This is a genomic window from Streptomyces amritsarensis, assembly GCF_001953875.1.
Taxonomy (GTDB): domain Bacteria; phylum Actinomycetota; class Actinomycetes; order Streptomycetales; family Streptomycetaceae; genus Streptomyces; species Streptomyces amritsarensis.
Map to the genome: position 1 here is coordinate 1 of NZ_MQUR01000008.1, position 115343 is coordinate 115343.

Genomic DNA, 115343 nt, shown 5'->3' on the forward strand with positions numbered 1-115343 from the left:
GAACCGGCACCAGCCGGTTCCGCGCCCCTTTTTGACCGCGTCAGGAGGCTGCCGGCGGCGTCGGCCCGCCGGGGGCGTCCTTGGCGTCCTTGTGCGCGATCTTCCCGAGGGCGTCCTTCGCCTTGCCCGTCCCGCTCGTGATCTGGCCGCTGTACTTGCCCTTGGTCTTGGAGTCCACGGCCTTCGCGACCTTGTCCAGACCCTCGCTGATCCTGCCCTCGTGCTGGTGCGCGAGATCGCCGACCTTGTCCTTCGCGGGAGCGAGCTTGGCCTTCAGATTGTCCAGCAGGCCCATGGGTCACCTTCCGTTGGCGTTCGCTATGTACGGGCGCCCTCGCCGGCCTCGCTGTCCGCGGCCACCTCCGCCGACTGCTGCTTCGGAATCTCCACGGCTTCCACCGGCTCGCTCTCCGCTACAGCAGGCTCGGCCTCCTCGGCCGCGCCGGACTCCGCCGCAGGAGCCGCGGCCGCGACCTCCTCGGTCACGGCCTCGTCCTTACGACGAAAAAACCGATCAAAAACGCCCATGTCTACTCCCGTAACGTTACTCGTGTGAGTGAAGTTCCGCGGTGACCGAACCGGTCTGCGCCGGGCGGGCGCACGGCGCACGCACGGCCGGAACCTCGCCAGGGCAACGACCCCGCCCCCACCCCGTCACGTAGCTCGATCGGGTACATGCCCGGGCGTTTGCGAGACTGGGGCAGTGAGGAAAGCAGCCCCCGCCCCGCGGGTCATCGCCGTCGTCGGTCCCACCGCGGCAGGAAAGTCCGATCTGGGCGTAGCCCTGGCCCGCCGGTTCGACGGCGAAGTCGTCAACGCCGACTCCATGCAGCTGTACCGGGGGATGGACATCGGCACCGCCAAGCTGACGGCCGAGGAGCGCGGCGGCGTCCCGCACCACCTCCTCGACATCTGGGACGTCACCGACACGGCCAACGTCGCCGAGTACCAGCGGTTGGCCCGCCTGGAGATCGACCGACTGCTCGCCGAGGGCCGCACCCCCGTGCTCGTCGGCGGATCCGGCCTCTACGTCCGGGGCGCCCTGGACGTCATGGAGTTCCCCGGCACCGACCCCGAGGTCCGCGCCCGGCTGGAGGAGGAGGTCGCGTTGCGCGGCCCCGGCGCTCTGCACGCCCGCCTCGCCGCCGCCGACCCGGAGGCCGCCCGGGCCATCCTGCCCAGCAACGGCCGGCGCATCGTCCGGGCGCTGGAGGTCATCGAGATCACCGGCAAGCCGTTCACCGCGAACCTGCCCGGCCACGAGTCCGTCTACGACACCGTCCAGATCGGCGTCGACGTGGCCCGGCCCGAGCTCGACGAGCGGATCGCCCTGCGCGTCGACCGGATGTGGGAGGACGGGCTGGTGGACGAGGTCCGCGCGCTGGAGGCCCGCGGGCTGCGCGACGGCATCACCGCCTCCCGGGCGCTGGGCTACCAGCAGGTGCTGGCCGCGCTGGCCGGCGAGTGCACCGAGGACGAGGCCCGGGCCGAGACCGTCCGGGCGACCAAGCGGTTCGCCCGCCGCCAGGACTCCTGGTTCCGCCGGGATCCGCGCGTCCACTGGCTCAGCGGGGCCGCCGCCGACCGGGCGGAACTCCCCGGACTTGCCGAGTCGTTGGTCGAACGAGCGGTTACAGCCTGATCACGTGATGGCATCGGGACGCCCCGGGCGCCTGTAGCGGGGCTGAGGGCGTGCCATCATCAAACTCCAGCAGGTGCGATCACCTGCGATGCATGGCGGCGTACTGAGTCCGAGTGGGGAGGGCGCGTGGCGATGGAGGCCGGCCCTCGAGACACCGGGCGGGACGACACCCGGCGGGAAGCGGACCCGATGCTTCTCGGCGGAGCGGACGGGACCGCGGGCCTCGGGCTGCCCGCCGACCCCGCGCGGCTGACCCCCGACGGCCCGGACGCCCCGGACACCGCCGAGGCCGAGGCGGCCGCCGGACCCGCGTTCGAGGTCGAACTGCGACCGCAGCGGCGCCTGCGCGTCTGGCAGATCGCCCCCATCGTGATGCTCGCCGCCGCCGGCTCGCTGATGTTCGCCTTCCCGCTCGCCTTCGAGTTCGGCGACGGCGGAGCCGTGGTCGCCATGCTCGGCTTCCTCATCAGCTGCTGCGCCGGAGGCTGGGGGATGATGGCCGCCCGACGGGTCGGCTACACGTGGCCCGGCCTCCCGGCCAGGGGGAGCGGCCGCCGCCCGGACTGGCGCATGGCCGCGCTGTACGCCGTGGTCGCACTGGTCGTCGTAGGTCTCGCCGTCTACCGGGTCGCCCGGCTCCGCTGACGGCCCCCGGTGCCCGTGACGGCCTCCGGCTCCGCCGACTGCCCCCGGTGCCTGTGACGGCGCCCGGAAAACGTGAGACCCCCGGAACCCGCCACGCTCCTGACGCCCGGGTGACCGACCCGGGCGGCCGGTGATCGCCGCAGGGCCGCCCGGCGCCTCTGAGCTGGGCCTCGGTACCATGGGCGGGTGACGCAGACCACTCTCCCCTTCCTCAAGGGCCACGGCACCGAGAACGACTTCGTGATCGTCCCGGACCCGGACAACGCAGTCGAGCTGCCCGCGTCCGCCGTCGCGAAGCTCTGCGACCGGCGCGCCGGCATCGGCGGCGACGGGGTCCTCCACGTCGTCCGGTCCGCCGCGCACCCCGAGGCGGCGCACCTGGCCGACGAGGCGGAGTGGTTCATGGACTACCGCAACAGCGACGGCTCCGTCGCCGAGATGTGCGGCAACGGCGTGCGCGTCTTCGCCCGCTACCTCCAGTACGCCGGCCACGTCGAGCCCGGGGACCTCGCCGTCGCCACGCGCGGCGGCGTCAAGCGCGTGCACCTCGACAAGGGGGGCGACGTCACCGTCTCCATGGGCCGTGCCGCGCTCCCCGAGGGCGAGGTCACCGTCAGCGTCGGACCGCGCAGCTGGCCCGCCCGCAACGTGAACATGGGGAACCCGCACGCGGTCGCGTTCGTCGAAAGCCTCGACGACGCCGGGAACCTCCTCACCGCCCCGCTGTCCAGCCCGGCGTCCGCCTACCCGACGGGTGTCAACGTCGAGTTCGTCGTCGACCGCGGCCCCCGGCACGTCGCCATGCGCGTCCACGAGCGCGGCTCCGGCGAGACCCGCTCCTGCGGCACCGGCGCCTGCGCCGTCGCCGTGGCCGCCATCCGCCGCGACGGCGCCGACCCCGCCGCCACCGGCGAACCGGCCACGTACACCGTCGACCTGCCCGGCGGAACGCTCGTCATCACCGAACACCCCGACGGGCAGATCGACATGACCGGACCGGCCGTCATCGTCGCCGCCGGTGAGTTCGACGCGGCCTGGCTCACCGAAACGGCCTTCTGCTGAAGCTTCCCTCTAATGGGTGATCCGTTTCACGCTGTGCGAGAGGTGGACTGCGCCACGTGGTGGGGTCGGTAACATCAGGCACCGGCCCTGAGGGCTCACCCCATGCCCGCCACCGCCGGTCGAAGCCGCCGGAGGTGCCCATGAGTGCAGAGGCCACGAACCCCGAAGCACACCCCGAAGCGCGCTCTGAGCTCCGCAGACGGGGCCGGAGCAGGCTCGATCTGCGCCGGCTCGGGCGCGCTGCGCTGCTCGGGCCGACGTCCCGGGACCGGCTCCCGGACGCGATCGGCCACGTCGCAGAGGCCCACCGCGCCCACCATCCCGACGCCGATATGTCCATTCTGCGGCGCGCGTATCTCCTCGCGGAGAGCTCCCACCGCGGCCAGATGCGAAAAAGTGGTGAGCCGTACATCACACATCCGCTCGCCGTTACGCTGATCCTGGCCGAACTGGGCGCCGAAACCACCACCTTGACGGCCTCTCTGCTCCACGACACCGTCGAGGACACCGACGTGACCCTCGATCAGGTCCGCGCCGAGTTCGGCGACGAGGTCTGCTTCATCGTCGACGGCGTCACGAAGGTCGAGAAGATCGACTACGGTGCCGCCGCCGAGCCGGAGACCTTCCGCAAGATGCTCGTCGCCACCGGCAACGACGTCCGCGTCATGTCGATCAAACTCGCCGACCGGCTGCACAACATGCGCACCCTGGGCGTGATGCGCCCCGAGAAACAGGCCCGCATCGCCAAGGTCACGCGCGACGTCCTGATCCCCCTGGCCGAACGGCTCGGCGTACAGGCCCTCAAGACCGAACTGGAAGACCTCGTCTTCGCGATCCTGCACCCCGAGGAGTACGAGAGCACCCGCGCCCTCATCGCCGCCCACGCGGGCGAACGCGACCCGCTGCCCGGCATCGCCGACTCCGTACGGACCGTCCTGCGCGAGGCCGGCATCGCCGCCGAAGTGCAGGTCCGGCCGCGGCACTTCGTCTCCGTCCACCGGATCTCCCGCACGCGCGGCGAACTACGCGGCTCCGACTTCGGCCGCATCCTCATCCTCGTCGGCGAGAACGCCGACTGCTACGCCGTCCTGGGCGAGCTGCACACCTGCTTCACCCCGGTCGTCTCGGAGTTCAAGGACTTCGTCGCCACCCCGAAGTTCAACCTCTACCAGTCCCTCCACACCGCCGTGGCCACGCCCGAGGGGTACGTGGCCGAGGTCATCGTGCGCACCCGGCAGATGCACCGCGTCGCCGAGGCCGGCGTGGTCGCGCTCGGCAACCCGTACGCCACCGCGACACCGGACGCCGCCGCCGACCCGGACGAGGAGCGGGTGGACCCCACCCGCCCGGGTTGGCTGTCCAGGCTGCTCGATTGGCAGCAGTCGGCTCCCGACCCCGACACCTTCTGGACCGTGCTGCGCGCCGAGCTGGCGCAGGACCGGGAGATCACCGTGTTCCGGGCCGACGGCGGCACCCTGGGCCTCCCGGCCGGGGCCAGTTGCATCGACGCCGCCTACGCGCAGCACGGCGAGGCGGCCCACGGCTGTATCGGCGCCCGCGTGAACGGGCGCCTCGCCTCCCTGTCCTCGCCGCTGTCCGACGGGGACACCGTCCAGCTCCTGCTCGCGCAGGACGCCTCCTCCGGACCCTCCGCCGAGTGGCTGGACCACGCCCGGACACCCGCCGCCCGCATCGCCATCAGCAGCTGGCTCGAATCCCATCCCGACCGCGCCATGGCCCCCACGACGGCCGCGCGGGCTCCGCTGTCGGTCGTCGGAGCCCGGGGCGGCGGGGCCAACGCCGTGGCCGACCTGCCCGACGCCACCGTCCGGCTGGCCGGCTGCTGCACCCCGGTCCCGCCGGACGCCGTCGCCGGCTTCCTGGTCCGCGGCGGTGCCGTCACCGTGCACCGCGTCCAGTGCGCGGCCGTGGCGCAGATGCGCGCCGTGGGCCGCACCTCCGTCGCAGTGCACTGGCGGGCCACGGCGGACTGCCGGGTCACCCTGCTCGCTGAATCGTTCGGCCGCCCGCATCTGCTGGCCGACCTGACCGAGGCCATCGCCCGCGAGGGCGTCGAGGTGGTCTCCGCGACCGTCGAACCCCCGGTCGAGGGGCGGGTCCGGCACACCTACACCCTCCAGCTGCCCGACGCGGCCGGGCTGCCCGCGCTGATGCGCGCCATGCGGGACGTGCCGGGCGTCTACGACGTCAGCCGGGCGTAGCGGCGGCGTCCCGCCGACCCCGCCGGTCGCCGACCATGCCTGTTCCGCCGACCCCGCCGACCCCGCCGAGCAAGTCTGTCCCACCGGCCCCGCCGGCCACGCGGGTGGCGCCGACCATGCAGGACCCGCGGTGGCGCCGGGCTCGCGGGCCGCGCGGGGGCCGCTCGTCCGCCGCACGGACACCAGGCCGCCTGGTCCGGAGCGGCGCCGGATGGTCCCGTTCGGGTGGATCCGTCGCGCGCCGTGCGCGGCCTGGCGGCGCGCGCTGGTAAGCGGTGGTGGATGCAGCTTTCCTCCCCCCGCCTGCGCGCCGCCCTGCTCGCCGCGGCCTCCCTCACCCTCGTCGCCGCGGTCCTGCCCCCGCCGAAGCCCCTGGGCATCGGCGACCGGCTCTTCCCCGAGCTCGGCAACCCCGGCTACGACGTGCTCGCGTACGACCTGTCCTTCACGTACAAGGACAACCTGACCCCGCTCGACGCCGTCACCGTCATCGACGCCCGGGCGCTGGAGCCGCTGGAGCGCGTCAACCTGGACTTCACCCACGGAAAGGTGGCGTCCGCCGAGGTCAACGGGGAGCCCGCGCGGTTCGAGAGCGTGGGGGAGGACCTCGTACTGACCCCGCCGCGCGCGGTGGCGGAAGGGGGCGCGCTGCGCATCACGATCCGGCACACCAGCGACCCCCGCGGCCGCGGGGACGGCGGCTGGGTGCCCACCGAGGACGGGCTGGCCATGGCCAACCAGGCGGACGCCGCCCACCGCGTGTTCCCCTGCAACGACCACCCCGCCGACAAGGCCCTCTTCACCTTCCGGATCACCGCCCCCGCCGCCCTCACCGCCGTCGCCAACGGCCTCCAGGCGGCACCTGCCCGGCGCTCGGGGCCCTCCACGACATGGACGTACCGGACCCGGCACCCGATGGCCACCGAGCTGGCCCAGGTATCCGTGGGCCGCTCCGCCGTCGTGCACGGGACCGGACCGCACGGGCTGCCGCTGCGCGACGTGGTGCCCGCCGAGGACCGGCAGCGGCTCGACCCCTGGCTGAAGAAGACCGCCGGCCACATCGCGTGGATGGAGGAGCGCGTCGGCCGCTACCCCTTCGAGAACTACGGAGTGCTGATCGCGCGGGCGACGACCGGCTTCGAGCTGGAGACGCAGACCCTCTCGCTCTTCGAGAGCAGCCTGTTCTCCAGCGAGGGCTACCCCGAGTGGTACGTCGAGGCGGTGATGGTCCACGAGCTCGCCCACCAGTGGTTCGGCGACAGCGTCAGCCCGCGCACCTGGTCCGACCTGTGGCTCAACGAGGGACACGCCACCTGGTACGAGGCCCTGTACGCCGACGGGCTCGGCAAGTACTCCCTGGAGCGGCGCATGCGCGAGGCGTACCAGCGCTCCGACCAGTGGCGGGCGGCGGGCGGTCCGCCGGCCGCCCCGAAGGCGGCCGCGCCGGGCGAGAAGATCGGGCTGTTCCGGCCGGTGGTCTACGACGGCGCCGCGCTGATCCTGTACGCGCTGCGGCAGGAGATCGGCGCCCAGGCCTTCGAGCGGATCGAACGGCGCTGGGTCACGCAGTACCGGGACGGCATCGCGGGCACGGCCGACTTCGTCCGCCTGGCCTCGCAGGAAGCGGGCCGCGACCTGGGACCCTTCCTGGAGCCGTGGCTGTACGGGGCGAAGACCCCGCCGATGCCGGGGCACCCGGAGTGGAGCGCCCCGGCGGCCGACCGGACCGCGCCGGGCAAGGCGGCACCCGGCAAGGCGGCCCCCGGCAAGGCGGCCCCGGGCGGGACGGCGGCGCCGGGCAGCGCCGGGCCCGGCGGGAAAAGCGTGTGACCGCCGAGGAACGGGCATGTCACCATCGACGGGTCCGTTCGGGGAATCCCCGGGCGGTGTGACACGTTGGACGTGACAGCTACCGTGTCCCCGCCAGGCGTGACACTGCTATTCGAATCGACGTAAGGATCCAATGACCTCCTCTTCTTCCCCTTCCCAGGACGCGCGGGACGCATCTGACGTGCGTGACTCGCAGAGCTTCACCGAGAGCCTTCGGGCCGATGCCCTGATGGAAGAGGACGTCGCCTGGAGCCACGAGATCGACGGAGACCGGGACGGCGACCAGTTCGACCGCTCCGAGCGCGCGGCCCTGCGCCGCGTGGCCGGCCTCTCCACCGAGCTCGAAGACGTCACCGAGGTCGAGTACCGACAGCTCCGCCTGGAGCGCGTCGTACTCGTCGGTGTCTGGACCTCCGGCACGGTGCAGGACGCGGAGAACTCCCTCGCGGAGCTCGCCGCCCTCGCCGAGACGGCGGGTGCTCTCGTACTGGACGGCGTGATCCAGCGCCGCGACAAGCCCGACCCGGCCACCTTCATCGGTTCCGGCAAGGCCCGCGAGCTGCGTGACATCGTCATGGAGAGCGGCGCCGACACCGTCGTCTGCGACGGTGAGCTCAGCCCCGGCCAGCTCATCGCCCTCGAAGACGTCGTCAAGGTCAAGGTGGTCGACCGGACCGCCCTGATCCTCGACATCTTCGCCCAGCACGCCAAGTCCCGAGAGGGCAAGGCGCAGGTCGCGCTCGCGCAGATGCAGTACATGCTGCCGCGACTGCGCGGCTGGGGTCAGTCGCTGTCCCGGCAGATGGGCGGCGGCGGCGGTGGCGGCATGGCCACCCGAGGCCCCGGTGAGACCAAGATCGAGACCGACCGGCGACGGATCCGCGAGAAGATGGCGAAGATGCGCCGGGAGATCGCGGAGATGAAGACCGGCCGCGACATCAAGCGGCAGGAACGGCGCCGCAACAAGGTGCCCTCGGTCGCCATCGCCGGCTACACCAACGCAGGCAAGTCCTCGCTGCTCAACCGCCTCACGGGCGCGGGCGTGCTGGTGGAGAACGCACTGTTCGCCACCCTCGACCCGACCGTGCGCCGGGCCGAGACGCCGAGCGGCCGGGTCTACACCCTGGCCGACACCGTCGGATTCGTCCGGCACCTGCCCCACCACCTCGTCGAGGCGTTCCGCTCCACGATGGAGGAGGTCGGCGACTCCGACCTGATCCTGCACATCGTCGACGGTTCGCACCCGGCACCGGAGGAGCAGCTGGCGGCGGTGCGCGAGGTGATCCGCGAGGTCGGCGCGGTGAACGTGCCCGAGGTCGTCGTGATCAACAAGGCCGACGCCGCGGACCCGCTCGTCCTGCAGCGGCTGCTGCGGATCGAGCGGCACTCCATCGCCGTCTCGGCGCGGACCGGCATGGGTATCGAGGAACTCCTCGCGCTCATCGACGCCGAACTGCCGCGGCCCGAGGTCGAGGTGGAGGCCCTGGTGCCGTACACCCGCGGCTCGCTGGTCGCCAAGGCACACGCCGAGGGTGAGGTGATCTCCGAGGAGCACACCCCGGAGGGCACCCTGCTCAAGGCGCGCGTCCACCAGGAACTGGCGGCGGACCTGGCACCGTACGCGCTGGCGAAGCAGTAGTCGGGCCGGTGTCGGCCGACCGCCGGTGACGGCACGGCGGCCCCCGCGGCCACGGCGGCCATGGCCGCCGTGACGGTTTGACGGGTGAGGGCCCCCTGCGGTGTGCAGGGGGCCCTCGGTCGTTCGCTCCCGCTTCAGGGCCGGGGCCCCGGAGCGCGGGCTACTTGAACTTGGCGCTGACCGCGTCGAAGATGCCCTTCGCCTCCGGTCCCAGCCGCGGTCCGGCGAGCCAGCCGGCCTTGGCCGGGCCGATCGAGGTGTTCGACACCAGCGCGGGCTTGCCGTTGGAGCCCAGCGCGACCCAGCCGCCGCCGGAGGCGCCCCCGGTCATGGTGCAGCCGATGCGGTACATCACCGGCTCGTTCGCCTTCAGGGTCAGCCGTCCCGGCCGGTCCGTGCACTGGAAGGCCTTCTGGCCGTCGAACGGGGCCGCCGCCGGGTAACCCGTCGCCGTGAGGCTCGCGACCTTCGGCACGGCGGGCGCGGCGAACTCCACCGGAAGCGCCGAGCCGACCGTCTCCTCCAGGGACTTGCCGCTGCCCTTCTCCGGCGTCACGTGCAGCACCGCGAAGTCGTACGGGGCACCCGCGCCGCCGGTGGGACCGCCGGTCGCGATCCACTGGTCGGAGGTCTGGGCCCAGTCGCTCCACCACACGCCGTACGGAGCCACCTGCTCGCGCGGCGCGCCCTTGAGCTGCGCCGACGGCTTGCCCGCGTTGTTGTAGGAGGGGACGAAGGCGATGTTGCGGTACCAGCCGCCCGCCTTGCCCGCGTGCACGCAGTGACCCGCGGTCCAGACCAGGTTCGACTTGCCGGGGTGCGCGGGGTCCTTGACCACGGTGGCCGAGCAGACCATCGAACCCTCGGGGCCGTCGAAGAAGACCTTGCCCGACTCCGGAATGCTCCCGTGGTAGGGCGCGTTGGCCGGCTTCGCCGCCACCGGCGCCGGGGTCGGGTCGGTGACGCCCTGGTCCTTGCCCGCGTCCGGGTCGACCGCCGGGCGCTGCGGCTGCTCGGCGTCGCGCATGCGGTCCGGGTCCCACAGGTCCTCGATGATCGGGTTGATGTAGTCGCCCGCCTCGCGGAGCCAGTCCTCCTGCTTCCAGTTCTTCCACTCACCCCCCTTCCACTTCTCCACGTCGATGCCGCGTTCCTTGAGCTTCTCCTTGAGCTGGTCCGGGATCTTGATCCCGTCCGTGTTCGGCAGGCTCGCCGCCACGGTCGGCTTGGCGTCGCCGCCGGCCTCCCCGTCGCCGGGGCCGCAGGCGGCGGCGGTCAGCACGAGGGCGGCCGCGCACAGCGTCGCGGTGACCGGTCGGTTCGGTCGCATGTCGTTCGTCCCCCTGGAGGTTCGAGGCGTGGAGTGGAGCCCCCCACTATGCCGCTGCCGCCTTGGACGACGCAGCCCGGGTCAGCGGTTCCTTTTGCTCACTTCTTGACAAGGATCATGGGCCCACCCGTGATCCGCCGCCGTCACCGTCGTTGGTACGTACGGGGGATGGGGGGAGCGTTGGTGTTCGAAGGGCAATCCGTCAGTGCAGTCAGTGCGGGAGGAGCGACGTTCGTGGGTTTCACGGAGCCGGCCGGGGCGCCGGCCGCGACGCAGCCCCCACCGCAGGCGAAGCCCCAAGTACCGCCGCAGGGCAGCCGCACAGCAGGCCATGACGGCATCCTGCGCAGGCAGGCGCAGCGGGAGTCCGCCGCCCGGACCTACGCCCGCTCCCTGCCCATCGTCCCGGTGCGGGCCCGCGGGCTGACCATCGAGGGCGCCGACGGCCGCCGTTACCTCGACTGCCTCTCCGGTGCCGGCACCCTCGCGCTCGGACACAACCACCCGGTGGTGCTGGAAGCCGTCCGCGGCGTCCTGGACTCGGGTGCCCCGCTCCACGTGCTGGACCTCGCGACACCGGTCAAGGACGCCTTCACCACGGAGCTGTTCGCCAACCTGCCACCGGCGCTGGCCGCCGACGCGCGGATCCAGTTCTGCGGGCCCGCCGGCACGGACGCCGTGGAAGCCGCCCTCAAACTGGTCCGCACCGCGACGGGTCGCTCCGGCCTGCTCGCCTTCACCGGGGCCTACCACGGCATGACCGCCGGCGCCCTGGACGCCTCGGGGGGTGCTTCCGAGGTCCGGGTGACCCGGCTTCCCTACCCCCAGGACTTCCGCTGCCCGTTCGGCGTCGGGGGCGCCGAGGGTGCCGAACTCGCCGCCCGCTGGACGGAGAACCTCCTCGACGACCCCAAGGGCGGAGTCCCCCTGCCCGCAGGCCTGATCGTCGAACCGGTCCAGGGCGAGGGCGGGGTCAACCCCGCCCCGGACGGCTGGCTGCGGCGCATGCGCGAGATCACCGCGTCCAGAGGGATCCCCCTCATCGCCGACGAGGTCCAGACGGGAGTCGGCCGGACCGGAGCCTTCTGGGGCGTCGACCACGCCGGGGTGGTCCCCGACGTGATGGTCCTGTCCAAGGCGATCGGCGGCAGCCTGCCCCTCGCCGTGATCGTGTACCGGTCCGGCCTGGACGTGTGGACGCCCGGAGCCCACGCCGGCACCTTCCGAGGCAACCAGCTCGCCATGGCCGCCGGTACCGCCACGCTCGCCTTCGTCCGCGAGAACCGGCTCGCGGAACGCGCCGCCGTCCTCGGCGATCGGATGCTGGCCGCCCTGCGCGGCCTGGCCTCCGGCCACCCCTGCATCGGGGACGTGCGGGGCCGCGGCCTCATGATCGGCCTCGAACTCGTCGACCCCGACACCGGGGCCGCCGCGTCGGCCCTCGCCGCGGCCGTCCGCCAAGGGTGCCTGGAACGCGGTCTCATCGTCGAACTCGGCGGCCGCCACGGCGCCGTGGTCCGCCTGCTCCCACCGCTGACCCTGACCGACGAGCAGGCCTCGGCAGTCCTCGACCGCCTGGCCGACGCCATCGCGGCCGCCGCCCGCCGGACCCGCTGACCCGCACCCCGAGGACACGCGATGCCAGACCCGCACCAGTCCACCCCGACGACCCCCGTCACCCCGACCGCACCCCTGCGACCCACCTCCCTTCCGGACACGCCTGCTTCCGCCACATCCCTGCCCGCAACCGCCGATGAAGGGGCGGCCCACCCGCAGCCACTGCCCGACCCGGCCCGCACGGCGCCGCCGCGCCCAGAGCCCGAACCGGCCGCCCCGCTACGGCCGTCGCCGGTGCCGGAGCCCGCACCCCCGACGGCCGTCGGCCCCGCACCGGAACCTGCCCCGTCACAGCGGCCCCCCACGCCCGCACCCGCCACCGGCGCGCCGGCCCCGAGCGCGCCGACCTCGCCTGCCGGCTCCACCCCCCGCAGCGCGGAGCAACCGCAGGCCGCCGACCCGGCGCCGGGCGAGGCCGATCGGCAAGCCTCCCCGGCCGATTCGCAGCACTGCCCCCCGACCGAACCACAGGCCTTCCCGACCGAACCTGCCCCCGGGCGCCACTTCGCCGCCGGCGCCCACCCCGACGGGAGCACCGCCGGGCACCCGCTGCCCCCGCAGGCCACCTCAGGCGGCACGTCCCCGCAGCCCGCCGCAGCCGCCATCGGGGCGACCGCCACCGTGCCCCGACAGAAAGACGGCACGCCCGGAGCCCGCACCGGCCTGCCTGGCTTCATCCGACCGCAGCCGACCGCCGGACCCGACCCGCTGGACCACCCCGACCCGGCCGTCGCCGCCGAGGCCGCGGCGGTCGAGAACCTGCTCCGATGCTGGGTCCGTGAAACCGGACTCCACCGCCCCGACGGCCCCACCGGCAGCCCCCTGCGCATCCCCCTTCCCGCATCCGGCACCGCCGTGCTGGTCGCTGTCCGCCACTGGTCCCACGCCGGCTGGCACCGCTTCGGCCCGGCCCGCCTCGAAGGCACCCCCGCCACCGCGCCGTGCCTGGACGCCGTCACCCTCGCCGCGCTCATCGCCCGCGAGGGCGCGAGCGACGGCCGCGGCAGCGCCGACCTCGTCGGCCGGGTCGCCGACTCGGTACGCCGTACCACCGAGTTCATCGCCGACCGGCGTGAGCGCCCCACCGCCCCGGCCCCCGCCTGCGCGGACCGCTTCCTCACCGCCGAACAGTCACTCCTCCTCGGCCACCCCCTCCAGCCCGACCCGAAGAGCCGCGAAGGACTCTCAGAGACCGAGGCCCGCCGCTACTCACCCGAACTCCACGGCTCCTTCCCCCTGCACTGGTTCGCGGTCGCCCCCTCCGTGCTCGCCACCGAATCAGCCTGGACCGAGCGCGGCCGCCCCGTCTCCGCCCACCAACTCCTCGGCCGGCTCGCCCCCCGACTTCCCCTGCCCAACGGCACCACCCCCCTTCCCCTGCACCCCTGGCAGGCCCGCGACCTCCTCCAGCGGCCCTCCGTCACAGCCCTGCGCGAGGCGGGACTCCTGCACGACCTGGGCCCACACGGCGAGGCCTGGTACCCGACCTCCTCCGTCCGCACCGTCCACCGGCCAGACGCCCCCGCGATGCTCAAGCTCTCCCTGGGCCTGCGCATCACCAACTCCCGCCGTGAGAACCTCCGCAAGGAACTCCACCGAGGCGTCGAGGTCCACCGACTGCTCCGCACCGGCCTCACCGAGGAGTGGCAGGCGGCCCACCCCGGCTTCGACATCGTCCGCGACCCTGCCTGGGTGGCCGTGGACGCCCCGGACGGCACCCCCGTCCCCGGCCTCGACGCCCTGCTCCGTCACAACCCCTTCCGCTCGGGCGACGACGCCGTCTGCATCGCCGCGCTCACCTCTCCCCGCCCGTGGCCCGGCCGGACCACCATGAGCTCCCGCCTCGCCGAGATCGTCTCCGGCATCGCCTCCGCCACCGGCCACACCACCTCGGCCGTCGCCACCGAGTGGTTCCTGCGCTACCTCGACCACGTCGTCCTGCCGGTCCTCGCCTTCGACGCCCTCGCGGGCATCGCCCTCGAAGCGCACCAGCAGAACACCCTGGTCCTCCTCGACCCGGTCGGGTGGCCGACAGGCGGCCGATACCGCGACAACCAGGGCTACTACTTCCGCGAATCCCGCCGCGCCGAACTGGAGCGACGGCTCCCCGGAATCGGCGGCCGCAGCGACACCTTCGTCTCCGACGCCGTCACCGACGAACGCTTCGCCTACTACCTCGGCATCAACAACGTGTTCGGCCTGATCGGCGCCTTCGGGTCGCAACGCCTCGCCGACGAACGCGTCCTCCTCGCTGCCTTCCGCCGCTTCCTGGCCAAGGCCGCGGGCCTCGGCCCGCTCCCCACCCGGCTGCTCGACTCGCCCACCCTGCGCTGCAAGGCGAACCTGCTCACCCGCCTGGGCGGCCTCGACGAGCTCGTCGGCCCCGTCGACACCCAGTCCGTCTACGTCACCATCACCAACCCCCTTCACGATTGACGCGTCGGCGCCCGACGCGGAGGAGAGCCCCCGATGCGCCTCACGGACACCGCCGCCGATTACGCCGGAAGCGGTCTGGACGCCCCTGACGCCGTATACGCCCTCGGCGCCGTCCGGCACACCGCCACACCCCGCCTCAACGCCGACGTGCTGCCCCTGCTCGCCGAGGCCGACCTGCTGGATTCACCGGCCACCTGGGGCAGCGCGACCACCCGGGCCGGAGCCTTCCGCCTCGAACCCGTACGGCCGGGCCGAGACCTGGAACTCCTCACCGGCTGGATGAACGACCCCGAGGTGGCCGCCTACTGGGAGCTCGCCGGCCCCGCCGCCGTCACCGCGGCCCACCTGCGGTCCCAGCTCGACGGCGACGGCCGCAGCATCCCCTGCCTCGGCCTCCTCGACGGCACACCGATGAGCTACTGGGAGATCTACCGGGCCGACCTCGACCCGCTCTCCCGCCACTATCCGGCGCGCCCCCACGACACGGGTATCCACCTGCTCATCGGAGACGGCACGAACCGCGGCCGCGGGCTGGGCACGGCCCTGCTCCGCGCCGTCGCCGACCTCGTCCTCGGCAACCGCCCCCGCTGCACACGCGTCATCGCGGAACCGGACATCCGCAACACCCCCTCCGTATCGGCCTTCCTCAACTCAGGCTTCCGCTGCCAGGCGGAAATCGACCTCCCCGAGAAGCGCGCCGCCCTGATGGTCCGGGAGCGGGCGCTGCGCAATCTCCTGTGATCGCCGCCCCGCACGTCCCGACCGCCGTCGTCGCTCGCACCTCTCCCTTCGAAAACTCTGCGTCGCGCAGCAAAGTTCCCGATCTTCGAGGAGTATCGTGCCGAACTTCCCAGCAGCCCCCGACCCGGCGGAGCCGGTCCTGCCGCCGTCGCCCCAGCACCCCTGCACGCCGCCCGAACTCACGCTCCCGACCTGGGATACCGCCGCGCGCCGGCTCCTCGCCAAGATGCTCGCCGAATTCGCCTACGAGGAGATCATCCGCCCCGTCCCCGCCCCGGCCGCCGCCGGCGACGCCTGGACCCTGACCCTCGACGACGGCAGCAGCCTCGGCTTCCGGGCCCGCCGCCGCTCGTACGGCAGCTGGCATGTCACACCGGACACCATCACCCTCACACCGCCCGCTCCCGCACCGCCCGCCCCGGCCTCCTTCGGGGACCCGTACGCCTTCCTCGTCCGCGCCCGCAGCCTCCTCGGGCTCGACGGAGCCACCCTCGGGCACCTCGTCCGCGAGCTCAGCGCCACCCTCGCCGCCGACGCGCGGATCGACCACACCGCCCTCACCGCGGACGTCCTCGCCGATCTCGACTACGCGGCCCTCGAAGGCCACCAGACCGGCCACCCCTGGCTCGTCCTCAACAAGGGCCGCATCGGACTGTCCTCCTCCGACACGGCAGCCTGGGCCCCCGAGGCCCGCAACCGCCAGCGCCTGCCCTGGCTCGCCGCCCACACCTCGCTCGCCGTATACCGCGGCACCGCCGGCCTGGAGGACCCCGCCCGCCTCTACTCCGCCGAGCTCGACCCCGTCACCCGAGCGGCCTTCGACCAGACCCTCCGCGACCGCGGCCTCGACCCGCTGCGCTACCTCTACTTCCCCGTGCACCCCTGGCAGTGGGACGAGGTCGTCGTCCCCCTCTTCGCCCCGGCACTCGCCTCCGGCGACCTCGTCCCCCTCCCCGCCGACCCGGACGTCCGCCTGCCCCAGCAGTCGATCCGCACCTTCCTCAACCTCAGCCGTCCCGACCGCCACAGCGTCAAGCTCCCGCTCTCCGTCTTCAACACCATGGTCTGGCGCGGACTGCCCTCCGACCTCGCCCTCGCGGCCCCCGCCGTCACCGCCTGGATCCACTCCCTCCGCGACGCGGACCCCTTCCTGCGGGACGAATGCCAGGTGATCCTGCTCGGCGAGGTCGCCTCCGTCACCGTGCGCCACCCCGTGTACGACCGGCTCCCCGAGGTCCCGTACCAGTACAAGGAGCTCCTCGGCGCGATCTGGCGTGAGCCCCTCACCGGCCTCCTCGCGGCGGGGGAGCGCGCCCGTACGCTCGCCGCGCTGCTCCACACAGACCCCCGCGGCCGGTCCTTCACCGCCGAGCTCGTCGCCCGCTCCGGCCTGACCCCCACCGCCTGGCTGACGCGGCTCTTCGCCGCGGTCCTGCCCCCGCTGCTCCACTTCCTCTACCGCTATGGCACCGTCTTCTCCCCGCACGGCGAGAACGCCGTCGTGATCTTCGACGAACACGACGTCCCGGTCCGGCTGGCGATCAAGGACTTCGTCGACGACGTCAACATCAGCGACGAGCCGCTGCCCGAGCTGGCCTGCGTACCCGACGAGGTCCGGGCCGTCCTGCTCACCGAGCCCGCTGACTTCCTGCCGCAGTTCATCCATTCAGGCCTGTTCATCGGAGTCTTCCGCTACCTGGCGGCCCTGTGCGAGGACCGCCTCGGCGTCCCCGAGGGCGATTTCTGGTCGCTCGCACGGGCCGAGATCTTGCGGCACCAGGCCCGCTTCCCCGAGCTCAAGGACCGTTACGAGCTCTTCGACCTGCTCGGCGAACGCATCGCGAGGCTGTGTCTGAACAGGAACCGGTTGTACGAGGACGGCTACCGCGACCGCCCCGACCGCCCGCACGCCGTGCAGTACGGCACCGTGCCCAACCCCCTCCACCGGCCATGAATCCCCGTCGGTGTGCACCCCCTGTCAGCGAGGCCCCGTAGGGTTGGCAGTGCTATGACGAAGCCCTCCCTCCCCGACCTGCTGCACGCCGCCGTCTCCGCCGTCGGCGGCACGGAGCGCCCCGGCCAGGTGGCCATGGCCGAAGCCGTCGCCGAAGCGATCGACGACAACTCCCACCGGCTCATCCAGGCGGGTACCGGCACCGGAAAGTCCCTCGGCTACCTGGTGCCGGCCCTCGCCCACGGCGAGCGCGTGGTCGTGGCCACCGCAACCCTCGCCCTCCAGCGGCAGCTCGTCGAGCGTGACCTGCCCCGGACGGTGGACGCACTGCATCCGCAGCTGCGCCGCCGCCCGCAGTTCGCCATGCTCAAGGGCCGGTCCAACTACCTGTGCCTGCACCGCCTGCACGAGGGTGCTCCGCAGGACGAGGAGGACGGCCTCTTCGACCAGTTCGAGGCGGCCGCACCCACCAGCAAGCTCGGCCAGGACCTGCTGCGCCTGCGCGACTGGGCCGACGAGACGGAGACCGGCGACCGCGACGACCTGACCCCGGGCGTGTCGGACAAGGCCTGGTCGCAGATCTCGGTCTCCTCCCGCGAGTGCCTGGGCGCGACGAAATGCGCGTACGGAGCCGAGTGCTTCGCCGAGGCCGCCCGCGAGCGGGCCAAGCTCGCGGACGTGGTCGTCACCAACCACGCGCTCCTCGCCATCGATGCCATCGAGGGCGCGCCGGTGCTGCCGCAGCACGAGGTGCTGATCGTGGACGAGGCTCACGAGCTGGTCTCCAGGGTGACCGGGGTCGCCACCGGCGAACTTACTCCGGGCCAGGTCAACCGGGCCGTGAAGCGCTCCGCCAAACTGGTCGACGAGAAGATCGCGGACGCCCTGCAGACCGCCTCCGAGTCCTTCGAACGCGTCATGGAGCTGGCGCTCCCGGGCCGCCTGGAGCAGACTCCCGAGGACCTCGGCTACGCCCTGATGTCCCTGCGGGACGCCGCGCGCAATGTGATCTCGGCGATCGGTGCCACCCGCGACAAGTCCGTCCACGACGAGGACGCGGTCCGCAAGCAGGCTCTGGCGGCGGTGGAGAGCATCCACGCGGTGGCGGAGCGGATCACGAACGGCTCCGAGTACGACGTCGTCTGGTACGAGCGCCACGACCGTTTCGGTGCGACCCTCCGCGTCGCCCCGCTGTCGGTGTCCGGTCTGCTGCGCGAGAAGCTCTTCGAGGACCGTTCGGTCGTCCTGACCTCCGCCACCTTGAAGATCGGCGGGGACTTCAACGGCGTCGCCGCGTCCCTGGGCCTCTCCCCGGAAGGCGTCGAGGGCGACGACGTGCCGCTGTGGAAGGGCCTGGACGTCGGCTCGCCCTTCGACTACCCGAAGCAGGGCATCCTCTACGTCGCCAAGCACCTGGCCACGCCCGGCCGTGAAGGCACCCGCGGCGACATGATGGACGAGCTCGCCGAGCTGATCGAGGCGGCGGGCGGTCGCACCCTCGGGCTGTTCTCCTCCATGCGCGGCGCCAAGGCGGCCGCCGAGGAGCTGCGCGGCCGGCTCGACAACCCGATCCTGCTCCAGGGCGAGGAGACGCTCGGCGAGCTGATCAAGAACTTCGCGGCCGATCCGAAGACCTGCCTGTTCGGGACACTGTCGCTGTGGCAGGGCGTGGACGTGCCCGGCCCCAGCTGCCAGCTGGTGGTCATGGACCGGATCCCCTTCCCACGCCCCGACGACCCGCTGATGAGCGCCCGCCAGAAGTCGGTCGAGGAACACGGCGGCAACGGCTTCATGGCCGTCGCCGCCACGCACGCCGCCCTGCTGATGGCCCAGGGCGCGGGCCGGCTCGTCCGGGCCTCGGGTGACCGTGGTGTCGTCGCCGTTCTGGACCCCCGCCTGGCCACGGCCCGGTACGGGAGCTTCCTGCGGGCCACGCTGCCGGACTTCTGGTACACGACGGACCGCAACCAGGTCCGCCGCTCGCTCGCCGCGATCGACGCGACGGCCCGAGCCGACGGCAGATAAGCAACAGAGAAGACACAACAACCCCCGGGACCGGCGCAGTGGGTCCCGGGGGCTGGCTAGGGAGCGGCGGGGTCAGACCCGGCGCAGGACCGCGACGACCTTGCCGAGGATGGTCGCCTCGTCGCCGGGGATCGGCTGGTAGGCGGCGTTGTGCGGGAGGAGCCAGACGTGGCCGTCCTCGCGCTTGAAGCGCTTGACGGTGGCCTCGCCGTCCAGCATCGCGGCGACGATGTCGCCGTTCTCCGCGACGGGCTGACGGCGGACCGTGACCCAGTCGCCGTCGCAAATGGCGGCCTCGATCATCGAGTCGCCGACGACCTTGAGGACGAAGAGCTCACCGTCGCCGACGAGCTGGCGGGGCAGCGGGAACACGTCCTCGACCGACTCCTCGGCGAGGATCGGGCCGCCGGCCGCGATCCGGCCGACGAGGGGAACGTAGGAGGCGGCGGGCTTGCCGGTGGTGTCCGTGGGCTGCGAGCTGGGCTGGTCCGAGCCGCGCACCTCGTAGGCCCGGGGCCGGTGCGGGTCGCGACGCAGGAAGCCCTTGCGCTCCAGCGCCATCAGCTGGTGTGCCACCGACGACGTGCTGGACAGGCCGACCGCCTGGCCGATCTCCCGCATCGACGGCGGGTAACCCCTGCGCTGCACGGAGTCGCGAATGACCTCGATGACCCTCCGCTGCCGGTCCGTGAGCCCGGAGCTGTCCGCGCGGATGCCTGGAGGTCGACCTGGCAGCGAGCGTGCGGGGCGCACTGCGGCGTCCGCGTCCGGGTTCAGGTTTGCGTCGTTCATGGCATGCACCGGCTCGAGTCGGTTCTGGGAGCGGTTCTGGGCAGTGATGGCGGCACTGTCTGCGGTGGTGGTCACGTCGGCCCCTCTCGAAATGTTCTCCCTAGCTGGACAACGGTAGTTGCTTTCGAAAGGTTGCGCCAAACACACGTTCGAGTGAAAAATCGCAGATCGCCCTGCCTGGGTAGAACGCGGGGTGTATAGGCGATCGGATGGGCGAACGCGGGTTCGGCTCGGCCTCCGCTGCTTACGGTACCCTTCCCGGTCGGGTAGCCGCCGTTCGGCCCTGCGCCCAGTCTGGCACCGGCAGCCCTCGTATCCGGCTATCGGACGCCGCGACACGCAGAGGTATCCAAATCCACCGCAACCCAAGATCTAGTGGTTGGATGAGCGCGGCCTCCCAGAAGTTGTGGTCCATGGGTCCTCTGTGGCTCCCGGGATCGCATATGCTGGTGGCTGCTCCGCGAGCCCCCGACAGAGTCCGTCTCCGTCGTCGAGGGCCTCCGTGGGGTGATTCAGTCGTGCCGAGAAGGAGGGTGAGGGAACCATGCACTGCCCCTTCTGCAGGCACCCCGACAGCCGCGTCGTCGACAGCCGCACCACGGACGACGGCACGTCGATCCGCCGGCGCCGTCAGTGCCCCGACTGCTCCCGTCGCTTCACGACGGTGGAGACGGCCTCGCTGATGGTGATCAAGCGCAGCGGGGTGACCGAACCCTTCAGTCGTACCAAGGTCATCTCGGGCGTGCGCAAGGCGTGCCAGGGGCGGCCGGTCACCGAGGACGCCCTCGCCAAGCTCGGCCAGCGGGTCGAGGAGGCGGTGCGCGCCACCGGGAGCGCCGAGCTGACCACCCACGACGTGGGTCTGGCCATACTCGGCCCGTTGCAGGAGCTCGACCTGGTCGCGTACCTGCGGTTCGCGTCCGTCTACAAAGCGTTCGACACCCTCGAAGACTTCGAGACCGCCATCGCGGAACTGCGCGAGCCGCGGCCTCACCCCGAAGAGTGCGAGCACGGCGGGACCGCCCCGGTCCCCGTGCCCGCCTCCGCCGCCGACTGACCGGGCTGCCCGCGATCCGGTGCTCGCGCACCGGATCGCGGCCGGTCGGCCGTGCGAAGAGACGTAGATACACAGACACAGCACTGTGCCGCGGAATATCGCTGGCACTTTAGGGCGTTTTTGCCCGCATATGGGAGGCAGCGGCATGACAGAGACGGCGAGCAGCTCGGCACGTGGTTCCCGCGCCAAGGGGACCAAGGCTGCCAAGGGCGGCCTGCGTATCGAGCGCATCCACACCACCCCCGGCGTGCACCCTTACGACGAGGTGAACTGGGAGCGCCGTGACGTCGTCATGACCAACTGGCGCGACGGCTCGGTCAACTTCGAGCAGCGCGGAGTCGAGTTCCCCGACTTCTGGTCGGTGAACGCGGTCAACATCGTCACCAGCAAGTACTTCCGCGGCGCGGTCGGTACCCCGCAGCGCGAGACCGGTCTGAAGCAGCTGATCGACCGGATCGTGAAGACGTACACGAAGGCCGGCGAGGACCACGACTACTTCTCGTCGCCGGCCGACGTGGAGATCTTCGAGCACGAGCTGACCTACGCCCTCCTGCACCAGATCTTCAGCTTCAACTCCCCGGTGTGGTTCAACGTCGGCACGCCCCAGCCGCAGCAGGTCTCCGCCTGCTTCATCCTGTCCGTCGACGACTCCATGGAGTCGATCCTCGACTGGTACAAGGAAGAGGGCATGATCTTCAAGGGCGGCTCCGGCGCCGGCCTGAACCTCTCCCGCATCCGCTCCTCCAAGGAACTCCTCTCCTCCGGCGGCAACGCCTCCGGCCCGGTCTCCTTCATGCGCGGCGCTGACGCGTCCGCCGGAACGATCAAGTCGGGCGGTGCCACCCGCCGTGCGGCCAAGATGGTCGTCCTGGACGTGGACCACCCCGACGTCGAGGCCTTCATCGAGACCAAGGTGAAGGAGGAGGAGAAGATCCGCGCCCTGCGCGACGCGGGCTTCGACATGGACCTGGGCGGCGACGACATCACGTCCGTCCAGTACCAGAATGCCAACAACTCCGTCCGCGTGAACGACGAGTTCATGACGGCCGTCGAGAACGGCACCGAGTTCGGCCTGCGGGCCCGTATGACCGGCGAGGTCATCGAGAAGGTCGACGCCAAGGCGCTCTTCCGCAAGCTCGCCGAGGCCGCATGGGCCTGCGCCGACCCGGGCATCCAGTACGACGGCGTGATCAACAACTGGCACACCTGCCCCGAGTCCGGCCGCATCACCGCGTCCAACCCCTGCAGCGAGTACATGCACCTGGACAACACGTCCTGCAACCTCGCCTCGCTCAACCTGATGAAGTTCCTCAACGACGACGGCAAGGGCAACCAGTCCTTCGACGCCGAGCGCTTCGCCAAGGTCGTCGAGCTCGTCATCACCGCCATGGACATCTCCATCTGCTTCGCGGACTTCCCGACGCAGAAGATCGGCGAGAACACCCGCGCCTTCCGCCAGCTGGGCATCGGCTACGCCAACCTCGGCGCCCTGCTGATGGCCACCGGCCACGCCTACGACTCGGACGGCGGCCGCACCCTCGCCGCCTCCATCACCTCGCTGATGACCGGTACCGCGTACCGGCGCTCCGCCGAGCTGGCCGCCATCGTCGGCCCGTACGACGGCTACGCCCGCAACGCCGAGGCGCACAAGCGCGTCATGAAGCAGCACGCCGACGCCAACGCCGTCGCGCCGCGCACCGAGGACCTGGACAACTCGATCTGGGCCGCGGCCACCGAGGCCTGGCAGGACGTCCTGCGCCTCGGCGAGAAGAACGGCTTCCGCAACTCCCAGGCCTCCGTCCTCGCGCCGACCGGCACCATCGGTCTCGCGATGTCCTGCGACACCACCGGTGTCGAGCCGGACCTGGCCCTGGTCAAGTTCAAGAAGCTCGTCGGCGGCGGCTCGATGCAGATCGTCAACGGCACCGTCCCGCAGGCCCTGCGCCGCATGGGCTACCAGGAGGAGCAGATCGAGGCGATCGTCGCCCACATCGCCGAGCAGGGCAATGTCGTCGACGCCCCGGGCCTGAAGACCGAGCACTACGAGGTCTTCGACTGCGCGATGGGCGAGCGCTCCATCTCCCCGATGGGCCACGTCCGCATGATGGCCGCGATCCAGCCCTGGATCTCCGGCGCGATCTCGAAGACGGTCAACATGCCGGAGTCGGCGACCGTCGAGGAGATCGAGGAGATCTACTTCGAGGCGTGGAAGCTCGGCGTCAAGGCGCTCGCGATCTACCGCGACAACTGCAAGGTCGGCCAGCCCCTCTCCGCCAAGAAGAAGGAAGAGGAGAAGGAGGAGGTCACCGCCAAGACGGAGGAGACCATCCGCGCCGCCGTCGAGAAGGTCATCGAGTACCGCCCCGTCCGCAAGCGCCTCCCGAAGGGCCGCCCGGGCATCACCACCTCCTTCACGGTGGGCGGCGCCGAGGGCTACATGACCGCGAACTCCTACCCGGACGACGGTCTGGGCGAGGTCTTCCTGAAGATGTCCAAGCAGGGCTCGACCCTCGCGGGCATGATGGACGCCTTCTCGATCGCCGTCTCGGTCGGCCTCCAGTACGGCGTGCCGCTGGAGACCTACGTCTCGAAGTTCACGAACATGCGCTTCGAGCCGGCCGGTATGACGGACGACCCGGACGTGCGGATGGCGCAGTCGATCGTCGACTACATCTTCCGCCGCCTGGCGCTGGACTTCCTGCCCTTCGAGACCCGCTCGGCCCTCGGCATCCACACCGCCGAGGAGCGTCAGCGCCACCTGGAGACCGGCTCCTACGAGCCGCTCGAGGAGGAGCTCGACACCGAGTCCCTCGCCCAGTCGGCCCCGCTCGCCGCGGTGTCGGCGGCCCCGAAGCCGGCCCCGGTCGCCGTCCCGGCCCCGGAGCGCAAGGCTGCCCACAGCAGCGCCGAACTGGTCGAGATGCAGCTCGGTGTCTCCGCGGACGCCCCGCTCTGCTTCTCCTGCGGTACGAAGATGCAGCGCGCCGGATCCTGCTACATCTGCGAGGGCTGCGGCTCCACCAGCGGCTGCAGCTGACCGTGAGCCCTCAGCGGGCGTGAACGAGCTGTTCGGACGGGGTGTCGGCGTTACGCCGACACCCCGTCGTGCGTGGCCGAACGGACCCGGTTCTCAGCCGCGCCACCGTGGAACGCGTCCGTCAGGCGCGATCCGGGTGTGGACCTGGCGCATCAGGTGGGTGTCCGCCCCGTGCTCGACCGGGAGTTCGGTCTTCGGCCGCCTGATCGGGATGCGGAGGAACTGGTGGGGATGTACCTCACCGAGGACTGACCGGGGCCGCGCCTGGCCCGTACGATGGCGCAGTGCTGGTCAAGTGGATTCGCTGCACGGTGACGGACCGACGCGGGTTCGAGCGGGGGCAGCGAAAATGGGCGGGGCTGCCGGGCGAGCCGGGATTCCGGGGGCAGGGCGGCGGCTGGAGCAGAGGCCGGCAGGGGGTGGCGCATGTCTTCGCGTTCTGGGAGAGCCGGTCCTTCTACGACTCCTTCATGGCGCGTTCGCACGACAGACTGGCGGCCGCTCAGCACGGCACCTACACCGATCTGCGGGTCACCCTCTTCGACCACCGCTTCGACGTGAAGACCGGCTTCGAGCCGCGCTTCACCGACGCCGACGTCGTCCGGGTGGCGCACACCCGTGTCAGGGAGGGCCGGGTCGACCACTTCGCCCTCATGCAGGAGAAGGTGTGGAATCCGGCCATGGCGGGCTCGCCCGGGATGATCAGGGGCCTCTTCGGCGAGGCTCCCGGCCGGGAGTTCCTGGTGCTCTCCATGTGGCACGCCGCCGCCGAGCACGGCAAGTACCGGCAGGAGCGGGTCGAGCGGCTGTCCCTGCGCGCCCAGATCCAGGCGGACGTCGAGGCCCTCACCGGTGACGTCGTCGACCTCGAACCCTCCTGGACGGTGTGACCGTATGACAAGCGTGCGGCCGACCGGCGTGCCCGGTCGGCCGGGCAGGCCATGGCCGAATAGGGTCATGGGATGGTTCGACCACGGCGCATCGTCCTTGTCCGACACGGGGAATCGGAGGGGAACGCCGACGACACGGTGTACGAGAGGGAACCCGACCACGCCCTGCGGCTGACCCCGTACGGCCGCGAGCAGGCCGCGGCGTCCGGCGTGCGGCTCCGGGAGATCTTCGGCAACGAGACCATCAGCGCGTATGTCTCCCCCTACCGGCGGACCCTCCAGACCTTCCGGGAGCTCAGGCTCGACCCCACGCGGGTCCGGATGCGCGAGGAGCCGCGGCTGCGCGAGCAGGACTGGGGCAACTGGCAGGACCGGGAGGACGTGAAGCTCCAGAAGGCGTACCGGGACGCGTACGGGCACTTCTTCTACCGCTTCGCGCAAGGGGAATCGGGGGCCGACGTCTACGACCGGGTCGGATCCTTCCTGGAAAGCCTCTACCGCAGCTTCGAAGCCCCCGACCACCCCCAGAACGTGCTGCTGGTGACGCACGGGCTGACCATGCGGCTGTTCTGCATGCGCTGGTTCCACTGGTCGGTGGCCGAATTCGAGTCCCTGTCCAATCCGGGGAACGGCGATTTCCGGATGCTCCTGCTGGGCCCCGACGGCCGGTACCGGTTGGACCGCCCGTTTGAGCGGTGGACCACACCGGAGCCTTACGACCTGGACGGCTAGAGTGGCCCGCGATGACGCCTGACTCCACTCCCGAACGGCGCTACGCACGCGCCATGGCCAGCCTCCGCGGGCTGGCGCTGGGTGACGCCCTGGGCTCCCAGTACTTCGTCCCCGTGAACTACCCGCTGCTCAAGCGGCGCGAGCTGCCGTCCGGCACCGAGACGTGGCAGTGGACCGACGACACCGAGATGGCCTGCTCGGTGGTGGCCGTGCTGGCCGGGCACGGGCGGATCGACCAGGACGCACTCGCGAGCTCCTTCGCCCACCACCACGACTTCGACCGGGGCTACGGGCCCGCGGTGAACCGGATGCTGCGTCTGGTGCGGGAGGGCGGGGACTGGCGCACGCTGGCCGCCGAACTGTTCAACGGGCAGGGCTCGTGGGGAAACGGCGCCGCCATGCGGATCGCGCCGCTGGGCGCCTGGTACGCCGACGACCCGGAGCAGGCCACCCACCAGGCGGAGATCTCCGCCTACACGACCCACCAGCACCGCGAAGCCGTGTGCGGGGCGATGGCCGTCGCCGCGGCGGCCGCACTGGCCGCCGGTACGGACGCCCCGCCGAAGGCGGCCGATCTGCTGGACGGGGTGATTGCCCTCGTGCCGCGCAGTGCGGTCGGCGCCGGGCTGCGGCGCGCCCGGGACATGCTGGACTACGGCGACGCGACCACCGTCGCCGCCGTGCTGGGCTGCGGGCGGCGTACGAGCGCCCACGACACCGTGCCGTTCGCCCTGTGGTCGGCGGCGCGGGCGCTGGACGACTACGAGCGGGCGTTCTGGACCACCGCGCAGGTGGGTGGGGACGTCGACACGACCTGCGCGATCGTCGGCGGCGTACTCGGCGCGCGCGGCGACGCGGTGCTGCCGACCGAGTGGCTGGCGCGCACCGAAGCGCTGCCGGCGTGGCTGCCGGAGACGGCGTAGCCTCCACTCCCGGTGCGCGCCCGAAGTGCCGTCCGTGCAGGGCAGGTGAGCCGCTGCCGATTGTCACGGTCCTGCCACAGCGGGCTTTTGATCCTGTTCAAAACTTGGTGTCGTCGCCCTACTCTGTCCTCATCGCCGCCCCAACCTGATCGCCGGGGCGGCCGACAGGGGAGGGAACCCGATGTCAGAGAACACCGGCGGGGCGCACGAAGCCCGGCCCGAGGCGGCGGCCGACGCGGAGCCGGCGGCAGCGGATTCACCCGGAGGTCCGGCTGCGGCCGGGAGCCGGCCCGCCACCGCGGCCGGGCCCCAGACGGGTGCCCACACCGGCGGGCCCACCTCGCAGCAGCAGTACGCGCACCAGCACCAGCAACCGCGTCCGTGGGGACCGCCGCCGCCGAAGTCGCCCGCGAAGCCCTCCTGGGCGACAGTGGTGCGCCCCGCCGAGGCCGCTCCCGTCCGGACCGCCACCCTCGTCGCCGTCCTCGGGTCCGCGCTCGCCGCCGCGCTCCTCCTGGCCGACGGCATGGGCCCCGGCCTGCTCCTCGCGGTGGTGCCCGCCGTCGTCGCCGCGTACGTCGCCGCCCGCGCGGCCGGCCGTACGGCCCGGCCCTGGACGCTGGCCTGGGTGATCGGCTGCCTCGCGCTCCTCGCGATACCCGCCCTGCGCGACTCCGCCTGGCCGTCCACGCTCGCGATCCTGTCCGCCCTGCTGCTGGGTGCGCTCGCCCTCCACGGCAGCCGTACCTGGCCCGGGGTCTTCCTCAGCCCGCTCGGCTTCATCGACTCCACCGTGTCCGGCACCGCCTGGATCTTCAAGGGGCTGCGCTCGCGCGGCGGGGTCGGCAAGGACCGCTGGCTGCCCGTCGCCAAGGCGGCCGCCGTGGCGGTGGCCCTGCTCCTGCTCTTCGGTGCGCTGTTCGCCTCCGCGGACGCGGCCTTCGCCGATCTCCTCGGCGGACTGACACCCGACGTGTCGGTGGAGGACGGGCCGATCCGGTTGATGCTCTTCGTCCTCGGCGCGGTGATCGCCATCGCAGCGGCCCGCACTGCAGCCGCCCCGCTGCGCTGGGACCGGATCCGGACGACCCCCGGCACGCCGCGCTCCCGGGTCGAATGGGCGCTTCCGCTCATCGTGCTCAACCTGCTCTTCGCCGGTTTCAACGCCGTCCAACTGGCCGTCCTGTTCGGCGGCTACAGCAAGGTCCTGGAAAGCACCGGCCTCAGCTACGCCGAGTACGCCCGCCAGGGGTTCTGGCAACTGCTCTGGGCCACCCTGCTCACCCTCGCGGTGATAGCGCTCGCCCTGCGCTGGGCCCCGCGCTCCGGGGCGGGCGACCGACGCTTCGTCCGGATCGTCCTCGGAGCCCTGTGCGCGCTGACGCTCGTCGTCGTCGCGGCCGCGCTGCGCCGCATGGACCTCTACGTGGACGCGTACGGGCTGACCAGGCTGCGGGTCTCGGTGGCCGCGATGGAGCTGTGGCTCGGGCTGGTCATCGTACTGATCATGGCGGCCGGGGTGTTCGGCGCGCGCTGGCTGCCGCGGGCGGTCGCGGGCAGCTCCGCCGCGGCGGTCCTGGCCTTCGGCCTGCTGTCGCCGGACGGGATGGTCGCCGAGCGGAACGTCGCCCGCTTCGAGAAGGACGGGAAGATCGACCTGGCCTACTTCCAGTCCTTGTCGGCGGACGCGGTCCCCGCCCTGGACCGGCTGCCCGAGCCCCAGAGGTCCTGCGCCCTGCACGGGATCAACGACGACATGTCCGGGGCCGGCGACGTCCCCTGGTACGCGGTGAGCATGGGCGAGTACCGGGCCCGGCAGATCCTGCGCGAACGCCCGGTGACGGCGTCGTACGAGGCCTGCTCGCGCCTGGGCGCCTTCGGCAGCCGCATCGAGTACTAGATGATCGATTCCAAGGGTCGGTGATCGTACGAGGTGAGCGAGCGGAGGGTGTCGTGTCCGGTGTGGTCGTTGTGCCGGATCACAGACCTTGGACACCCTCGTTGTCGTCTCTGCAGGCGCCCCTCGAAAGGACCGTGGCATGTCCAGCGACCGTCTCATGCGCATCCACAGCGCAGAGTTTCAAGCCATGGCCGAGAGGGTCCTGCGGGTCACCGAGCTCACCTCCCGCCTGAACGCCCTGCCTTTCGAAGACGAAGGGGGCAAGGCGGAGCTGTTCGGACAGATCCTCGGCAAGCCACTGCCGCCGAGAGTCACGATCTATCCACCCTTCTACACGGACCACGGCCTGAACCTCGACCTCGCCGATCGCGTCTTCATCAACCAGAACTGCACGTTCCTGGACTACGCCGGCATCCGGCTCGGCGAGCGCGTGATGATCGGACCGAAGGTCACGTTCATCACCAGCGGCCACCCGGTTGATCCCGAGGAGCGGCGGCTGTACCTCACCGGCGCTCCCATCGACGTCGCGGAGAACGTGTGGATCGGTGCCGGTGCCACGATCCTGCCCGGCGTCAGTATCGGCCGTGATGCCGTGGTCGCCGCCGGTGCGGTTGTGGCCGATGACGTTCCGCCGGCAAGCCTGGTGACCGGTGGTAAGGCAGCCGTGCGCCGGCAGTGGTGACGACCCCGTCGCAGGCCGCACCCCCGTCTACCGGGCACTGCGGGGCACCGACCGGTCGGGCCGGGCCCGGGACACCGTCTCCCGGCCCCGGCCCCGGCCCCCGTCGCGGGAGCCGGTCAGGCGGCCGGACCGGCCTTCGCGGCGGCGCCGGCCAGGGCCTCCAGGTCGCTCTTGCGCACGCGGATCACCAGTACGGCGGTGGCCAGGGCGAGGCCGGCCATCGCCACTGCGGCCATGAACGAGGTGGAGATCCCCTGGGCGAGGACGAGGTCCCCCCAGGGGTCGGGCAGCCGGCCGGTCTCCTGGAAGGCGGCCGCGGTCTGGGGATCCGCCTGGGCCAGGAAGGCCGGGACCTGCTGGGTGGCCTCCTCGCGGCTGGCCGTGCCGAAGACGGTGACGAGGATGGACAGGCCGAGCGAGCCGCCGACCTGCTGGCGCCCCGGCCTCCTTCGGGGCCACCCCCGAGACGGCGGTCAGGGTCAGCGTCACGAAGTTCAGACCCATGCCGAAGCCGAACAGCAGCATCGGCCCGAGTACGCCGGAGAGGTAGGAGCTGTCGGTCCGCAGGAGGGCCAGCCACGCCAGCCCGGTGCCGGTGAGCGCGGACCCGGTGACCATGAAGGGCTTGGGGCCGAAGCGCGGCAGGAAGCGCTGCGAGAGGCCGGCGGCCGTGACGATGGCGACCGTGACAGGCAGGAAGCCCAGGCCCGACTGGATCGGCGAGAAGCCCAGTACGTTCTGCACGAACTGGACGATGAAGAAGAACATGCCGAACATCGCCGCGGCGAGGCCGAGCATGATCACGTAGGTTCCGGTGCGGTTGCGGTCGGCGAACATCCGCAGCGGGATGATCGGCTCGCGGGCCTGCGACTCGATGCCGACGAAGAGCGCCAGCAGGACCAGGGCGGCGGCGAACGACCCGAGGGTGAGCGGGTCGCGCCAGCCCTCCTCCGAGGCGCGGATGAAGCCGTAGACGAGCGAGGCCATGCCGCCGGTGGAGGTGAGGGCTCCGGCGATGTCGAACCGGCCGGGGTGGCGTGCGGACTCGCTGATGTAGAGCGGGGTGAGCACGGCGATCAGAACGCCGATCGGCACGTTGACGAAGAGCACCCACCGCCAGTCGAGCCACTCGGTCAGCATGCCGCCCGCCAGCAGGCCGATCGCGCCGCCGCCCGCGGAGACGGCGGCGAACACCCCGAACGCCCGGTTGCGCTCGGGGCCTTCGGCGAACGTCGTCGTGATCAGGGCGAGCGAGGTCGGGGAGGCTATCGCCCCGCCGACCCCCTGGAGGGCCCGGGCGGCCAGCAGCTGCCACGGTTCCTGGGCGAAACCGCCGAGGAGCGAGGCCAGCGTGAAGAGCAGGATTCCGGCCAGGAACACCCGGCGCCGGCCGAGGATGTCGCCGGCCCGGCCGCCGAGCAGCAGCAGTCCGCCGAAGGTGAGGGTGTAGGCGCTGAGCACCCAGGAGAGGTCGGTGGTGCTGAAGTCGAGGGCGGTCTGGATGTGCGGGAGCGCGATGTTCACGATGGTCGCGTCGAGGACGACCATGAGCTGGCAGGCGGCGATGACGGCGAGCGCCACGCCGGGGCGTCCCTCCCGGCGCGCCGCCCCCGGTATCCGGGGCGCGGCGAGGTGAGAGCTTGTCACTGAGGATCCCCCCAAAGTGAAATAGTGAACGTAGTCGTTCACTATGGGATCCACGGTAGGAGCGGACCTTAGTGAACGCAAGCGTTCACTAAGGCTGAAAAAGTATGCATGGTCGGCGTCTCGGGCCGGTCGGAGGTGGGGAGATGATGGGTTCGCGCTGGTCACCGGCGCCGCCGGGGCGCAGGCGGGGCCCCGAACTCGAACGGGCGATTCTCGACGCGGCGTTGGAGCAGCTGAGTACGGTCGGCTGGAACGCGCTGACCATGGAGGGGGTCGCGACCGGGGCGCAGACCGGGAAGGCCGCGCTCTATCGGCGCTGGCCCTCGAAGGCGGACCTCGTGGCCGACGCGCTGCGCAGCGGTCTGCCGGAGATCGGTGAGATTCCCGACTCCGGCTCGATCCGCGAGGACCTCCTCCTGCTCTGTGGGCGCACGAGGGGCGTGATGTACTCGCGTGCCGGGCAGGCCCTCTGGTCGGTGCTTCACGAATGCGATCACATGACCGGGGAGCGGTTCCGTGGGGTCATCTGGTCCGGGCTTCAAGAGCCTGCCCAGCGCCTGATCAGGGAGCTTGTCCTGCGTGGAATCGAGCGGGGGGACGTGAGACCGGACGCGACTGGTCCGTTTGTCGTGGATGTCATTCCGGCGATGCTGATGTACCGCGCCAAGGTGTGCGGAAGCGAATGGGGGGATGCCGACATCGCCGAGTTGATCGACGAGGTGATGGTGCCGCTGCTCAGGGTGTGAGACGGGGAGGGGCGGCGGCGGCCGGGGCGGCGCGCGGCACGTGGCCGATCGCATGCCGGTCGGAACCGGGCGGGGGTGTGCACTGGGCTCGGGGCGGCGTAACCTTGCTGGCGCCATGCCGTACGAAGCACCCACCCACACCGTCGAGCGCTCCCTCCGTGCAACCACCGGCGCCAAGGTCATCGCCGGGGTAGACGAAGTCGGACGAGGGGCCTGGGCCGGTCCCGTCACCGTGTGTGCGGCGATCACGGGCCTGCGCCGCCCCCCTGCCGGACTCACCGACTCCAAACTGCTCACCCCCAAGCGGCGCGACGCCCTGCTCGACGTCCTGGAGGGCTGGGTGACCGCGTACGCGCTCGGGCACTCCACGCCCGAGGAGATCGACGAACTGGGCATGACGGCCGCCCTGCGGCTCGCGGCCGAGCGCGCGCTGGAAGCCCTGCCGGTGCGGCCCGACGCGGTGATACTCGACGGCAAGCACGACTATCTCGGCCCGCCCTGGCGGGTTCGTACGGTGATCAAGGGCGACCAGTCCTGCGTCGCCGTCGCCGCGGCTTCGGTCATCGCCAAGGTCCGACGCGACCGCATGATGGCCGAACTCGGCGAACAGGGCGCCGGAATCGAGGACTTCGCTTTCGCCGCCAACGCCGGATACCCCTCGCCCGTGCACCGGGCGGCCCTTGAGGAGCGGGGACCCACCCCCTACCACCGGCTCTCGTGGTCGTATCTCGACGCGCTGCCCCGATGGCGCCACCTGAAGAAGGTGCGCCGCAGCGAGGAGTCGATGGAGCTGGAAAACGGAGGCCAACTCGGCTTCGATTTCTGATCGCACCCATGTGCCACCGGCCGGTACGTTTCGTACCGGTGTTTGATAGATGTCAACTCACGCCTCTCACCCCCGCCATCGAGGAGCCTCAGATTCACGAGAGTGCCCAGGGTCCCCGCGTCACGCCGGCCGCGAGCCGCACCGCGCAGACCCCCCGCCCCGTACCTGGTCCGCGTCCCGCCGCAGTCCCGCGGCCCGGTCGCCCCGGTCCCGCCCGGCCCGCACCCCCCGCGCAGCGCGCGGCGCAGGCCACTGCCGGACCCGTTCCCGCAGCCCCTGCTCCCACCGCACCGTCCGTCTCCGCGGCGGTGCCGCAGATCCAGCTGATCCCGGCGTCCGCCGAGGGTGCGCTGGACGCGGCCGAAGAGGCCGTGGACCTGCTGCTCGACACCGGGCGCGCGCCCGGCGACATCCTGGTGCTCACCACCGGCGACCCGCACCCGTGGGCCGCCCACGAGCTCTCCTTCGGCGAGGCCGCGTACTGGGCCCTGCACGACGCCGGGGACGACGTCTTCTACGCGGACGCGTCGCAGGTCGAGCGCGCCGCCGGGCGCCCCGTCGTGGTCTTCGCGGTCAACGGCGGTCCGGTCGGCACCGTCGCGGACTCCCTGCCGGTCGCGCTCACCCGGGCGGGTGCGCTGCTGATCGTGTGCGGAGACCCGCAGCAGATCAACTCCGTTCTGGGTGCGGGCGTCTGACGCCCTGTACCCCGGCACGGGCGAGGGGCGGGGCGGGCGCTGAGCCGGCCCCGCTGCAGCCCGGGCCGACCGGGCCGGGACCGGGGCGGAGCCTCGAGCCGCGGCCCGAGTCGACGTCCGCGCGGGCACCCGAGGCCTGATCCGCCGTACGCCCCGTTGCGGGTGTACGGCCATGAGGCCTGACCGGGAACGGGCTCCGTGCCGTAACCGAGAGGTGAACGGGGCCGGGCGCCGGGTGCGGGCCTCAGCGGGCGGCGGTCCGGCGCAGGGCCTCGACCGCGCCGCCGCCGGTGTGCAGGGCGAGCGGAGCGAACTCGGCCACCGCGTCGCCGAGCCGCTGCGGCCGCGAGTCGGAGCTGGGCCGCCGGCCGCCACGGCCTTCGCCCAGCACCTGCCAGCCGTCGCGGGTCAGCGTGATGTACGCGCCGCAGCGCAGTCCGTGCAGGGTGCAGGCGTCCCGCAGCCCCCACATCCACGCCCCGTCCTCCGGGGTCCACCGCTCGTCGCCCTCGCGGCAGTAGAGCAGGACGGCCGTCCGTACCGGGGTCCGCCGCCGCAGGTCGTGCGGGAGGACGCGGCGCAGCCGGGACAGCAGGGCGTTGCGGTACTCCCAGCCGTCGGCCGACGCGGAGCGCTGCACGAAGGAGGCGCTCGCCACGAGCTGTTCCTCCGGGCCGAGGACGGCGATCACCGCGGTCGAGGGCACCGGACTGTGCCGCGAGTGCAGCCCGCTGACGACCTCGCGCGGATTGCGCAGCAGGGGAATGCCCGCCGACATCCATTCGGACGGTTCCAGCAGCCTGCCGTGCCGGCTGCCGCCGCCGGTGGCCGTTGCCAGAGACGAGGTCGAAGGCGGCGTGAATCCGAAGGTCACGTTCCTCCCTTCGGGTACACGCCCGCGGACGGGCACGGCTGGAGTCGGGGCGCGCCGCAGCGCGGCCCAGGAGGGTGCCGAGGAGCCGAGCGGGAGCACTCCAATTCTCGCGTGGCTTCCGAGCATGCGGCAACGAGCAATTGACGACGCCGACCGGAATTCGCCGGTATGCCGTTCATATCCTTGCCCCGCCACGCCGAGAATGACGCATCGGGTCACCCCTGGAGCGCCAGCACCAGCGGGAACACCTCCTTTGCGCCTGCCCGCCGCAGGAGCCGGGCAGCCACCGCGAGTGTCCATCCGCTCTCCGCGCGGTCGTCCACGAGGAGCACCGGGCCGGAGGTCTGCGCCAGAGCCGCCGCCAGCTCCTGCGGGACGGCCAGGGCCTGGTGGAGACCGCGGACCCGCTGGGCGCTGTTGGAGGACGCCAGCCCGAACTCCGGGACCTGATCGGTGTAGGCGATCGTGCCGAGCAGCGGCATCCGGCCGACTTCGGCGATCCGCGCGGCCAGCGAACCGACCAGCTGGGGACGGCCGCGCGAGGGCAGCGCGACCACACCCACCGGACGTGCCGGTGCGTCAGGGGCGCCGGAGGCCCAACCGCCGGGACCCCGCGCCCAGTCGGCGAGCACCGCGACGACGGCCTGCGCAACGTCGTCCGGAACCGGCTGGTCGGGAGCCTGCGGTGCGAGCATCGGGCGCAGCCGGTTGCCCCAGCCGATGTCGGACAGCCGACCCAGGGCCCGACCCGTCGAGGCCTGTTCCCCGGCGGGGATGCGCCCCTTGAGGTCGACGCCGACCGCGGCGAGCCCGGTCGGCCACATCTTGCGCGGCTCCAACTCCACACCTGGGCGGCCCAGCTCGCCGCGCGCGGTGTCCAGCGCGGTGGTGGAGACCTCGGCCGCGAACCGGGCCCCGGCACAGTTGTCGCAGCGGCCGCAGGGCGCGGCCTCCTCGTCGTCGAGCTGCCGGCGCAGGAACTCCATCCGGCATCCCGTGGTCGCCGCGTAGTCGCGCATGGCCTGCTGCTCGGCGGCCCGCTGCCGGGCCACCCAGGCGTAGCGCTCGGCGTCGTAGGCCCACGGCTCACCCGTCGAGGTCCAGCCGCCCTTGACGCGGTGCACGGCGCCGTCGACGTCGAGGACCTTGAGCATGGTCTCCAGCCGGGTGCGGCGCAGGTCGACCAGCGGCTCCAGGGCGGGCAGCGACATCGGTCGCCCCGCATGGGCCAGCACGTCGAGGGTGCGGCGCACCTGCTCCTCCGGCGGGAAGGCGACCGACGCGAAGTACTGCCAGATCGCCTCGTCCTCCCGGCCGGGCAGCAGCAGGACCTCAGCGTGCTCCACGCCGCGGCCCGCGCGGCCGACCTGCTGGTAGTAGGCGATCGGTGAGGAGGGCGAGCCCAGGTGCACGACGAAGCCCAGGTCGGGCTTGTCGAAGCCCATCCCGAGGGCGGAGGTGGCCACCAGCGCCTTGACCCGGTTCGCCTGCAGGTCGTCCTCGGCCTGCTGGCGGTCCGCGTTCTCCGTCTTGCCGGTGTACGAGGCCACGGTGTGCCCGCGGTGGCGCAGGTACGCGGTGACCTCCTCGGCCGCGGCCACCGTCAGCGTGTAGATGATTCCGGAGCCGGGCAGTTCGCCGAGGTGGTCCGCGAGCCAGGCCAGCCGGTGCGCCGCGTCGGGCAGGGTCAGGACCGCCAGGCTGAGACTCTCGCGGTCCAGCGGGCCGCGCAGCACCAGGGCGTCCGTGCCGGCTCCGGTGCCCAGCTGTTCGGCGACGTCGGCGGTCACGCGGGCGTTGGCCGTGGCGGTCGTGGCGAGAACCGGGACGCCCGGCGGGAGGTCGGCCAGCATGGTGCGCAGCCGGCGGTAGTCGGGGCGGAAGTCGTGCCCCCAGTCGGAGATGCAGTGCGCCTCGTCCACCACGAGCAGGCCGGTGGCCGCCGAGAGCTTGGGCAGCACCTGGTCGCGGAAGTCCGGGTTGTTGAGCCGCTCCGGGCTCACCAGCAGGACGTCGACCTCGCCGGCGGCGACCTCGGCCTGGATCCCCTCCCACTCCTCGGGGTTGGCGGAGTTGATGGTGCGGGCGCGGATCCCCGCCCGGGCCGCGGCCTCGACCTGATTGCGCATCAGCGCGAGGAGGGGCGAGACGATCACGGTCGGGCCGGCGCCGGCCGCCCGCAGCAGCGAGGTCGCGACGAAGTACACGGCGGACTTGCCCCAGCCGGTGCGCTGGACCACGAGCGCCCGCCGCTTGTGCGCGACGAGGGCCTCGATCGCGAGCCACTGGTCCTCGCGCAGCCGGGCGGTGCCCGTGGGGTCCCCCACGAGACGGGCGAGTACGGAGTCGGCCGAGGACCTCAGGTCTGCGTTCATGCCCCCATGCAACCCGATGCCTCCGACATCGCGCCAATGCTGCCCGAACCGTTGTGGAAGTTGAAGCTTCAACACTTATCCACAGGGCTTTCGGGATCGGATCGTGCACGGGACCTTCGTGGCATGACGAACAGCAGCGAATCCCGTCGCCCGTCCGACCGGTCCTTCATCAGCCCGGCCGGAACCGCCAACGAACCCCAGATCACCCTGCGCAGCCCGGCCGAACTGGCCGATGCGCTGCCCTACATGCTCGGCTTCCATCCGTCCGACTCCCTCGTCATGGTCGCCGTCCACGGTGAGGGCGGACGCTTCGGGGGCCGGCTCCGCGTCGGCATCCCCACCGCTCCCGCCGAATGGGAGGACACCGCCCGCCAGGTCGCGGACTGCCTCATCCGGGGCAGCGAACGACGTGGCGTCAAGCCCGACGGCATCGTCGTCTACCTCTGCCAGGAGCCGCGCGGGGAGGAGAGCGGCCGGGCCGTGATGACCCGGCTGAGGCCGTTCGCCCAGCGGATCCGGCTGGCCTGCGGCGCGTTGGACGTGCCGGTGCTGGAGGCCCTGTGCCTGTCGGCGGGCCGCTTCTGGTCCTACGTCTGCCCCGACGAGCGGTGCTGCCCCGCCGAGGGCAGCCCACTGGCCCCGGTCGGCACCTCCGTGATGGCCGCGGCCGCGACCTTCGCCGGGCTCCAGATCCGGGGCTCCCTCGAAGAGATCGAAGGCAGGCTTGCGCCGCTGCGCGGGCCGGTGGCGCAGGAGGCCGAGCAGGCCCTGGACCGGGCGGCCGCCGCCCTGATGCCGAGGATGCTCCACGGCACCACCCGGCAAGAGGTGGGCGCCGAGACCATCACGCTCGCGCAGGTCCTGATGCGGCGCATGACCCTGGCACCGCCCGTCGAGAGCGGCGTCCAGGGCGACGACTGGGACGACGCGCTGCTCGGCCACGACGAGGCCGCCTCACTGATCCTCGGCCTCCAGGACCGCGAGGTACGGGACGTGGCGGCCGAGTGGATGGAGGGCGAGGAGGCGGCGCCAGCCCTTCGCCTGTGGCGGGCACTGGCCCGCCGCTGCGTCGGCGCCTACGGCGAGCACGCCGCGGCCCCCCTCACCCTGGCCGGCTGGGTCTCCTGGTCCACCGGAGACGAGCCGACTGCCCGGATCGCCCTCGGCATGGCCCTGCGGGCCGACGCCGAATACCGCTTCGCCCAGCTGCTCCACCACGCCTGCAACGAGGGAATCGACCCCGAGGGCCTGCGGCAGTGCCTCAGGCAGGAGCGGCGCCGCAGGGAACCTCGGCGCAGCCGGGCCGCCTCCACCGCCGCCTCCACCCGGCCGCCCGGCCGACGGGGGCGCACGGCGCCGCGCCGCGGATCGCGCCGCACCGCGGGGAGCGGGCAGTGAGCGCGCGCCGGCCGTCGTACGGCCGCGCCGTGCGGCTCCTCCGCGGCGCCTCGACCCCCGCCCGGCGGAGCGCGCTGCCTCCCCGCCGCGCCCGGCCGGAGCCGCGGCCCGTGACCCGGGCGGGGGCGGGGCCGTTCAGCTGGGGGGAGGTGCCGCCCCGGCGGCGTCGCCGCCCAGCTGAACCCACCGGAGCGCAGACAAGGCGACACATGTCTCACCCCGCACCTCCCCGCCCGACCGGCGTGCCCGCCGCCCGCAGGCCCGAGCTGCCGCCCGTGCACGACGCCGTCATCTGCGTCGCCGCGCCCTGTCTGGTCATCTCACCGGGGGACGGCCAGCTGACCGGGCGGGGGATCGACGGGATCTACCGCTCCGGACGCCGGCTGCTCTCCCGGTGCGTGCTGCGCGTCGGCGGCCGGGAACCGGTCGCCGTCCAGGGACGCAGCCTGGGTGCCGACCGGGCGGCCTTCACCGCCACCGTGCGCACCGGCGCCGAACCAGGGCCCGACCCGGACATCGGGGTCGAACGCGTCCGCCACGCCGACGGCACCGAGCGGATCACCCTCCGCAGCTTCACGGGCCGGCCGATGCGCATCCCCGTCGAGGTACTGCTCGGCACCGACCTGGCGGAACTGGCCGCAGTGGCCGCGGGCCGGGCCGGCCCGGAGCTGCCGGCGGGCGTGCACGCGGCCGGCCTGCGCTGGAGCACCGGCGCGGCACAAGCAGTCACTGCGGCGGAGCCCGCGCCCGACGACGCCGTGGCCTCGGCCGGGCTACTGCGCTGGCAGCTCGCACTGGGCCCCGGCGAAACGCGCACCATCGAGCTGCGGACCACACACGACCGGGTGGCACGGGCTCCCGCCGGACAGGTGGCGAACCCGCTGGCCGGCGCCCGGGCCGAAGGGGACGACCCGAGGGTCGAGGCGTGGTTCCGCACCAGCGTCGAGGATCTGGGCGCGCTGCTCTCGCGAGACCCGGAGGAGCCGGGTGACGCCTTCGCGGCGGCCGGGGTGCCCTGGCGGCTGGGCCTGGCACCGGCGGAGTCGCTCTGGGCCGCCCGCATGGCCCTGCCGCTGGGGACCGGGCTCGCCGCCGCCACACTGCGCATCCTCGCCCGGACACAGGCCGAGGGGCGCGGGCCCGGAGCCGGGAAGATCCCGGGCCCGCTGCGCGGAGCCGGCCCGCAGCTGCCGCCCGCGTGCACCGGGACCGAGGCGACCCTCGCCTTCCCGGCCGTACTCGCCGAAGCACGCCTGTGGGGCATGCCGGAGGAGGAGGTCGCCCGGCTGCTCCCGGCCGCCGAACGGTGTCTCGACTGGCTGCGCGGCGCCCTCGGGAAGGACGGCTTCCTGGCCGATCCCGAGCCCGGACCGCGGCGCTGCGAGACCCAGGCCCACGCCCACCGGGCCGCCGTGCTCGGCGCGGACCTCCTCGCCGGATGCGGACGACCCGGAGCGCAGGAGTGGGAGGAGCGGGCGGCCGCGCTGCGGGAGCGGTTCCGGGACAGGTTCTGGATCGACGGCCCGGACGGCGGCCGTCCGGCTTCGGCCCTGCATCCCGACGGGCGGCCCCTGCCACGGCTGACCGGAGCCGCCGCCCATCTGCTCGACACCGGGCTGCTCGGCGGCGGCCGGCCGGCCCCCGGCCTCCTCGACCGGATCCGCACCGAGCAGCTGGCCCGGCTGTTCGGAGCCCCCGCCATGGACTGCGGGTGGGGGCTGCGGAGCATGGCCCTCAAAGAACCGGGACACAACCCGTTCGGCCACCGGTCGGGCGCGGTACGGGCGTACGAGAGCGCCGTGGCCGTGTCCGGCCTGGCCGCGGCGGGCTTCGCGAAGGAGGCGGCGGGCCTGCTCAGAGGCCTCCTGGACGCGGCGGAAGCCTTCGGGTACCGGCTGCCGGAGATGTTCGCCGCCGAGCAGCGGACCGCCGGCAGCGTCCCCATCCCGCACCCGGCGGCCTGCCGCCCCGCCGCCGTGGCGGCGGCCACGGGGGTCCATGTCCTGACCGCTCTCGCCGGGATCCGCCCCGACGCTCCCGCGGGCACCGTTGCCCTCGTCCCCCTTCCCGGGGCTCCCCTCGGCGCCATCCGGCTCGAGGGCCTGCGGGTGGCCGGCGAACCCTTCGCCGTCCGCGTCAGCCGGCTCGGCCTCGGCATGGTGGAGGAGGCCGCGGATGCGCTCCAACTGGGAGGCTGAGACGGTCGGCGGCGCGCGCCTGGCACGAGCTGTGACGGCGCGACTCGGGCGTACAGGCGCCGCACTTCGCGAGCCGCGCCCGCCGGGCGTACGCGCCGCCCTGGGGACCCTTGTCTTCAAGGTCACCAAAGCGCTGTTTATCGTCAGGCAGACGACTATGATCGCGGCATGTCGCCCTACGACCCGTCGGCCTATCCGCCCTTCGCAGTCACCGTCGACCTGGTCGTGCTCACCGTGCGGCGCCACGCGCTCTGTGCGCTGGTCGTCCGGCGCGGCGAGCAGCCGTTCCAGGGGCGCTGGGCGCTGCCCGGCGGATTCGTGCGGGGGGAAGAGGACCTGGCCGCGGCCGCCGCCAGAGAGCTGTCCGAGGAAACCGGGCTGTGTGCGCACGACCCCGCCGTACCCGGCGCGGGCAACGGGGCACACCTCGAACAGCTGGCCACCTACGGCGACCCGAAGCGGGACCCGCGGATGCGGGTCGTCAGCGTGGCGCATCTGGTGCTGGCTCCGGACCTCCCCGCGCCCCGGGCCGGGGGTGACGCCAACAGTGCGCGCTGGGCCCCCGTCGACGAGCTGCTGGCCGTCGGCGACGACGGCTCCGCCGGGCTTGCCTTCGACCACGCGCAGATCCTCGCCGACGGCGTCGAGCGGGCCCGCTCGAAGATCGAGTACTCCTCGCTGGCCACCGCCTTCTGCCCGCCCGAGTTCACCGTCGGCGAGCTGCGCCGGGTGTACGAAGCCGTATGGGGAGTGGCACTGGACCCGCGCAACTTCCACCGCAAGGTCACCGGTACCCCCGGGTTCCTGGTGCCCGCCGGCGGAACCACGACCCGTCAGGGCGGCCGCCCGGCCCAGCTGTTCCGCGCGGGAGGGGCGACGCTGCTCAATCCGCCGATGCTGCGCCCGGAGGTCTGACGCCGCGGCACACGCGTCGCGGGTGCTGCACCCACCGGAGTCCGAACCCGGCTCGCAGGCCGAACCGGGCTTCCGGATGGGAGCGAGCCCGGTCGAACAATCGGCATCCCATCGGACCGGTTGCGCCGAAAATCGGACATATCGCGTTATCTTGCTTGCGGTACCCACGCTGCCGCAAAGCGGTCTCACACCCCGCGAGGGAAGCGATGCTCCAGGCCATCGGACTCACCAGCAAACCACGCTCCGACGCCCCGCCCCTTGTGGACGACCTCACTCTCGAGGCCCGCCCGGGGCATGTGACCGCCCTGCTCGGCGAGCCGGGTTCGGGCAAGACGACCGCACTGCGGCTCATGCTCGAACTCGAACCGGGCCGCGGGGTGACCTACTTCCGCGGCCGGCCGCTGCACCGGATCCCGCACCCCGGCCGTGAGGTCGGAGTGGTGCTCGGAGACGTCCCCGGCAACCCGGCACGGACCGTCCGCAACCAGCTGCGGATGCTGTGCGCCGCCGCAGGGGTGCCGGCCTCCCGGGCCGACACCATGCTCGAGGTCGTCGGCATCGCCGGCCTGCGGGACCAGCGCCTCGGCTCCCTGTCGCTCGGCATGGAACGCAGGGTCGCCCTGGCCTCGGCACTGCTCGGCGATCCCTGCACCCTCCTCCTCGACGAGCCCGCCGCAGGGCTCTCCCCCCGCGAACGCAGCTGGCTGTACGGGCTGCTGCGCGGCCACGCCTCCCAGGGGGGAGCCGTGCTCTTCACCACCGCCGACGCCAAGGAGGCGGCCCGGAGCGCCGACCGGGTCGTCAGCATCGAGGCGGGCCGCCTCGTCGCCGACCAGGAGGCCGCGGAGTTCGCGCGGACCCGGCTGAGGCCGCGGGTCGCCGTGCGCACCCCGCACGCCGCCCGGCTGGCCGACGTACTGGGACGGGAAGCCCGCGCGGCACAGCGGGCGGTGGAGATCGTCGAGGAGAGCGGCAGCCGGCTGTCGGTGTACGGCAGCAACTGCGCCGAGGTCGGCGAGGCGGCGTTCCGCCACGGCGTACTGGTCCACCAGCTCGCCGACGAGACCGGTGACGGCGGCGCCTCGACGGCGCCGGTCCCGCACGCCCGCGCGGCGGCCGCCACCCCGGCCGCCGCCGGCACCGCACCGGAGCCCGCCGAGGGCGGCGGCACCCTCCGGCGCGCCCGCTCCCAGCCGCCGGTATCGGCCGTGCGGCGCGTGGGCGGGCCCCTGCGGCCACTGCGCTACGAGCTGCTCCGCGTCTTCGGCACCGCCACCCCCGTTCTCACCGCCGCCCTCGTCGTCGTGGTCTCCGTCCTCACCGCTCTCGTGCTCGCCCGGGCCGGCCAGACCCCGCAGAGCCGGCTGCTCGCCGCCTGGCCCGGGCTGCTGCCGCTGCCGCCCGCCGCCCTGGGTGCGGGACTGCTCGGCGCGCTGGCCTTCGGTGAGGAGTACCGCTACCCCGCCCTCGCCGCCGACCGCGGCACCGTGCCCCGCCGGCTGGGGCTGCTCACCGCGAAACTCGCAGTCTGCGCCGCGCTCGCCCTCCTGCTGGGTGCCCTGGTCGTGACGGCCGACGCCGCGGCCCTGGCGCTCGTCTTCGACAGCGGACCCCTGCGCATCCCGGCGGAATGGCTGTCCCCGGCGGCGAGTTGGGCCGGGCTGCTGATCGGCTGCGCCTGGGCCGGGGTCCTGGCCTCCGGCGTCTTCCGGTCCGCCACCGCGGGACTGGCGGCGGTGCTCGCCGTGCCCGTGGGCGTGGTTCCGCTGGTGGGCAAGGCGCTGGAAGGATCGTCCGCGTACCCGGTGACCGGGCTGGGCCCCAGGCTGCGCGGCCTGTCCTGGGTGCAGTGGCCGCCCGAGGCGGACCGGCTGCTGGTGGGGGCCCTACGGGTGATGACCCAACCCGTGGCCACGGCACTGGTGTTGTCGCTGATGGTCCTGTTGTGCGCCTATGGGTTCACCGGACTGCGCAGCAGGGTCCGTTGGTGACCGTTCCGTTGCCGGAGCGGTCACGGACGGGACCGTTGCAGTCCATGTCGCGTCAAGCGGACCGCAACTCCTCGCAATAGGCCCGGTTCTTTACGATAAGTCGTCAATTGCGTAGGTGGCACCGATCACCCTTTCGTGTGCTTTTCACCAAAGACCTCAAGGGTCATGGAGGCACGACCGACAAAGGATTCGTGAGTACCCTTGCGCACACCATGATGACCGCCGCCCGCCATGCCGAATCCGGCCTCGCCGGCGCGGGCGAACTCGACCGCTACCCCTACGCGGAGGCCCCCGGGCCCGACCGTGTCGGAGCACCCCACTGGGACGGCCCCGACGTCGAGTTGAGCCGCGTGGGTCGCCGCGCGGCAGGCAGCCGCGGCCGCGGACTGCACGGCCAACTCGTCCAGCAGCTCGGCCAGATGATCGTCTCCGGCGACCTCGGCGCGGACCGCCCCCTGGTCCCCGAGGAGATCGGCCAGCGCTTCGAGGTCTCCCGCACGGTCGTCCGCGAATCGCTGCGGGTCCTCGAGGCCAAGGGCCTCGTCAGCGCCCGGCCCAACGTCGGCACGCGGGTCCGCCCCGTCGCCGACTGGAACCTCCTCGATCCCGACATCATCGAGTGGCGGGCCTTCGGGCCCCAGCGCGACGACCAGCGCCGCGAGCTCGGCGAGCTCCGCTGGACGATCGAGCCGCTCGCCGCCCGCCTCGCCGCCGGCCACGGCCGCCCGGACATCCAGCAGCGCCTGGCCGACATGGTCGAGATCATGGGCCACGCCCTCGGCCAGGGTGACTCGATCACCTTCGCGCGCGCGGACAACGAGTTCCACGCACTGCTCATCCAGGTCGCCGGGAACCGCATGCTGGAGCACCTCTCCGGCATCGTCTCCGCCGCCCTCCAGGTCTCCGGCAGCCCGATGACCTCCTGCGACCGCCCGAGCGAGACCTGCGTCGCGCACCATGCACGGATGGTCGAGGCCCTCGCGGCGGGCGACGCGACGGGCGCCGAGAACGCGATGCGCCAGCTCCTGACGGTTCATCCGGAGGTCGAGCGCGTGGTTCCCGCCCCGCGCGAGCACTGACGGGCGGGCGCGCGGGGGTGTACGACGCGTCGCCGGGCCCGGCCGGGCCCGGCGACACCGGCGCGCGGACCGCGTCCTTCTTCCGGAGCTCTCCGCGGCCGCCGCGGCCCTCCTGCGGCCGGGGGTGTGACCGTATGGCCGGCATCCGTACATACGGGGTGTGACTCGGGCCACGAAGATTGGGCGTAACGCTCCGCGAGGTCGCGCGATGACTTAAGAGGTGATGGCCGACGGAGGGAAGACAGCAGCCCTTGGGGGTGCTGTGCAGCTCCCCGGCCCCTGCCCGCGCCGCCGGCCCATCCCCGGTCGGTGGTCGTCGGCTCCGGTCCAGCACCACCAGGCCCGGGGTCGGAAGCCGTTCCCATCGTTCCGAGAGGTTGTTCGTGTCGGCCAGCACATCCCGTACGCTCCCGCCGGAGATCGCCGATTCCGAGTCTGTGATGGCGCTCATCGAGCGGGGCAAGGCCGAGGGGCAGATCGCCGGCGATGACGTGCGTCGGGCCTTCGAGGCTGACCAGATTCCTGCGACCCAGTGGAAGAATGTTCTGCGCAGCCTCAACCAGATCCTCGAGGAAGAGGGTGTGACGCTGATGGTCAGTGCCGCGGAGTCGCCCAAGCGCACCACCCGCAAGAGCGTCGCAGCGAAGAGCCCGGCCAAGCGGACGGCCACCGAACCCGTCAGGAAGACGACGGCCGGGACGACGGCGGCGCAGCCTGCGGCGCCCGCGGTCCCTGCGGCCGAGACGGTGGACCCGCAGGCACCGGACGCCCTCGCCGAGGAGTCGGCCGCGGAGCCCGTCGCCAAGAAGGCGGCGGCGAAGAAGACGGCCGCGAAGAAGGCCGCGCCCGCCAGGAAGACGGCCGCGAAGAAGACCGCGGCCAAGAAGACCGCGGCCAAGAAGGACGCGGACGACGCCGGCGAGGACGAGAACCCGGACGAGGGGCCCGACGCGGTCAAGGCCGAGGGCGACGAAGAGGACGAGGGCGGGGAGAACAAGGGCTTCGTCATCTCGGACGATGAGGACGACGCTCCGGCCCAGCAGGTCGTGGTCGCGGGCGCCACCGCCGACCCGGTCAAGGACTACCTCAAGCAGATCGGCAAGGTCCCCCTCCTCAACGCGGAGCAGGAGGTCGAGCTCGCCAAGCGGATCGAGGCCGGTCTGTTCGCCGAGGACAAGCTGGCGAACTCCGACAAGCTGGCACCCAAGCTCAAGCGCGAGCTGGAGATCATCGCCGAGGACGGCCGCCGCGCCAAGAACCACCTGCTGGAGGCCAACCTCCGCCTCGTGGTCTCCCTCGCCAAGCGCTACACCGGCCGCGGCATGCTGTTCCTGGACCTGATCCAGGAGGGCAACCTGGGTCTCATCCGCGCGGTCGAGAAGTTCGACTACACCAAGGGCTACAAGTTCTCCACCTACGCGACGTGGTGGATCCGGCAGGCCATCACGCGCGCCATGGCCGACCAGGCCCGCACCATCCGCATCCCCGTGCACATGGTCGAGGTCATCAACAAGCTCGCCCGCGTGCAGCGCCAGATGCTCCAGGACCTGGGCCGCGAGCCCACCCCGGAGGAGCTGGCCAAGGAACTCGACATGACCCCCGAGAAGGTCATCGAGGTCCAGAAGTACGGCCGCGAGCCGATCTCCCTGCACACGCCCCTCGGCGAGGACGGCGACAGCGAGTTCGGCGACCTCATCGAGGACTCCGAGGCCGTCGTCCCCGCCGACGCCGTGAGCTTCACCCTCCTGCAGGAGCAGCTGCACTCCGTGCTCGACACCCTGAGCGAGCGCGAGGCCGGCGTGGTCTCCATGCGCTTCGGCCTCACGGACGGGCAGCCCAAGACCCTCGACGAGATCGGCAAGGTCTACGGGGTCACGCGTGAGCGCATCCGCCAGATCGAGTCCAAGACGATGTCGAAGCTGCGCCACCCGTCCCGCTCCCAGGTGCTGCGCGACTACCTGGACTAGCAGGCGGGCGGCCTGGGCGGTGAAGGTGCCCAGGCCCGGGCGGTGCGGGCGCAGACGGTGGCCGCGCGGGTGCGCTCGGCCACCGGGCATCCCACTCTGGGTGGAGTCATGCACACTCGGAGTCAGGAGGCCTCATGCGTCGTCCCTTTGCCCGTGTCCTGGCGGGCGCGCTGACCCTGGCGGCAGGAGCGGCCGCGGCGCCGCTCGCCCAGATGCCTCAGGCGGCCGCGGACAGCGTGGTGATCGGCGGGAGGCCGGTGAAGGTGGCCGACAGCCCCTGGGTCGTGGCCCTGGCCAGCCGTGACCGGTTCGGAGGTACGCGGGACGGGCAGTTCTGCGGGGGTGTCGTCGTCGCTCCGACCAGGGTGGTCACCGCGGCGCACTGCCTGGGCCGACAGGTGCTCGGCGGACCCGTGGAGTCCGTCTCCGATTTCCGGGTGATCGCCGGCCGTACGGAGTTCCGGGCGGCCGACGGCCGGGAGATCGCGGTGCGTGGCGCGCGGGTGAACCCCGACTACGACCCGCAGAGCAACGCGGGAGACCTCGCCGTGCTGGAGCTGGCGGAGGCCGTCCCGGCCCACCACGTGCTCCCCATGGCGGAGGCGGGCCACCCCGCGTACGGGGCGGGCACCGAGGCGGACGTGTACGGCTGGGGGGACACGAGCGGCTTCGGTGACTACGCGTACGCCCTGCGGGCCGCGCGCGTGACGGTGCTGGCGGACGAGGTCTGCGGGCGCGCCTACCCCGGCGACGCGGACGGACAGTACCGGGCCGACTCCATGGTGTGCGCGGGGGACGGCGGGGGCGGCAAGGACGCCTGCCAGGGCGACAGCGGCGGGCCGCTGGTGGCGCAGGGCCGGCTCATCGGGCTGGTCTCGTGGGGCCGCGGCTGCGGGCGCGCCGACAGTCCCGGTGTGTACACGCGCATCGCCCCCCTGGCCGGCTTCGTGACGGCCCCGGAGAGGGCCGTACAGCCGAGCGGGGTCCAGGAAGCCGCATGGGGACCCCGGAGGAGCTCCGCGGCGCGCGCAGGGACCGTGCAGGGGCATCGTGCGGACCAGCAGGGGTCGGGCGGGGGCCTGGCCGGCCGGCCCGAGGCGCCCGCGCAGCTCCCGTAGCGCCGTCCTCACCGAGAGTGGGCGGCCGCGGATGTGAGGACGGGCGGCACCCCTGGGTCTCAGAGGTGCCGCCCGTCGACCGGCCTGGCCGGTCCTGGCTCGTCGGATGCGAGGTTCGGCCTGTGTGTCAGCGGTCCTCGGGTTCGGCGTGGGCAGCCGGAGCGGACGTGAGCCGCTCGGTCTCATCCTGTATTTCCGCGGCGATCTTCTTGAGTTCCGGCTCGAACTTGCGACCGTGGTGGGCGCAGAAGAGCAGTTCACCGCCGCTCAGCAGGACGACACGCAGATATGCCTGGGCGCCGCAACGGTCGCATCGGTCAGCGGCCGTCAGCGGGGTCGCGGGTGTCAGAACAGTAGTCACGTCGCCTCTTCTCTAGCTCGACGAGCTGTCGTACCAGGGTCAACATCCAACCAGGCCGAAAACGTTCCCGCTCGCGGCTTTTCCTCGAAACTTCCTTCCGAAGCTGGCCGGCTGTTGCCGGTTGGCGGCGAAGGAGCCGTATTGCGTTGCTTTACGGTTTCGCGTTGTCAGTCGTGCGCTTCTTGCAGTTCCATCCTCCCCGGCGTGAGTGCCAGGTTGTTCATGAGGACGTGCCCGAACCCTAAATGGTTCATGCGTGGAAGGGAACGTGATGTTTCCTTCACCCGCCCGGGGGATCGAACATCCGTGCGGATCTGGACTAGGCTGAGGAAAGCGCGAGGGTGGCGTTGCATCGGCTCTACCTGGCCTCGGTACCCTTCGACGGGCACCCGAGCCACCCCTGCGCCCGACAGGGCCAGAAAAGAAATTCAGCGAGGAGCGAACTGCGTGACCGCCGACACGTCCGTGCCTTCCAGCGCGCTGCTGTCCGGAGCAGACCGGGACGGTTCCAACTACACCGCGCGGCACCTGCTCGTCCTCGAAGGGCTGGAGGCCGTCCGCAAGCGTCCCGGCATGTATATCGGCTCGACCGACAGCCGGGGCCTCATGCACTGCCTGTGGGAGATCATCGACAATTCCGTCGACGAGGCCCTGGGCGGCTACTGCGACCACATCGAGGTGATCCTCCACGAGGACTCCTCCGTCGAGGTCAGGGACAACGGCCGCGGCATCCCCGTGGACGTCGAGCCCAAGACAGGGCTGTCCGGCGTGGAGGTCGTCATGACCAAGCTCCACGCGGGCGGAAAGTTCGGCGGCGGCTCGTACGCGGCCTCCGGCGGCCTGCACGGCGTCGGCGCCTCCGTGGTCAACGCCCTCTCCGCCCGCCTGGACGTGGAGGTCGACCGGGGCAGCTCCACGCACGCCATCAGCTTCCGCCGCGGCGTCCCCGGCATGTTCACCGAGCAGGGCCCCGACAGCCCCTTCGACCCGGCGAACGGCCTGCGCAAGGTCAAGCGCATCGCCAAGGGCAAGACCGGCACCCGGATCCGCTACTGGTCCGATCGCCAGATCTTCCTCAAGGACGCCCGCCTCAACCTGGAGACGCTCTACCAGCGCGCCCGCCAGACGGCCTTCCTGGTCCCCGGCCTGACCCTGGTCGTCCGGGACGAGCGGGCCATCGACGGGGCCGGCAAGACCGAGGAGACCTTCCGCTTCGACGGCGGCATCAGCGAGTTCTGCGAGTACCTCGCCCAGGACAAGGCCGCCTGCGACGTGCTGCGGCTGACCGGGTCGGGCACCTTCAAGGAGACCGTCCCCGTCCTCGACGACCGCGGCCACATGACCCCCACCGAGGTCACCCGCGAGCTCGGCGTGGACATCGCCCTGCGCTGGGGCACGGGCTACGAGACCAACGTCAAGTCCTTCGTCAACATCATCGCCACCCCCAAGGGCGGCACCCACGTCACCGGCTTCGAACGCTCCGTGACCAAGACCGTCAACGAGGTGCTGCGCTCGGCGAAGCTGCTGCGCGTCGCCGAGGACGACGTGGTCAAGGACGACGCGATGGAGGGCATGACGGCCGTCGTCACCGTCCGTCTCGCCGAACCCCAGTTCGAGGGGCAGACGAAGGAGGTCCTCGGCACCTCGGCCGCCACCCGGGTCGTCGCCGCCGTGGTCGCCAAGGAGCTCAAGGCCTTCCTGACCTCCACCAAGCGCGACGACAAGCAGCAGGCCCGCGCCGTGATGGAGAAGATCGTCGCGGCCGCCCGGACCCGGATCGCGGCCCGCCAGCACAAGGAGGCGCAGCGCCGCAAGACCGCGCTGGAGACCTCCTCCCTGCCCGCCAAGCTGGCCGACTGCCGCAGCGACGACGTGGACCGCAGCGAGCTCTTCATCGTCGAGGGCGACTCCGCCCTCGGTACGGCGAAGCTCGCCCGGAACTCCGAATTCCAGGCACTCCTGCCGATCCGCGGCAAGATCCTCAACGTCCAGAAGTCCTCCGTCTCGGACATGCTCAAGAACGCCGAGTGCGGGGCGATCATCCAGGTCATAGGGGCCGGGTCCGGCCGGACCTTCGACATCGACGCGGCCCGCTACGGCAAGATCGTGCTGCTCGTCGACGCCGATGTGGACGGCGCGCACATCCGCTGCCTGCTGCTCACGCTCTTCCAGCGGTACATGCGGCCGATGGTCGAGGCCGGCCGGGTCTTCGCAGCCGTCCCGCCGCTGCACCGGATCGAGCTGGTCCAGCCGAAGAAGGGCCAGGACAAGTACGTCTACACGTACTCGGACAACGAGCTGCGCCAGACCCTTCTGGAGTACCAGCGCAAGAACATCCGGTACAAGGACTCGATCCAGCGCTACAAGGGTCTCGGCGAGATGGACGCGGACCAGCTGGCGGAGACCACCATGGACCCCCGCTTCCGTACGCTGCGGAGGATCAACATCGGCGACCTGGACTCCGCCGAGCAGGTCTTCGACCTGCTCATGGGCAACGAGGTGGCCCCGCGCAAGGAGTTCATCACAAGCTCCGCGGCGACGCTGGACCGCTCGCGCATCGACGCCTGAGCGGAAGACACCGGTGGTTGGCGGCGTCCGAAAAACGGGCGCCGCCACGGCACACCGCCGCCCGTGGCTCCATCACCTGTTGGAGTGAAGAGCACCGGTACACCAGTCCGGAAACCGTCCATTCCGCACATCCTTGTGGGCACGCTGCCAATGCCGCAGCGGACAAGGAGAGTTCGGTGGACAAGCACGAAGGTCGTGATGCCGGAACGATCCGGTTGGACGACCCCTGGTACGACGCGCTGGCCGTCGGCTGGGGCGAGGGCGCGGAACCGTCACCGCCGAGGCCGGCCCCGACCGGCCGCCCGGCGCCCGGCGCATCCGACATCTACCTGGAAGTGCAGCGCAGCGCCGCCTTCCAGGAGGTCCGCAGCCGCTATCGCCGGTTCGTCGTCCCCGCGACCGCAGGGTTCCTCCTCTGGTACGTCGCCTACGTGGTCGCCGCCACGGCGGCGCCCGGTCTGATGGCCCGGCCCGTCCTGGGCGCGGTCAACGTGGCCATGCTGGCGGGGCTCGGCCAGTTCCTCAGCACCTTCCTGCTCACCTGGGCCTACGCCCGGCATGCGCGGCTGCGCCGGGACCGGGCCGCCCTGGACCTGCGCTGGACCGTCTTCGAGCAGGAGCGCGGCCAGGAGCGGAACCGGGCAAGGAGGGCAGGCCGGTGACCACCGAACACCAGCCGCTGGCGCTGATGCTGTTCAGCCTCTTCATCGCGGTGACCCTGGGCATCACCACCTGGGTCAGCCGCAACCGGCACGGTTCGGCCGAGGAGTTCTACGCCGGCGGGCGGCTCTTCTCCCCGATGGAGAACGGTTTCGCCATCGCGGGCGACTACATGTCCGCCGCCTCCTTCCTCGGCATCTCCGGTCTGATCGCCCTCTTCGGCTACGACGGCCTGCTCTACTCCGTGGGATTCCTCGTCGCCTGGCTGGTGGTGCTGTTCCTCGTCGCCGAACTGGTCCGCAACTGCGGGCGCTTCACCCTCGCCGACGTCGTCGCCGCCCGCATGAGCGAGCGTCCTGTGCGCATCGCCGCGGGCACCTCCTCGGTCGTGGTCTCCGTGCTCTACCTCGTCGCGCAGATGGTCGGGGCGGGCAGCCTGGTCGGGCTGCTGCTGGGGAACTCGAGCGCCGCGGCACGGACCCTCACCGTGATCGGGGTGGGCGCCCTGATGGTGGTGTACGTCTCCTTCGGCGGCATGCGGGCCACCACCTGGATCCAGATCGTCAAGGCCGTGCTGCTGATGGGCGGGGCGGTCACGCTGACCGTGCTCGTACTGCTGCGCTTCCACGGTGATTTCGACCGGCTGCTCACCAGTGCCGCCGAACGCAGCGGGCACGGACTGGCGTTCCTGAGTCCGGGACTGAAGTACGGCGGGGACTGGACCGCCCGCTTCGACTTCATCAGCCTCGGCCTCGCGCTGGTGCTGGGGACCGCCGGGCTGCCGCACATCCTGTCGCGCTTCTACACCGTGCCCACCGCCCGAGCGGCCCGCCGCTCCGTGGTGTGGGCCATCGGACTGATCGGCAGCTTCTACCTGATGACCATTGTCCTCGGCTTCGGTGCGGCGGCCCTGGTCGGACCGGACGAGGTCAGGGCCTCCAACGCCTCGGGGAACACGGCCGTCCCGCTGCTCGCGGCCTTCCTCGGCGGGGGCGCCGAAACCACCGGTGGCGCGGTGCTGTTCGCCTTCGTCGCCGCCATCGCCTTCGCCACCATCCTGGCCGTGGTGGCCGGAATCACCCTCGCCTCGTCGGCCTCCGTCGCCCACGACCTGTACGCCTCGCTCAAGCGCAGGCACGCCAGGCAGCGCAGCGAGGTCTCCGTCGCCCGGGCCGCCGCCGTGGGCATCGGGGCGGTGGCCATCGCCCTCGGGCTGCTCGCCCAGAACCTCAACGTGGCGTTCCTGGTGGGGCTGGCCTTCGCGGTGGCGGCCTCGGCCAACCTTCCGGTGCTGATGTACTCGCTCTTCTGGCGCGGTTTCACCACGAGCGGAGCCGTCTGGTCGGTGTACGGAGGCCTGGTCCCGGCGGTGCTGCTCGTGCTGGTCTCACCGGTGGTGTCGGGCAGCCCGGAGTCGCTGTTCCCAGGCGTGGACTTCCAGTTGTTCCCGCTGCAGAACCCGGGCATCGTCTCGATCCCGTTGGGCTTCCTGGCCGGCTGGCTGGGCACGGTCATCTCGGGCGAGGAACCGGACGAGGCGAAGCACGCGGAGACGGAGGTCCGCTCGCTGACCGGGGCCGGAGCGGTCTGAGGAGAACGACAGGACCGAGGGGCGGGACCGGAGAGGGCGGGACCGGAGGGGGCCGCAGGCGTCAGAGCGGCCCCTCCGACGGAAGCCAGGCGTAGCGGTGCTCCGGGCGGCCGGTCTCGCCGTAGCGCAGGGCCAGGGAGACGCGGCCGGAGCGTTCGAGGAGCTTCAGGTAACGCTGGGCGGTCTGGCGGCTGATGCCCGCACGGTCGGCGATGTGCTGGGTGGACAGGGGGCCTTCGGCGGAGCGCAGGACCCGGCGGACCAGCTCCGCCGTGGTGGGGGAGTGGCCCTTGGGGAGCTCGTTCACGCAAGCCGCTCCGGCGAGGGCGCCGAAGATCCGGTCCACCTCGGCCTGCTCGGCCTCACCGCCCGTGTCCAGGGCGCGGCGCAGCGAACCATACGCCTCCAGCCGGGTGCGCAGCCCGGCGAAGGTGAACGGTTTGACCAGGTACTGGAGGGCTCCGAGGCGCATGGCGGCCTGCACGGTGGCGAGGTCGCGGGCAGCGGTGACCATGATCACATCGGTTCCGTCGCCGCGCTGGCGCAGGCGGCGGACCAGGTCCAGGCCGCTGCCGTCGGGGAGGTAGTGGTCCAGGAGGACCAGGTCCACCGGGTGGGCGGAGAGGAAGTCCAGGGCCTTACCGGCCGAATGGGCCTGCGCGATCACCTGGAAACCGGGAACCTTCGCCACGTACGCCGCGTTGATCCGGGCAACACGCATGTCGTCGTCGACGACCAATACGTGGATCGGGGTCTCGTTCATCGCAGGGCCTCCGGAAGTACGACGGAGAATTCCGCCCCTCCGTCCGCTGCTTCACCGGCCCGAGCGCTGCCGCCCTGCCGCTCCGCGAGGCGGCGTACGAGGGCGAGGCCCAGCCCGCGCTCGCGGTGGGCCCGGGGCTGCTTGGTCGACCAGCCCTCCGTAAAGATCTCCTCGCGTCGCGCGGCGGGGACCCCGGGGCCGCTGTCGCGCACCCGCAGCACGGCGGTACGGCCCTCCGCCCGCAGCTCCACCTCGACCAGGGGCGCCGCTCCGCCGGCGGCGGCGTCCAGGGCGTTGTCCACCAGATTGCCGACGATCGTGACGAGCCCGCCCGGGTCGACCAGGCGGTCGGGGAGGAGGGTGGCGGCGGCCAGCCGCATGGGAATGCCGCGCTCGGCGGCGACGGTGGCCTTGCCCACGAGGAGGGCGGCCAGCAGCGGGTCGTGGACCTTCTCGGTGACCTGTTCGGCGGTCGTGCGGTGCACACCGACGACTTCCGTCACGAATTCCACCGCCTCCTCGTGCAGGCCCAGCTCCAGCAGGCCGAGGAGGGTGTGGAGGCGGTTGGCGTGTTCGTGGTCCTGGGCGCGCAGGGCTTCGATGAGACCACGGGTGGAGTCGAGTTCGCGGCTGAGGTGTTCCAGTTCGGTGCGGTCGCGGAGGGTGGCGACGGCGCCCCCGTCCGCGGTGGGCATGCGGTTGGCGACCAGGACCCTCGGGCCCTGGACGGTGAGCAGGTCCCGGCCCGTCACCCGGCCGGACAGTACGTCGGCGGTCCGGCCGGCGCCGAGGACGTCGTCCAGCGGTCGACCGCCGAAGGTGCCGGTGGTGTCCGGGGTGAGGCCCAGCAGGCGGGCGGCCTCGTCGTTGACCAGCCGGACCCGCCCGTCAGGGGCGAGCGCGATCACGCCTTCGCGGATGGAGTGCAGCATGGCCTCTCGCTCGGCGAGCAGGCCGGCTATGTCGGAGAAGGCCAGGTCACGGGTCTGGCGATGGATCCTGCGGGAGAGGAGATAGGCGGCGAGGGCGCCCGCGGCCAGGGCGCCGCCGGCGTAGGCGAGCAGGCCCGGTATGGCCCCGAGGAGGCGGTCGCGCACGCTGTCGTAGGCGATGCCGACCGAGACCGCCCCGACGATCTCGCCGTCGGCGGCGAGGAGCGGGACCTTGCCGCGGGCGGAGCGCCCCAGGGTGCCGTCGTCGATCTCCATGACCTCGCGGCCGGCCAGGGCGTCGCCCGGGTCGGTGGAGACGGGCAGTCCGATCCGGTCGGGGCTCGGGTGCGAGCGGCGGATGCCGTCCAGGTCGAGGACGACGACGTACTCGGCGCCCGTCGCCCGGCGGATCCGCTCGGCCGAGGCCTGCACCGGGCTGTCCGCGGACGGCCCGGAGTCCAGGAGCTCCGCGGCGATCGCGGGATCGGCTGCGGCGCTCTGCGCGATGGCCAGGGCTCGGCGCATGGCCTGATCGTCGAGCTGGGCGCTGAGGGGCGCGAGGAACAGCCCCGTGGCCAGGAGGACGACCCCGGCCGCGATGGCCAGCTGGGTGACCAGGATCTGCGAGACCGCCCGTCTGGGCAGCCCGAGGCGCCGAGCGCGCGTGAGGGGGATCCGCATGGGCAGCAACGGTAGGTCGGCCCCGGCACGAGCGGAACCTGTGCGCCCCGCTTGTCGGGTACCCCACTCCCGCCATGTCCGGGCCGTGTTCCACATATGACTGGGGGTGACGGCAACGGCGCTGCGGACGGACCGTTTCACCAGGCCCATCGCCGCGCCCGGGGCGATGCGCCTGGCGGGCGGGGAGGGTGCGGCCCCTCTTGGCGTCGCCCGAGGCGGTCGCGCAGGGATGCGGCGGCCCGCTGCGCCGCCCGGACAGGATCTACGGCATCGGCTGGGGCGGGCGCGGGCCGTGGTACTGGCCGCTCGGCCGCATCCGCAGCGGGCGCTCCTGGTACTCCTCCAGCGCGTGGGCGATCCAGCCGGCCGCACGGGCCACCGCGAAGACCGTCTCCCCGGCCTCGGCGGGCATGCCGCAGGAGACGGTCAGGACCGCCAACGCCAGGTCCACGTTGGCGTGCAGCCCGCCCTGACGGGCCGTCACCGCGGCCACCTCGCGGGCCGCCGCCAGAGCGGGGGCCGCTTGCTCCAGCCCTTCCAGCCGCGCGAACAGCGCCCCCGCCCGCGGATCCTCGCCCTGGTAGAGGCGGTGGCCCAGGCCCGGGACCCGGCGCCCCGCACGCAGGTACTCGGCGACCACCGGGGCGGCGCCGCCCTGCTCCAACACCTCCACCAGCATCCGGTGCGCGAGCCGCCCCGCCGCGCCGTGCAGCGGTCCTTCGAGCGCACCGAGCCCCGCCGACACGGCCGCGTACGGATGGGCCCGCGCCGACGCCGCCACCCGTACGGCCAGTGTGGAGGCGGCCAGGTCGTGGTCGACCAGCAGGGCGAGGGCCAGGTCCAGTACGGCGAGCGCGTCCGGGTCCGGCTCCCGCGGCGTCAGCCGGGACCACAGCTGCCGGGCGATCCGCCCGTCGCCGGCCCACCCGGTGCCCACCGCGGGCAGGGCGCCGACCAGCGTCGGGATCAGGCAGCGGGCGGAGCCGAGCACGGCTTCCTCGGACAGGTCGAAGCGCAGCGGATCCGCCACCGCGGCGGCGGCGACCGCCACCCGCAGCCGGTCGATCGGGCCGCTGTGCGCCGGCAGAGCGTCCACCGCCCGGCGGGCCGCCTCCAGCACCTGCGCGGGAGCGGTGAACCGGGCCCCGCGGGTGAGGGTCCCCGTCCAGAGCCACTCGGCGACCTCCTCGTAGCGGTACCGCGAGGCCAGGGCCACGGCGTCGACGCCCCGGAAGAAGAACCGGTCGGGTTCGATGAGGGTGAGCGCCGTGCGGACGGAGGGCTCACCGGCGGCGGGAGCCGCCGCCTCACGCCTGCTGCGCCGGGCCAGCGCCTCCACCTCGACCGGGTCGAAGGTGCTGCCCCGCCCTGCGGGATCGCGGCGGCTGGCGAGCTGGCCCCGGCTGACATAGGCGTACACCGTCGCCGGCTTCACGCCGAGTGCCCGCGCCGCCTCCCGCGTGCTGAGCCTGTGCCGTCCGCCGTCCGTCTGGTCACTCATGCCGAACACCCTACAGATGGATGCCAAGGTTGATTCAATCAATATTGACAGCGATTGAATCCATCGTGGATGGTCGCTGCATGAACACCACCGACAGCACCACCGAAGCACCGCGGGGCCTCGCGGGAGTCGTGGTCACCGAAACCGCGCTGGGCGACGTACGGGGCCGCGAGGGCTTCTACCACTACCGCCAGTACTCGGCCGTGGAGCTCGCCGCCGGCCGCAGCTTCGAGGACGTGTGGCACCTGATGTTCCGCGGCGCGCTCCCGGCGGACCCCGCCGAGCGGGCCGCCTTCGCCGCCGAGACCGCCGCGCTGCGCCGACTCCCCGCGGAGGTGCGGGCGGTCCTGCCGGACCTGGCCCGCGCCACCAGGCTCTCCGGCCCCCTCGCCGGCCTGCGCACCGCGCTCTCGCTGCTCGGCGCCTCGGCCGGCTTCCGTCCGGTGTACGACCTCACCCCCGAACGCCGGGCCTCGGACGCGCTGGCGGCCTGCGCCGCGGTGCCGACCCTGCTGACCGCCCTGCACCGGCTGGGCCAGGGCCTGGAGCCGGTCGAGCCGCGCGAGGACCTTCCGTACGCGGCCAACTACCTCTACATGCTGACCGGCGAGGAACCCGATCACGCCCGGGCCCGGGCGGTCGAGCGGTACCTGATATCCACCGTCGACCACGGCTTCAACGCCTCGACGTTCACCGCCCGGGTGATCGCCTCCACCGGCGCCGACGTCGCCGCCTGCCTGACCGGGGCCATCGGCGCACTCTCCGGGCCGCTGCACGGCGGCGCCCCCAGCCGCGCCCTGGACACCCTCGACGCGATCGGCACCGTGGACCGGATCGGGCCGTGGATCCGCGAACGCGTCCTCGCCGGCGACCGGATCATGGGCTTCGGACATCCCGTCTACCGCACCGAGGACCCCCGCTCCCGCATGCTGCGCGAGATCGCCCTCGGCTTCGGCGGCCCCCTCGTGGACTTCGCGGTGGAGGTCGAACGGCAGGTCGAGGAGATCCTCGCCGAACTCAAGCCCGGCCGGGAACTGCACACCAACGTGGAGTTCTACGCGGGCGTGGTCATGGAGCTGTGCGGGCTGCCGCGCGAGATGTTCACCCCGACCTTCTGCGCGGCACGGGTCGTCGGGTGGAGCGCGAACATCCTGGAACAGGCCACCGATTCCAAGATCATCCGACCGGCTGCCCGGTACACCGGACCCACCCCGCCACAGCCGGTGCCGCTGCTGCACTGACCGGGCCTGGCTACGATCGACCGGGTGAACAGCAGGCAGCCCATTCCCGTCGTCGTCCTCGCCGGATTCCTCGGATCCGGGAAGACCACCGTGCTGAACCACCTCCTCGCCAGCCGCGGGGGCACCCGCATCGGCGTCGTCGTCAACGACTTCGGCTCCATCGAGATCGACGCGATGTCGGTGGCAGGGCAGGTCGGGGACTCCATGGTCTCCCTCGGCGGAGGCTGCCTGTGCTGCGCCGTCGACGGCAGCGAGCTGGACGCGTACCTGGAGAAGCTCTCCGCGCCCGCCCACAGGATCGACGTGATCGTCATCGAGGCGAGCGGCCTGGCCGAGCCCCAGGAGATGATCCGCATGCTGGTGGCCAACGAGAACCCCGCCGTCCGGTACGGCGGCATGGTGGAGGTCGTGGACGCCGCGGAATTCGACGCCACCCGGGCCCGCCACCCCGAGACCGACCGCCATCTCGCCGTCGCGGACCTGGTGGTCCTCAACAAGACCGACCGGGTCGACGCGGGCGAACGGGCCAGGATCGAGAAGGAACTCGCCGCGCTCTGCGCACCGGGCACCCCGGTCGTCGGCGCCGACCACGGCCGTATCGACCCGGAACTGCTCTTCGACCGCCGGCCCTGGACCGAGACCCGGGGGCAGCTGTCCTTCGAGGACCTGCTCGCCGAGGCCGGCGGCCACGACCGGTGCACCCACGCGCACGCCGCCTACGAGAGCACGGAGTTCAGCTCGGAGCAGGCCCTCTCCCCGCGCCGGTTCATGGACTTCCTCGACCGGCGCCCGGCCGGCCTCTACCGGATCAAGGGCTTCGTCTGGTTCGGGGTCCCCGGACACGAGGAGCGCTACGAGATCCAGGCGGTCGGCCGGTTCCTCCGCTTCGACCCGCAGCCCTGGAGGCGGGGCGAGCCGCGACTGACGCAGCTGGTCCTGATCGGCTCGGGCACCGATGGCGAGGGCCTGCTGAGGGAGTTGGAGGCCTGCCGTGAAGAGGCCCCGCAGGACGCGAATCCCGAGAGCATGTGGGGCGTGCTGCGCTACGTGGACCGGCCCGCGGAGGACGGGGGCGACGCCCGCGAGCCGGACACCTCCGAGGCGCCCCCGACGGATTGATCGCGCAGCGCCGAGCGGCCCCTACCTGCCGTCGGAGAAGGCGTGGACGCCCCACCAGCCGGAGGCATCGTGGTACAGGCCCCCGCCGACCTCGGTGAACTCCGCACTGACCTGGCCCTTGTAGTGGCCTGGGCTGTGGCGCCACATCGACTGGAACTTCTCGGCGGCTTCCTGCGCGGTCATCGAGGCGTCGCTCCACCACACGATGTTCTCGCCCGTCCAGGTGCGCGAGCCGGTGTTCAGGTAGGCGCGCTCCTCGTCGGAGGAGTGGCCGAATCCGTTCTTCCTCATGTGCTCGGCCCACCTGCGCGCGAAGTCGCTGAGGTCCTGCTTGAGGACGAGGGGAGGCCTGCCGACGGTGGCCCGTTCGCCGTTCAGCAGCTGCAGGGACAGCGTCTGGGCCGTCTGCACGTCATTCGTGGAGGTGCGCGCGCCGGGCACCTTCGGGTCCGGCCCCACAGGACCGCTGCCCGAAGGACCGCGGGTCGGCTGCGCGGGCCGGTCGTTCTTCGCGGACGGCCGGGACGAGGGCTCGGCCGAGGCCGAGGCCGCGGCATGCGAGGGGGCGGCCGTCGCACTCGGACTCGGCGTCGCCTCGGGCCCGGCGCTCCCTTCCGTCGCACCCGGCCCGACGGCGGGTGAGGCCGGGCCGGTCGGCGGGCCGCCCGCGGAGCCCGGGCCGTCCGCGGTGTGCGCGCCCCCGGCACCGGGGGACGAGGACGAAGCGGTCGCCGAGGTGCGCGCGGGAGCCTCGCCGGATACGAGGATGTACGCACTCCCGGCTCCGGTCAGCAGGACCACGGTCGCGACCACTGCCGGCACGGACACCGTCCTGCGGGTACGGCGGCGGCCACCGGCCACCCGGCCGGCGTGGCGCGGCCCGGAAGGCCGGCCCGGCCCCGCCCTGTCCACGTCCTGCCCGTACCTGTCGTCGCGCAACTGCATCGCATCTCCTCCGAGGTGTGACGGCCCGTCCGGCCTGACACAGGAGGAGACCTGGGGGAGCGGCGGCGATAACGCTTTCTTCGTGTGATCCGCGTGATCTGTGTGGTCCGCGTAAGCCGGCCCGATCCGCGCCTACCCGGCGGCGGCCGCCCGGTCGGAGCCGTCCGCGTACGCCGCCTCGCCGGTGAGGCATGCGTGACACAGGCAGCGGTCCGGATGCGCACTCCCCGGCGCCGTCGCGGCGCGGTACCGGCGGGCGTACTCCTCCAGCGTCGCGGCGGCGTCCACCGCGTAGTCCGCCGTGGTGAAGCCGTGCGCGTACCGATGCTCGCGCAGCCGTTCCAGGACGCGCGGCGTATGGACGAGCTTCGGCCGGAAGCCGTACAGGTGGCGCGTCGCCGTATCGATGACGATCCACCGGCCGGTGTGCCGTTCCCGCCCCGCCGCCGTGACCCGGTGGCCCCCCGGACCCCAGTACACCTTCGCCACGTACACCTTCGCCCCGCCCTTGAAGAACTTCGTCCCAGGACGCAGTTCCTGGCCGCCGACTCCGCAACGACGCCAGGCCACGACGTTCGCGGCGACCACCCAGACCGGCTCCGGCGACCGGACGCCGGACTCGTCCACCTGCTCCACCTATCTCCCCCTAAGCGACCTCGACGCCGTACTCCCGCAGGAGGTCCTCCAGACCGCCGCGGTAGCCCTTGCCGCCGATCACGAAGTCCCAGTCGCCGTTCGGCCTGCGCCGGAACGAGCCGAGGACCAGCGCGGTTTCGCCCGCCCGGCCGTCGGAGACCTCCAGCTGCCCGGCCTCCGCGCCCGCCGCGTCCAGGAGCCGGATCCGGGCGTCGGTGAAACCGGCCAGGTCGCCATGCGGATCGGCTTCCGGGTCCACGGCGGCCACGAGCACCAGCCGGTCGGCCTCGCGCGGCAGGGAGTCGAAGGAGACCTCCAGCGCCGCCTTGTCCGGCGCCGCGTGCGCCCGGGCCCGTACCGCGCCGTCCGGGGTGCGCGGGTTGTTGAAGAACACGAAGTGGTCCTCGCTGAGCACCCGGTTGCCCGCGCAGACCAGGGCGCACACGTCCAGCGCGACCCGGCCCGACCAGGTCATGCCGAGCACGTTGTGGTCGTCCGGCGGCGCGGGTTGCGCAGCGCGCTGCGCGGGGACCGGGCCCGCCGGGCCGCCGCCGAGGCGGCCGCGCAGCCCGTACTGGTGCAGGAGCTCCACCAGCTTCTCCCCGGGAACCAACTCCAGCGGCTTGCCGTTGGAGAAGGTGTACGACGTCGGCCCGAAGGACGAGGTGGTGACCAGCACCCCCTTGTTCGCGCCCTTGTCCTGGACCGTGCCGTACAGGTCCCGTACCGCGGTGGGCGGCACGGTGTTGCGGTAGCGCTTGACCTGGACCACGATCCGGCCGCCGGTGATCGGGGAAGGGTCGTTCGCCTCGATGTCGACGCCGCCGTCGCCGGACCGCTGCGTGGTCACCGCCTCCATGCCCATCGCCCGGAAGAGCTCCGCCACCAGGTTCTCGAAGGCGATCGGGTCCATGGCGAAGAGGTCCGGCTCGTCCTCCTCGCCGCCCGTGTGCCCGCCGTGGCTGACGACTCCGCCGCCGACCTCGTCGGGCCTGCGCCCGGCGCGTACGGCCGTCAGCTGGTCGGGCCGCGCCGACAGCTGCCCGCGCAACCCCTCCACCAGGCAGTCGACCGCGCTGACCTGCTCCAGCCGAAGCCCCGCGAAGGCGGAGCGGGCCGCCGCCACGGAAGCGAGCACGATCTGCGCCTCCTGCCCCGTCACCGGATCGTGGTCGTCCACGAAGCCGTTGACCACGACGGACTCGAGCGCGCCGAACTCGTCCGCGGCGTACAGCTCGCGCGCCACCAGCAGCAGGCACTGGGCCAGCAGGTCCCGGTACAGCGCGCGCCGCTGTGTGGCGGGGCGAGCCGTCTCCTTGTCCTGGTCCGTACTCGGCATGTACCGCACCGACTTGGCCTCGGGAACCACCTGGAATCCCGGCAGCTGCCAGTCCAGCACCAGCTCGCGCGCGCCCGGATCATAGGCGGCGGCCAGCTGCCTGGGCAGTGCCTCGGGCCAGGCGGTGGAGGCGTAGAGGGCGGCCGAGAAGTACTCCACGGCGGCATCGGCGTCACCCGCGCGCAGCGCCCTGGCCAGCTCGGCGAGACCGTTGTTGTGCTCCCGGATCCCGGCGAGCTGCTGCGCCGCCCACTGGTCGTACTGCTGCCGGTACGCCGCCAGTTGCTGCTGCCGCTGCATCTCGGCGGCATGCGCCGCCTGCCAGGCCTGGGTGTAGCGGGCGTGGGCCTCGCGCTCCGCCTGCGCCCGGCGGTTCGGGCCGAGGGCCCAGCCGCTGCTCTGCTGCTGGAACTGCTCAAGGCGCGGCATGGGCAGCGGATGGGCGAGATTCCCCGGGGCGAAGGGCTCCAGCTGCTCCGGCCTGACCAGTGCGGCGGTACGGAACGCCGGTGCCCGGCAGCCCGCGGCCAGCAGCCCCTGGAGCGCGGAGACCTCCGCCTCGATGCGCTCCGTACGCCGTCGTGCCTCGGCCTCGCGATGCTGCCGGTAGGCGGCCTGCTGCTCGCGCTGCCCCCGGGCCGCCTCGCGTTCGTACGCGCGTTGTCGGCGTTCCGCCTCGCGGTGCTGGATCTGCTGCGTCTGCTGCATGCGGCGCTGGGCCTCGGCCCAGTCCCCGATCAATCCGCCCGACCGACGACTCATCAGCTCTGTGTTCTCCCGCCCCACCCGACAGTGCCAAGAGGGAAAACACTAGTCGCCATTCGGGTGGTACGTCCCCCGGACGTACCACCCGAATGGTCTGGAACCCCTACAGTGCGGGTCCCGCCAGCGTCGCCACGGCCGCCGGCAGGGCCGCACCCGAGCCGTCCCGGCGCGGGTCCGGGGCCGGCAGGGCGGCAGGAGCGCCGTTCGCCGCCGCCGCGCGGGCGGGGGCGCCGCCGGCCCAGGCCAGCACCAGCAGGTCCTCGCCCTTCAGGAACCGCTGGCAGCGCACGCCGCCGGTGGCCCGGCCCTTGCGCGGGTACTGGTCGAACGGGGTCAGCTTCCCGGACAGCACCGAGTCGTCCAGGGTCCCGTGCGAGCCGGCCACCGTGAACACCACCGCGTCCCGGCCCGGGTCGACGGCCGAGAAGTGGATCACCTTGGCGTTCTCGGAGAGCTTGATCCCCGCCATGCCGCCCGCCGGACGGCCCTGCGGGCGCACCTGGGACGCCGGGTAGCGCAGCAGCTGGGCGTCGTCGGTGATGAAGACCAGGTCCTCCTCGCCCGTGCGCAGCTCGACCGCGCCGACGATCCGGTCGCCGTCCTTGAGGGTGATGACCTCCAGCTCGTCCTTGTTCGCCGGGTAGTCCGGGACGACTCGCTTGACCACGCCCTGCTCGGTGCCGAGCGCCAGCCCCTGGGAGGACTCGTCCAGCGAGGTCAGGCAGACCACCTTCTCGTCCGCCTCCAGCCCGGAGAGGAACTCCGAGACCGGCGCGCCGCCCGCGAGGTTCGGCGCTGCGTGCGTGTCCGGCAGCTGCGGCAGGTCGATCACCGACAGCCGCAGCAGCCGGCCAGCGGAGGTGACCACGCCGACGTCGGCCCGCGCGGTCGCCGCGACCTGCGAGACGATCAGGTCGTGCTTGGCCCGGGCGCCGCCCTCGTCCTGCGGCAGCGGCTCGCCGTTCGCCGTACGGGCCAGCAGGCCCGTCGAGGACAGCAGCACCCGGCACGGGTCGTCCGCGACCTCCAGCGGAACGGCGGCCACCGCGGTGCCCGCCGACTCCAGCAGGACCGTGCGGCGCTCGGTGCCGAACTTCTTGGCGACGGCGGCCAGTTCCGCGGAGACCAGCTTGCGCAGCTCGTTGTCGGACTCCAGGATCCCGGTGAGCTCGTCGATCTCGCCCGTCAGCCGGTCGCGCTCCGACTCCAGCTCCAGGCGGTCGAACTTGGTGAGCCGGCGCAGCGGGGTGTCCAGGATGTACTGGGTCTGGGTCTCGCTGAGCGAGAACCGCTCGATGAGCCGGGCCTTGGCCTGGGCGGAGTTCTCGCTGTCGCGGATCAGCCGGATGACCTCGTCGATGTCGACGAGGGCCACGAGCAGGCCCTCGACGAGGTGCAGCCGGTCCCGGCGCTTGGTGCGGCGGAACTCGCTGCGCCGCCGGACGACCTCGAAGCGGTGGTCGAGGTAGACCTCCAGCAGTTCCTTGAGGCCGAGGGTGAGCGGCTGGCCGTCCACCAGCGCCACGTTGTTGATGCCGAAGGACTCCTCCATCGGCGTCAGCTTGTACAGCTGCTCCAGCACGGCCTCCGGGTGGAAGCCGTTCTTGATCTCGATGACCAGGCGCAGGCCGTGGGCGCGGTCGGTGAGGTCCTTGACGTCGGCGATGCCCTGGAGCTTCTTCGAGCCGACCAGGTCCTTGATCTTCGCGATGACCTTCTCGGGGCCGACCGTGAAGGGAAGTTCGGTGACGACCAGGCCCTTGCGGCGGGCCGTCACGTTCTCCACGGCCACCGTCGCGCGGATCTTGAAGGAGCCGCGGCCGTTCTCGTAGGCGTCCTTGATGCCCGAGAGGCCGACGATCCGGCCGCCCGTGGGCAGGTCGGGACCCGGGACGAAGCGCATCAGCGCCTCCAGGTCCGCGTGCGGGTGGCGGATCAGGTGGCGGGCGGCGGCGATGACCTCGCCGAGGTTGTGCGGGGGCATGTTGGTCGCCATGCCGACCGCGATCCCGGACGCGCCGTTGACCAGCAGGTTCGGGTAGGCGGCGGGGAGCGCGACCGGCTCCTTCTCCTGGCCGTCGTAGTTGGCGGTGAAGTCGACGGTGTCCTCGTCGATCGACTCCGTCATCAGTGACGTGGCGTCGGCCATCCGGCACTCGGTGTAGCGCATCGCGGCCGGCGGGTCGTCGTTGCCGAGCGAACCGAAGTTGCCGTGGCCGTCCACCAGCGGCAGCCGCATCGAGAAGGGCTGCGCCATGCGCACCAGGGCGTCGTAGATCGAGGCGTCGCCGTGGGGGTGGAGCTTGCCCATCACCTCGCCGACGACGCGGGCGCACTTGACGTACCCGCGGTCGGGACGCAGCCCCATCTCGTTCATCTGGTACACGATGCGGCGGTGCACCGGCTTCATGCCGTCCCGCGCGTCGGGCAGGGCACGGGAGTAGATCACCGAGTACGCGTACTCGAGGAAGGAGCCCTGCATTTCGTCGACGACGTCGATGTCGAGGATCTTCTCCTCGAAATCCTCCGGCGGCGGGGTCTTCGTGCTGCGGCGGGCCATCGCTGCGCGGCTCCTTAACCAAGAATGGGATGTGCTGGGTGTCTGGCTGGTCTGGCGGGGTCAGGCGGGGTCCTGCCGGAGTCCGGCGGGGGTACGACGCCGACCATTGTGGCCCGAGGGGCCGACAACGCCGACTCCGACCCAGGTCTGGCCCGGGAACTTATCCGGTGGCCGACGCGCTTGCATACAGTGGCAGGTCTGACGGAAATCTCTGCATCGCGATCGAAGGGACCACATGCCCATGGGTCACACGGCCACAGCCCAGGCCGGCTCCGGCGGCCTGACAGCGACCGAGCACCGGCTGGCCAACGGCCTGCGCGTGGTGTTGTCCGAGGACCACCTGACCCCGGTCGCCGCGGTCTGCCTCTGGTACGACGTCGGCTCGCGCCACGAAGTCAAGGGGCGTACCGGCCTGGCTCACCTCTTCGAGCACCTGATGTTCCAGGGTTCGGCGAGCGTACCGGGCAACGGCCACTTCGAGCTGGTCCAGGGCGCCGGCGGCTCCCTCAACGGGACCACCAGCTTCGAGCGCACCAACTACTTCGAGACGATGCCGACCCACCAGCTCGAGCTCGCGCTCTGGCTGGAGGCGGACCGGATGGGCTCGCTGCTGGCCGCCCTGGACGACGAGTCGATGGAGAACCAGCGCGACGTCGTCAAGAACGAGCGCCGCCAGCGCTACGACAACGTCCCCTACGGCACCGCCTTCGAGCGGCTGACCGCCCTGGCGTACCCCGAGGGCCACCCGTACCACCACACCCCGATCGGCTCCATGGCCGACCTGGACGCCGCGTCCCTCGAGGACGCGCGCGCCTTCTTCCGTACGTACTACGCGCCCAACAACGCGGTGCTGTCGGTCGTCGGGGACATCGACCCGGAGAAGACGCTCGCCTGGATCGAGAAGTACTTCGGCACCATCCCCTCCCACGACGGCAAGCAGCCGCCCCGCGACGGCTCGCTGCCCGACATCATCGGGGAGCAGCTGCGCGAGGAGATCGTCGAGGAGGTCCCGGCCCGCGCGCTGATGGCCGCCTACCGGCTGCCGCACGACGGCACCCGCGAGTGCGACGCCGCCGACGTGGCCCTGACCATCCTGGGCGGCGGCGAGTCCTCCCTGCTGCACAACCGTCTCGTACGCCGCGACCAGACGGCCGTCGCCGCCGGCTTCGGCATGCTGCGCCTGGCCGGGGCGCCGTCGCTGGGCTGGCTGGACGTCAAGACCTCCAGCGGTGTCGAGATCCCCGCCATCGAGGCGGCCGTCGACGAGGAGCTCGCGCGGTTCGCCGCCGAGGGCCCGACCGCCGAGGAGATGGAGCGCGCCCAGGCGCAGCTGGAGCGCGAGTGGCTGGACCGGCTGAGCACGGTGGCCGGCCGCGCCGACGAACTGTGCCGCTACGCGGTGCTGTTCGGCGACCCGCAGCTGGCCCTCACGGCCGTCCGGCGCGTCCTCGACGTCACCGCCGAGGAGGTGCAGGCCGTGGCCGCGGCCCGCCTGCGCCCGGACAACCGGGCGGTGCTCGTCTACGAGCCGCTCGCGGCGGACGGCGCCCAGGGCGAAGAGGGCGAAGAGAACGCCGACAGCGACGAGAACGAGGGGGCGGAGCAGTGAGCGACACCGCAGCCGTCACGATGACCTTCCACCCGCGCCCCGAGGCGGGCGAGCCGCAGCCGTGGGCCTTCCCGGCCCCCGAGCGCGCGACGCTGTCCAACGGGCTGACCCTGCTGCGCTGCCACCGCCCGGGCCAGCAGGTCGTCGCGGTGGAGATCAACCTCACCGCGCCCCTCGACGCCGAGCCCGAGGGCCTGGACGGCGTGGCGACCATCATGGCGCGCGCCCTGTCGGAGGGCACCGACAAGCACACCGCCGAGGAGTTCGCGGCCGAGCTGGAGCGCTGCGGGGCCACCCTCGACGCGCACGCCGACCACCCCGGCCTGCGGGTCTCCCTGGAGGTCCCGGCCTCCCGGCTGGCCAAGGCGCTGGGCCTGCTCGCCGAGGCGCTGCGCGCCCCCGCGTTCGCCGACGCCGAGGTCGACCGGCTGGTGCGCAACCGACTCGACGAGATCCCCCACGAGCTGGCCAACCCGCAGCGCCGCGCCGCCAAGCAGCTCTCCAAGGAGCTCTTCCCGGCCTCGCTGCGGATGTCCCGGCCGCGCCAGGGCACCGAGGAGACGGTCGCGCGGATCGACTCCGCCGCCGTACGCGCCTTCTACGAGGCGCACGTACGCCCCGCCACCGCCACCGCGGTGGTCGTCGGCGACCTGACCGGCATCGACCTGGACGCGGTGCTCGCGGACACCCTGGGCGCCTGGACCGGCGACACCGCCGAGGCCCGCCCCGTGCCGCCGGTGACCGCCGACGACACCGGCCGCGTGGTCATCGTCGACCGGCCCGGCGCGGTCCAGACGCAGCTGCTGATCGGGCGCATCGGGCCGGACCGCCACGACCGCGTCTGGGCGGCCCAGGTGCTCGGCACGTACTGCCTGGGCGGCACCCTCACCTCCCGCCTGGACAAGGTGCTGCGCGAGGAGAAGGGGTACACCTACGGCGTGCGCGCCTTCGGCCAGGTGCTGCGCTCCACCGCCGACGGCAAGGGCGCCTCCATGCTCGCCATCAGCGGCTCGGTGGACACCCCCAACACGGGGCCGGCGCTGGAGGACCTCTGGAAGGTGCTGCGCACCCTCGCGGAGGGCGGTCTGACCGACGCCGAGCGCGATGTGGCCGTGCAGAACCTCGTGGGCGTGGCCCCGCTGAAGTTCGAGACCGCCGCCTCGGTCGCCGGGACCCTGGCCGACCAGGTCGAGCAGGAGCTGCCGGACGACTACCAGGCGCAGCTGTACGCGCAGTTGGCCGAGACCGGCACGGTGGAGGCGACGGCGGCGGTCGTGAAGGCCTTCCCGGCGGACCGGCTGGTCACGATCCTGGTGGGCGACGCCGCGCTGATCGAGGAGCCGGTGCGGGCCCTCGGGATCGGCGAGGTCACGGTCGTCAGCAACTGACCCCGCGGGCGCCCGGATGACGGGCAACTGACGCACTGCGCAAGGGGCTCCGACGGATTTCCGTCGGAGCCCCTTTTGTCCGTTTGGTGATGAGGTTGCTTGTATGTGATGTGGCGTACGCAACAAAAAGGCGCGTCTGTTTGGCGATTGACTGATGATCCGCCTAGCGTCGGGCGTGCTGTCCGTCAGTTGTGCCCGCCGCACCCGCGGCACCGGGCAGCGATCGCCGAGTCCCCGTCAGGCGCGAGCCTGGGGAGCCGGGGACCCACATCAGTCCCTGGGGTGAATCGGACCCCCTCGCAAGAGGAGGCCCGTAGGAGACCTTCCTGCTCCGAACCCGTCAGCTAACCCGGTAGGCGAGAAGGAAGGAAAGGATCAAACCCTTCATGGCGTTTGGCAGTCGTCCCGCTGGTACCGGCAAGCACCGTGGTTCCAGCCGCCTGAGCAAGAAGACCGCCGGCTACGCCGGCATCGCCGCGATCGCCACCACGGGTGTGGTCGGCTCCCTCGCCGCCCCGGCCTTCGCCGCCGACAACCACGGCAGCTCCGCCCCGGAGAACGGGCTGGGCGCCGTCGTCGTCGCCGAGGACCTCGCGGGCGACATCGCGGACCAGGCCGAGTCCCAGCAGCGCGCCGCCGAGCACGCCGCCGCCAAGGCGCAGGCCGAGGCCGACGCCAAGCAGAAGGCCGCCGAGGCCAAGCGCCTCGCCGAGGCCAAGGCGAAGGCCGAGCGCGAGGCCGCCGAGCGCGCCGCCCGTGAGGAGGAGCGCAAGCGCCTCAACACCTTTGTCTCCCCGCTGGACGGCTCGTACGTCAGCACGCAGTACAAGGCGGGCGGCGGCATGTGGTCTTCCGGCAGCCACACCGGCATCGACTTCCACGCCGCCTCCGGCACTTCGGTCCACGCGGTGGGCTTCGGTACCGTCGTCGAGGCCGGCTGGGGCGGTGCGTACGGCAACAACGTCGTCATCAAGCACAACGACGGCACCTTCACGCAGTACGGCCACCTGTCCTCGCTGAACGTCTCCGTCGGCCAGCAGGTCACCCCGGGCCAGCAGATCGGCCTGTCGGGCTCCACCGGCAACTCCAGTGGCCCGCACCTGCACTTCGAGGCCCGCACCGGCTCGCAGTACGGCTCGGACATCGACCCGATCGCCTACCTGCGCTCGCACGGCGTCAGCCTCTGACCCTCCGCGCCGCCCGTAGGGCACAGCGCGCAGCGCACACCTCCGCGAAGACCCCGCCTCCCGAGCCGGGGTCTTCGTGTTTTTCGCACTCCGGCGCAATGTTTCGGATTTCCGTCGGCTCTCGAAATTATGCTGTGCTGCAATAGAGTCGAAGCGTGCGCGCGTGGGTGCGCACGGGGGCTGGCGGTCGGAAATAGGCGGAGGTTCGGTCTTGCGTATTCCTGCGCACGCGGTATGCACGGCAATTCGCGACGACATCGTCTCCGGGGTGTTCGAGCCGGGCGGTCGGCTGACCGAGGAGGTGCTGGCCCGCCGGTACGGGGTCTCGCGCGTCCCGGTCCGCGAGGCCCTGCGGACGCTGGAGTCCGAGGGCTTCGTGACCACGCGGCGGCACGCGGGGGCCTGTGTGGCCGAGCCGACCGCCCAGGAGGCGGCGGATCTGCTGGAGCTGCGGGTTCTGCTGGAGCCGCTGGCGGCGGCCAGGGCCGCCCGGCGCCGCACCGACGCGCACCTCAAGGTGCTGCGGGGGCTGGTCAGGCTGGGTCAGGAGCGGGCCAGGCGGGGTCAGGGCGAGGATCTGCGGTCGCTGGGCGGCTGGTTCCACGAGACGCTCGCGCAGGCCTCGGGCAGCCCCGGGCTGATCGCCCTGCTCACTCAGATGCGGCACAAGGTGGCGTGGATGTTCGTGGTGGAGGCGCCGGCGCGGCCCGTGGAGTCCTGGGCGGAACACGGCGCGATCGTGGACGCGGTGGCCCGCGGGGACGCCGAGCGGGCGCGGACCCTGGCCGCGGTCCACGCCGATCGCGCGGCCGCCGCGCACCGGCTCCGGCAGCGGCCGGCGGTGAGCACTTCGCAACCTGCCGTAAACATGTCGAGCGGCCGGCATTAACAGGAGCCGTATACAAAGGACGGGATCGCGCGAATTCGGTTCGCGGGGTAATTCTCTGCGCCGAATTCCGGCAGGGCGGCTGGAATGCCGCACGGCGGGGCGGTGCCGGTCTTATTTTTCCGTCGAGGCGAATTTCCCCGAGGTGCAGGTCCCCTCGGGCTCCGGGTTCCCGCGCAGGGGTGCGGGAACGGCGAAGCCGCGGTCCCCGCCGGGGGGCCGCGGCTTCGCCGTTCGCGTCGCGCGGGGTGAACCCGAAGGGTCAGACGGTCTCGGGGAGCTCTTCGAGGCCCTCGGCGACCAGCTTCGCGAGGCGGTCCAGCGCGGCCTCCGCACCCTCGGCGTCGGAGGCGAGGACGATCTCCTCGCCGCCCTGGGCGCCCAGGCCCAGCACCGCCAGCATGGAGGCGGCGTTGACGGGGTCGCCGCCGGACTTCGCGATGGTCACCGGGACGCCGGAAGCGGTCGTCGCACGGACGAAGATCGAGGCGGGACGAGCGTGCAGGCCCTCGGCCCAACCGACGTTGACGCGGCGCTCTGCCATGGTGATGCCCTTCAGGTTCTTATGGTTGTCTAGACCAGTCTCTCACGGCACCCCGAATGCTCCGACCGACCTTCGGCCTGAATTCCGCCGCTCGCCGACGTTCCCCAGCTTGCACCGCTTTGTCCGGCTTGCCTACTGCGCCGCGCGAGCGCTGTCCGGCCCGGTCCGGCCGTAAGGTATGCGCATGACCATAGAGTCGGACCCGTCCTACCCGGCCCACTGGGAGGCCGACGTCGTCCTCCGCGACGGCGGCACCGCCCGGATCAGGCCCATCACCACCGAGGACGCCGGCCGGCTCGTCAGCTTCTACGAGCAGGTCTCGGACGAGTCGAAGTACTACCGCTTCTTCGCGCCCTACCCCCGCCTCTCCGACCGCGACGTGCACCGCTTCACGCACCACGACTACGTGGACCGGGTGGGCCTCGCCGCCACCGTCGGCGAGGAGTTCATCGGCACCGTCCGCTACGACCGCATCGGCCCCGACGGCCGGCCCGCCTCCGCCCCCGCCGACGAGGCCGAGGTCGCCTTCCTCGTCCAGGACGCCCACCAGGGCCGGGGGGTCGCCTCCGCGCTCCTCGAACACATCGGCGCGGTGGCCCGCGAACGGGGCATCCGCAGGTTCGCCGCCGAGGTGCTGCCCGCCAACACCAAGATGATCAAGGTGTTCACGGACGTCGGCTACGAGCAGAAGCGCAGCTTCGAGGACGGCTCCGTGCACCTCACCCTCGACCTCGAACCCACCGCCGAGTCCCTCGCGGTGCAGCGCGCCCGGGAACAGCGCGCCGAGGCCCGCTCCGTGCAGCGCCTGCTGGCCCCCGGCTCGGTCGCCGTCGTCGGAGTCAGCCGTTCCGGCGCCGGCGTGGGCGCGGCCGCCCTGCGCAACCTGCGCGACAGCGGCTTCCACGGCCACCTCTACGCCGTCAACGAGGCCGTCACGCGCGACCTCCTCGACGGCGTGCGCGCCTACCGCTCCGTCGAGGCCATCGGCGCCCCCGTCGACCTCGCGGTGATCGCCGTTCCGGCCGACCGGGTCCCGGACGCGGTGGCCGCCTGCGGCGAGCACGGCGTGCAGGGGCTCGTCGTCCTCTCCGCCGGATACGGGGACAGCGGCCCGGCCGGGCTGGCCCGCCAGCGCGAGCTGCTGCGGCAGGTGCGCTCGTACGGGATGCGCCTCATCGGACCCAACGCCTACGGGGTGATCAACACCGCCCCGGAGGTGGAGCTCAACGCCTCGCTGACCCCCGCCCCGATGCCGGTGCGCGGCCGGACCGGCCTGTTCACGCAGTCCGGGGCGATCGGGATCGCCCTGCTCTCGGCGCTGCTCCGGCGAGGCGAAGGCCTGTCCTCCTTCGTCTCCGCCGGCAACCGGGCCGACGTCTCCGGCAACGACATCCTCCAGTACTGGTACGAGGACGAGGCCACCGATGTCGCCCTGATGTACCTCGAAACCCTCGGCAACCCCCGGAAGTTCACCCGCCTCGCCCGCCGGACGGCGGCCGTCAAGCCCGTGGTCGTCGCCAAGGGCGGCCGGCACACCCCCGCCGGGCACGTCGTCCCCGATACCCGGCTGTCGGAGGACACTGTCTCCGCCCTGCTGCGGCAGGCCGGCGTCATCCGGGTCGACACGGTGACCGAGCTGGTCGACGTCGGCCTGCTGCTGGCCTCACAGCCGCTGCCCGCCGGACCCCGGATCGCCATCCTCGGCAACTCCGAGTCCCTCGGCGTCCTCACCTACGACGCCTGCCTGACCCGGGGCCTGCGTCCGCTGCCGCCCCTGGACCTGACGACCGCCGCCTCCCCGGCGGACTTCCGCACCGCCCTCGCCGCAGCCCTCGCCTCCGACGACTGCGACGCGGTCGTCGTCACCGCCATCCCGTGGGTCAGCGAGCACGCCCTCGCCGACGACCTGGCCGACGCCCTTCGCGAGGCCGTCGCCGAGACCCCCGGCAAGCCGGTCGCGGTCGTCCACGTGGAACTGGCCGAACTGGTGCAGGCCCTGTCCGCGACCCGCGGACCCGCCGCCGAGACGCCGGACCGCCCCGCGGCGGACAGCCCCTGGACCCCGGCCGCCCACGCGGCCGCCGCCACCGCCGCCCCGGTCCGGATCCCCAGCTACCCCGCCGCCGAACGCGCCGTGAAGGCCGTCGCCGAGGCCGTGCGCTACGGCCAGTGGCGGCGGGCCCTCGCCGACGCCGGGCAGGTCCCCGAATACGAGGACATCGACGAGGCCGGCGCCGCCACCCAGCTCGCCGGGCTCCTCGCCGACGTCGACGGCGAAGCCGTACTGACCCTCGGCGACTGGGACGCCCGCGAGCTCCTCGCGCGCTACGGGATCCGGGTCCTGCCCACCCTGCCCGCGCCCAGCGCGGATGCCGCCGTCCGGGCCGCGGAGGTCCTCGGATACCCGGTCGCCCTCAAGACCACCGCCTCGCACCTGCGCCACCGCGCGGACCTGGGCGGCGTACGGCTCGACCTCACGAACGAGGCCGAGCTGCGGCGCTCGTACGAGGAGCTCACCGACGCGCTGGGCAAGCCGGCCGAGCTCCAGCCCGTGGTCCAGGCCATGGTGCCGCGGGGCGTCGACACCGTCGTCCGGTCCGTGATCGACCCGGCCGCCGGCGCCGTCCTCTCCTTCGGCCTCGCCGGCGTCGCCTCCGAGCTGCTCGGCGACACCGCCCACCGGCTGGTCCCGGCCACCGACCGGGACGCCGCCGCACTGGTCCGGTCCATCCGGGCGGCGCCCCTCCTCTTCGGCTGGCGCGGCAGCGACCCGGTCGACACCCCCGCCCTGGAGGAGGTGCTCCTGCGGCTGTCCCGGCTCGTGGACGACCATCCCGAGGTGATCGGCGTCTCCCTGGAACCGGTCGTCGTCGCCGTCGAGGGGATCTCCGTGCTCAGCGCCACGGTCCGGATCGCCCATCCGCCCGCCCGCGGCGATCTCGGGCCGCGGACCCTCCCCAGTTACTGAGCGGGTACGGCGCGGTAGGACGGCACCCGATGGGCCTTACCATTGACCCCATGGCGAAATCCGGTACGACGACCCAGGGGCTGCGCACGGCGATCGAGCGCAGCGGCTACTACCCGGCCCTCGTGGCCGAGGCGGTGGAGGCCGCGGTGGGCGGCGAGCCGATCTCGTCGTACCTGGTCCACCAGGAGACGACCTTCGACTCCAACGAGGTGCGCCGCCACGTCACCGTGCTGGTCCTGACCGGCAACCGCTTCATCGTCAGCCACACCGACGAGCAGGCAGCCGACGCCGGGTCCCCGTCCCCGTACGCGACGACCTCCACCGAGTCGGTCAAGCTCTCCAGCATCTCCTCCGTGGTGCTCAGCCGCGTCGTCGCCAACCCGGAGTCCTACACCCCCGGCACCCTGCCCCGCGAGGTCGTCCTGACCATCGGCTGGGGCGCGGTCTCGCGGATCGACCTGGAGCCGGCCGCCTGCGGCGACCCCAACTGCGACTCCGACCACGGCTACACCGGCAACTCCACCGCCGACGACCTCAGCCTGCGGGTCAGCGAGGCCGGAGACGGACCGGAGGCCGTGCGCCAGACGCTGCTCTTCGCGCAGGCACTGAGCGAGGCGACCGCAGCCACGTCCTCCACCTCCGCCCGCTGATGGTGTACTCCGCACCGCAGGACTGGACCGAGCCGGAGCTGCTGGACCTGGCCGGCGCCCCCGTCCCGGAGTACGGCGCCGGGTCGCTCGCCGACCTGCTGCCGACGCTCGTGGCCGGACAGGGCGTCCCCGGCTACACCGCCGCCATCGCCGAGCTGACCCCCGCCGACCGCAACTGCGTCTTCCTCGTCGACGGCATGGGCTGGGAGCAGATCAAGGCCCACGCGGACGAGGCCCCCTACCTGGCCTCCCTCCTCGGCAGCTCGCGCGGCGGCACCGGACGCCCGATCACCGCGGGATTCCCGGCGACCACCGCGACCTCGCTGGCCTCCGTCGGCACCGGCCTGCCGCCGGCCCGCCACGGACTGCCCGGCTACACCGTGCGCAACCCGGCCACCGGCGAGCTGATGAACCAGCTCCGCTGGCACCCGTGGACGCCGCCGAAGCCGTGGCAGCCGTACCCGACGGTCTTCCAGGAGGCCGACAAGGCCGGTGTGGCGACCGCGCAGGTGTCCTCGCCCGCCTTCCAGACCACCCCCCTCACCAAGGTCGCCCTCAGCGGCGGCACGTTCCTCGGCCGGATGACCGGCGAGGAGCGGATGGACCTGGCCGCCGAACGCCTCGCGGCCGGTGACCGCTCGCTCGTGTACACCTACTACAGCGAGCTCGACGGGGCCGGCCACCGCCACGGCGTGGACTCGGACGCCTGGCGCGGCCAGCTGATGTACGTGGACCGGCTCGTCCAGCGGCTCGCCGAGCAGCTCCCGCCGCGTACCGCGCTGTACGTGACCGCCGACCACGGGATGATCGACGTCCCCTTCGACGAGGACGCGCGGATCGACTTCGACGAGGACTGGGAGCTGGGCGCCGGCGTCGCCCTGCTCGGCGGCGAGGGCCGGGCCCGGCACGTGTACGCGGTGCCGGGGGCGGAAGCCGACGTGCTGACCGTGTGGCGCGAGGTGCTCGGCGACCGCTTCTGGGTGGCGAGCCGCGAAGAGGCCCTGGAGCTGGGCTGGTTCGGCCCGGCGGGGGAGTGCGACGAGCGTGTCCTCGGCCGGATCGGCGACGTGGTCGCGGCGGCCCAGGCCGATGTCGCGATCACCGCGTCGCGCAACGAGCCGAACGAGTCCGCGCTCGCCGGAATGCACGGCTCGATGACCGCGGCCGAACAGCTCGTCCCGCTGCTCGAGATCCGCACCTGACCACTCCTGGTCCCGCCCGCCCCGGCAACCGAGCCGCCCACGACCCGAAAGGCCCCTACTTCCCATGCCCGAGCTGGTGTTCTTCTCCGGAACGATGGACTGCGGAAAGAGCACTCTGGCGCTCCAGATCACGCACAACCGCTCGGCCCGCGGTCTGCAGGGCGTGATCTTCACCCGCCAGGACCGCGCCGGCGAGGGCAAGCTGTCCTCCCGCCTCGGCCTGGTCACGGAAGCGGTCGAGGTCGCCGACGCCATGGACCTCTACGCCTACCTCGTGGGCGAGCTCTCGCAGGGCGGCCGGGCGGACTACGTGATCGTCGACGAGGCCCAGTTCCTCGCCCCGGAGCAGATCGACCAGCTGGCCCGGATCGTCGACGACCTCGACATGGACGTCTTCGCCTTCGGCATCACGACGGACTTCCGCACGAAGCTCTTCCCCGGCTCGCAGCGCCTGATCGAGCTCGCCGACCGGATAGAGCAGCTCCAGGTCGAGGCCCTGTGCTGGTGCGGCGCCCGGGCCACGCACAACGCCCGTACGGTCGGCGGCGTGATGGTCGTCGAGGGCGAGCAGGTCGTCGTCGGCGACGTGAACCGCCCGTCGGAGGAGATCGGCTACGAGGTCCTCTGCCGCCGCCACCACCGCCGCCACATGACCAGCGCCGCAGCCCACGCGGCCGCCCTCTCCCCGGACGTCCTCCCGGTCAACCGCCCCTGACCGGCCCACCGGGACCGTGACCCGGCGCACGGGCCCGAAAGCGGCGACGGGCCCGCACTATCGGATGCGGGCGGCGGTCAGCAGGGACAGGACGGAGGTGCCTTCGTGGACCCGCAGGGTGGCGGTGCTCGTGGCAGCGAGCACATCTTCCAAGCGGGGGCGGTAGAGAGGGTGCAGCCGTTCCAGGGCATCCCCGACCTCCGCCCACTCGGCGGCACTGGCTTCCGGGGTCGGGTGCGGATCTCCTGAGAGTGCCGTCGCGAGGAACAGTCCTGCGAGGATGCCCCGGCTCGGATGCTGGTAGACCCCTACCAGGCCGTTCACCTCGACGAGGACTCCGGTCTCCTCGTAGGTCTCGCGCACGGCGGCTTCGTGGAAGGACTCCTGAGGGTCGACCAGCCCTCCGGGGAGTTCCCACCGTTCGGGGGAGCGCCGGCGGGTGACGAGGACGTGTCCCGCGTCGTTGAAGGCGACACACGTCGCGCCCAGTACGTACGAGGACCGCGGCGGGGGTTCCGCCTGCGCGGTGCCGGTCACCGTGCGCCCGCACCGCGGCCGTTGCGGAACACCAGGAGGTATCTCCAGAACAGCAGTCGGCGGATGTCACTGCGTGGAAGCCGCGTCGACGCGTACTCCCTGATCTGCGCGAGAGACACACGGGGTGCAGCGACGGGTGCCTCCGGGAGCCGGCGGGGGGCGTTCCTGCGGACTGCCGGCCGTTGCTCCCAGGCGAACACCGCAAGGCGGTACGCGGCGTTCACGGGGACTGCCAGAGCGCTCACGACGTGGTCCGGCAACGTCGTTTCCCGGTAGCAGCCGAGGATCACCAGGACGCCGTCGGCGGTCAGCGCCTCACGCAGCCTCTCCACCGTCTCGAGGGGCACGTGGTGGATGCTGGCCAGGCAGGAGATGTAGTCGTACGTGTTCGGCGGCAGCGTCATACGGGTGATGTCCGCCTGCTCGAAGCGGATTTCCGCGGGGAGTCCGAGTGCGCCGGCCTCCTCCCGCGCGGCGGCGATGACGTCGCCGTCCGCGTCGACGGCGTCCACCGCCATTCCCCGGAGAGCGAGCTTCTGGGCGAACTTCCCGTTGCCACAGCCGATGTCCAGGGCCCTTCGGCCGGCTGCGGGCAGTTCGCGCAGTAAGAGGTCGTGATAGTGGTCATTGTGATTGAACGGCACGGCGCCATGATGGCACGGCCGGATCCGCGGAGCGCGGTACCCCCGGGCCGGCCCGGCCGCGCGAGCCGGGGGGCGGCCGGCGGGACAGCATGACGGCGGCGACGGCCAGCCAACCGGCCCCCAGCAGCTGTCCCGCGAGGACGTCCACGCTGAAGTGCGCACCGAGGAGGACCCGGCTCCACGTGACGGCTTCGGCGCCCAGCGCGGCCGCCACGAGGAGCGTCGTCGACAGGAGACGGGGCAGGTGGCCGCCGGCGTAGAGGGCGGCCAGCAGGAAGCCGGTCGTCACTCCGACCGCATGGCCGCTGGGGAAGCTGAACCCGTCGGCGTGCGCGGAGACGCAGGCGAGGTCGGGGCGCTGCCGGCCGGCCCATGTCTTGATCAGGTTGCAGCTCACGGCGGCTGCGTACGGAACGGCCACGAGGACGGCGGCGGCAGTGAAGTCCCGTCGGACGAGTGCCAAGCATGCGGATCCCGCGGCAAGGAGGGTGACCGGCCAGGGGTTGCCCCAGGTCGTCAGCGTCTCCAGGAGCCGGACGCGGGACGCTCCGCGCTGCGTCCAGGAACAGAGCGTCCCGCTCACTCGTACGTCCTGGTGGAGGACGACGAGGACGAGCAGCAGGCCGGCATGGGCCGCGGCCCACCCGCCGAGCCACGGCCAGGGCCGGACCCCGTGCACGCGGTGGGGCCGCTTCATGTGGCCGAGGTGGCCTTCGCGACGTGCTCCATGAGCTCGCGAGGGCTGTGGATCGTCCGCAGGGTGCTGTCGTCCAGCTGGCAGCCGAACGCGTCCTCGACATGACTGATGATCTCGACCTGGTTGAGGGAGTCGATCTCCAGGTCGGCGAAGGTGACGTCCAGATCGTCGTTCGATACCGCGTTCCCGGTGATTTCCACCATCAGGGGCGCCAGGACGGCGATGAACTCCTGTTCGGTCATGTGTGTCTTCCTTCCGTGAGGTGTGCTCGCTGGTCCTGTCCTGCCGCACGGCGCCCGTAGCGGGCACGCCAGTGCATGCGGGTGCTGGTCAGGACCCAGACGGCGAGGGAGAAGGCGGCGAGTACCGCCATGTCCGAGAGAGCGCTCGTGGGGCTGGGACTGGTGAGGGAGTGGCGCAGGCTGTCAGAGGCGTACACGGCGGGATTGGCGTGGCCGATCCAGGTCAGCGCGTCGGGGAGCAGCTCCGGTGGGACGGCCACCGGTCCCGCGGCCATCATGAGGAGAGTGGTGGCAAGGCTGAGGGAGGACGCCTGCTCGATGGTCGCGGACCTGCTGCCGATGAAGGCTCCCAGTCCCGCCGAGGGGAGAAGCGCGAGAACCAGGGCCACGGGGGCGAGGGGCGAGAAGGACAGCGGAACGTCGAGCAGGGCGGAGCCGAGGAGCAGGGTGACGGCGACGGCGGGCAGCGACAGCAGCGAGAACGCGCCGAGGGTCGCCAGGATCAGTGCCTCACGCCGTACCGGCAGAGCGGCGTAGTACTCGAACGCGCCGTTGCCGCGCATGAACGCGAAGTTGCTGGCGATCTTGTTTTGTGTCTCGAACAGGATCGCCATCGTGACGCTGCCGGTCAGGACGTACTCGGTGGCGCCGTGGCCGGAGTTCCGGGCGAAGAGGCCCAGGGCGGCGATGCTGACGAGCGGGGCGAGCATGCCCGTGAGCACCATCTGGGGCCAGGACCAGCGCCAGTTGGTGAGCTGGATGTGGAACAGGTCCCAGACCTGCGAGGCGAGGCCGAGGCCGAGCTTCTCGTCACGCGTAGCTGACATAGACGTCTTCCAGGGTCGCGGTGTGCATGGTGAACTCGGGGAACTGGGCGAGGTTCACGTCCTTGGTCAGGTGCGGCAGGTCCGCGGCGTCGACCAGGGCCACGACCCTCCCCCGGTGCTGGGACTGCACGTGTACGTAGTCGGGCAGCAATCCGAGCGGCTGCGTGTCGTCCAGCGTGATCGACAGGTGGACCTGGGAGCGGAGCGAGGCCTTCAACTCTGCGGGCGCGCCCAGCGCGACCAGTCGACCGGCTTTGAGGATGCCGACCCGCTCGATCACCTGTTCCGCCTCGATGGCGTTGTGGGTGATGAGGATGATCGTGCGGCCGTCCCGCTGGTTGAGGTCCCTCAGCAGCTGCCACACCTGGCGGCGCCGTGAGGGGTCCAGTTCGTTGGTCGGTTCGTCCAGGATCAGCACGGGGGGTGAGGCGGTCAGGGTCACCGCGATCTGGAGCAGTCTGCGTTCTCCACCGGACAGCTGCCGGGCGACCTTGCCGGCCAGGTGACCGAGGCCCAGCAGCTCCAGAACGGCGTCGCGTTCCCGCTTGGCGGTGGCCCTGGACGCCATACCTCGCAGGTGCGCGCTGAAATAGACGGCTTCCCTGACGGTGAGGCTGTTGAGTGCGAAGGCGGTCTGGGGCATGTAGCCGACGTTGACCGTGGTGAAGCGCGGGTGCGTGAACACGTCGCGCCCCAGGAGCCGCACCGTCCCGCCGTCCGGCCGCACCAGGCCGATCATCTGCTTGACCAGGCTCGTCTTCCCCGCCCCGTTGCTGCCCAGCAGCCCGAAGAACTCTCCCTGCCTGATACGGAAGGAGATGTCGGCATTGGCCGGCTCCGGGGTGCCGGCGTAGTGCTTGTACAGCCCCTCGACCTCGTACGCGTAGGGTGCGTCTTCCGGCATGTTCAGATTCCTTGCGCTATGCGGGACCAGATCGCGCGGACCACGGACGCGGCCCCCGTGATGTCGCCGGGAGGCCCCGGCAGGGCCGCTGCCCGCCCGAAGCAGCGGTAGAAGCCGTTCATGGCCGGGTCGCTGGGAAAGTGCCCGTGGGACGCGGAGGCCACGCTCGTCCGCGCTGCTGCCGCTTCGCCGTACTGGAACTCGATGTGCTGGCCGCATGCCACGGTCATGCGGCCCACGCGGGGACTGCTCACCGGGATACCCCACCGGGCGCGATCGGCTGGAGTCAGTACGTCGACGGACGGGTCGAGCGTGCGCAGGGCATCCTGGAGCCGCTGTTCGACATCGGCCCCCAGGGGCGTGTCGGCGTACAGATAGGCGCAGTTGCTGTCGCCCTGGAAGACCATCCGGTCGGCGAGGCCCAGGTCGGTGAGTACGCGGTTGGGGCTGAGGTGCGTCTCGACGTAGTCGATGCCGTGGTCCGAGAAGAACAGGAACTCCCCCTGCTCGCCCACGGCCTCGGCGATCCGCTGCACGCAGGCGTCGATCCGCGCGTAGGTGTCCAGGATCTGCTGCCACGCGTGGCTCTGCTCGCCGACCGTGCCCCGGACCGCGTGCCAGTACAGGAACTCCTGCGCGTGGTCGGCCTGGTTGAAGCGGACGAACAGGACGTCGGGGTCGTGCTCCTCGAGGACGTCGAGAGCAGTCCGTTCCACCCATTCGGCCCGCGGTGATTCGTGGAAGTCGTGCTGGGGACTGGCGGTGTACTCGACGTGCAGGGACGCGGCTCCGTCACCGGCACGGCGTCGCGGTGCCGCATCGAGGCCCCCGAACCCCATGGTCAGTACGGCGGTCCCCAGCTTCATCCGTATCCGGTTCCGTTCGAGCCGGGTCCAGGAGACCGCGACGGAGAGGGAACCCGAGGACACCGGGATGTCCAGGCGCACGGGTGGGGAACCGTCGGTGACGACCACGGCCGCGTCGCCGTCACCGATCGTCAGGGCGCCGGTCCGCTGAGCGAGTCGCAGGTACAGGGTCGGCTCGTGCCCGAGACAGGAGAGCGTCACCCGACCGTCGGCGGCCGCGTCCCCGGCGGGCGGGAGCGGTACGACGAGGTCACGGGCCGGCGCGTACAGGCAGTAGCAGCCGGGAATCGCCACCCGGGCGGTGCGGGAGAAGGTCTGTGGGAAGTGGATCGCGGCGGCGGACGCCCCCTGCCGCGCGAACCAGTCGAGCAGGCTCGGCGCGGTCAGCGAGGTCCGTTCGTACGGGTGGAAGGCGGACAGCGGATCGTCGGCGCGCCGCCGGATCTCCGCGACGCTCTCCCGCTCCCAGAAGCGGTTCCCCACGATGCCGTGACCGTTCGGGTGGGTGCCGGTGAGGAACGAGGCGTGCGAGGGCGCCGTCGAAGAGGGGTAGATGCTGCGCAGCTCGTGAACGGGGGTGCCCGGCACGGCGGGCAGTACCTTGCGCAGATCGAAGAAGTCGTGATCGCGGATGATTCCGGGCAAGCCGCCGTCGATGCAGATGACGACCAGCCGCCGCCGCTGCCGGCCGCTCATGCGCCCGGCTCCGCCGTCGTCACGGGCGCCTCGTCGTCGAGCGGCTGTGGCGAGACGGTCACGTTGTGCTGGTGAAGCAGCCATGCCCCGCCGGGATCGCCGGGACGGTACTGCCAGTGCGTGATCCCCGCATGGGACACGAGCAGTTCCACCCGGCCGGCGCCGCCGGAAAGCAGCTCGTTGACGGCGTCGAAGAAGCCGCTGTGCGTGACCAGGACGATGCGTTGGTGCTCCGTGGCCCGGTGGCACAGCTCGCTCATGCAGGTGGCCACCCGTGTCGTGAACGCGTGCCACGATTCCCCACCCGGCGGCGGCGGACACAGCCGGTCCTCCCGCGGGTTCGGCAGCTGCCTCCCGTCCCCGAACGACGCCCAGACGATTTCGTTGAGGCGAGGATCCTCCCGCACCACCAGGCCGGCGTGGTGCGCCACGACGTCCGCGGTCTGCCGCGCGCGGGGCAGCGTGCTGGTCCGTATCTCGGTGGGGCGCCGCTCGGCCAGCCAGTGGGCCGCGGCCTCCGCCTGACGGCGTCCCAGGGCGGTCAGGAACGGGTGGTGCGGATCGTGCTTCCTCCGACGATCCTCGGCGTGGCGCAGCAGGAAGAGATGCATGTCACTCCAGTGAGGCGGGGACACGGGTGTGCCAGTCCCACGCCGTACGGACGATGTGGTGGAGGTCGCGTTCCGCGCTCCAGCCGAAGCGGCGCAGGGCCAGGCCGGGATCCGCCCAGGACAGGCCCGGGTCCCCGGGCCTGCGCGGGGCGACGACGACCTCGGGGTTCTTGCCGGAGACGTCGGACAGCACATCGATCAGCTCGCGTACGCTGACGGGGTGCCCTCGGCCGAGGTTCACCGGGCCGCACCGGTCTTCGCCGTCCAGGCGCTCCAGGGCCTGGAGGTGCGCCCGGGCGAGGTCCTCCACGTGGATGTAGTCCCGCAGCGCCGTCCCGTCGGGCGTCGGATAGTCGTCCCCGAAGATGCGCAGGGTGAGCGAGGGGGGCAGGCCCAGCGTCGCCCGTACGGCCACGGGAAGGAGCTGGGTCGCCCCGGGGCCGGCGTGCTCTCCCAGGGAGGCGTCGTCGGCGGCTCCCGCCGCATTGAAGTACCGCAGGTTGGCGTATCGCATTCCGGTGGCCTGCGCGTACGAGGCGATCATGCGCTCGCACAGGTACTTCGTCTCTCCGTAGGGGCTCTCGGGACGCGCGGGCGCGCTCTCGTCCACGGGGCAGATCTGCGGAGTGCCGTACACGGCGCACGATGACGAGAAGACGAATCGCCGCACCCCCGTGCGGGCGCACACGGCGAGCAGGTTCTGCGTTCCCGTCACGTTCACGTCGAAGTACGTGCTGATGTCGCGGAGCGATTCCTCCGAGGACTTGAGGGCCGCGAAGTGGATCACGGCGTCGGGGCGGAACCCTTCGAAGACCGCACCCATGGCGGAGAGGTCGCGGATGTCCACCACGTGCAGGCGGCACGCGCCGACCGCCTCACGGCGGCCGGTGGTGAGGTTGTCGACGACCACGACCTCGTGGCCGGCGTTCAGAAGGCGTCGCACGGTGAAGGAGCCGACATATCCCGCACCTCCGGTGACGAGTACTTTCATCGCACATCACCTCCGCTGAGTCCGGGGACGTCGGGTCGGCGCAGTTCTCTTCCGCTCACGAAGGCCTCGGCAGCCTCCACACCGGCCTGCGTCCCCCGGTAGGAGGCCAGCGTCCGTACGGCCGTCAGGGAGCGCGGGTGGGGAGCATCGTGCACCTCGTAGGGATAGGCGGCCAGAGCCCGGCACTTGGCTTCGACGTGCCCGGTCACCTCGTAGAACACGTTCGGGGTGAACGGAGCCACCAGACCGGTCTGCTGTTCCGTCGAGGACAGGACCTCGAAGTGCAGGACCTGCCGTACGGGGCCGGCGCCGAGGAGCCGCGTGCCGTATCCGACGGCCTGGGCGACGCTGCGGTGGTCCGCGTGGATGTCGCCCGGGTGGTGGGTGAACACCACCTCGGCCTTCGCCTCGTCCAGGGAACGGCGGACCGCGTCGACGACCTGGCGCTGGGGCAGGTCCGCAAGGAGACGGCCGTCGGCGGCCAGGCCACCGAACGTGACCCGAGCGACCCCGAGCTCCTTCGCCGCCGCCAGGCACCGTGCCCGCGCCTGCTCGATCGTCACGCCCGAATGCCGCAGCGAGACACCCTCGGCGAGGATGTGGATGTGTACGTCCGCGCCCTGCCGGCTCAAGGCCGATGCCGTGGCACCGGCACCGAGAACCTCGTCGTCCGGGTGGGCGGCGATGATGAGAACCTTCACACGTGCTCCGGAACCGGGCGTTCGGTGTCCGCGGCGGGGGGTGCCGGTGCGGGCTCCCCGGGCGGACGGATCAGCGCGCCCATGGCGTAGAGCCGCCGCACGAGCACGTCGGGACGCCCCCCGCGGACTTCGGCCAGCCGGCGCGGATCGCCGGCTTCGAGCGCCGTGCGGACGAGCGCGTAGGTGTCGCCGTCCAGTTCCATGATGTGCGAGGTGCGCGGTACGAAGACGAACCCGCCGTCGCTTTCCTCACGCACCCGGACGTCGTCCCACACCACCTCGTCGAGGAGTGCTGCCGGGCCGAGCCGGTCCAGAGCCAGGAGGTCGAGGCGGTGGACGAGGTACTCGACGCGTCGTTCCGCGCGGTGGCCCCCGCGGACGGACTGCCTCCCGGCGACTCCCATCGCCTCCGCCGCCTCGCGGTCGTTCACGAGCCCTTGCATCGCTTGCCGCAGGTCTTCGTCGTCGATCACCAGCAGGCCGTGGCGCTCGTCCTCCACGAACTCCGGGATGCCGCCCTGGGCGGAGGCGATGACGGGGCGGCCGGCGGCCATGGCCTCCTTCAGCGCGAGCGGGCCGGTCTCGGGCACCGTGCTGGCGAGGACCATCGCGTCGCCGGCGACGACGACGGGCGCGACCTCGTCCAGGTGGCCGAGGAAGCGGACCCGGTCGGCGACGCCCCGCTCGGCGGCCTGGCGGCGCAGGTCCTCCTCCAGCGGCCCGTCCCCCGCGATCACCAGCAGCGGCGGCGTGGCCCCCGGGGGCAGTTCGATGTCGGCGAAGGCGTCGACGACCCGGTCGATGCCCTTCTCCCACGAGAGGCGGGCCAGCACGACATGGACGAACTGTTCCGGCGCGGCCCCCAATTCCCGGCGGGCGACGGTGCGGTCCACAGCGTCCAGAGCCTCGAGCAGAGATCCCGTGACGCCGCTGGTCAGCACTTCGACCTGGTCGTCCTTCAGGACGCCCGCCGTGATCAGCGGCTCGAACTGGCGCTGCCGTTGTTCGCGCGACGTGGCGAACACCAGGTCCACGCCGCTGAACAGGTCGCGCACGTCGTCGGTCGTGCCCAGGGGGAATGCCGAGTGGCGGAAGAGGCACACGGCCGCATCGGCCGGGTCCTGCGACCGGGCCCGGTGCACGGCTGCCGCGTCCGCGCGGCCCGAGACGCACACGATGCCGGGGTGGTGGCGCCGCAGCACGCCGCGCACCGCGTCGGCCGCGGCGTCACTCGCGAAAGGAGGCACGCTCGCGGTCGCCAGCCCCTCGGCACGGCACCGCTGCAGCATGGCCCCGCCCTCCTCCGCGAGGACGGTGACCGTGTGGCCGGCCCGCGCCAGCCCGTCCGCCATGTCGCGCATGTAGCGGTGCTTGCCGCCCCACACCTGGTCGGAGACAGTAAGGACGATATCCATTAGTTCCGAACACCCCTCCCGAAGATTCCCGGGCACGAGCCGGGGATGGTCCACAGAGCACTGAACGCGCGCAGAGCCGCCAGGCGGGCCTCACCCACGCCGCCGAGCACGGCGTAGGACATGCCGCTGGCCCGGGCCTCGCGCAGGCACTCTTCGATCAGCGCGACCGACAGGGCCAGATCGTGCCCGCGCGCCTCGGGCACGAGCGCGATCGTCGAGAGCATTCCCAGCCGCGCGGTGTCGTAGGCGAGGAAGCCGAGCAGACGGTCCTTGGGCGCGAGGGCCTTGTCCCGGTCGACGACGATCACGGACGAGATCGGGTCCCTGGAGAAGGACCGTTGGATCTCGCTCGCCCAGCCGCCGCCGAAGGTCTCCCGGAGCCAGTCGACGAGGAGCAGCGCCTCGCTCGCTTCCGGGCGGCGCACCCAGAGGTCCCTGCCGTTGACCGTCAGGGACGTCGGCGTGTCACTGGGCGTCCACGTCCGGAGGTCGATGAAGAGATCCGCCCATTCCAGGCTCTTGTCGTCGCGGCTCACGGCGCTCTTGTGCCCGGTGGGGTCGGGAACCCACCAGGACGCCTGGCGCAGCGCCGGAGGAAAGCCGTCCGCGTGTTCGTCGACGGTCACCAGCGCGTAGGCGTACCCGAGCCACTCCAGGCGCTCCAGTGCCACATGGACGAGGAGCCAGTACACCTGGGCACGCAGTGCGGCGGTGACGGCGGCCGACACCTCGCAGGGCCCCACCGTGCCCGGTCCCCGTGTGTTGATGCCGCAGCGGCCCAGGACCGCCCCGTCCCCGTGCAGTTCGACGAAGGTCTCGGCGCGGGGACCCGCAGCCGGCTTGAACCACGGGACGTACGGGGCCGCGTGCGGCGGCGAGGACGGCGGACCCCCCGGTTCGAGCGCGGGCCCGGACGGCGGGACGTCGTACAGACGAATCAGTGCTTCCGTCTGTTTCACGAGCTACCTCACCTCCGCGCCTTCGAAGATCTGCCGGTCCAGCAGCGAGGTGAGCGGAGGGGTGTCGGGCGCATCGTCGGAAGCGAAGTCCCAGAAGATCTCACGCAGCCTGTCCTCGGTGAATTCCTCCTGCTCCTGGACGAGTTGCTGCTGCCCCTGCGACCAGATCTCCTGCACGGAGGCGTCCTTGGTGTTCCCCAGAGGGGCGGCGCTGTAGAGGCGGCTCATGGTCACGTCCCCGGTGGCGGAGATCGCGATGCTGCTGTCCCGCACGAGATACGGGAACATCACCACGTCCTGGAAGGGCTGCAGCCGCTCGCCCGGCACCAGATAGGGCGCGTTGAGGTTCAGGTCGAAATCGGTCGCCGGCACGTCCCGCTTGAACTCGATGACCTTGCGGTGGACGGCCATGGTCTCCTCCTCGGTCAGGAGCAGCCGGTTCCGGCCTCCGCGGCCGTGCGCCCGGACCAGGATGAGGTCCTGGCGGCGGAAGTCATGGGCCCGCAAGTAGTGGGCCAGGTCGAACACGTTGAACTGATTGGTCTTCATCACCGTGGTCAGCACCTTGAAACTGCGAACGCGATCGCGCAGGTAGATCGAGTTCTCCACGACGGTATCGAACACGTCCATGAGCCTCACGGCGGCGAACGTCTCCCGCGTACCGTCCATGCTGACGCGCACCGACGAGATGCCGCTGTCGACGATGCGGTCGAGCTGTTCCCGTGTGTGTGCCGCCGCGTTCGTGATCAGAGTGACCGTCGAATGGCGCAGCTTCGGTACGACGTCCAGCAACTGCCAGAAGCCCTTGCGGATGGTCGGTTCCCCGCCGGTGAGGGTGATCTCGAAAGTGCCCATCCGGTCCAGCTGGAGCATGATGTCCTGCAGTTGCTCGATGGACAGCATCTTGCGGCGGATGTGGACCGGGATCTCCCCGGTGTTCGTACGGCAGTGGATGCACCGCAGATCGCATGCGTAGGTGACATCCAGGCTGGCGCGTACAGGTGCGGTGTAGCCGGGCATCAGTCGGCCCCCTCTTCTTGGAAGATGCGCTGCCGTATGTCGTCCAGGTCCCGCGCCCCCCACCACGCGAGGGTCAGCCGGATCCCTTCCTCGAGGTCCACGGCACCCGGCCTGGGGCCGATCTGCCGGTTCTGCAGGGCGGTGCTCGCCCGGAACTCGGCGATCTCGTTCGGGCGGGACGCCTTCCGCACCACCTCGGCGTCCGGGAACGACTTCCGCAGGACGTGCACGACGTCGTTCACGGAGAAGGACCGGCCGGAGCCGAGGTTGACGACCGGCGGGAGCGGTCGGCCGGCCAGCGCGATGAGCTTGTCCACGACGTCCGCGATGTACGTGAAGTCGCGGCGCTGCTCGCCGTCGCCCTCGACGGGGATCTCTTCCCTGGTCAGAAGGTTGGCGCAGAGCCGCGGAATCAGGGCGTCGGGGCGTTCGCCCGGGCCGTAGACGTTGAAGAACCGGACGACGCCCACCTCCGGCCCGCCCGGGGCGCGCTGGTGTGCTCCGGCCAGCATCTCCAGCCCGACCTTGCTCGCCGCGTAAGGGGAACGGGGTGAGAGGGGGCTGCTCTCGGGGGTCGGCAGCTCGTCGGCCTCGCCGTACACCTCGCAGGTGCTTCCCACGACCACCCGGGGAACACCGGCATCGGCGCACAGGGCCAGCAGATGGCGCCCGGAGTCGACGTTGTCCAGGTATTCGAGCGGCTGCTTGAAAGAGCGCGGGACGCTCTTGTGCGATGCCAGGTGATAGACGAGGCGCACGTCCGCGAGGTCCCGCTCGGACAGGGCCAGGACGGGCTTCTCCACGAACTTGCCCGTGCCCTCCGGCGGGATCATCGGCGGTACGCGCAGGTCGTCCAGAACCGTTACCTCTTCGCCGGACGCCACCAGTGCACGGGCCAGGTGGCCTCCGATGAATCCGGCGCCGCCGGTGACGAGTATTCGGTCTCTCGAAGGGCTTTTTCGCATGCCAACACCTCTGTATCCCCCGTTGGTGGGTCAACTAGTGAATGGGCTTGCTGGGAAAAGGCAATGGGGTCGCAGCTGAGAGGCGAGAAAGGCCCGCCGGACCCGTGATCGACATCGTCACCCTAAGCCGGGAAATTGGCCACCAGAGGTGTGGTCTGCTTCACGTTTGAATGCGGGCCGCATCCGATACTTGCGTGAGATCCCAGGTGGCGGGCCGTTGGGTATCCGGTCATACCGGATGTCGGGATGCAAAAAAGAACGCGCGTTCTGGCGGAAAGCTGTCGTTGAATGGCTCACTGTTTGCGTTGGGTCGATGGCCGAGAGCCTCGTGTGTGTGTCACGACCACGTTTTCCCGGGAGGGCTTGATTGACGTCGCGGGACGGAGTCTCGTAGCGTTTCTCACGAGGGCCGGATCGTCGATTCTTCCGCCCGGCCCGAGTCGAGGTGCCGGGCAGCTCGGCTTGCGCATCGTGTCCGAGGCCGCCGCGGGTTCATTTGCCCGCCGTGATTTCTTTCCGCAGTCCCCGTCGGCTGTTTCGCCGTGCCGGAAGCCGGTGCCGTGCCGACGCCACCGAAGAGGGTGAGACCACGTGAAAGACCATGAGAAATATCTGTTCGACCTCAATGGATACCTGGTTGTCAGGAACGCGCTGACGCCGGACGAGGTCGTGCAGCTCAACGAGGCGGTGGACCGTCGGAGCGTCAGTGAGAAGCTTGAGTCGACGCCGTACTTCCACACCGGGTTTCCCGACGTGATGCTCGGGAACAGTGATCCCGGCAACGGACCGGTGGACCTCGCCGATGGCAGTCTGCTCGACTGGGGGCCGGAGTTCCGGCGGCTGATCGACCTGCCGCGGATCCTTCCGTACCTGGAAGAACTGCTGAAGCCGGAGGTCAGGTTCGACCACGCCTACGGGGTGTTCAGCCGTGCGGGCGCGGCCAGCGGGGTGGGGATGCACCTGCACCACGGAGGCGCACCGCACGATCCTTCACAGTCATACTCCTACCGTGACGGCGAGATCTACAACGGACTGCTGGCGGTGTCCTACGCACTCACACCGGCCGCTGCGGGAGGCGGCGGTTTCTGCCTCGTCCCGGGTAGCCACAAGTCGAACTTCCCCCTGCCGCAGGAGGTCCGGGAGGCGGGATCGTCCTGGCCGGTCCAGCACGTTCCCCTGGAAGCCGGCGATGCCGTGATCTTCTCGGAGGCCACGACGCACGGCACGCTGCCCTGGAGCGGCACGACCGAACGTCGGGTGCTCCTCTACAAGTACTGCCCGAGCTTCATGCAGTGGGAGAGGTCCTCTCCGGGGGCCGCCGTGGACGCGCGGTTCACGCCGGAGCAGCGCAGCCTCATGATCAGCCCTTTCGCGAGTGCCGGACGGCGCTCGGCGAAGGGATAGCCGACGCACCTGCTCCTCGGATCGAGCGACAAGAAGGAAGGCGTGATGGAGGACAACACCTGGACCCCGCCGATCTCACCCGGGAAGAAGGCGCTCCCGGAGGAGGTCGGGCTCTGGCTCGAGGCCAGGGCGTGCCCGACGGTCGCCACCGTCGAACCCGACGGCCGTCCGCAGCTGTCCGTCGTATGGGCGCACTGCACCGCGCAGGACGTCCTGTTCGCGACGGTCAGAGGCCGTCGGAAGTACGACAACATCGTGCGCAATCCCCATGTGACCGTGCTCATTTCGCCGCCGGACGATCAGGACCACTACGTGGAGATCCGCGGCACGGCGCAGATCGAGGGCGACGGCCGGGAACTGATCGACCTCCTGCACGAGCGGCACCGCGGTACCCGGCCGTACCCCTGGGACGGTCCCGACGACGAGCGTGTGGTCGTCCGGGTGGTGCCCGACCGGATCCTCGTCTTCCACGGGTGACCGCCGCCGGTCACCTCGGGCGGGGGCGGGCGCCGATGCCCTGGGGGTCGGGGGTGTGGGCACGGGTGCGGCGGGCGGGGTCGGGGTACTCGCGCCCCACGGCCTCCCGCAGCAGGGTCAGTTCGCTGCGGACGGCCGGCAGGGGGCCCGGCGGCAGGGTGGTGAGGAGGCCCTCCAGCAGGGCGCGGAGCCGGCGGCAGACCTGGACGGACGAGGTGCCGTACTCGCGGATCTCGGTCACGGCCAGCTGCAGGTAGTCCTCCCAGTCCCGGCCCTGCACCACCAGCCGCGGCGTGCCGTCCCGGTCGGCCAGCACATAGCGGTTGCGCAGGTCCGTGCGGCCGACCGCGTGGAGGAACGCCTCGATCCGGTGGAGGACCTGGACCGCGGTGGTCGGGTCGTTCACGGCGGGGGAGAGCGCCCGGACGGCGATGTCCACGAGGACCCGCAGCGCGAACGCCGGGTCCTGCTCGATGGTCCGCTCGGAGCCGAAGGCGATCAGTCCGGTCACCCGCCGGGCTGCGGGGGCCGGGCTTCCGCCGTGGACCTCGACCACGACGGCGCCCGGCGGCACGTAGTCGCCGACGAGGCGGGTGACCACGAGGAGGCAGTCGTGGCGCGCCGCAAGACCCGTCAGCCGCTCCGGGTGGAACGCCTGGATCACGCCCCCGTGTTCGGACCGTACGTAGGCGACCGGGCCGCCGGCCGGAGGTACGGGGTCGCCCGCGCGCGGCGCGGCGCCGAGGACCGCGGCCTCCCCGCGCACCAGGACCGCCTCGCCCATCCGCCCGACCAGGCCGGCGATGGCCACGGGCCGGAGGTTGTGGGTGAACCGGTTGAGGTAGACGAGCAGCAGCAACAGGCTGACGGACACCGCCGATCCGGCCATGGTGACCCCGAGGTCGGGCACGGAGTCGGACTCGATGCTGCGCAGCAGCGCGAAGGAGAAGGAGAAGGTCCCGGTGAAGGTGGCCAGCACGGCCTTCTGCAGCCGGTCGCGGTACCACAGGCGCATGTAGCGCGGGGACAGGGTGCCCGTCGCCTGCTGGACGACGAGCACGCCGATCGTGACGACGAATCCGAGCAGCGCGATCATCGCGCCGACGATGGCGGTGAGCACGCCGCTGGCCGTCGAGGCGGAGTACCGCCAGCCGGCCGGAAGCCACTCCGTGGCGTCCACGGAGACGGCCCATTCCGCCAGCAGTACGCCGAGGACCAGACCGAGCAGCGGCACGATCCAGAGGCTGGCCTTCGTGTACTGCAGCAGCCGGAAGCGGGAGGCCCAGGACATCAGGGGCCGGAGCAGGGGTCCGGTGGCCCGGCGGGCGCCTGCGTAGGTCTGTGCGGCACGGGTGACCTCCGACCTACGGCGCGCGGCACGGGACAGAACAGAAATGAATGGAACGGGATGGGAGGGGCGGCTTTCAGCCCCACGGTAAGGCCGCCTCCCGCGCTCCGCATGCCGCAGGTGGCGGGGCGCTGGCGGACGCGGTCACCGCGGACGCGGGACGGGACCGAGCAGGACGAGGAGGTCGTCCGCCGCCGGGGAGACGGTCCCGCCCTCGGTGACCGGGCGGAGCCTGCCGTCGGCGCGCACCACGAACAGCGTCTCGGAGTCCGCCGGGACGGGCCGGGAGGCCGGCTGCACCAGGTAGCGGGCGCCCTGCCGGTACCGCTCGGCCAGGACGTGCCTGACCAGCCGGGCGCCGAAGAGGACGTCGCCGCCCGTGTAGGGGGCGACGACGCCGTGGCCCTCGTGGGCGGGCCCGACCCGGTAGACGGGGCCCTCGACGTTGCCCTCCACCACGACCGAGGCCAGGGCGTTGAAGTCGTCGTCGTCCGTGCACAGGAAGACGGTGGTGACGCCCTCCAGCCGGGCGCGCGGGTTGGTGGCCGTGGCCAGCAGCTCTCCCTGGGCCAGTTCGAGCCCGGCCTGCCTGATCCGCTCCCGTTCGTCCTCGTCGCCGGCCCACATGAGGACCTCCAGTCCGGCCGACCGCAGCGCCTTGCCCATGTCGACGACCCAGCGGTCGCCGCCGACCAGCAGGGGGCGTGAGCGCGACGGGCGGACGACCCCGAGCCGGCGGGCCATGGGGGCGGCGGTCAGCGCGTAGAGCAGGACGGTTCCCACGATCACCAGGAAGGTGACCGGAAGGATCTTGGCGGCGCCGGGCAGGCCCTGGTCGGACAGGTCGGAGGCGAAGGCGGAGGCCGTGGAGGCCGCGACGATCCCGCGCGGGGCCATCCAGCCGATGAACCCCCGTTCCCCGAGGCTCAGCCCCGCCTTCCGGGTGGAGACGAAGGCGATCAGCGGTCGTACGACCAGGACCAACAGCGCGATGAGGAGGAGCGAGGGGAGCAGGACGGGCGTCAGGGACGCCGGGGTCACGGTCGACGAGATCGAGACGAACAGCAGGCCGATGATCAGCTGGACCAGCGTCTCGAAGAAGGGCCGGCGGGCGGGCATGTCGAATCCGGGGAGGTTGGCGACCGCCAGCCCGGTCACGGTCGCGGCGATCAGCCCGGTGTCGTCGCGGACGACGTCGCACCCCGCCGACACGATGATCACCACGGCCAGCTGGGCGATCGTGCCGAGCGTCTCCCCGAGCCGCAGGACGCGCAGCGTCAGCCACAGCAGCGCCACGCCCGCCGCGCCGCCGGCCAGGCCGACGCCCATGCTGATCGCGAACTGGCCCAGCTGGCGGCCGCGCCCGATGTCGGAGTCCGCGTTGGAGACGGCGTGGAAGACGAGCGCGCCGAGGATCCCGCCGATGGGGTCGATCAGCGTCCCCTCCCAGACGAGGATCCGCCGCAGCTTGTCGGTGGGCCGCACGTATTCCAGGAGCGGCCCCACGACCGTGGGGCCCGACACCACGAGGATCACGCCCACCATGGCGGCGCTGGCCGGCGCCATGCCGAACAGGGCGGGGGCGACGGCGCCGACGGCCAGGAAGGTGACGAGGACGCCGGCCACCAGCAGCCTGCCGACCGTCCCCCGGGTGAGGCCGGTGAGCCGGCGCAGGTCGAGCCCGAGCCCGGCGTCGTAGAGGATCACCGCCACCGACAGCGAGACCAGGGCGGAGAACTCCGACCCGAGCAGGTCGTTCGGGTGGATGACGTCGGTCAGCGCCCCCGCGACGAAACCGGCCGGCAGCAGCAGGAGCAGCGCGGGTACGCGCAGCTTCCCGGCGAGGATCTGGGAGCAGGCGGCCAGCGCCACCGTCAGGGCGATGCCGAGGAGGATCTGGTCCTCGGTCACCGCGGCGTACCCCCGCGGCCGCCCGGCCCCGGCGGGCGGCCCTCAGCCCCCATCGGCGCTCTTCCCCGGTTCGGTACCGCCGCGCCGCAGGTCGGCGTCGGTGAGCGACTCCAGTTCGCCGTGCGTGTCCAGCCAGTACAGCAGCACGACGGCCGGGGCGACGATCACCAGCGCGACCAGCGTCACGAACGCCAGCCACGTCAGGGTGGAGGGGGCGCCCGCGGCGTCGGCGACGGTCAGCGAGGTGGGGATGAGATAGGGCCGCTGGGCCATGCCCCAGGCCAGGACGGCCGCCGCGACGACCCCCACCGCCGTGACGCGCACCCAGGTCCCCGGCGGGCGCAGCAGCAGCCACGCCGTGGCGAACGTGGCCGCCGCGGCCGACAGCACGAAGAGCAGCCCCATGCCGTGGGTGAGGCCGTACCAGACGTGGGGGGCGTCCGTACGGGTGACGAACAGCGCGACCACGGCCAGTACGGCGACCGCGGCGAGCGCGGCCAGCGCCCGACCCCGGAAGTGGTCCACGAGGTCGGGGGCGCCGAAGCGGCGGGCGTCACCGGAGAGGAACACGGCGCCGAGGAAGGCCGTGGTCGCGACGGCCAGCAGCCCGAACATCAGAGAGGTGGGGTTGGACCAGGCCCTGGCCGAGGCCTCGGTGCCGAGCGCGACCCGGCCGGAGGCGATCCCGCCGACGGCCGCGCCGAGGAAGAAGGGCGTCACCAGCGAGGACACGGCGAACACGGTCCCGAACAGCCGCCTCCCGGCGAGCCGCCGCGAGGCCTTGCGGAAGGCGAAGCCGGCGCCGCGCAGGACCATGCCGACGGCGGCCAGGGCGAGCGGCACCCACATCGCGGAGAACACCGTCTGGAAGAAGACCGGGAACCCCGTCCACATGATGACGAAGATGAAGATCAGCCAGACGTTGTTGACCTCCCACACCGGCGCCATGGCGTGGTCGATGAGCCACCGCGGCCGCTTGCCCCGCTCCGCCCCGCCCGCGGTCAGGTCCCAGAAGCCGGCCCCGTAGTCCGTGCCGCCGGCGCAGGTGTACGCGGTGACGGCGAGCAGCAGCACGAAGGCGATGACGTCGGCGGTCACGGACGGCCCTCCCCGGAACCCGACGAGCCCGACGAGCCCGACGAGCCCGACGAGCCGGACGGGACGGACGCGGCGGACGAGCGCGGCCCGTACGGCGTGTCCGCCTCCGGTGCCTCGACCGGACTGCCCGCCCCCTGCTGCGCGTCGGCGAGCCGCCATCGGGTGCGCATCTTGAGGAGGACGGCCAGGAAGGCGCCGAAGACGAACACGTACACCACGATCACCAGCCCGAACATGATCCACAAGGTCGTGGAGCGCGTCGCGGTGACCGCCTCGGCGACCCGCATGTTCTGGTAGACGATCCACGGCTGGCGCCCCACCTCGGTGGTGACCCAGCCGCATTCCACGGCCACCACGGACGCGACGCCCGCGCAGGCCGCACTGCGCCAGAACCACTTGGACGCCGGCAGCCTGCGGTGCCGCAGCCAGACCACGGCGTACCAGAGGGCGAGCAGCGCCAGCACGGACCCGATGACGACCATGAGGTCGAAGGCCCAGTGGGCGATGGTCGCCTGGGTGGCGTTCGGCCGGTCGCTCGCCGGGACGGAGGACAGCCCCATCACCTCGGTGTCCGGGCTGAAGCCGGCCAGGATGGAGTCGAGCTGGGGGATCTTGATGCCGCCCGTGACGGTTCCGTCCGGGTGCAGACGGCCGAACAGGTACTCGGGCATGTGGGTGTCGGTCTTCCAGACGATCTCCATGGCGGCGAACTTCACCGGCTGCTCGTGGAAGACCTTCCGGGCGATGGAGTCGCCCAGGAAGAACTGGACCGGGGTGGCGACGGCGGCGACGGTGAAGGGGACGGTGAAACCGAGCCGGTGGTAGTGGTCGCGGCGGCCGCGCAGCCAGCCCACGGCGTAGACCCCGGCCACCACGTACCCCGCGGTCAGCAGCATCGCGACGACGAAGTGCCAGTACTGCGGCCCGAACATCGGGGTGAAGAGGGCCTTCCAGACGTTGACGTCGACCGGGTTCCCGGCGGAGTCGAGGCTGAAGCCGCGCGGGGTGTTCATCCACGAGTTGGCTGCGAGGATGCCGAACGTCCCCATCAGCGCGGCGGCCGGCAGCGGCAGCCCGAGCAGGAAGTGGGTACGGGGTTTCAGCCGGCGCCAGCCGTACAGGTAGACGGCGATGAGTACCGCTTCGAGGAAGAACGCCCACGCCTCGACACCGAAGCCGATGCCGAACACGTCGCCCCACTTGCCCATGAGGCCCGGCCAGAGCAGCCCGAACTCGAAGGACAGGACGGTGCCGGTGACGACGCCGACGGCGAACTGCACCGCCATCACGGCCGACCAGCGCCGTGCCAGCAGCAGGGCGGTGGGGTCGTTGCGGCGGATCCCCCGGTAGTGCATCAGCAGGGTGATGAACGGCAGGGCCACGCCCATCGGCACCAGGATGATGTGCGAGGCCAGGGTGAAGGCCATGAGCTGGCGGGCCGGAAGCAGCTGCGCCGGGGCGTCCGCCGCCAGCAGGAGAACCGTCGTGTGCATGCATGCCTTCGCTGCTAGGAACGACCGGAGGGGGATCAGCCGCCGGTGGCGAACCCGGGGAAGAGGGTCATCCCGCCGTCGACGTAGAGGGTGGTCCCCACCACGTAGTCCATGAGGTCGCAGGCGAGCAGGACGACCGCGTGGGCGATGTCGTCCGGGTCGCCGATCCGGTCGTACGGGATCAGCTTCAGCAGGTCCTCGCGGGCCTGCTCGGTCTCCCACGCGCCGCGGTTGATCGGCGTCCTGATCGCCCCGGGGGCGACCGCGTTGACCCGGATCTTCTGCGGTGCGAGCTCCTGGGCCAGGGTCTCCATCATCATCTGCACGCCGCCCTTGGAGGAGGCGTAGTTGACATGGCCCGCCCACGGGATGAGCTGGTGCACCGAGCTCATGCAGATGATCTTCCCGGCCGCCCGGGACACCTCGGGTACGACGCCGCGCCGCACGAACTCCTTCGTCGCCTCCCGGGCGCACAGGAACTGCCCCGTCAGGTTGACGTCCATGACCTTCTGCCACTGGGCGAGGGTCATCTCGGTGAACGGGGCGTCGCGTTGCAGCCCGGCGTTGGCGACCAGGATGTCGATCGTCCCGAACTCCCGCACCATCCGGTCCACCATGGCGACGACCTGGTCCTCCTGGGACACGTCCGCCTCGTACGCCGCCGCGCGCACCCCGAAGGAGGTGATCTCCCGGACGACCGCCTCCGCGGACTCCTGGTCGGTCACGTAGTTGACGACCACGTCGGCGCCGGCCCTGCCGAGCCCGATGGCGGTCGCCTTGCCGATGCCGGAGTTGGCGCCGGTGACCAGGGCCTTCTGGCCCTTCAGCAGCTGAGCCGGAACCACAACCCCTGGTGCGCCCACGGTGGAATCCACGTTGTGCTGCCTCCTCGACGAGCGGGCCCGGCGCGCCCCGGCCGCAATGGGCCGGACCGACCGCCCACGTAATCACCGGCCGCGGCGGGGGACCCGCCGGGCGGGCCCCGGTTGCGCCGTTCGGCCGACGATCTTCCTCCGGTCGGCGCAGGTCGGCGCAGGTCGCGCAGGTCGGCGCAGACCCGGCCAGGGTGATCAGTTCAGCCGGGCCAGGAGGTGGTCGCCGACCCGCAGGGCGTTGGCGATCGCGGTCAGCGACGGGTTGACCGCGCCGATGCTCGGGAAGAAGCTCGTGTCGACCACGTACAGGTTGTCGAGGTCGTGGGCCTTGCAGTTGACGTCCAGGGCCGAGGTGGCCGGGTCCGTGCCGAAGCGGACGGTTCCCGCCTGGTGGGCGGTCGCCCCGATCGGCATGCCCTTGTGCAGGTAGATGCTGTGCGGCAGCAGGTGGTGATCGTGCATGCCCAGGTGTCCGAGCATGCTCTGGAGCTTGTGCCGCAGCCGCTTCAGCCCCTCGGTGTTGTTCTTCTCGTCGAGCGCGAGGTGGATGGCGCCGTCACCGTCCAGGGTGACCCGGTTGCCGGGCGACGGAAGGTCCTCGCCGCACAGCCAGAAGTCGACCGCGTGGTGCGCCAGCACCTCGAAGGGCATGTCCGGGGTGACCGCTCCGGCCCAGCGCGGCGCCTCCCCGTGGATCTGCTCGGCGTCCGACTTGCCCAGCATCTGGATGCCGCCCAGCGGGAAGTCCCAGTCGTCCGCGCCCAGATACCAGTCGTGCAGCGCGAGGGTTTTCTGGAACTGCGTGGGGTTGGGCTCCTTCGACACCGCCATCAGCGCCAGGTTGTTGTGCCGCATGTAGTGGCGGCCCACCACGTCGGAGCTGTTGGCCAGCCCGCGCGGGTGACGGTCGTTCGCCGAGGCCAGCAGCAGGGCGGCGGAGTTGACCGCACCGCAGGAGACGACCACGACGTCCGCGTGGAAGCGGGTCTCGGAGCCGTCGGCGAGCCTGACGGCGGCGGCCGTGACGGTGCGCCCTGCCGCGTCGGTCTCCAGCCGGACCACGCGGGCGCCGGTGACCAGCTCCACGCCCGGGTGTTCGAGGGCGGGCTCCACGCAGACCACCTGGGCGTCGGACTTTCCCCGCACCAGGCAGGGGAAGCCGTCCACCCGGTTGCAGCGGATGCACACGCTGGAGGGAACGGCCTTGCCGTCCGCGTCCTGGACGAGGTCGACCCCGATGGGCAGGTGGAAGGGGTGCAGCCCCCTCTTCTCCAGGTCGTCGCTCAACTGCTGGATGCGCGGCTCGTGTTCGACCGGCGGGTAGGCGTACTGCGCGCTCACCGGCCCCTCGCCGGGGTCCTCCCCGTGCCGCCCGTGCACCCGGTAGAGGTGCTCGGCCTGCGTGTAGTACGGCTCCAGGTCCTCGTACCGCAGCGGCCAGGCGGGGGAGATGCCGCCGTGGTGCCGGATCTCGCCGAAGTCCTCGGGCCGCAGCCGGAAGAGGGCGGCCCCGTAGAACTTCGTGTTCCCGCCGACGTAGTAGTTGACCTCGGGCGGGAACGCGTTGCCGTGCTTGTCGAACCAGAACTCCGGCGCCCGGTACTTGCCCTTGACGAACACGGCCGTGGACTCCCAGTTGTCGCGCTCCCGTGGCAGCCAGCCGCCGCGTTCGAGGAGGAGCACGCGCTTGCCGGAGGGCGCCAGCCGGTGGGCGAGGGTACCGCCCCCGGCGCCGGTGCCGATGATGATGACGTCGTAGTGGGAGGAGTCGCCCACGTCGACCACCGTCCTTGGGCTCGTGGCCCCGCCCGACGGGCCGGGACCTGTCCCTCCGCGCAGCGGAGGCCGGACATTCCCACCCATTCGAAGCTAACGGCCCCGCCACCGGACGGCGACCCGGCCGGGCGGGCCCACGCGCGCCGTCACAGGACGGCGATCGGGTTCACGGGGGATCCCGTCGCGCCCGGCAGGCGCAGCGGGGCGACCACGCACAGGAAGCTCCAGCGGCCGGCCCGCGCGCACGCCCCGGCCAGGTCCTCGAGCTGGAGGTAGTCCATCAGGTGCACCCCCATCGCCTGTACCGCCAGGACGTGCACGGGGAAGGCGACGCCGGCCACCGCGCTGGGGGCGGTGTCGTTGTTGCCGTCGCCGCCGAGGACGGCGACCTCCCGCTCGGCCAGGAACGCCAGCGCCCGCGGGTGCAGGCCGGCCCTGGACCGGGCGGCGTCCCACGCTCCGAGCTCCCTGCGGCGCCGCCGGTGCCCCACCCGGACCAGCAGCAGGTCCCCGGGGCCGACCCGGACCCCCTGGGCGGCCTCGGCGGCCGTCAGGTCGTCCGCCGTCACATGGTCCCCCGGCTCCACCCAGGGCACGCCCCGCAGCCGCGGCACGTCCAGCAGCACGCCCCGCCCGACGATGCCCTCGCCGACGAGGTCCACCGAGAGCGAGCGGACCTCGGGGGCCGTCGCGTCGCCGGCCGGGACCCCGTCGTAGAGCTCGCCGTCGTACAGCACGTGGTTCAGCGCGTCGAGGTGGCTGTCCGCGTCCCCGTGGACGTTCATGGCGAACCGGTCGAGGGCGAAGTGGAGCCCGTCGGCCCCGGCCTCCCCGGGGGCGGGACCGGTCATCCGGTGTTTCGCCGGCTCGGGGTTGTCCGGGCCGGGCCGGGTCTCGATCGGCGCGGCCAGGGACACCGTGCGGCCGAGCCGGACCCCGGCCGCGGCCGCCGCGACGCGGGCGGGCGTCAGGTGGCGCAGCGCCCCGCGCCGGCCGCCGTCCGGGCCGGACCGGGCCGCCCGGCGCAGCCGCTCGTACAGCGTCCGGAAGTCCTGCGCGCCCATGGGCCGCGGCGCGGGCGGTACGGGGGGCCCGGTCATAGGATCCCGCCCGGGTCCGCGCCTGCCCAGGGGCGCAGGCCCCAGCGGAGCGCATGGCCGGCCCCCGGTTCCAGGACGGTGAGGCCGCTGCCGGTGCGGAAGGCGTCCGCCGGACAGGACATGGGCTCCACGGCGACCCCGCGCCGGCGCCGCCCGGGCTCTCCCAGCGTGTCGCCCGTGTAGATCTGCACGTAGCGGGTGCCCTCGCCGAGCCACAGGTCGGTGCCGCGCCGCCCCGACGGGTGCGCCAGCCGGACCACGGCCCGCCCGTCCGCGCCGCGTTCGAGCCCGGTGAAGGCGGTGTCCAGCGCCTGCGCCCCGATGGGCCGGGCGGAGCGGAAGTCGTATTCCGTGCCCTCGACGGGCACCTCGCCCGTCGGCAGGCCCTCGTCGTCGGTGGTCAGCCGGAGGCGGGCGGGTACGGTCAGCAGCGCCGTGTCGACGCGACCGGTGCCGACCGTCAGGTACGGGTGCTGCCCCACCCCGTACGGGGCACTCGCACCGCCCGCGTTGACGGCGCGGACCAGGACCTCCAGCCCTTCGTCGCCCAGCCGGTACTCGGCGGACACCTCCAGCAGGAAGGGGTATCCGGGCTGCGGGTGGAGGGTGGTGCCCACCCGTACCGCGTCGCCGGAGTGGGCCAGCAGCCGCCACGGGGTCCAGCGCAGCAGTCCGTGGATCGCGTTGTGCCTCTCCGGCTCGCTCAGCGGCAGTTGCAGATCCGCGCCGTCGAAGCGGTAGCGGCCGCCGCCCACCCGGTTGGGCCAGGGCACGAGGACCTGCCCGCGCCCCGAGGTGACCGCCTCGTCGGCGGCGAAGCCGTCCAGCAGGGGCACGCCGTCCGCCTCGTAGTGGCGCAGGGCGCCGCCGAGTTCGACCACGACGGCGCTCTGCCCGCCGTGGCGCAGCTCCCACTGCTCGCCGGTCGGGCCTGCGGACCGGGGCGCCTGCGCGGACATGGAAGCCTCCTCGGACAGCGGGGAAGGGGCGCTCAGTCCGCCAGACCGGGCGCCGTGCACAGCGCCCAGACGATCAGAGCGTCGACCGCCAGCAGCACCAGGGCCCAGAACGGCGTGTACGGGAGCCACATGAAGCTCGCGACCATGCTGAGGCCCGCGAGCGCCAGGCCGACGACCCGGGCCCACAGAGCGCCCCGGACCACGGCCGGTCCGGCGCAGAAGACCACGACTCCCAGGACCAGGTGGATCCAGCCCCAGCCCGTGAGGTCGAACGCGTAGGCGTAGTGCGGGGTGGGGATGAAGACGTCGTCCCTGGCGATCGCGGAGATCCCCGAGAACACCATCATCAGTCCGCCGAAGACCATCAGGAACCCGGCGAAGTACAGCCAAACGTTGCGGGCGCCGAAACCGCCCCTGCCCGCGGCCGGCGAGGCACCCCTGGGGCGGGCTCCGCCCACATGACCGGTCATGACACGCTCCTTACTTCGCGCCGGCCGCGGGAGCCGCGACCGCCTTGCCCACCGGGGGCACCGCCGGGCCGGGCGGCAGCAGCTCGGTGACCACGAAGGCGACCACCGACGCGAGGATGATCACGGGGATCATGGCGCCGCTGCCGAGCAGCAGCACGACGAGTACCACGCTGCTCACCGGAAGCCTCAGCGCGCAGGTGGCCGCGGCCGCCATGCCGGCCGCGAGGCCCGGAACGAGGCCCAGGCCCGGCAGCGGCGCGCACAGCACGCCCGCGGCCGCGCCCAGGAACAGGGCCGGGAAGATCGGACCGCCGCGCAGGCTGCCCAGGCAGAGCGCGTACGCCGCGCCCTTGCACAGCAGGACCGCGATCAGCGCTCCGATGCCCCAGGCCTGCGGATCGGAGGCCAGGCTGCCCATCACGGCCTGGCCCGACGAGGCGACGTCGACGGGGGAGTTGCCGGTGACGAGCGCGTACAGCGCGCCGAAGGCACCGGCCGCCACGGCGCAGACGGCCGTGTGGGCCACGGGCCGTCTGGCCACGTACACGCAGGCGTAGCGTCCGCCGGCCAGCACGAAGTGCATGAAGACGCCCATGACCGCCGCCAGGAGCAGCGACCACAGCACGTCGGGGGCGTCGAGGCGGGGGAAGGGCGCGGCCAGGTCCAGCGTCAGGCTGCCCGTTTCCAGGCCCGTCCAGCGGCCGAAGCCGGTGAACACGAGCTCGCCGACCCCGCTGGACAGCAGGGCCGGCAGCATGATCGCGAACAGCTGGGGTCCGCCCACTCCGGCCACTTCCATCAGCAGCACGGCGCCGATCAGCGGATTGCCGAAGATCGCGGAGATGGCCGCGGCCGCACCGGCCGCGCCCAGGATGGCCGTGCTCTGCGGGGTCGCGGGGGCCTGGGCCAGGTCCCGGAACAGCAGCGCGAGCCCCCCGCCCAGAGCGATCAGCGGGGCTTCCGGGCCGAGGGTCGCACCCAGGGGCAGGCTGAACACCGCGGCGAGGACGACGCCCGGCAGCGCGGCCGACGTCGCCCCTCCGGCGTGCAGCCCCGAGGCGGGGATGTGCCCGCCGGCGCCGGGCAGGCGGGTCACCACCCACCCGACCAGGACACCGGCCACCAGCAGCGTCGGCAGCGGCCACCACCACGGCGGGCCGCTCCAGCCGAGCGCCTCCGGGAGGTCGGCCCACACCAGGTGCTCCAGCTGGTGGAGCGCGACGAGGAACCAGAACGCCGCGAGGGAGACGGGGATGCCGATGAGCGCGCACAGCACGAGGAGTTTCAGGTAGCCCGGCGTGCGCAGCATGTCCCGCAGCCGGTCGCCCTCCGGGGGCGGTTCGGCGGGTGCCGATGCCGATGCCGGTGCCGGGGTGCGCGGATCCGTCATGGGGTCATCCCTTCCCGTCCCCGGTGACCGTCCGGTCTCTCAGCCGGCGAGGAGTCTGCTCTTCTGCTGGGCGAACTCCTCCTCGGTGAGCAGCCCTTGGGCCTTCAGCTCGCCCAGCTTCTGCAGCTGGTCGAGCTTGCTGCTCATGTCGTCGCCGGCGGGCGGGGGCGGGGCCGCGGGGGCGGGCTGCGGAGGCGGCGGCGCGGCGGCCTGTTGCTGTTCGTACGCTTGCTGCTGCCAGCGGCCCGCCTGCCGCCGCGAGACGCGGTTGGACACCGCTGTGGCGGTTCCGGCCACGACGGCGGTACGGGCTACGCCGCGAAGAAGTCCGGGCATGGAGCGTCATCTCCCAGGTTGCCAAGGGGCGGACGGCCGCACCGCGCGTCCGGTCCGCGGGTCGTCATGTGCCGGAGGCCGCAGGCCGGGCCGCTGCCCGCCGCCTGCCGACCTCGGCTCGGGCTCACGCCTCCATCGCGTCGAGCGAGGCCAGCAGCGCCTGGACGGGAATCCGGCCGCCGGCCACCAGCTGCGCGCCGCCGCGGCGCAGGGCGCGGGCGAACGGCGCCGCCCAGACGTTCTCGTACACCAGGATCCCGGCGGAGTTGCCGGCCTCCAGGGCGGCGCCGGCCTCGTCGATGTCATCCTGGCCGAGCAGGCCCGAGGCCGCGCCCTCGAAGACGGTCAGGTCCATCTCGCCGCCGCCGACGTCCTTCAGCTCCAGGGCGACGACCGAACCATCGGCATCCTTGCGGACGAAGACCAGGTCGAGGATGCGAATGATGCCGCGATCCACGAGGTCGACGAGCAGGGGCAGGCCCTCGCCGGTCATCTTGTTGCCGGGGAACTCGACGACCAGGTAGTCGACCGGCCCCATCGTTTCGATGTCTTCGCTCATCTCGTCGCTCATCACCACTCCTCACGTGCGATGCGGTGGGGGTGACCGCGCCGTGAGCCGCCACACTGCGGTGGGGCAGCCCACCAGCTCATTGCAGCACCCCCACGACGCCTTCGCACCTTTGGCCGACGGCCGCGGCGGGCGCCTGCGCGCCGCTTCGTGAACGGCGTATGGCAGTCGTGTGTCGGGCCGCGGCGCTCCCTTCACCCCGGCCCGGCAAGGGGTCTACGGTCGTACCCGAAGCGCCACCACGACCGTGTGCCCGAGTGGCCCAGGGGCCGGACTGCAAATCCGGTGACGCGGGTTCGAATCCCGCCACGGTCTCCATGACTCTTCGGCGCCCGCCGGCAGAGTCCCGCCCGCCGAGTCCCGCCGCGGCTCCGCTCAGGGCCGCGAACGGACGAGGGCGAACACCGCGCCCTCCGGGTCGGCGACCGTGGCCTGCCGCCCGCGCATGCCCTCCCGGGGAGGGTCGATGACGCGCCCGCCGAGCTCCTCGACCCGCCTCGCCGCCGCGTCGGTGTCGTCCACCTCGAAGTAGGCCAGCCAGTGCGGTCCCCGGTCGTGCGGCAGCGAACGGCCCACGCCGTGCACGGCGGCGACGGGCCGGCCCGCAAGGTTCAGGGTGAGGTGGTCGAAGTCGTCCGAGGCGGTGACGACGGTCTGCGCCTCGTGGCCGAAAACGTGCTCGTAGAACTTGCCGACCGCCGAGGTGTCCTGGGTGATCAGCTCGTGCCAGACCGGGGTGCCCGGACCGCCGTGCGGCCGGGCGCCCCGGCGGGCCTGCGCCTGCCACAGCCCGAAGACCGCGCCCAGCGGGTCGGAGCAGATCGCCACCCGCCCCGCGATGCCGGCGTCCAGCGGGCCCACCGCCACCGTGCCGCCGCACGCGCGGACGGACTCGGCGGTCGCGTCCGCGTCGTCCGTGGCCAGATACGTCGTCCACGCCATCGGCAGGTGTCCGTCCGGCGGCATCTCGCCGATCCCGGCCACCTCCTGGCCGTCCAGCACGGCACGGACGTAGGGCCCGAGCTGTTCGGGCCCGGGTACGTACTCCCAGCCGAACAGGTCGGCGTAGAAGTCCTCGGTGCTCCCGAGGCCGTGCACCATGAGACTCACCCAGCACGGGGTGCCGGGGGTGCGCCGGGTCGCTTCCGCTGCCTCGGTCATGTCAGCCGTCTCCTCCGTCGTGCCGTCACCGGTGCCTGATGGTTCCACCCCGGCGGACGCGGCGCGCCCCGACCGCGCCGCATTCCGGTGGCCCGGAGCGGAGTTGACCGGAAGCGGGTGCCCCACCGATGACGGCCCTGTTACGCGGGTGCCGGGCGGGGAGGAAGATGGCCGCCATGACTGCGAAAACTGCGATCCTTTCCGCCGCCGAACTGAGGGACGAGCTGACGGGCGCCACCCCGCCGGTCCTGCTGGACGTCCGGTGGCAGCTGGGCGGCCCCGACCAGCGGCCCGCGTACGAGGCCGGGCACCTGCCGGGCGCCGCCTACGTCGACCTCGACAGCGAACTGGCAGGTCCGGCCGGGTCGGGCGGGCGCCACCCGCTGCCGGACCCGGAGGCCTTCGGCGCGGCCATGCGCAGGGCCGGGGTCCCGGCGGACGCCCCCGTGGTCGTGTACGACGGCGGACAGGGCTGGGCGGCGGCCCGCGCGTGGTGGCTGCTGCGCTGGACGGGTCACCCGAACGTGCGAGTCCTGGACGGCGGCCTGGCCGCGTGGACGGCAGCGGGAGGCGAACTCACGGCCGAACGAGTGATTCCGGTTGAGGGTGATTTCAAGCCAACCCCCGGGGCGCTCGGGCTGCTCGACGCCGACGCGGCGGCGCTGCGGGCGCGCGAAGGCGTCCTCCTCGACGCCCGGGCGGGGGAGAGGTACCGGGGCGAGGTCGAGCCCATCGACCCGGTGGGCGGCCACATCCCCGGCGCGCTGTCGGCCCCGACCACCGAGAACGTCGGCCCCGACGGCCGCTTCCTGCCGGCGGACACGCTGCGGGCCCGGTTCGAGGCGCTCGGCGCGTCGGAGGGGACCCCGGTGGGCGTGTACTGCGGCTCGGGGGTCTCGGGAGCCCATGAGGTGCTCGCCCTGGAGGTGGCCGGTATCGAGTCCGACCTCTACGCGGGCAGTTGGTCCCACTGGTGCACGGACCCGGCCCGCCCGGTGGCCACGGGCCCGGACCCCCAATAGCCACGGGCCCGGACCCCCAATAGCCACGGGCCCGGACCCCCGGTAGCCACGGGCCGGACCTCCGGTGGCCGCGGCGTCGGGACCGGCGCCCTCGCCGGTCCCGACGTGACGCCCGTCCCGCCGCCCCTGGCCGGGGGTGGCTGCTACTCCTGCTTCTTGCGGCGGGTGCCGAAGACGATCTCGTCCCAGCTCGGCACCGCCGCACGGCGCCCGGGACGGACCCCGTCGGCCTCGGCCTGCCGGTCGGTGGTGCCCGTCAGCCGGTCGCGGTGGCCCGCCACCGTGCGGGGCATCAGGACATCGGCGTACGCGGCGCCCGCACCCGCCGACGCGGCGGGCGCCGGCGGCTCCTCCGCCTCGGCTTCCGTGTCCGTCGGCTCGGTGCGCTCCGGGACGACCATGTCGCCGCGGAAGCTGGGCACCGCCTCCAGCAGGCTGGTCAGCGTGTCCCGTTCCTCCTCCGGCTCCGGTACCGGCGCCGGCCGGGGTTCGACCCGCTCCAGCTGCCGGTCCAGGGCCCGGTCCAGCGGCCGGTCGCGCGGCAGGCGCGCGATCCTCGGCACGAAGGGGAAGCTCGGCTCCGGGGTCGCCGGCAGGTCCTCGGACTCGCCGATGAGCGAGCGGGCCTCGTCGTCCACGGCCACGACCAGCCGGCGCGGCGGGTCGTAGGTCCAGCTCGCCGAGTGCGGCTCGCCCGCGACCCGGTACACCAGGAGGACCTCCCAGGTGCCGTCGTCGCGGCGCCAGGAGTCCCACTGGACGGAGTCCTTCTCGGCCCCGCGCAGGGTCAGACGTTCCTGCACGGCCTCGCCGAGCTGCGGCCCGGTGTTCTCGCCGGGGCGGCGCACCGGGGTCTTGCGGGCGCGCTCGGCCATGAAGGCGCGCTCGGCGAGCACGGGACCCTCGAAGCGGCGGACGCGGTCGACGGGGATGCCGGCGAGCTGGGCGACCTCCTCCGCGGAGGCGCCGGCTCGTATGCGGGCCTGGATGTCGCGGGGCCGGAGGTGGCTCTCGACCTCGATCTCGATCTGGTTCAGGCGCGCACGGTCGTTGCGTACGGCAGCCCGAAGCCGCTCATCGATCGGAAGCGTGTACTCCGTACTGTCCGCAGCCTTGAGCACCAGTCGTGTGCCGTCATTGGAGACGGCCACGACACGCAGTTCGGGCATGGGGACCTCCCGGGTGGTGCCTGCCGACGTCACGTGCGTCGCTGCTTCCGCTAGTCGAGTGTGGCCTGCCCGGGTGCAGCCTGCCACAACCTTGCCGAGTTAAACCGGCGTGTCGGGCATGCGCCCTTGATCGCCGTTATGGCACGGTTACCTGTTGGGCACGCACAGTGACCGGGTGGTTACTGTGCGCAGCAGGATCCGTGCAATGCCGCGGCATCACCGGTCTTCGAGTGCCGCATTCCGTCAGCCGGCCCCCTCTCCCGGATCCGGACATCCGAAAGGAAGGACAGACCCAGGGCTCGCCACAGTACTCCATTCGGGCCACCTGGGTGGACCGCCGCGCCGCCGAAGTTTCCCCGGACGGCGGGAGTCGGCCTGCCCGCTGTCGGGTCCCACCTGCGGCCGGCGCCCGAACGCGGGTGTCCTGCTTCACAGAATCGCCCGAAACGGAACTATCCCCTTCGCTCAGCTGTCGGTAATGGCTGAAAGAGGAGAAGCACGAGAGGTCGAGCACACAGGGGATGGCGATGGGTCAGAAGACCACGCGTGACGTCGGGACCGAACGGGACGAGAAGAAGCTCGACCTGAGCGCGGCCCAGGTCGCCGGATCCTCCCTCGCCACCGTCGCGGCCGCCCTGCTCGCCTCGGAGATGGGCGTCTACGGGACCATCCTCGGCGCCGGCGTGGTCAGCGTCGTCGCCACCGCCGGCGGACCCGTCGTCCAGCACCTCTTCCGGCGCACCGGCGACCGGTTGCGCGACAGCGTGCGGCCGAGGGCCCGTCAGGCGCCGCCGCCCCGCGGGGAACGGGCGGCCGCGGCCACCGCACCGGCGCAGGAGTTCGGCGAGCCGACCCTGCACGGCACCCGGATGCGCGGGTGGAAGCGCACCCTGGCGGCCTCCGGCGCGGCCTTCGCCATCACCGTCGGAGGACTCGGCACCTACGAGGCGGTGGCGGGCACCTCCGTCAGCAGCGGCGGCGGCACGCTCTTCTCCGGCGGGACCCGCACGGCGGGCGAGAAGCGGCCCGCGCCGTCCGAACGCGCTCCGGCCGGCGGGGAGAAGGAGCGGCGCGGCGGCGCCGACCCCCCGGGCCCGGGCGGCTCCCCGGGCCCGTCCCGTCCGGACGGTGGCCGAAGCCCGAGCCCGGACCCCGGTCCTTCGCGCTCCGGGGAGCCGGCACCCGGCCCGTCGGAACAGACGCACGGGCCGACGCCGACGCCCGCACCGCCGACGCCCGCGCCGCCGACCCTCGCGCCGCCGACGCCGGGCGCCGGCGGCGGCGCCACCGCGCCGGCACGGCCGAGCGCCTCCTGACCCGGCGGTGTCTACGCCCCCAGGACGCGCCGCAGGTAGTCGTTGCCGAAGACCCGGTCGGGGTCGAGGCGGTCGCGCAGCGCGGTGAACTCGCCGAAGCGCGGGTAGATCCGGGAGAAGTACTCCGCGTCCCGGGTGTGCACCTTGCCCCAGTGCGGGCGGCCGCCGTGCGCGGTGAAGATGCGCTCGGCCGCGGTGAAGTAGGCCTGGTACGGGGTGCCCTTGTACATGTGCACGGCGATGTAGGCGGTGTCGCGCCCGGAGGCCGTGGACAGCGCGATGTCGTCCGCCGGAGCGGTCCGCACCTCCACCGGGAAGCTGATCCGCAGCCGGGAGCGGTCGACCATCGCCCGCAGCTCCCGCAGCGCCTCGACCACGGCCTCGCGCGGCAGGGCGTACTCCATCTCCACGAACCGCACCCGGCGCGGGCTGGTGAACACCTTGTACGGGATGTCCGTGTAGGTGCGCGCCGACAGGGCGCGGCTGGCCACGCGGGCTATGGAGGGGATGGTCGCCGGGGCGGCGCGGCCCAGCGTGTTGACGGCTTGGAAGAGGCCGTTGGAGAGCAGCTCGTCCTCGACCCAGGCGCTCACCGGTCCGGGCGGGGCGGCGGGGCCCTGGCTGCGGTTGTTGCGCTTGGTGTTGCAGTTCCCCGTGTGCGGGAACCAGTAGAACTCGAAGTGCTCGTTCTCGGCGAAGTGCTCCTCGAACTCGGCCGTCACCCGGTCGAAGCCCATGGGCTCCTCACGGGCGGTCAGGAAGAAGAGGGGCTCCACGGCGAAGGTGATGGCGGTGACGATGCCGAGGGCACCGATACCGACCCGGGCCGCCGCGAAGACCTCCGGATTCTCCTTCTCGGAACAGGTGAGCAGCTCGCCGTCGGCGGCGACCAGGTCCAGGGCGCGGATCTGGGCGGCGATGGAGGCCGAGTCGCGGCCGGTGCCGTGGGTGCCGGTGCTGACGGCGCCGGAGACCGTCTGCTCCATGATGTCGCCCATGTTGGTGAGCGAGAGGCCCTCGGCGGCCAGGGCCCGGTTCAGGTCCTTCAGGGCCGTGCCCGCCGCGACCGTGACGGTGCCCGCGGCGCGGTCGATCGACCGGATCCCCGCCAGGGCCTGCGGCCGGACGAGGACCCCGTCGGTCGCGGCGGCCGCGGTGAAGGAGTGGCCGGTGCCGACCGCCTTCACCCGCAGCCCGTCCGCGGCGGCCCGGCGGACCGCCTCCTGGAGCTCCCCGACCGATGCCGGGGTCACCACGCGGGTGGGCGTGGCGGTGACGTTGCCCGCCCAGTTACGCCACGCGGTCGCCGTGCTGCCGTTCCGTGCTGTCGCCGTCCCCATCGGTTGCTGGCTCCTCCCCTTGCGCCGGCCTCGTCAGCCGGCGGTATCCCGCGAACGCAACCGCCGCCGCGGCCACCCCCGCCGAGAGGGAGACGACGTACCCGGTCCGCGCGCCGGCCGCGTCGACGACCCAGCCGGTCACGGAGGACCCGAGCGCGATACCGACCGCGAGGCCGGTGCTGATCCAGGTCATGCCCTCGGTCAGCTTCGCGTGTGGTACGTGCGCCTCGATCAGGGCCATCGTGGTGATCATCGTGGGAGCGATGGCGAGGCCCGAGACGAAGAGCGCCACGGCCAGAAACGGAAGGTTCCCGGCCAGTAGGAGGGGGATCATACTCACGGCCATCGCACTGATGCCCACGATCCAGCGAGGTTCGGCCTTGCCCTTGAAGTGCAGCAGGCCGAAGACGATCCCCGCCAGGCAGGAGCCGAAGGCCCACACCGCGAGGAAGACGCCGCCGAGGGACTTGCTGCCGTGCTCCTCGGCGAAGGCGAGGGTGGCGACGTCCACGGAGCCGAAGATCGCGCCCGTCGCGACGAAGGTGGCCACGAGTACCTGCAGGCCGGGGGAGCGCAGCGCCGACGAGAGGTCCGAGTGCTCGTGGCGCGGATGCGGCTTCGGCTCGGTCGCGGTCAGGGCCGTCAGCCACCACACGCCGGTCACGAGGAAGACGACGGCGACCACCGGTCCGGCCTCGGGGAACCAGCCCGCGGAGAGCGTCGCGGCGAGCGGCGGGCCGACGATGAAGCAGAGCTCGTCGACGATCGACTCGAACGAGTAGGCCGTGTGCAGCTGGGGGGTGTCGCGGAGCAGGGCCGTCCAGCGGGCCCGGACCATCGAGCCGACGCTGGGTACGCACCCGGCGACGACGGCGAAGACGAAGAGCGTCCAGCTCGGCCAGCCCCGGGCGGCCGCGACCAGCAGGCCGGTCACCGAAGCGGCGGCGACCAGGGTCGCGGGGCGGAGCACCCGGCGCTGTCCGTGCTGGTCGACCAGCCGGGAGACCTGCGGGCCCACGGCGGCGGCGGACAGGGCGATGGTGGCGGTGATCCCGCCCGCGAGAGCGTAGCTGCCGCCCAGCTCGGTGATCATCGTGAGGACACCGATGCCCACCATGGACAGCGGCATCCGGCCTATGAGGCCGGCGGCTGTGAACCCCTTGGTGCCGGGGGTCGCGAATATCGCGCGGTAGGGACTGGGCAAGGTGCCCTCCGTAAGGGACTGGATTGGCTCACACAGATTACGTCTGCCGGGGAAGCGCCCGCACGGGGAAAGCGCCGGGCAAGAACTTAGGGTGACCTTACCTGTCATCCGATGTGTGGGACGGTGCCGGGTCCGTTACCGGGCGGGGAGGCCGAGTGGCAGGATTCGAGGCATGTCAGACCAGTTCCGTGCCCCCGGCGCCGGCTCCCCCGCCCCGTACGACGCACTCCTGCTGCTCTCCTTCGGAGGCCCCGAAGGACCCGACGACGTCGTGCCGTTCCTGGAGAACGTCACGCGCGGGCGCGGCATCCCGCGCGAGCGGCTCAAGGAGGTCGGCCGGCACTACTTCGGCTTCGGCGGGGTCAGCCCGATCAACGCGCAGAACCGCGAGCTGCTCGACGCGCTGCGCAAGGACTTCGCCGAACACGGCCTGGACCTGCCCGTCTACTGGGGCAACCGCAACTGGGCCCCGTACCTGGACGACGTGATGCGCGAGATGGCCGCCGACGGCCGCCGCCGGATCGCGGTGCTCGCCACCAGCGCGTACGCCTCCTACTCGGGCTGCCGGCAGTACCGCGAGAACCTCGCCGACGCCCTGGCCGCGCTGGAGCGGGACGGCGTGGAGCCGCCGCACGTCGACAAGCTGCGGCACTACTTCAACCACCCCGGCTTCGTGGAGCCCATGATCGACGGCGTGGTGGCCTCGCTCGAGGCCCTGCCCGAGGAGGTGCGCGCCGGAGCGCACCTCGCCTTCACCACGCACTCCATCCCGACGGCCGCCGCGGACACCTCCGGTCCCGCCCCGGACCACACCGAGGGCGGTGAGGGCGGCGCGTACGTCAAGCAGCACCTCGACGTCGCCCGGGTGATCGCCGACGAGGTCGCGGTGCGGACCGGCGTCGCCCACCCCTGGCAGCTCGTCTACCAGTCCCGCAGCGGCGCCCCGCACATCCCGTGGCTGGAGCCGGACATCTGCGACCACCTGGAGTCCCTGCACGCCGAGGGCGCCCCGGCCGTGGTCATGGTCCCCATCGGCTTCGTCTCCGACCACATGGAAGTCCTGTACGACCTGGACACCGAGGCCACCGCCAAGGCCGCCGAGCTGGGCCTGCCCGTCGCGCGCTCCGCGACCGTCGGCGCCGACCCGCGCTTCGCCGGGGCCGTGCGGGAGCTCCTCCTGGAGCGGGCCGCCAAGGAGCGCGGCGAGCCGGCCGAGGAGTGCTGGGTGGGCACGCTGGGACAGAGCCACGACCTGTGCGCGGTGGGCTGCTGCCCGGCGCGGGCCCCGCGGCCGGCCGCCGCGGGCGCGGACAGCCCGTACGCCCGGGAGCGAGGAGCGCGAGCGTGATCTCCGAAGAGCTGAAGGCCGAACTGCTGGAGGTCGGCCTGGAGGCCGCCCGGCAGGCCGGCGCCCTGCTGCGCGACGGCCGGCCCGCCGATCTGGCGGTGGCGGCCACGAAGACCAGCCCGATCGACGTGGTCACCGAGATGGACATCGCGGCGGAGAAGCTGATCACCGGCATCCTCGCCGAGCGGCGGCCCGAGGACGGGCTGCTGGGCGAGGAGGGCGCGGACACCCCCGGGACGAGCGGGGTGCGGTGGGTCGTCGACCCGCTGGACGGCACCGTGAACTACCTCTACGGCCTCCCCAGCTGGGGCGTGTCCATCGCCGCCGAGTACGGGGGCGAGACCGTGGTCGGCGTCGTGGCGGCGCCGATGCGCGGGGAGGTCTACCACGCGGTGCTCGGCGCGGGCGCCTGGCTGGGCACCTCACGCCTCGCCTGCCGTCCGGCGGCCCCGCTGGACCAGGCGCTGGTCGGGACCGGCTTCGCCTACATCCAGACCCGGCGGGCGCACCAGGCCGACGTGGCGCAGCGGATCATCCCGCTGGTGCGGGACATCCGGCGGGGCGGCTCGGCGGCCCTGGACCTGTGCGACGTCGCCGCGGGGCGCCTGGACGGCTACTACGAGCGCGGCCTGAACCCCTGGGACCTCGCCGCCGGCGACCTGATCGCCCGGGAGGCCGGGGCCGTGACCGGCGGCCGCCCCGGGGAGCCGGCCTCGGGCGAGCTCGCGCTGGCCGCCTCCCCGGCCGTGTTCGCCTCGCTCCAGCCGCTGCTGGAAGAGGCCGGGGCCTGGCACGACTGAGCGGGGCGGCGGACACACGTAGACCCCGGCCGCCCGAAGGGGCGGCCGGGGTCCACGTCGTCCTCGAGCCGGCGCTCGGCGGCCGGTCAGCGGCCGGTCAGCAGGCGGGCACGGCGGCCGTGACCGGGACGCCGTGCTCGGCGGCCAAGCGCTGGAGGTCTTCCAGCTCCGCCAGTTCCACTTCCGCGAGGAAGTCGTCGCCCGTCTCGCGGGCGTGCCTGAGATCCGACTGCGTGGCCCTGATGCGCTGCAGGAGACCCGCGGTGAATGCGTCCATGATGGGTTCGCCCCCTCTTCGTGGGTCGGCGGCGGCACGTGGCGATACCGCCGTCAGGGAGTGGATGGGGTGTGCTCACGTCCTCCCCGGCACCCTGGGCACAGAAACCTCTCAAGGCGAGGGAATCCTCACTTCCGCCCCGCGGGCCCCCTCCCTGACCCGTCTTACAGCCGGTTTACGGCTGAAACGGGCAGGATGTACGACGCAATACACGTGTGCCCTTCTGGGCTCGGAGGAAGGAAACGACGTGCGCGTACTCGTCGTCGAGGACGAGCAGCTGCTCGCCGATGCGGTGGCCACCGGCCTGCGCCGGGAGGCCATGGCCGTGGACGTCGTGTACGACGGCGCCGCCGCCCTGGAGCGGGTCGGCGTGAACGACTACGACGTGGTCGTGCTCGACCGGGACCTCCCGCTCGTGCACGGTGACGACGTGTGCCGGAAGATCGTCGAGCTCGGCATGCCCACCCGTGTGCTGATGCTGACGGCCTCCGGTGACGTGAGCGACCGTGTGGAGGGCCTGGAGCTCGGCGCGGACGACTACCTCCCCAAGCCCTTCGCCTTCACCGAGCTGACCGCCCGCGTGCGGGCGCTCGGCCGGCGCACCACCGTCGCGCTGCCGCCCGTACTGGAGCGGGCCGGGATCAGGCTGGACCCGAACCGGCGCGAGGTGTTCCGCGAGGGCCGGGAGGTGCAGCTGGCCCCGAAGGAGTTCGCGGTGCTGGAGGTCCTCATGCGCAGCGAGGGGACCGTGGTCTCCGCCGAGCAGCTGCTGGAGAAGGCCTGGGACGAGAACACCGACCCGTTCACCAACGTGGTGCGCGTGACGGTGATGACCCTGCGCCGCAAGTTGGGGGAGCCGCCCGTCATCGTGACGGTGCCCGGCTCCGGATATCGGATCTGACCACGTGGCGACCACCCCGGCGCCACCGACGGCGCCTCCGAAACCGACCTGGGACCCCGGCCAGCCCGAGGGTCCCTTCCCGTGGCTGAGGCCGACCATCCGGATACGCCTCACCCTGCTCTACGGCGGGATGTTCCTGATCGCGGGCATCCTGCTGCTGTCGATCATCTACCTGCTGGCGGCCCAGGCCCTGCGGCAGGGCAACGCCATGACGTTCCAGATCGTCGGCGGACAGAACGTCCAGGTCGCCAGCACCGCCTGTCCCGGCGTGGGCATCGGCCAGTCCTACGACCAGTTCAACGCGGCGATCAGCAAGTGCGCCCTCGAACAGCGCAGGCACGCCCTGGACGACCTGCTGAGCCGCTCGCTGATGGCCCTCCTGGGCCTGAGCATCATCGCCTTCGCCTTCGGCTACGCGATGGCCGGCCGGGTGCTCTCGCCGCTGGGCAAGATCACCCGTACCGCCCGCCGGGTGGTCGGCTCCGACCTGACCCGGCGGATCGAGCTGGACGGCCCGGACGACGAGCTCAAGGAGCTCGCCGACACCTTCGACGAGATGCTCGACCGGCTGGAGCGCGCCTTCACGGCCCAGCAGCGGTTCGTCGCCAATGCCTCGCACGAGCTGCGGACGCCGCTGGCGATCAACCGGACCCTGCTGGAGGTGCACCTGTCCGATCCGGGCGCCCCGGTGGAGCTCCAGCAGCTCGGCAAGACCCTGCTCGCCACCAACGAGCGCAGCGAGCAGCTGGTGGAGGGCCTGCTGCTGCTGGCCCGCAGCGAGAACCAGATCGTCGAGCGCAAGCCCGTGGACCTGGCGGAGGTCGCCTCGCGCGCCGTCGACCAGGTGCGGGGCGAGGCCGAGGCCAAGAACGTCGTGATCCGCGGCGAGCGCGAGCCGGCCGTCGTGCAGGGCAACGGCGTCCTGCTGGAGCGGATCGCGCTGAACCTGGTGCAGAACGCCGTCCGGTACAACGTGCCGGAGGACGGCTGGGTGGAGGTCACCACCGAGGCCCAGCACGGCCAGGCGGTGCTTCTGGTGTCGAACACGGGTCCCGTGGTTCCCGCGTACGAGGTGGACAACCTCTTCGAGCCGTTCAGGCGGCTGCGTACGGAGCGCACGGGCAGTGACAAGGGCGTCGGACTGGGCCTGTCGATCGCGCGCTCCGTGGCGCGCGCACACGGCGGCAGGATCCAGGCGATGCCACGGGAGGGCGGTGGCCTCGTGATGCGTGTCACTCTGCCCTTGTGACGCCCCCCACTCCGTGTTCGCTTTTGGCTGAATACTTGGCCTCTGAATCCATTCGCCCCTGTGTGATCGATCACAGTCGGCGGTGGCGGGCCATGTGCGTTCGGTGACTCGGGGGCGGCCGGAACGCCCGGGAAGTCCGGGTTTCCGGCCCCCCGAATGGCGGGAAATACACGGGGTGGCGTTTGTGCAAGACGGCGCCCGGACCGTGTACGGTCCCGGTCGTCATCCCAGCCGATCGCCCCTTCAGGCGGGCGGCTGGGTGTCGATTGAGTAACAGACCTTGATGTGAGGCAAAATCTCCGCCTCAGGTCGGGCACAAGTCCGGCCTCTCGTGCGTTACGTGCGCTGAGACACCGCTAACACCCAGAGGGGGAGAGCGAACAATGGCAACGGACTACGACACCCCGCGCAAGACCGACGACGACGTCGACAACGACAGCATCGAAGAGCTGAAGGCTCGACGCAACGAGAAGTCGT

96 protein-coding genes, 1 tRNA gene, 1 pseudogene and 1 riboswitch (1 of these 99 running past the window's edge) are annotated in these 115343 nt (G+C 72.2%); of the genes and pseudogenes, 51 read left to right on the forward strand and 47 right to left on the reverse strand.

From position 1 onward, the window contains the following. Window positions 1-40 precede the first annotated feature (40 nt). Together AVW11_RS05515 and AVW11_RS05520 are read right to left on the reverse strand one after the other, a co-directional pair. The gene (locus AVW11_RS05515; RefSeq protein WP_030838078.1) at window positions 41-295 is read right to left on the reverse strand and encodes an antitoxin; all 255 of its coding nucleotides are present in this window, start codon (window positions 293-295) and stop codon (window positions 41-43) included. 23 nt (window positions 296-318) lie between these two features. Further along, window positions 319-486 (reverse strand): gliding motility protein, encoded by a 168-nt coding sequence (locus AVW11_RS05520; RefSeq protein ID WP_318658187.1) that lies wholly within the window; start codon window positions 484-486, stop codon window positions 319-321. Between the two features lie 217 nt (window positions 487-703). Between AVW11_RS05520 and miaA the strand changes: the two genes are divergently transcribed. The 6 genes from miaA (at window position 704) to hflX (ending at window position 9040) form a co-directional block, all read left to right on the forward strand. Beyond that, window positions 704-1642, forward strand: coding sequence for a tRNA (adenosine(37)-N6)-dimethylallyltransferase MiaA (miaA, locus tag AVW11_RS05525; RefSeq protein WP_030838083.1), 939 nt, complete (start codon window positions 704-706; stop codon window positions 1640-1642). A gap of 132 nt (window positions 1643-1774) precedes the next feature. After that, window positions 1775-2287 (forward strand): hypothetical protein, encoded by a 513-nt coding sequence (locus tag AVW11_RS05530; protein WP_030838086.1) that lies wholly within the window; start codon window positions 1775-1777, stop codon window positions 2285-2287. Between the two features lie 186 nt (window positions 2288-2473). Next, window positions 2474-3349, forward strand: coding sequence for a diaminopimelate epimerase (gene dapF / locus AVW11_RS05535; RefSeq protein WP_076043409.1), 876 nt, complete (start codon window positions 2474-2476; stop codon window positions 3347-3349). Window positions 3350-3489: 140 nt separating this feature from the next. Next, the gene (locus tag AVW11_RS05540) at window positions 3490-5571 is read left to right on the forward strand and encodes a RelA/SpoT family protein (protein ID WP_060177923.1); all 2082 of its coding nucleotides are present in this window, start codon (window positions 3490-3492) and stop codon (window positions 5569-5571) included. A 282-nt stretch (window positions 5572-5853) separates the two neighbouring features. Continuing rightward, complete coding sequence (locus AVW11_RS05545) at window positions 5854-7401, forward strand: M1 family metallopeptidase (protein ID WP_079250521.1); 1548 nt, start codon at window positions 5854-5856, stop codon at window positions 7399-7401. Between the two features lie 133 nt (window positions 7402-7534). Then, window positions 7535-9040, forward strand: a complete 1506-nt coding sequence (hflX, locus tag AVW11_RS05550) for a GTPase HflX (RefSeq protein WP_060177922.1) — start codon at window positions 7535-7537, stop codon at window positions 9038-9040. A 160-nt stretch (window positions 9041-9200) separates the two neighbouring features. Here the strand turns inward: hflX and AVW11_RS05555 are convergent, their stop codons facing one another. Continuing rightward, on the reverse strand, window positions 9201-10370 hold the full coding sequence (locus AVW11_RS05555) for a trypsin-like serine peptidase (protein WP_030838100.1): 1170 nt from the start codon (window positions 10368-10370) through the stop codon (window positions 9201-9203). Window positions 10371-10604: 234 nt separating this feature from the next. Between AVW11_RS05555 and AVW11_RS05560 the strand changes: the two genes are divergently transcribed. The 5 genes from AVW11_RS05560 to AVW11_RS05580 all read left to right on the forward strand — a co-directional run bounded on the left by AVW11_RS05560 (window position 10605) and on the right by AVW11_RS05580 (window position 19143). Next, window positions 10605-11987: a diaminobutyrate--2-oxoglutarate transaminase family protein gene (locus tag AVW11_RS05560; protein WP_420713456.1), complete on the forward strand. Its 1383-nt coding sequence runs from the start codon at window positions 10605-10607 to the stop codon at window positions 11985-11987. Between the two features lie 621 nt (window positions 11988-12608). Then, a complete protein-coding gene (locus AVW11_RS05565) occupies window positions 12609-14423 on the forward strand; it encodes an IucA/IucC family protein (RefSeq protein WP_420856365.1) in 1815 nt (604 codons plus the stop codon). A gap of 33 nt (window positions 14424-14456) precedes the next feature. Continuing rightward, window positions 14457-15164, forward strand: a complete 708-nt coding sequence (locus AVW11_RS05570; protein ID WP_079250523.1) for a GNAT family N-acetyltransferase — start codon at window positions 14457-14459, stop codon at window positions 15162-15164. 97 nt (window positions 15165-15261) lie between these two features. After that, window positions 15262-17118, forward strand: coding sequence for an IucA/IucC family protein (locus AVW11_RS05575; RefSeq protein ID WP_076043410.1), 1857 nt, complete (start codon window positions 15262-15264; stop codon window positions 17116-17118). Window positions 17119-17172: 54 nt separating this feature from the next. Continuing rightward, window positions 17173-19143, forward strand: a complete 1971-nt coding sequence (locus AVW11_RS05580; protein ID WP_076043411.1) for an ATP-dependent DNA helicase — start codon at window positions 17173-17175, stop codon at window positions 19141-19143. Between the two features lie 72 nt (window positions 19144-19215). Here the strand turns inward: AVW11_RS05580 and lexA are convergent, their stop codons facing one another. After that, window positions 19216-20010 (reverse strand): transcriptional repressor LexA, encoded by a 795-nt coding sequence (gene lexA / locus AVW11_RS05585; protein ID WP_030838117.1) that lies wholly within the window; start codon window positions 20008-20010, stop codon window positions 19216-19218. A gap of 469 nt (window positions 20011-20479) precedes the next feature. Here lexA and nrdR point away from each other — a divergent pair, with 469 nt between their 5' ends. The 7 genes from nrdR to AVW11_RS05620 all read left to right on the forward strand — a co-directional run bounded on the left by nrdR (window position 20480) and on the right by AVW11_RS05620 (window position 29156). Continuing rightward, window positions 20480-20992 (forward strand): transcriptional regulator NrdR, encoded by a 513-nt coding sequence (gene nrdR, locus AVW11_RS05590; RefSeq protein ID WP_030838121.1) that lies wholly within the window; start codon window positions 20480-20482, stop codon window positions 20990-20992. 145 nt (window positions 20993-21137) lie between these two features. Next, a complete protein-coding gene (locus AVW11_RS05595; RefSeq protein WP_076043447.1) occupies window positions 21138-24029 on the forward strand; it encodes a vitamin B12-dependent ribonucleotide reductase in 2892 nt (963 codons plus the stop codon). Window positions 24030-24313: 284 nt separating this feature from the next. Continuing rightward, window positions 24314-24919 carry a YdbC family protein gene (locus AVW11_RS05600; protein ID WP_030650343.1) on the forward strand — a complete coding sequence of 202 codons (606 nt, stop codon included), beginning with the start codon at window positions 24314-24316 and terminating at the stop codon, window positions 24917-24919. 72 nt (window positions 24920-24991) lie between these two features. Next, on the forward strand, window positions 24992-25651 hold the full coding sequence (locus AVW11_RS05605) for a histidine phosphatase family protein (protein ID WP_030838130.1): 660 nt from the start codon (window positions 24992-24994) through the stop codon (window positions 25649-25651). Between the two features lie 11 nt (window positions 25652-25662). After that, window positions 25663-26574 carry an ADP-ribosylglycohydrolase family protein gene (locus tag AVW11_RS05610; protein WP_030838133.1) on the forward strand — a complete coding sequence of 304 codons (912 nt, stop codon included), beginning with the start codon at window positions 25663-25665 and terminating at the stop codon, window positions 26572-26574. A gap of 181 nt (window positions 26575-26755) precedes the next feature. Then, on the forward strand, window positions 26756-28474 hold the full coding sequence (locus AVW11_RS05615; protein WP_060177918.1) for a DUF4153 domain-containing protein: 1719 nt from the start codon (window positions 26756-26758) through the stop codon (window positions 28472-28474). Window positions 28475-28613: 139 nt separating this feature from the next. Further along, a complete protein-coding gene (locus AVW11_RS05620) occupies window positions 28614-29156 on the forward strand; it encodes a DapH/DapD/GlmU-related protein (RefSeq protein ID WP_060177917.1) in 543 nt (180 codons plus the stop codon). Between the two features lie 116 nt (window positions 29157-29272). Here the strand turns inward: AVW11_RS05620 and AVW11_RS05625 are convergent. Next, window positions 29273-30737 (reverse strand): annotated as a pseudogene (locus tag AVW11_RS05625) (MFS transporter). 209 nt (window positions 30738-30946) lie between these two features. Between AVW11_RS05625 and AVW11_RS05630 the strand changes: the two are divergent. The 3 genes from AVW11_RS05630 to AVW11_RS05640 all read left to right on the forward strand — a co-directional run bounded on the left by AVW11_RS05630 (window position 30947) and on the right by AVW11_RS05640 (window position 33073). Beyond that, window positions 30947-31549 carry a TetR/AcrR family transcriptional regulator gene (locus AVW11_RS05630; RefSeq protein WP_076043412.1) on the forward strand — a complete coding sequence of 201 codons (603 nt, stop codon included), beginning with the start codon at window positions 30947-30949 and terminating at the stop codon, window positions 31547-31549. 115 nt (window positions 31550-31664) lie between these two features. After that, window positions 31665-32375, forward strand: a complete 711-nt coding sequence (locus tag AVW11_RS05635) for a ribonuclease HII (RefSeq protein WP_060177914.1) — start codon at window positions 31665-31667, stop codon at window positions 32373-32375. Window positions 32376-32383: 8 nt separating this feature from the next. After that, window positions 32384-33073: a hypothetical protein gene (locus AVW11_RS05640; RefSeq protein WP_051699391.1), complete on the forward strand. Its 690-nt coding sequence runs from the start codon at window positions 32384-32386 to the stop codon at window positions 33071-33073. Between the two features lie 244 nt (window positions 33074-33317). Here AVW11_RS05640 and AVW11_RS05645 read toward each other — a convergent pair whose 3' ends face one another. Together AVW11_RS05645 and AVW11_RS05650 are read right to left on the reverse strand one after the other, a co-directional pair. Beyond that, window positions 33318-33947, reverse strand: a complete 630-nt coding sequence (locus AVW11_RS05645; protein WP_030838153.1) for a hypothetical protein — start codon at window positions 33945-33947, stop codon at window positions 33318-33320. 215 nt (window positions 33948-34162) lie between these two features. Then, window positions 34163-36322, reverse strand: a complete 2160-nt coding sequence (locus AVW11_RS05650) for a RecQ family ATP-dependent DNA helicase (protein WP_060177913.1) — start codon at window positions 36320-36322, stop codon at window positions 34163-34165. A gap of 123 nt (window positions 36323-36445) precedes the next feature. Between AVW11_RS05650 and AVW11_RS05655 the strand changes: the two genes are divergently transcribed. The 7 genes from AVW11_RS05655 (at window position 36446) to AVW11_RS05685 (ending at window position 46988) form a co-directional block, all read left to right on the forward strand. After that, window positions 36446-37720, forward strand: coding sequence for a DUF4192 domain-containing protein (locus AVW11_RS05655; protein ID WP_060177912.1), 1275 nt, complete (start codon window positions 36446-36448; stop codon window positions 37718-37720). Window positions 37721-37929: 209 nt separating this feature from the next. Beyond that, entirely contained in the window at window positions 37930-39918 is a 1989-nt protein-coding gene (locus tag AVW11_RS05660; RefSeq protein ID WP_076043413.1) for a glycogen debranching N-terminal domain-containing protein, read from the forward strand. Between the two features lie 168 nt (window positions 39919-40086). Further along, window positions 40087-40833: an NUDIX hydrolase gene (locus tag AVW11_RS05665; RefSeq protein WP_076043414.1), complete on the forward strand. Its 747-nt coding sequence runs from the start codon at window positions 40087-40089 to the stop codon at window positions 40831-40833. Window positions 40834-41039: 206 nt separating this feature from the next. Further along, the gene (locus tag AVW11_RS05670) at window positions 41040-42824 is read left to right on the forward strand and encodes an ATP-binding cassette domain-containing protein (protein WP_060177909.1); all 1785 of its coding nucleotides are present in this window, start codon (window positions 41040-41042) and stop codon (window positions 42822-42824) included. A gap of 137 nt (window positions 42825-42961) precedes the next feature. Continuing rightward, window positions 42962-43903, forward strand: coding sequence for a FadR/GntR family transcriptional regulator (locus AVW11_RS05675; protein ID WP_276209049.1), 942 nt, complete (start codon window positions 42962-42964; stop codon window positions 43901-43903). Window positions 43904-44286: 383 nt separating this feature from the next. Further along, the gene (locus tag AVW11_RS05680) at window positions 44287-45870 is read left to right on the forward strand and encodes an RNA polymerase sigma factor (protein WP_030838175.1); all 1584 of its coding nucleotides are present in this window, start codon (window positions 44287-44289) and stop codon (window positions 45868-45870) included. Window positions 45871-46004: 134 nt separating this feature from the next. After that, window positions 46005-46988, forward strand: coding sequence for a S1 family peptidase (locus tag AVW11_RS05685; protein ID WP_079250524.1), 984 nt, complete (start codon window positions 46005-46007; stop codon window positions 46986-46988). Window positions 46989-47115: 127 nt separating this feature from the next. Here the strand turns inward: AVW11_RS05685 and AVW11_RS05690 are convergent, their stop codons facing one another. After that, entirely contained in the window at window positions 47116-47349 is a 234-nt protein-coding gene (locus tag AVW11_RS05690) for a DUF7455 domain-containing protein (protein WP_030028922.1), read from the reverse strand. A gap of 447 nt (window positions 47350-47796) precedes the next feature. Here AVW11_RS05690 and AVW11_RS05695 point away from each other — a divergent pair, with 447 nt between their 5' ends. The 3 genes from AVW11_RS05695 (at window position 47797) to AVW11_RS05705 (ending at window position 52168) form a co-directional block, all read left to right on the forward strand. Then, complete coding sequence (locus AVW11_RS05695; RefSeq protein WP_030838180.1) at window positions 47797-49917, forward strand: DNA gyrase/topoisomerase IV subunit B; 2121 nt, start codon at window positions 47797-47799, stop codon at window positions 49915-49917. Between the two features lie 176 nt (window positions 49918-50093). Beyond that, window positions 50094-50579: a DUF485 domain-containing protein gene (locus tag AVW11_RS05700; RefSeq protein WP_051699394.1), complete on the forward strand. Its 486-nt coding sequence runs from the start codon at window positions 50094-50096 to the stop codon at window positions 50577-50579. After that, window positions 50576-52168: a solute symporter family protein gene (locus AVW11_RS05705; RefSeq protein WP_076043417.1), complete on the forward strand. Its 1593-nt coding sequence runs from the start codon at window positions 50576-50578 to the stop codon at window positions 52166-52168. The genes AVW11_RS05700 and AVW11_RS05705 overlap by 4 nt, the downstream gene beginning before the upstream one ends. A gap of 61 nt (window positions 52169-52229) precedes the next feature. On the opposite strand, the gene AVW11_RS05710 is transcribed toward AVW11_RS05705, so the two are convergent. The 3 genes from AVW11_RS05710 to AVW11_RS05720 form a co-directional block, all read right to left on the reverse strand. Further along, window positions 52230-52931: a DUF7342 family protein gene (locus tag AVW11_RS05710; protein WP_079250525.1), complete on the reverse strand. Its 702-nt coding sequence runs from the start codon at window positions 52929-52931 to the stop codon at window positions 52230-52232. Beyond that, window positions 52928-54544 carry a sensor histidine kinase gene (locus AVW11_RS05715; RefSeq protein WP_076043419.1) on the reverse strand — a complete coding sequence of 539 codons (1617 nt, stop codon included), beginning with the start codon at window positions 54542-54544 and terminating at the stop codon, window positions 52928-52930. The genes AVW11_RS05710 and AVW11_RS05715 overlap by 4 nt, the downstream gene beginning before the upstream one ends. 262 nt (window positions 54545-54806) lie before the next feature. Continuing rightward, the gene (locus AVW11_RS05720; RefSeq protein WP_076043448.1) at window positions 54807-56045 is read right to left on the reverse strand and encodes a citrate synthase; all 1239 of its coding nucleotides are present in this window, start codon (window positions 56043-56045) and stop codon (window positions 54807-54809) included. An 80-nt stretch (window positions 56046-56125) separates the two neighbouring features. On the opposite strand from AVW11_RS05720, the gene AVW11_RS05725 reads away from it, so the two are divergent. Together AVW11_RS05725 and AVW11_RS05730 are read left to right on the forward strand one after the other, a co-directional pair. Beyond that, a complete protein-coding gene (locus AVW11_RS05725; protein WP_076043420.1) occupies window positions 56126-57286 on the forward strand; it encodes a citrate synthase in 1161 nt (386 codons plus the stop codon). Window positions 57287-57310: 24 nt separating this feature from the next. Then, window positions 57311-58405, forward strand: a complete 1095-nt coding sequence (locus tag AVW11_RS05730) for a CobW family GTP-binding protein (protein ID WP_076043421.1) — start codon at window positions 57311-57313, stop codon at window positions 58403-58405. 21 nt (window positions 58406-58426) lie between these two features. Here the strand turns inward: AVW11_RS05730 and AVW11_RS35655 are convergent, their stop codons facing one another. From AVW11_RS35655 to AVW11_RS05755, 4 genes are all read right to left on the reverse strand, one after another. After that, window positions 58427-59350 carry a CAP domain-containing protein gene (locus AVW11_RS35655; RefSeq protein ID WP_079250526.1) on the reverse strand — a complete coding sequence of 308 codons (924 nt, stop codon included), beginning with the start codon at window positions 59348-59350 and terminating at the stop codon, window positions 58427-58429. Between the two features lie 132 nt (window positions 59351-59482). After that, on the reverse strand, window positions 59483-59977 hold the full coding sequence (locus AVW11_RS05745) for a hypothetical protein (RefSeq protein WP_076043449.1): 495 nt from the start codon (window positions 59975-59977) through the stop codon (window positions 59483-59485). A 19-nt stretch (window positions 59978-59996) separates the two neighbouring features. Continuing rightward, entirely contained in the window at window positions 59997-62087 is a 2091-nt protein-coding gene (locus AVW11_RS05750) for a restriction endonuclease (protein WP_206281883.1), read from the reverse strand. 106 nt (window positions 62088-62193) lie between these two features. Continuing rightward, complete coding sequence (locus AVW11_RS05755; RefSeq protein ID WP_060177901.1) at window positions 62194-64650, reverse strand: DNA gyrase/topoisomerase IV subunit A; 2457 nt, start codon at window positions 64648-64650, stop codon at window positions 62194-62196. Between the two features lie 241 nt (window positions 64651-64891). On the opposite strand from AVW11_RS05755, the gene AVW11_RS05760 reads away from it, so the two are divergent. The 4 genes from AVW11_RS05760 (at window position 64892) to AVW11_RS05775 (ending at window position 69723) form a co-directional block, all read left to right on the forward strand. Beyond that, window positions 64892-66259, forward strand: coding sequence for a M16 family metallopeptidase (locus tag AVW11_RS05760; protein ID WP_030838216.1), 1368 nt, complete (start codon window positions 64892-64894; stop codon window positions 66257-66259). Window positions 66260-66279: 20 nt separating this feature from the next. Further along, window positions 66280-67647, forward strand: coding sequence for a M16 family metallopeptidase (locus AVW11_RS05765; RefSeq protein ID WP_060177957.1), 1368 nt, complete (start codon window positions 66280-66282; stop codon window positions 67645-67647). Window positions 67648-67861: 214 nt separating this feature from the next. Further along, window positions 67862-68020: riboswitch (cyclic di-AMP (ydaO/yuaA leader) on the forward strand. A 13-nt stretch (window positions 68021-68033) separates the two neighbouring features. Then, window positions 68034-68834 (forward strand): M23 family metallopeptidase, encoded by an 801-nt coding sequence (locus AVW11_RS05770; protein WP_030838221.1) that lies wholly within the window; start codon window positions 68034-68036, stop codon window positions 68832-68834. A gap of 211 nt (window positions 68835-69045) precedes the next feature. Next, on the forward strand, window positions 69046-69723 hold the full coding sequence (locus tag AVW11_RS05775; protein WP_060177900.1) for a GntR family transcriptional regulator: 678 nt from the start codon (window positions 69046-69048) through the stop codon (window positions 69721-69723). A 259-nt stretch (window positions 69724-69982) separates the two neighbouring features. Here AVW11_RS05775 and AVW11_RS05780 read toward each other — a convergent pair whose 3' ends face one another. Beyond that, complete coding sequence (locus AVW11_RS05780) at window positions 69983-70264, reverse strand: HPr family phosphocarrier protein (RefSeq protein WP_060177899.1); 282 nt, start codon at window positions 70262-70264, stop codon at window positions 69983-69985. A gap of 178 nt (window positions 70265-70442) precedes the next feature. On the opposite strand from AVW11_RS05780, the gene AVW11_RS05785 reads away from it, so the two are divergent. The 4 genes from AVW11_RS05785 to AVW11_RS05800 all read left to right on the forward strand — a co-directional run bounded on the left by AVW11_RS05785 (window position 70443) and on the right by AVW11_RS05800 (window position 75799). Further along, window positions 70443-73232, forward strand: a complete 2790-nt coding sequence (locus AVW11_RS05785) for a bifunctional acetate--CoA ligase family protein/GNAT family N-acetyltransferase (protein WP_420856366.1) — start codon at window positions 70443-70445, stop codon at window positions 73230-73232. 50 nt (window positions 73233-73282) lie between these two features. Continuing rightward, window positions 73283-73882, forward strand: a complete 600-nt coding sequence (locus tag AVW11_RS05790; protein ID WP_030838227.1) for a DUF5998 family protein — start codon at window positions 73283-73285, stop codon at window positions 73880-73882. After that, complete coding sequence (locus tag AVW11_RS05795; RefSeq protein WP_030838229.1) at window positions 73882-75084, forward strand: alkaline phosphatase family protein; 1203 nt, start codon at window positions 73882-73884, stop codon at window positions 75082-75084. Before AVW11_RS05790 ends, AVW11_RS05795 begins: the two co-directional genes overlap by 1 nt. A 64-nt stretch (window positions 75085-75148) precedes the next feature. Continuing rightward, a complete protein-coding gene (locus tag AVW11_RS05800; protein WP_076043426.1) occupies window positions 75149-75799 on the forward strand; it encodes a thymidine kinase in 651 nt (216 codons plus the stop codon). Window positions 75800-75856: 57 nt separating this feature from the next. On the opposite strand, the gene AVW11_RS05805 is transcribed toward AVW11_RS05800, so the two are convergent. Genes AVW11_RS05805 through AVW11_RS05870 form a run of 14 tightly spaced genes read right to left on the reverse strand, consistent with a single transcriptional unit; the run spans window position 75857 to window position 87874 of the window. Continuing rightward, a complete protein-coding gene (locus AVW11_RS05805) occupies window positions 75857-76336 on the reverse strand; it encodes an NUDIX hydrolase (protein WP_051699397.1) in 480 nt (159 codons plus the stop codon). Next, window positions 76333-76980 carry a class I SAM-dependent methyltransferase gene (locus AVW11_RS05810; protein ID WP_030838238.1) on the reverse strand — a complete coding sequence of 216 codons (648 nt, stop codon included), beginning with the start codon at window positions 76978-76980 and terminating at the stop codon, window positions 76333-76335. Before AVW11_RS05810 ends, AVW11_RS05805 begins: the two co-directional genes overlap by 4 nt. Then, on the reverse strand, window positions 76961-77677 hold the full coding sequence (locus AVW11_RS05815; RefSeq protein ID WP_076043427.1) for a phosphatase PAP2 family protein: 717 nt from the start codon (window positions 77675-77677) through the stop codon (window positions 76961-76963). Before AVW11_RS05815 ends, AVW11_RS05810 begins: the two co-directional genes overlap by 20 nt. After that, window positions 77674-77919, reverse strand: a complete 246-nt coding sequence (locus tag AVW11_RS05820) for an acyl carrier protein (RefSeq protein WP_030838244.1) — start codon at window positions 77917-77919, stop codon at window positions 77674-77676. Before AVW11_RS05820 ends, AVW11_RS05815 begins: the two co-directional genes overlap by 4 nt. After that, a complete protein-coding gene (locus AVW11_RS05825; protein WP_076043428.1) occupies window positions 77916-78746 on the reverse strand; it encodes an ABC transporter permease in 831 nt (276 codons plus the stop codon). The genes AVW11_RS05820 and AVW11_RS05825 overlap by 4 nt, the downstream gene beginning before the upstream one ends. Continuing rightward, window positions 78730-79650 (reverse strand): ABC transporter ATP-binding protein, encoded by a 921-nt coding sequence (locus AVW11_RS05830; protein ID WP_060177897.1) that lies wholly within the window; start codon window positions 79648-79650, stop codon window positions 78730-78732. The genes AVW11_RS05825 and AVW11_RS05830 overlap by 17 nt, the downstream gene beginning before the upstream one ends. A 2-nt stretch (window positions 79651-79652) precedes the next feature. Then, window positions 79653-81212 carry an alkaline phosphatase family protein gene (locus AVW11_RS05835; protein ID WP_060177896.1) on the reverse strand — a complete coding sequence of 520 codons (1560 nt, stop codon included), beginning with the start codon at window positions 81210-81212 and terminating at the stop codon, window positions 79653-79655. After that, complete coding sequence (locus AVW11_RS05840; RefSeq protein ID WP_051699399.1) at window positions 81209-81823, reverse strand: histidine phosphatase family protein; 615 nt, start codon at window positions 81821-81823, stop codon at window positions 81209-81211. The genes AVW11_RS05835 and AVW11_RS05840 overlap by 4 nt, the downstream gene beginning before the upstream one ends. Before the next feature lies 1 nt (window position 81824). Continuing rightward, on the reverse strand, window positions 81825-82814 hold the full coding sequence (gene galE / locus AVW11_RS05845; RefSeq protein WP_060177895.1) for a UDP-glucose 4-epimerase GalE: 990 nt from the start codon (window positions 82812-82814) through the stop codon (window positions 81825-81827). Next, the gene (locus AVW11_RS05850; RefSeq protein ID WP_030838264.1) at window positions 82811-83515 is read right to left on the reverse strand and encodes a PIG-L deacetylase family protein; all 705 of its coding nucleotides are present in this window, start codon (window positions 83513-83515) and stop codon (window positions 82811-82813) included. The genes galE and AVW11_RS05850 overlap by 4 nt, the downstream gene beginning before the upstream one ends. Further along, window positions 83512-84930 (reverse strand): glycosyltransferase family 4 protein, encoded by a 1419-nt coding sequence (locus AVW11_RS05855; protein WP_076043429.1) that lies wholly within the window; start codon window positions 84928-84930, stop codon window positions 83512-83514. Before AVW11_RS05855 ends, AVW11_RS05850 begins: the two co-directional genes overlap by 4 nt. Then, window positions 84930-85889 (reverse strand): hypothetical protein, encoded by a 960-nt coding sequence (locus tag AVW11_RS05860; RefSeq protein ID WP_060177894.1) that lies wholly within the window; start codon window positions 85887-85889, stop codon window positions 84930-84932. The genes AVW11_RS05855 and AVW11_RS05860 overlap by 1 nt, the downstream gene beginning before the upstream one ends. 3 nt (window positions 85890-85892) lie before the next feature. After that, window positions 85893-86909: a radical SAM protein gene (locus tag AVW11_RS05865; protein WP_030838273.1), complete on the reverse strand. Its 1017-nt coding sequence runs from the start codon at window positions 86907-86909 to the stop codon at window positions 85893-85895. Beyond that, complete coding sequence (locus AVW11_RS05870; protein WP_030838276.1) at window positions 86909-87874, reverse strand: NAD-dependent epimerase/dehydratase family protein; 966 nt, start codon at window positions 87872-87874, stop codon at window positions 86909-86911. The genes AVW11_RS05865 and AVW11_RS05870 overlap by 1 nt, the downstream gene beginning before the upstream one ends. 591 nt (window positions 87875-88465) lie before the next feature. Here AVW11_RS05870 and AVW11_RS05875 point away from each other — a divergent pair. Together AVW11_RS05875 and AVW11_RS05880 are read left to right on the forward strand one after the other, a co-directional pair. After that, window positions 88466-89278 (forward strand): phytanoyl-CoA dioxygenase family protein, encoded by an 813-nt coding sequence (locus AVW11_RS05875; RefSeq protein ID WP_076043430.1) that lies wholly within the window; start codon window positions 88466-88468, stop codon window positions 89276-89278. A gap of 45 nt (window positions 89279-89323) precedes the next feature. After that, window positions 89324-89755 (forward strand): TIGR03618 family F420-dependent PPOX class oxidoreductase, encoded by a 432-nt coding sequence (locus AVW11_RS05880; protein ID WP_051699400.1) that lies wholly within the window; start codon window positions 89324-89326, stop codon window positions 89753-89755. Window positions 89756-89765: 10 nt separating this feature from the next. Here AVW11_RS05880 and AVW11_RS05885 read toward each other — a convergent pair whose 3' ends face one another. The 12 genes from AVW11_RS05885 to AVW11_RS05940 form a co-directional block, all read right to left on the reverse strand. After that, complete coding sequence (locus tag AVW11_RS05885) at window positions 89766-91046, reverse strand: DUF2254 domain-containing protein (protein ID WP_076043431.1); 1281 nt, start codon at window positions 91044-91046, stop codon at window positions 89766-89768. A gap of 201 nt (window positions 91047-91247) precedes the next feature. Further along, window positions 91248-93014: a cation:proton antiporter gene (locus AVW11_RS05890; RefSeq protein ID WP_076043432.1), complete on the reverse strand. Its 1767-nt coding sequence runs from the start codon at window positions 93012-93014 to the stop codon at window positions 91248-91250. Window positions 93015-93056: 42 nt separating this feature from the next. After that, complete coding sequence (locus tag AVW11_RS05895; protein WP_076043433.1) at window positions 93057-94112, reverse strand: cytochrome d ubiquinol oxidase subunit II; 1056 nt, start codon at window positions 94110-94112, stop codon at window positions 93057-93059. Beyond that, window positions 94109-95605, reverse strand: coding sequence for a cytochrome ubiquinol oxidase subunit I (locus AVW11_RS05900; protein ID WP_076043434.1), 1497 nt, complete (start codon window positions 95603-95605; stop codon window positions 94109-94111). Before AVW11_RS05900 ends, AVW11_RS05895 begins: the two co-directional genes overlap by 4 nt. A 35-nt stretch (window positions 95606-95640) precedes the next feature. After that, window positions 95641-96480 carry an SDR family oxidoreductase gene (locus AVW11_RS05905; protein WP_225884940.1) on the reverse strand — a complete coding sequence of 280 codons (840 nt, stop codon included), beginning with the start codon at window positions 96478-96480 and terminating at the stop codon, window positions 95641-95643. A gap of 195 nt (window positions 96481-96675) precedes the next feature. Next, on the reverse strand, window positions 96676-98256 hold the full coding sequence (locus AVW11_RS05910) for a GMC oxidoreductase (RefSeq protein WP_076043450.1): 1581 nt from the start codon (window positions 98254-98256) through the stop codon (window positions 96676-96678). Window positions 98257-98402: 146 nt separating this feature from the next. Further along, window positions 98403-99320: a cyclase family protein gene (locus AVW11_RS05915; RefSeq protein WP_030838307.1), complete on the reverse strand. Its 918-nt coding sequence runs from the start codon at window positions 99318-99320 to the stop codon at window positions 98403-98405. A gap of 32 nt (window positions 99321-99352) precedes the next feature. Next, window positions 99353-100315: an aldose 1-epimerase family protein gene (locus AVW11_RS05920; RefSeq protein ID WP_060177888.1), complete on the reverse strand. Its 963-nt coding sequence runs from the start codon at window positions 100313-100315 to the stop codon at window positions 99353-99355. A gap of 32 nt (window positions 100316-100347) precedes the next feature. Next, window positions 100348-100785, reverse strand: a complete 438-nt coding sequence (locus tag AVW11_RS05925) for a DUF7144 family membrane protein (protein WP_060177887.1) — start codon at window positions 100783-100785, stop codon at window positions 100348-100350. A gap of 10 nt (window positions 100786-100795) precedes the next feature. After that, on the reverse strand, window positions 100796-102175 hold the full coding sequence (locus AVW11_RS05930) for a chloride channel protein (protein ID WP_076043435.1): 1380 nt from the start codon (window positions 102173-102175) through the stop codon (window positions 100796-100798). Window positions 102176-102214: 39 nt separating this feature from the next. Then, the gene (locus AVW11_RS05935) at window positions 102215-102511 is read right to left on the reverse strand and encodes an SHOCT domain-containing protein (protein ID WP_060177885.1); all 297 of its coding nucleotides are present in this window, start codon (window positions 102509-102511) and stop codon (window positions 102215-102217) included. Window positions 102512-102635: 124 nt separating this feature from the next. After that, window positions 102636-103082, reverse strand: coding sequence for a DUF6325 family protein (locus AVW11_RS05940; RefSeq protein ID WP_030838318.1), 447 nt, complete (start codon window positions 103080-103082; stop codon window positions 102636-102638). A gap of 240 nt (window positions 103083-103322) precedes the next feature. Here AVW11_RS05940 and AVW11_RS05945 point away from each other — a divergent pair. After that, window positions 103323-103397: transfer RNA gene (locus AVW11_RS05945), tRNA-Cys, on the forward strand. Between the two features lie 57 nt (window positions 103398-103454). Here AVW11_RS05945 and AVW11_RS05950 read toward each other — a convergent pair. After that, window positions 103455-104240: a VOC family protein gene (locus AVW11_RS05950; RefSeq protein ID WP_060177884.1), complete on the reverse strand. Its 786-nt coding sequence runs from the start codon at window positions 104238-104240 to the stop codon at window positions 103455-103457. Between the two features lie 176 nt (window positions 104241-104416). Here AVW11_RS05950 and AVW11_RS05955 point away from each other — a divergent pair, with 176 nt between their 5' ends. Next, window positions 104417-105262, forward strand: a complete 846-nt coding sequence (locus tag AVW11_RS05955) for a sulfurtransferase (protein WP_076043436.1) — start codon at window positions 104417-104419, stop codon at window positions 105260-105262. Between the two features lie 143 nt (window positions 105263-105405). Here AVW11_RS05955 and sepH read toward each other — a convergent pair whose 3' ends face one another. Beyond that, the gene (gene sepH / locus AVW11_RS05960) at window positions 105406-106431 is read right to left on the reverse strand and encodes a septation protein SepH (RefSeq protein ID WP_030838324.1); all 1026 of its coding nucleotides are present in this window, start codon (window positions 106429-106431) and stop codon (window positions 105406-105408) included. Window positions 106432-106958: 527 nt separating this feature from the next. On the opposite strand from sepH, the gene AVW11_RS05965 reads away from it, so the two are divergent. After that, a complete protein-coding gene (locus AVW11_RS05965) occupies window positions 106959-107747 on the forward strand; it encodes a hypothetical protein (RefSeq protein ID WP_240528135.1) in 789 nt (262 codons plus the stop codon). Between the two features lie 11 nt (window positions 107748-107758). Here the strand turns inward: AVW11_RS05965 and AVW11_RS05970 are convergent, their stop codons facing one another. Both AVW11_RS05970 and AVW11_RS05975 read right to left on the reverse strand, forming a co-directional pair. Then, window positions 107759-109087, reverse strand: coding sequence for a D-arabinono-1,4-lactone oxidase (locus tag AVW11_RS05970; protein ID WP_030838329.1), 1329 nt, complete (start codon window positions 109085-109087; stop codon window positions 107759-107761). Then, complete coding sequence (locus AVW11_RS05975) at window positions 109038-110291, reverse strand: MFS transporter (RefSeq protein ID WP_030838331.1); 1254 nt, start codon at window positions 110289-110291, stop codon at window positions 109038-109040. The genes AVW11_RS05970 and AVW11_RS05975 overlap by 50 nt, the downstream gene beginning before the upstream one ends. A 172-nt stretch (window positions 110292-110463) precedes the next feature. Between AVW11_RS05975 and AVW11_RS05980 the strand changes: the two genes are divergently transcribed. Then, on the forward strand, window positions 110464-111639 hold the full coding sequence (locus AVW11_RS05980; protein ID WP_060177881.1) for a ferrochelatase: 1176 nt from the start codon (window positions 110464-110466) through the stop codon (window positions 111637-111639). Continuing rightward, complete coding sequence (locus tag AVW11_RS05985; RefSeq protein ID WP_420713454.1) at window positions 111636-112439, forward strand: inositol monophosphatase family protein; 804 nt, start codon at window positions 111636-111638, stop codon at window positions 112437-112439. The genes AVW11_RS05980 and AVW11_RS05985 overlap by 4 nt, the downstream gene beginning before the upstream one ends. Window positions 112440-112536: 97 nt before the next feature. Here AVW11_RS05985 and AVW11_RS05990 read toward each other — a convergent pair whose 3' ends face one another. Then, entirely contained in the window at window positions 112537-112716 is a 180-nt protein-coding gene (locus AVW11_RS05990; RefSeq protein WP_030766306.1) for a hypothetical protein, read from the reverse strand. Window positions 112717-112963: 247 nt separating this feature from the next. Here AVW11_RS05990 and AVW11_RS05995 point away from each other — a divergent pair, with 247 nt between their 5' ends. The 3 genes from AVW11_RS05995 to AVW11_RS06005 form a co-directional block, all read left to right on the forward strand. Next, on the forward strand, window positions 112964-113617 hold the full coding sequence (locus AVW11_RS05995) for a response regulator transcription factor (RefSeq protein ID WP_030838336.1): 654 nt from the start codon (window positions 112964-112966) through the stop codon (window positions 113615-113617). Window positions 113618-113621: 4 nt separating this feature from the next. After that, a complete protein-coding gene (locus tag AVW11_RS06000; protein ID WP_030838350.1) occupies window positions 113622-114866 on the forward strand; it encodes a sensor histidine kinase in 1245 nt (414 codons plus the stop codon). Window positions 114867-115249: 383 nt separating this feature from the next. Beyond that, window positions 115250-115343 carry the 5' end (the start) of a DUF4193 domain-containing protein gene (locus AVW11_RS06005; protein WP_030036261.1) on the forward strand. 203 nt of this gene lie beyond the right edge of the window, so only the first 94 of its 297 coding nucleotides appear in the window; its start codon is at window positions 115250-115252; its stop codon lies off the right edge, out of view.

What these genes read in the sequence shown, in the direction of transcription:
- AVW11_RS05515 (WP_030838078.1), bottom strand. Translation starts at nt 295, where the DNA reads ATGGGCCTGCTGGACAATCTGAAGGCCAAGCTCGCTCCCGCGAAGGAC.
- AVW11_RS05530 (WP_030838086.1), top strand. Translation starts at nt 1,775, where the DNA reads ATGGAGGCCGGCCCTCGAGACACCGGGCGGGACGACACCCGGCGGGAA.
- AVW11_RS05540 (WP_060177923.1), top strand. Translation starts at nt 3,490, where the DNA reads ATGAGTGCAGAGGCCACGAACCCCGAAGCACACCCCGAAGCGCGCTCT.
- AVW11_RS05545 (WP_079250521.1), top strand. Translation starts at nt 5,854, where the DNA reads ATGCAGCTTTCCTCCCCCCGCCTGCGCGCCGCCCTGCTCGCCGCGGCC.
- hflX (WP_060177922.1), top strand. Translation starts at nt 7,535, where the DNA reads ATGACCTCCTCTTCTTCCCCTTCCCAGGACGCGCGGGACGCATCTGAC.
- AVW11_RS05555 (WP_030838100.1), bottom strand. Translation starts at nt 10,370, where the DNA reads ATGCGACCGAACCGACCGGTCACCGCGACGCTGTGCGCGGCCGCCCTC.
- AVW11_RS05570 (WP_079250523.1), top strand. Translation starts at nt 14,457, where the DNA reads ATGCGCCTCACGGACACCGCCGCCGATTACGCCGGAAGCGGTCTGGAC.
- AVW11_RS05580 (WP_076043411.1), top strand. Translation starts at nt 17,173, where the DNA reads ATGACGAAGCCCTCCCTCCCCGACCTGCTGCACGCCGCCGTCTCCGCC.
- nrdR (WP_030838121.1), top strand. Translation starts at nt 20,480, where the DNA reads ATGCACTGCCCCTTCTGCAGGCACCCCGACAGCCGCGTCGTCGACAGC.
- AVW11_RS05595 (WP_076043447.1), top strand. Translation starts at nt 21,138, where the DNA reads ATGACAGAGACGGCGAGCAGCTCGGCACGTGGTTCCCGCGCCAAGGGG.
- AVW11_RS05605 (WP_030838130.1), top strand. Translation starts at nt 24,992, where the DNA reads ATGGTTCGACCACGGCGCATCGTCCTTGTCCGACACGGGGAATCGGAG.
- AVW11_RS05610 (WP_030838133.1), top strand. Translation starts at nt 25,663, where the DNA reads ATGACGCCTGACTCCACTCCCGAACGGCGCTACGCACGCGCCATGGCC.
- AVW11_RS05615 (WP_060177918.1), top strand. Translation starts at nt 26,756, where the DNA reads ATGTCAGAGAACACCGGCGGGGCGCACGAAGCCCGGCCCGAGGCGGCG.
- AVW11_RS05620 (WP_060177917.1), top strand. Translation starts at nt 28,614, where the DNA reads ATGTCCAGCGACCGTCTCATGCGCATCCACAGCGCAGAGTTTCAAGCC.
- AVW11_RS05630 (WP_076043412.1), top strand. Translation starts at nt 30,947, where the DNA reads ATGATGGGTTCGCGCTGGTCACCGGCGCCGCCGGGGCGCAGGCGGGGC.
- AVW11_RS05635 (WP_060177914.1), top strand. Translation starts at nt 31,665, where the DNA reads ATGCCGTACGAAGCACCCACCCACACCGTCGAGCGCTCCCTCCGTGCA.
- AVW11_RS05640 (WP_051699391.1), top strand. Translation starts at nt 32,384, where the DNA reads ATGTGCCACCGGCCGGTACGTTTCGTACCGGTGTTTGATAGATGTCAA.
- AVW11_RS05650 (WP_060177913.1), bottom strand. Translation starts at nt 36,322, where the DNA reads ATGAACGCAGACCTGAGGTCCTCGGCCGACTCCGTACTCGCCCGTCTC.
- AVW11_RS05655 (WP_060177912.1), top strand. Translation starts at nt 36,446, where the DNA reads ATGACGAACAGCAGCGAATCCCGTCGCCCGTCCGACCGGTCCTTCATC.
- AVW11_RS05660 (WP_076043413.1), top strand. Translation starts at nt 37,930, where the DNA reads ATGTCTCACCCCGCACCTCCCCGCCCGACCGGCGTGCCCGCCGCCCGC.
- AVW11_RS05665 (WP_076043414.1), top strand. Translation starts at nt 40,087, where the DNA reads ATGTCGCCCTACGACCCGTCGGCCTATCCGCCCTTCGCAGTCACCGTC.
- AVW11_RS05670 (WP_060177909.1), top strand. Translation starts at nt 41,040, where the DNA reads ATGCTCCAGGCCATCGGACTCACCAGCAAACCACGCTCCGACGCCCCG.
- AVW11_RS05685 (WP_079250524.1), top strand. Translation starts at nt 46,005, where the DNA reads ATGCGTCGTCCCTTTGCCCGTGTCCTGGCGGGCGCGCTGACCCTGGCG.
- AVW11_RS05710 (WP_079250525.1), bottom strand. Translation starts at nt 52,931, where the DNA reads ATGAACGAGACCCCGATCCACGTATTGGTCGTCGACGACGACATGCGT.
- AVW11_RS05715 (WP_076043419.1), bottom strand. Translation starts at nt 54,544, where the DNA reads ATGCGGATCCCCCTCACGCGCGCTCGGCGCCTCGGGCTGCCCAGACGG.
- AVW11_RS05720 (WP_076043448.1), bottom strand. Translation starts at nt 56,045, where the DNA reads ATGAGTGACCAGACGGACGGCGGACGGCACAGGCTCAGCACGCGGGAG.
- AVW11_RS05725 (WP_076043420.1), top strand. Translation starts at nt 56,126, where the DNA reads ATGAACACCACCGACAGCACCACCGAAGCACCGCGGGGCCTCGCGGGA.
- AVW11_RS35655 (WP_079250526.1), bottom strand. Translation starts at nt 59,350, where the DNA reads ATGCAGTTGCGCGACGACAGGTACGGGCAGGACGTGGACAGGGCGGGG.
- AVW11_RS05750 (WP_206281883.1), bottom strand. Translation starts at nt 62,087, where the DNA reads ATGAGTCGTCGGTCGGGCGGATTGATCGGGGACTGGGCCGAGGCCCAG.
- AVW11_RS05755 (WP_060177901.1), bottom strand. Translation starts at nt 64,650, where the DNA reads ATGGCCCGCCGCAGCACGAAGACCCCGCCGCCGGAGGATTTCGAGGAG.
- AVW11_RS05760 (WP_030838216.1), top strand. Translation starts at nt 64,892, where the DNA reads ATGGGTCACACGGCCACAGCCCAGGCCGGCTCCGGCGGCCTGACAGCG.
- AVW11_RS05765 (WP_060177957.1), top strand. Translation starts at nt 66,280, where the DNA reads ATGACCTTCCACCCGCGCCCCGAGGCGGGCGAGCCGCAGCCGTGGGCC.
- AVW11_RS05770 (WP_030838221.1), top strand. Translation starts at nt 68,034, where the DNA reads ATGGCGTTTGGCAGTCGTCCCGCTGGTACCGGCAAGCACCGTGGTTCC.
- AVW11_RS05780 (WP_060177899.1), bottom strand. Translation starts at nt 70,264, where the DNA reads ATGGCAGAGCGCCGCGTCAACGTCGGTTGGGCCGAGGGCCTGCACGCT.
- AVW11_RS05785 (WP_420856366.1), top strand. Translation starts at nt 70,443, where the DNA reads ATGCGCATGACCATAGAGTCGGACCCGTCCTACCCGGCCCACTGGGAG.
- AVW11_RS05790 (WP_030838227.1), top strand. Translation starts at nt 73,283, where the DNA reads ATGGCGAAATCCGGTACGACGACCCAGGGGCTGCGCACGGCGATCGAG.
- AVW11_RS05795 (WP_030838229.1), top strand. Translation starts at nt 73,882, where the DNA reads ATGGTGTACTCCGCACCGCAGGACTGGACCGAGCCGGAGCTGCTGGAC.
- AVW11_RS05800 (WP_076043426.1), top strand. Translation starts at nt 75,149, where the DNA reads ATGCCCGAGCTGGTGTTCTTCTCCGGAACGATGGACTGCGGAAAGAGC.
- AVW11_RS05815 (WP_076043427.1), bottom strand. Translation starts at nt 77,677, where the DNA reads ATGAAGCGGCCCCACCGCGTGCACGGGGTCCGGCCCTGGCCGTGGCTC.
- AVW11_RS05820 (WP_030838244.1), bottom strand. Translation starts at nt 77,919, where the DNA reads ATGACCGAACAGGAGTTCATCGCCGTCCTGGCGCCCCTGATGGTGGAA.
- AVW11_RS05825 (WP_076043428.1), bottom strand. Translation starts at nt 78,746, where the DNA reads ATGTCAGCTACGCGTGACGAGAAGCTCGGCCTCGGCCTCGCCTCGCAG.
- AVW11_RS05830 (WP_060177897.1), bottom strand. Translation starts at nt 79,650, where the DNA reads ATGCCGGAAGACGCACCCTACGCGTACGAGGTCGAGGGGCTGTACAAG.
- AVW11_RS05835 (WP_060177896.1), bottom strand. Translation starts at nt 81,212, where the DNA reads ATGAGCGGCCGGCAGCGGCGGCGGCTGGTCGTCATCTGCATCGACGGC.
- AVW11_RS05840 (WP_051699399.1), bottom strand. Translation starts at nt 81,823, where the DNA reads ATGCATCTCTTCCTGCTGCGCCACGCCGAGGATCGTCGGAGGAAGCAC.
- galE (WP_060177895.1), bottom strand. Translation starts at nt 82,814, where the DNA reads ATGAAAGTACTCGTCACCGGAGGTGCGGGATATGTCGGCTCCTTCACC.
- AVW11_RS05855 (WP_076043429.1), bottom strand. Translation starts at nt 84,930, where the DNA reads ATGGATATCGTCCTTACTGTCTCCGACCAGGTGTGGGGCGGCAAGCAC.
- AVW11_RS05865 (WP_030838273.1), bottom strand. Translation starts at nt 86,909, where the DNA reads ATGCCCGGCTACACCGCACCTGTACGCGCCAGCCTGGATGTCACCTAC.
- AVW11_RS05870 (WP_030838276.1), bottom strand. Translation starts at nt 87,874, where the DNA reads ATGCGAAAAAGCCCTTCGAGAGACCGAATACTCGTCACCGGCGGCGCC.
- AVW11_RS05880 (WP_051699400.1), top strand. Translation starts at nt 89,324, where the DNA reads ATGGAGGACAACACCTGGACCCCGCCGATCTCACCCGGGAAGAAGGCG.
- AVW11_RS05885 (WP_076043431.1), bottom strand. Translation starts at nt 91,046, where the DNA reads ATGTCCTGGGCCTCCCGCTTCCGGCTGCTGCAGTACACGAAGGCCAGC.
- AVW11_RS05900 (WP_076043434.1), bottom strand. Translation starts at nt 95,605, where the DNA reads ATGCACACGACGGTTCTCCTGCTGGCGGCGGACGCCCCGGCGCAGCTG.
- AVW11_RS05915 (WP_030838307.1), bottom strand. Translation starts at nt 99,320, where the DNA reads ATGGGCGCGCAGGACTTCCGGACGCTGTACGAGCGGCTGCGCCGGGCG.
- AVW11_RS05920 (WP_060177888.1), bottom strand. Translation starts at nt 100,315, where the DNA reads ATGTCCGCGCAGGCGCCCCGGTCCGCAGGCCCGACCGGCGAGCAGTGG.
- AVW11_RS05925 (WP_060177887.1), bottom strand. Translation starts at nt 100,785, where the DNA reads ATGACCGGTCATGTGGGCGGAGCCCGCCCCAGGGGTGCCTCGCCGGCC.
- AVW11_RS05930 (WP_076043435.1), bottom strand. Translation starts at nt 102,175, where the DNA reads ATGACGGATCCGCGCACCCCGGCACCGGCATCGGCATCGGCACCCGCC.
- AVW11_RS05935 (WP_060177885.1), bottom strand. Translation starts at nt 102,511, where the DNA reads ATGCCCGGACTTCTTCGCGGCGTAGCCCGTACCGCCGTCGTGGCCGGA.
- AVW11_RS05940 (WP_030838318.1), bottom strand. Translation starts at nt 103,082, where the DNA reads ATGAGCGACGAGATGAGCGAAGACATCGAAACGATGGGGCCGGTCGAC.
- AVW11_RS05950 (WP_060177884.1), bottom strand. Translation starts at nt 104,240, where the DNA reads ATGACCGAGGCAGCGGAAGCGACCCGGCGCACCCCCGGCACCCCGTGC.
- AVW11_RS05955 (WP_076043436.1), top strand. Translation starts at nt 104,417, where the DNA reads ATGACTGCGAAAACTGCGATCCTTTCCGCCGCCGAACTGAGGGACGAG.
- sepH (WP_030838324.1), bottom strand. Translation starts at nt 106,431, where the DNA reads ATGCCCGAACTGCGTGTCGTGGCCGTCTCCAATGACGGCACACGACTG.
- AVW11_RS05965 (WP_240528135.1), top strand. Translation starts at nt 106,959, where the DNA reads ATGGGTCAGAAGACCACGCGTGACGTCGGGACCGAACGGGACGAGAAG.
- AVW11_RS05970 (WP_030838329.1), bottom strand. Translation starts at nt 109,087, where the DNA reads ATGGGGACGGCGACAGCACGGAACGGCAGCACGGCGACCGCGTGGCGT.
- AVW11_RS05980 (WP_060177881.1), top strand. Translation starts at nt 110,464, where the DNA reads ATGTCAGACCAGTTCCGTGCCCCCGGCGCCGGCTCCCCCGCCCCGTAC.
- AVW11_RS05990 (WP_030766306.1), bottom strand. Translation starts at nt 112,716, where the DNA reads ATGGACGCATTCACCGCGGGTCTCCTGCAGCGCATCAGGGCCACGCAG.